The following is a 113,332-nucleotide window of genomic DNA, read 5'->3' on the forward strand; positions in this document are numbered from 1 at the left end:
ATCTTTCATTCGAATAATGTCACCAAATAAAAAGAATTCGCCAGTTTCATCTGTATATGCCAGATTTTTACCCAGAACCACTTCATAGACACCTTTTATGGGAGTTTCGTCTACAGAAGCCACCTTAGTTGCGGGATAATTCTTTTTTAAATTTGCCTTTAAAGTCGCAATATCAGCATTCGCAGATACAACGGATGCTGATAAAGTCAAACCAATTAGTAACTTTTTGAAAGTTTTCATAAATACTCACTTATAAATTTTAAAATTTGACATTACTGGTATCTGGGCTGAATCATCTTGTGACTCAATAACCGGTTCTGGTCTTAAATCCGAATTTGATTCGGCTCCATCATCTTCTTGAAATGAATTGGACTGATTACTAACACTCTGCTCTTGTATTTCAGTCGGTGGGACGGACGTTCCAGATTGAAGAATGCGGTGATTATCTTTAACGATCTCCAAAATCTCGCTTAACATACGTGAGTCTATTGATTCTTGGTTAAGGGGTATTTTGGGTGGCAATAAATCTGGAGCATTAGCTCCGCCCCTAACTAATAATCCGTTCCTGTTGTACCACCGAAGGATTTCAATCATTATTTTTGGAAATGCACCATACTTAAGTGTATTCACCCATTTCAGAATTTCTGGGTCTGAATCACCTCTAATGATTATCTTGGCTTCCTTCGATTTCATAAGCTTAATCCGCGATGCTAGAAGGATCATTTAAAGCTTGAGAAATACCAAATTTCCTCATACCAATTGCAACGGAAAAACGAGCATTCTCCGCCAACTCACATTGTCTCCAGATTTGTTTAAGCTCGTTGTATACTGACTCTGATCCTCCACCGGCGATAATGATGTGATCAATTGTCCGCGCCTGATTTCCAATATAATTTTTAACATCCTGCACGACTGTACTAACTGTCATCGGAACAGATTGTTTAACTAGATCGCTAACGTCTCTAGTTTCACCAAACTCTTTTAATTTGCCAGTGCGCATAATTTCTTGGCATTCGATCAAAGTTGTGGATGTGCCTTGTGCATTGAGTTTATTTTGCAGTTCGCTAACTGCCTTATACATCCCAACACTTGATCCTGAACTTTCCTGAATCCATTGAAAATTATTCATCAGTAAAATGTCAGTCGTAAAATGTCCAACATCAATTACTGCAAACTTTTTCATAGCAGCACTTGTGCCGTTTGGTTTATATCGACCTTCATCATTTAGTAAGCAATCCTGAAAAACGCCCCACGGCTGTGGTACTGGTAAGACTGCGCAATTGAATACGGATTTGACTTGTTTAAAAAGTAACTCAGAGCTTGATTCGAAAGTATTAACAGGTAATCCTGCAACAATCATTTTTGGCACTACTCCATAAGACTTAAGGTATGTCTTAGAACGTATAAGAAGGGCTTTATGCTCCACACCTTCCAACCAATTGCTAACTAAACCGACTGTTTGACTTGCACCTTGCTCTATAGCTGTTTCACCAATAAAAAATTCCTCACCATCAACTTCAATAGTGTTTTCACGGGTGACTTTAGGGTTCGCATCATAGGTTAACTTTCGTGCAGGACTAACCACTGATGGAATAAAGTGGGTTTTTACTTGATTATTAAATAGAAATGCAATCTTAACGCCACTTCTACCAACGTCTAGCCCAACCACTACTTCCTTCGGATTTATTTTTGCCAATTTGCATCGCTCCGTAACAATCCAAGAATTAAACTATTATAAAAATAATAGAAATTAAATAATTCTAATAATAATATATTGTATTTATTATTTCCAATAATAAATAAAATGTTAAATAAATATTAATTTATTGATAAATAAAAAAGGGTCCATCTAGGACCCTTTATAAATTTCATTTATTTAGCGATAAACACGCAGCAAAGCACCATCAAGATATGTGTTAGAGAAGGTGTTTTCAAACCATGTCAAGCCATCTCGTGCGAAGTAAATATTTGTAAAGAGTACATTCATAGCCCCCACGTTCTCTGCTGTTTGCCATGTTCGTGTCATGATCGCAACTGCACGACCATTTTTATCATATTCAACAAAAACCGGATCATTATCGAATGTATTTGTTGCACCGCTAAATTCTACAACTTCCTGACGTAAACCCGCATTAACCCTACCACTTATATAACTCTTATATACACGTACTTCATGCCCCTGTGCCTTTGCTTGGTCCACAAAGTATTTTGCCGGCAAGTCTTTTTCAGAATTATAAGAGTTAGTTCTAATACGGCGTAATGCCTCTTGAGCATTACCTTCATGATTCACATCACGGCGCAAAAAAATAGTGCCACGATCTTTAGACTTAAGTTGAAAATTTGCAGCAATCAATGGTTTTGCCAAATGAATTTCAAATGTTCCTTTTTCATCTCGCGTTGTATATAGAAAGGCATCACGAATTTTGGTATTTGCCATATTATTATATAAATCTTCTTGCTGTTTCGATATGGCTGTTGAAATCGCAGAAGAAGCTTTTTCAATTGCCTGACAACCAGTAAAAGTCCCCATAGTTGCCACCAACATTACAGAGAGCAATATTTTTTTCATATAAAGTCCAAAATAATTATTCAATAATATTAAAATAATATTATCAAACAAAAGACAAATCTATAGTTTTAAATAATAAATTATTATTTTTTGCAAACTCCCTCAAATCATCACCGGATATTCCATTCTTCTTCGCAACACGTTGAATACATGTATTTTTTCCATTTTCATAGAAATATTTGATTTGATTTTCAATCATTGAGCCTATGTGTGAATATTCCATAAATTTTGATAAATCATTCCAATCACTATCATTTGAGTATTTTTCTTCATCTGGAAATACAGGAAAAATGAAAGGTGAGTTGTGTAGATAGGAGTATTCAAATCCTTTGTAAAGTCCAACTTTAGTTTGTTTTTTACGGTCATTATCAGTACATATAATAACTTCTACGTGCGCAAACTTTTCTTTAAGCAGCTTTAGAACCACCCCAATATTGTGAACATCAAAACACACAAAGATGACCCCATCCGTTGCAAGATACAAACTATAACCCGTGGCATAACCCTCACAGAGATAGATACGTTTTGTTGATTTTTTCCAATCCCCCAAACAATAAAAAGCCCCCACCGTTGAAATATCTATACGTTGAAGCTTTACACCCTGATCAGTAATTCTCTGATAAGTAACAAATTGAAGATCAAGATTTATAGCCGGAATTAATAAATCTCCTTTGCGAATAAAAAAGTAATCCTTATCCTTGTGTTCTTTTTTAAATTGATTGTAATAAGAGCCAATTTTTAGGTCCTGTTTACAAATAATTAAGCCCCTACCCGCAGGAACACCTTTCTTTTGCAAATATTTCTGTTGATCTGGATCAGCTCTTTCATCTTTTAATGATAAATATTCCTCTAATGCCTTCTTGCTTAAATTTAACTGCAACTCGCGTTCTCTGCGCTCCTTCTCAGCTATGTTTTTTTTATATTCTGCCTCATTAAATTTTGGCTTATTTTTCGATATTGATTTATCTTTTGGTTCATACCAAAAGTAATTGGTTTGTGGCTTAGATACCTCTTTCCCAGTTGTTTTATCAACTACACTAAACAATGTCCAAATGATCATAGGATTGCCAGAAGTCGTTAAGTGACCATCAACATATTTATAGCGACCAAAAGCCTTGTTCTTATAGCCATCTTTAAAAAACCGCCCCCCTTTCGAGGTGTCATCGAATGATTTTTTTAGATAAAAACCTTCGGATTTTAAAAGGTTTTCGAATTGCATTAAGAACTCTTGATGATTGTACCCCAGATTAGCCATATTGCTGCTTTACCTCACCTTTATCATCAAGGAATAAAAAGCTTGTCCATACATCAATTTCACTAAGATGCTGACCACCATTCATTTTCACATTCTGCATTATGAACATTGCATTGTTCTTATATAGAGGTTGCGTATTCCCACGTTCTTTATAGCTTTTGATTGTTGCTGATATGATATTAAGCGTTCTATCTGACGGACGAATTCTTGATAAATCGATCGAAGGGTCCTTTTCACAACAAATTTGAATATTTTTTATTAACGTTGTATGTGAAATACCTTTTTGATTTAGCAAATTTTGAATTGGGTCATTAGATGCGGACAAAGATGTTTTAATATCTCTTTTCTTAACACTTGTTGATCCAGTTTTACGCTTATATTTGAAATTTTGGTTGGTACCCTGAGTTAACAGCCAACCATTTGCTTTGCATTTAGCAAAAAAGCTTTTATGGTCCTTAGAGAAGTCTTTATATGTCGCATATTTTGCTTCATTAATTATAGATAACTCTCTAAACCGGACATCAGCTTTACGAACAATTGGAACAATCGAGGTAGCCATCTCATTCAAGCCTAGTACACGCATACCATCAAGACTTCTTAATCTACTCAAAGCAACATATCCCTGCCCACTTTCAAAAGTTCCAGACAAGTCAATTTCAGCCCGATCCAAAGTCATACCCTGACTTTTATGAATCGTTATAGACCATGCAAGTCTGAGAGGCAATTGAACTACACTTGCTATTTCGTCACCTGAATCATCCAAAATAGCCCATGACTCTGGTTCAACGAAAATTTGACCACCGGTCGTTAATTTCACTACAGGAATTAAACCGTGATCATCATGCTTATATGTTCCCGTTACTATTCCAGTACTGCCATTACAATAGCCCATTTCTTCATTGTTTTTTGTGAACATGACCAATGCGCCAACTTTATATTCAAATGTGTCTGGTATGCGGCTTTGATTTTTAATCATGTCACAAAGCCCTGCCGCACCATTCATTTCAATATCATGTGTAAACGATTTATTATTAATTTTGGCTAGATGTTCAGAATTGATTCTGTCTACATCTTCATTATGGGTATATAACTTTGTTATATCACCACCATCCAGTAAGTTTGTTCTCGTGCCGCGAATTAATTCCAGACTTTCCGGTGTTACCGCATTATCACGAATTTGATTTAGGATTGTTGTTAAAACATCTCCATTTTGTCTGTATTGTTTTGTTAGATAGCAGATTGAAAAATTAGCCTCAACCCAAGAATCAGACATAAAACAGAACTTTTTTGCACCAGTGCCGTTTCCTTTTTCTACTGGAGGCAATTGAAAAAAATCACCGCAAACAACTAATTGAATTCCACCAAACGGCTCATTACTCTCCCTACAATATTTGAGAACTTGGTTTAACATTTCAAATTGCTTAGAGTGCAGCATTGATATTTCATCAATAAAAAGTACCGCCGTATCTTTAATTGATACTTTCTTCTTCTTTATTTTATCCAAATCTTTAATGGATAAAGAATCTCTTACGCCTATCCCACTCCACGAGTGTATCGTGGTGCCCTTTAAATGACTTGCAGCAATGCCAGTGGAAGCAGTGATAGCATACTGAATACGGTTCTTTTTAAGATGACCGATATATTGATTTAAAGTATAGCTTTTCCCTGTACCGGCAGAGCCAGAAAGAAAAACGTTTGCACCAGTCTTTAAGATATTAAGGGCTAATTCTTGTTCCATGCTACGAAAACCGGCATAAGTTAATTTAATATATAATATACCACTTTTTTGCAATACTTACAAAAACATTTTTTTCAAGCAAAGTAATTCAGTTAAAAAACTTCAATTTAATTTGCGATCAAATTATAGTATAAATATAGATAATATTTCACTAATGATGGATTTAAAAATGATTAAAAATATATTTTTAATTTTAATTACAACACTTAGTTCAGCTACATTTGCAAATACAGAAGAAACAAGGACTTATAACCAACCTCCAGTTGTGACTGGTGAATTTGAAGTTGAACAGGAAGATCAAAAACATCTGGCTAAACTAGCAAAAGACACAGATACAATTCAAGTTGAATCTGATTTTTTAGGCATTAAAAAATTTGCAAACGAAACTTTTAACAAAAAGAAAATAAAAGAACGTTTCGATGAAGGTGTAGCAAAACTACGTGAAGATGAAAGTAGCATTAGCACAGGAAAACTTGATAGATAAGTCAACTTAACCACCGAATGTTAAATTAATTATTATTAATAGTTTAACATTCATTTATAAATCTTTAATTGTTATTAAAAGAAATCAATTCTATAATATTTTTAATTCAGTAAGTTTCAAAAAATCCCAACTGAATAGCTTTTTATATAAATTAGAGTGATTCCCAGATGACAGAACAAACCATTAACATTCATTCAGCAGAAAACCTTGAAGAAACAACTGGAAAGTACATAATTGGAATAAAAAATGGGGTTGCTATGGTACGATACCCGAACAAGCAAAAATTTCGTGCCGAGGTTGCAGCAGATGGTTTTGATATAATTACGGTAAATGAAGTAAATGCTAATTTAATCTGGAAAAAAACTATAAATCTTTCAGTACAAATTGTTGAACCGATGAATATGAAGCGTAAAATCTAAATTACGCTTTTTTTGCTTTGCATACTGCAATAGTTTTATTACATTCACCTACATTAAAAAAACCTATATGACATTGGTTTATAGGTATATCCAAACTTTTCGCTAACCACTCATAAGCTTCTTGCCGAGCGGCAGTTTTTGAGTATCCTTCTAATATTTTACCCTTCCAAACTTTATCAAATTCGGCATGAGCTAATACCCTCTTTTTTCTTAAATCTGATTTTGCAAGTGTACCGAACGGTTTCTTATTTATATCATGCATTCCTACCCATGCTTCGCAAGGTTCACAATAGTAAAATTCCTTATTGCTCAGTTTATGCCCTGCCCCATACAAAACACCACCTTGTACAACTTTAGAAATTGCATTGCAATATTGGCAACGGACACGTCTATAGAAAACTTTTCCTGCTTTGGCTTGTTTGCTATTTTCCATAAAATCCTAATATACAATCTTAAATTTTTGTTCGAATTGATGAATCGCCGTGTCCCTACCCTGTTCATAGAAATACTTAACTTGCTCATCAATCATATTACTCATATCCACATCAGATTTAAAATCTTGTAATTCATTCCAAGTTTTAAATTGCTCATTTTTTTTACAAGTCGGAAAAACAGGGAAAATGAAAGGCATATTAAATTCTTTAGCATACATCAAGCCCTTCTTAATTCTGGCTTGGTTTTTAGTTAATAAATCTTTTGCAGTAGCAAAAATAAATTTAGCATCATTTTCTTTGAAGATTACAGACCGAGCCACGTCAGCAATATTTTGTACGTCAAAACACACTAGAACCGTTTTATTTTTTACACGATGTAGTGTGCTACCAGTTAAATAATCTTCACATAGAATATATTCTTTATCATTTGAAGGATATGGACCAATAGCAAAGAATCCTCCTTTGATGCTCGAAGCAATGCGGACATTTTTTGCATTAATTTTATTAACCGATAAATAACTTAGAAAATCACCGTTAACATTTCTAATTGGAATCAATAAATCATTTTTATCTACTTTAAATGTGCGTCCGGCATCAAGCGTAGCATCACCTACATGGTTATGTTCAACAACGAATTTCTTTTTAGCTAATCTCAGCCCCTGAGAAGCAGATACACCATTATCTTTCAAATAGGAATGATCAGACTCCAACGCTTGCCGACCGGCAATATCCTCAAACTCTGTTTCTAGCATTTTTGAAATCGCAGAAGGTACTCCCGCCAAACTATGATTTTCAATTACATTATAATTATTGCTGAATTCGCCATTGATGCTGTCTCTAATAAGTACTTTATACACGCCTCCATTTTCGTTTGGTTGTACAAAATTATACTTACCAACAACCGTATTATCGAATAAAGATTGGATTGATCCCGAATCAAAATTTCCTAATGAGTCAGGAACTACTTGGAGATTTAAATCGTGTAATTGTTTATCTAATGCAATTAACATATTTGGTGTTGAACGGGATGAACTTGATAAAACATTTTTAGCCTTATCAAAAACCTTTTTTTCTCCTTTCATAACTGAAATTAGATAGCCACATGCACTTAAGAATAAGTATGACAAAAAGCCAAAACCAAAAACGTAAGCAACAAGAGATAATAAGTCAGTCATAATAGTAAACCTTAAGTTCATGTTAGAATTATAAAATATATACCGCAAAAACACAATATTATATATATTATTTTTTAATAATTGTTTTTAAGAAATTCTTTTTGCCGATCGGCAAAAACCTACTTGAGAAATGAAAGACAAATTTTGAAATTTGTCTATTTGCTATTAAATAGCTCATCCTCTTATTAGTTTATTATAGTTACATGAATTTGCCGATCGGCAAATTTGTTTACATAAAATTTACTTTGATAATATTCTTCTCACCCAATCAGAAACCAGATTTACATTTGATTTAGCTGCATCCGTAGCTAAATTGACCATTTCTGATCTATTCTGCTTTACCATAGAATTTACTTGATTGGAAATTGGAGGAATGTTTTCTGAACCTTGCTTTGGTAATTGAAAAAAGATTGCACTTGAATTGTTCGATGCTACTCGAAATGATTTCATGTTAACGGCTTCATGAGAATTTACAGGCAGAATAAAGCGATAATTAAAAATCTCTGATTGCGAGGCTTTTGGAAAGAACTTTATACCACTGTAAAGCTGTAATTGGTTAATAGACACGTAGTCATATCTGCCAGATTCATCATTGATTGCAACATACGCTCCGGCAACATTCAGTTTTGGGAACAACACAACTTTATATATATGGCTTGGGACCAAGACGTTGTTCCCAATTTTTCTTAATTTATTTCCAAGAAATAATGGACCAGTAATAACATAGACAGGTTGATTGTTCCTTGTAACAAATGCTCGTAAAGCTTCTTCAATCAAACGCCATTCTTCTTGATTGTTATGAGGACTTTGAGGAATCATATTAACAAGTGAAAAACTTTCATATTGATCTTGAACAGTGAACCGATCGGCACTCGGAGACAAATGCCCACGATCAAATGATGAACCTCTGTAGTCTGTTAATAAACTTCTATGTTGGAATGGTATGCGTTCTTCCTCATGGAAAGTATTATTCCTTTTTATTTGATACGCCGCTTTTAAAGATTCCGGTGTTAATAGTGATGCAGACCAAAGACCTGTTTTAGATATACCAGAATAACTGACTGCAAAGCCTGAAAAACATAATTCATAAATGTCCTTAGATAAAAGGGCATTTTCAATAATAGGTGGAACTTTTGCATAGAAAATTTTATTGCAACGTTCCAAAGTACTTGCATTAGAGCTGGCACATGCAAAAAAAAGTAAAAATGATAAGCTCTTAATTATTTTCACTATCTTTTCCTTTATCTTTTATATTGAGTCGCTCAGATATACGGTATTTAAGTCGGGAAACAGTATTGTTGATATGGGTTATACTATAGTTCCATCTTTTGATTGCCTCATATTCATTATTGAAAAGTACATATTCTTCTGGATTTAGGACAACAATTTTCGTTGCTAAATCAGTACCTATTTTTAAATCAAAAAAATCAAAGAGTGAATAAAAATGAAACTTCCCGAATTTTTTTAGGAATTGCATGACATCCGAATTAAACTCAATTTTTGCCGATCGGCAAAACGTGAAAGTTTTATCCTGATTCAAACATTCAGGTACAATATCAATGAATTTCCCTTGGTTCTCAAAGGTCATTAAAGAATCCAAACGCCGTTTGGCATAATTGGTGATTGTAAAACTTGCCGTTCGCGAACAAAAGTCACCCTGACTAATGCTATTTAATAGTTTGGAAGGGGGCGGCTCATTTTGTCTGTTCGGAATTTTTGGTAAATCTGTTTCTTCTACGATGTTCAACTCAATAGCTTTTCTAAAGACTTCATTGATACCGTCAATACTATCTAAATATTTTAGATTTGTTGAAGAAAAAATTTCCATTTAAGCATAAGGCACATGTAATAAATAATAATATTAACAATATATTATATTTATTTCAATTCAAAATAAATTACTTATGTTATTGTTTTTTTTAGGAATATCTTTATAAAAATAAAAATTACTATAATTTATCTTGTAGCTAAATTGCAAATTTAGAATTATTAAAATATTAATGTTTCATTAATATTAACATTATTTATAATTTATAGCATAATAATAGTTTATATTCTCTTTTCGCAAACAGACACATCAGGCATTAAAAAATGAAGTTAAGAGAGCATCCTCACAGATTTCAAATCTTATGTGGGTTAATTTGCGCAAGTCTTTTTACTTTACTTACCATTTATGTATCATTTAGTGATAGTAAAGCTAATAAAGCTTTTCAAAAGGGTAGGGTAGGTCAGCAGGCTGCTACAGGACGTTAAATTTGCCGATCGGCAATTGTCTTTGTTTTCTAAATTATTTGCGTAAGCCAATAATTGTATGCGTTAGCTATGCCATCAAAGCATTGAGTGTCAGCGAAAATGCCGCAGCGAAAGCGAAGCAAATTTTGGTTTTGAACCTCAAAATGAGATTCAAAACCCGAAAATTAAAACAATTCGAGCTGTAAAGCTAGTTTGATTTTTCCATCTACAAGCATCTTACACTTATGCTTTTTCGTTGGACCTTTTGTCGTTCTAGTTTCATCATACAAACTTTTAGAGTCGTTATAAGAATTAGTCTCAACGTGCAGTGTTGCGTTATTAGTTCTCCCTGTATCTGCATTTTTAAGTTTTGAAGTTAAGCTACTAATTTCAATAGCATTTTCTAAAAGAAGTTCTTCAAATTTCGCCTCTGGTTCAACATCCGACAAAGCTATTTGAATTAAATTAAGTCGCAACTTCTTGTATTGAAATTCTGTTTCTTTATCAAATACTTGACCAATTTTTGGTTTTATCTGCGAAATAATTTCGCTTGCATTTTTAAGTTCTGTGCTAATTTTGCATTCAACTTCATTAAACTCAATACCAATACGTTTTGACAACGTAATAAGCATACTTGCGACATTGATAACAGTTATTTCGTGTTTTTTGATAGCCAATCTTGATATTTCGTATTCCTCATCAACTGTGGTGACAACTAAATGACAATTCATCGAATTTTGTCTATGTAAAGGCAAGCCAAATAAACAACCTAGTTCGTCAGAGTCGTAAGCCGTAATAATTTTATATATAACCTCCGCAGCTCCAATAGAATTTCTAAATACTTCACCAGTCGGAGAAACATAATGGAATGGTTTATCCTTATCTTTCAAACATTCTTTTACCATTGTTTTAGCGCGTGAGTAGGAGCAGGGGATAGCATCTATGTATATCTTAGCTTGTTGCTCTTTAAGTTTTAGTAAGAATTCAAGAGCATTCCCATAGTTAGTAAATATCTGATCATTGATACTGATATTTAACTGCTCAGCTCTAAGAATAGCTTCCTCATATAAAGGGGCGTAGTAATTCAATGCGCTTTCCAGATAACTTTCCCGCTTACTAGGTAATGTATTTAATGCCTTTTCAGATTTTGAAACTTGCAAAACAAAATTAGCTTGTTGTCTTGAATAGTTTGCTTTTAAACGTTCAATTTTTTGTATCTCAGCTTCTAACTCAACCCGCTCAAGCATTAAGGGATTGCCGGTCGCCAAAGCAGCAATTTCTTTCATGCTTATGGCATCAGCCTCAGCACCAAAATCAATAGTATGCTGCCCGTTATAGTTTCGGAAGATACCAATCATTTTCAGCTTAATACTGTTTAGCTCCCACATTCGCGCATCAGAAGAATGTTCAGTCACATAACAGCTAATGCCAACCTCAAACATATCGCCTAATAATTCAAACAGTAGATTTCCTTGTCTTAAAATTCTTCCTTCTCGTTGTTCAATATCACTAGGTTTAAAAGTAATGTCCGCATGGTGCAAATGAACTAATCGCTTTTGAACATTTGTACCACAACCCATTTTTGCAGTAGAGCCTACCAAAACTCGAATCTCACCAGAATTGACTAGATCAAAGATTTCCTGTTTTTCTTGGTCTGTTTTTGCTTCTTGAATGAATTTTATTTGATTACTTGGTATCCCCAATGAAATTAAATTGTTTTTTATTTCCTGATATGCCGACCAGTTAGAATCTTGTGCCAATCTGATAGCTTCTATTTCATGCACATTAAAGCATTCCAATCGATCTTCAAGTATTTGTATTGCGGTCTCGTTTTGTTCATCTATAGCCTTATTCAACCTACCAATAAGTGAATCATATTGTTTAATGAGTTTCACATCACTATTGGATTTTGGAACAGAACGATCAAGAAAAATTAATTGAGTTCCTTTTGAATGATTCCATTCGTTATATATCGAAAACACATTATTGGCTAAAGCTGTAATTTTGCCTCCTGTTTCACCAGAATACTTAACGGGGTCTACACATCTGGCAGATAAGGATAGTTTTCTTGCTAAATCCATCAGTCTTAGACGTTCACTATTGCGATCCTTCAAATCGGAAATATTTTCCAATTTTTCATATCGCTGCAAGATTTGATCTAATATTTCTCTTTGTTCAACTGTCGGCTTAACAACATGTGTTTGACGACCGCCATTCGCAACACGAGGAACAGGGAAATCTTTACCTGTAGTCTCTCTATGAATTCTGTTTAAATCTTCTTTACTGATAGAGTCTGCAAATTGAAACCATAAGCCCATCATTGAACTTAAGTTTCTCCACTCCCTTGCAAATCGCGTTACTTGTTTTAATTTACCTGATTCAGTAGCTTCAAACTTTGTTACGTTATCAGCATACAACCGCGCCCAATTATCGAAATGGTCTAAGTTCAATTCTTTAAGAATATTAGGAATTAAGAAGCGTTTGATATTGTAAATTTCAACAGCACTATTCGATACTGGCGTACCGGTGTAGCAGCCCGCAGAACCATTAATACTATGTAAATACAAAAATTTGATATACATATCAAAAGCACGGTAGGAACCACTAGGATTACCCATTCCTACAACGTTATTTAAATTGCTGTAATATTGAAGATTTTTATAGGAATGAAATTCGTCCACCTCAATATTATTGACCCCAAGCAGATCAAATGTAATCAATTTATCTTCACGCTTAAGGTTTAATCCATTCGATAATTTTTTCTCTAATCGTTTTTTCAAAGTCACAAGAGCTTTTGCCGTTCTACGCTGACCACTATTTGTCTCAATTTCTAATAAGGCATTTTCGACCGTATCAATTTCATCTTGTATAAATTTATCTTGGATTGAATCACTTAATTTAATAAATTCAAAAGATGAATGTGCCATGATTACTACATCATAATCACCAGTTGCAATCCTGCAAAAAAGACGTTTACGGTTTTTCTTTGCAAAATCATTAGGTGTAGCAGCTAAAACTTTTGCCGATGGGAACAATCTATATACATCTGCTGCGAATTGGATAACTAAATGGTTTGGGACAATAATTAACGATTTTTTTGTTAACCCCAATTGTTTTCTCAACATTGCTCTGGCAATGGAAATAAAGCTTTTCCCTGCACCAACTGTATGATCATAAAGGGTAAATTGTGAGAGTACACCACGGTAGATCGCATTTAGCTGATGTTGCCTAAACTCAATGATCGAATCTGGCACTTTACCTTCTAAGATAATATTTGAGCCTTCAAACTTTGGAACTACATAAGAATTAAACGTCTGGTTATAGATTTCTTCAAGGTTTTCTAAAAGGTGCGTTTGACTGTATAACCATGTAATAAATTCTTGCTTCATTGTTTCTGCAAGAGAGATTGCTAGTTCAGTTGCTTCTGCATCAAAAACTTTTACATCACATTTTTTTATAGTGCAATAATCATTTCGAATGATTCTTATTGTAACGTTATTAAATAGATGTTCAAGAAGCTTAAGTAAACTCAAGTTATCTGTACTATAAAGTGCTGATTTCGCAGCACTTGGTGTACATACTAGGTCATATACGTTTGACACTCTTTCATAAAAGATTTTCGCGTTTGGATCATCGGAAATATAACGAATAAACGATTCATATAAGCTTACTGGTAGCCAAGTCATCCCTAGTGATATTGAAATATTTTCTAAGTGAATATATTCAGGTTGAACGGCTAGAAGTGCTTGCTCAGCAATTGCATCACCATTACTTTGCGCATATTTAAGTTTCTTTCTGACATTTCCAGATAGATAGACACTCTTATGAACCCATTCATAAATTTGGTGATCAAAAAAGATTTGCGGGGTAGGGGTGTTTGTATAAAGCTGATCTATAACTTGTTGATTATCCATATCTAACAGATCAGCCATATATTGTATATCAACACCTCCTTTATAACTTAAAGACAAACTCAGTGCATGAGCGCAATCAACAGCCTTTCTTGGTCGAATTTGTTTGAATATCACACGTTGACTAAAAATAGCTGCTTTGGTTGCATTCTCATCTTGAACAATTCGATAATTTTGTTTGCCGGTCGGCAAATATCCCACAAATTCCTTAACAGGTTTTTTATAGCCATCCTCTAAAGCAAGTAGCAACCCCGCATCTGGCAAATCATTAATTAAACTTAATGTTGCACTTGCATTGATATATCCAAATTTCTTTAAAAAATTATCGTATTTGGTATTTAAAATAATTCTGTTACTTTCAATTTCATCAATACTACAATCATTTGATTCAAGTTTGAGCTGTTGATTCAAGCATTCGCGCAGATCGACTAGAAGCTCCAATTTTTTCATACGTGTTTTGCCGAGCTTAGATCGAACGCCAATTTCATCAAGTTCTATAAATTGTTTTTCGTAAACAATTCTACCATTAGAGTAGCCTTGGTCATTGACCTCGTAAACTTTATTGCCTAGTTCATCAAGCTTCGGAATTTTAGAATAATAATTTCCACTGACATGAAAAACATATTTGTCGGACCAAACCGTATCTTCACACAATATTTGAGTTTTGTACCTGAAACCAGAATCAACATCTTGCTCAATAATTCTATACAATTCTCCTGTCTCGGTCTTATCAATTACACCTATTTCCTTACCCGACATTTCTATATACAAGTGAGCTACCAGAGCATCAAATTCAGTCTGAATTTCAACTAGATTCGGTACTTCTGCATCTTGATTGACTTTAAAAGTAATATCTACCCAATTTGTTAGGCTTACTTCTAAATTAGCAGTCGGAGCAATAAATAACTCACGACCAAACGGACCGCTTTTAAACTCAATTTGACCTGCAAGATTTTCTGGATTTTTACTAAAAAATCGATTTAAAAAGAGATTCTTCCCATTTTGATCATCAATGACATCTGCATTTACCCATACAGGAAAACTTACACCATCTGTACCATATTTTGAACGTGCAAAATTTTCATCATTTAAACATTTTCTTTTAAATACAAGAATATCCGTAATTACCTCTGTATTAGAGGTTGTACCATCTTTAAATGCACCAGACGGCAATCGGAATGCTGAAACTAAATCAGCAAGAAACGAAATTTCTTTTCTAGCTTGCGCATCTGAACTATCTAATACATATCGAGAAACAACGAAAACGGCGTACTTATTATGTTTTAAAGACTGTAAACTTTTTAAAATGAACTGATTGTGAATAGAGAAGCGATTGTATTCTAAAAAATCCGTTAAATTTATGCCGAAATCTCCATAAGGAGGATTGCCGATAATGAGGTCAAAGCATCCTTGTTGTAATGGCAAATTTTCGAAACCAGTTTCGAAAATATATGAACCTGTATTATTGATAAGCTTTGCAATTCTCGCGCTTACTGGGTCATTTTCGACACCTATAAAACGCATATTTTCAGGGGAAGGGCATTTGTAAATGAATTTACCTGTACCGCAACTTGGTTCAAGTACTACACCTTGATCTTGCCCAAGGCGCGCTATTATTTCCCACATCGAGGAAATGATAACATCTGGTGTATAAAATGAATCTGTAATCGAAGCCCGTGCGGCTGTGTATTCAATATCCGCTAAAAGTTCTCTTAGGAGAGAATTTCGAGTTGCCCATTTTTCAGAAACAAAACAATTTTCAGAGTCAGGAAATACTTTTGCAAGACTGCCCCAACCAATATACCCCTTTAATATTTCTAATTCATTTTCAGTAGGGAGGGTGCCGTTAGCTTCATGTTCTTTTAAACATTTAATTGCTTCTATATTATTATCAAAATGATGAATTTCTAAAAAAGATAATTTCTCTAAGTTCATTAAATATGCTCCAAAGTTGATTTTATAATTATACAACTTATACCGCATATTTAGCATATTATAATAATATTTAACGACATATTCTGTCGCTTTTAAAAACATTAGATTCTAATAAGCACATGTTTTAATTAAAAAATTAAATCGTGCTATTCGTTGAATAGCACTCTGGATGCGCTAGCAGATAGAGTACAAGCGCAAGCGGGCACGGCGACAGAGTTAAAAACTCTGCAAAATTTAGTTTTTGTTAGTCGGTACTGCGCCAGAAAACTTTCTTTTTTTAATTACGACAATGCTGCCGTTTGAACTTAAGCTTTTCGAAAGGATTTGATCGCTTTGTGCATTAGTAGATTTTTTACTTTTGACTTTATTAGCCTTTTTTATAGTTGATCGAATCTTAGCTAAAGACTGTTTAAATATTTTTTCTGCTTCTCTTAAGGGTAAAATAATGTTGAGTTCTTCTTCTGATAGTGATTCGAACTCCTTTAAACCTTCGCCAATTTTATTTAATTGGAATTTTTCTATCAATTTTTTATTTATAATGACATAGAAATGGTGGTCTCCCATCTGAACTACGCCATAATTAAAGGCACCTAATACATTAAAGCCTTTTAAATTCACTAACTTACTATAAATTAGGAAGCGAAAGATTTCTGTTCGTTCAGCATGAAAAAATTGCTGTTTCTTCGTTAATTGCTTAAGTTTAAGCTTTAAGGCATTTAGCTCCTCATCACTTGCTGTGTAGGAGCTAATTACCTCTTTTAAACGAAGAATTTCATTTTTCCGTTGATTTGCAATTTGTGATAACACGAATAATGCTTTTGATAAATTTTTAAGATTTTTTTCAATAGACGAGTTTTTCTTACCCTTATTCATGGCAGTAATCCAAAGTTGATATTTATAAAATATAAAAGATATACCGCAAATATACAAGGATTTTAGATGTATTTTTACATTATTAAACGTACAACTAATGCCACGACTAAAGGTGGTAAGCCTGCAACAATAAATCTCGTGAGTTTTGTATTAGAGTTAAGTGCAAATCTTTTCACATAAGAAATATATTTCAATGCAAATAATGCACTTGATGCTAAACAGGAAAATAAAACACTCAAGCCAAATGAAAGATAAATTTTATCTAAAGGAATTACTTCGCCCACGAACTTGAAGTATTGATAAAAAATACTAGCTATCATGAATAAAAGGCATAGTACACCTAATCCTGTACCAAAAATCTCTAAATTTTTATCTTTTTCTTTGAAAAGATATTTAGTACAGACCATGCAAATATTCATTAGAAGTGGTATCAATAATAAAGCTACACTAATCAATATGTTAGTTAAGAAAAAACCCTTTGGATCATCGCCTTTTATGAGTAAATATAAAGTAGTAAAAGGCATGAAAACGACAGGGAAAAAATTTAAGTACAGCACTTTAAACTTCTCTGTCTTTGAAATTTCCATTTTACTCTCAACTCTCATACATTCACCTGATACGATATTCAATATTGATGAATTTTTTTACCTAATTTGGTAAAATATTTCATCAAACTGTTAAATATTATTAATTTGCACAATATACCACATATATGACATATATTATGTTAATATCCTTGACTTAAATGTATATTTAATTAGTATTTTCTACAAAGTTATTTTCATGGTGTTCCTATGGACTTAGACCCGATTTCATTATTGAAATCAAAAGTAGTTCCTCTTTTTAAAAATGAACTCGCCGAACTAGATTCTGAAATAGGGATTTGTGAAGTATTTGGCACAAAAGAACAAGTTTATTGTTGGGAAGATTCCTACGGCGTTCATTACTCGTATTCTGACGCAGCAAAAGTTTTCACAATCGGCAGTTACGATGTTATTGGATTAAATCAAGGTACTTGGGCAACTCCTAAATCTGCAATGCGATTTATGGATTACAAGGGTGCCTTTATGATTGTACCTGTTGACAATGCTGCCCCTGAATTGTGGTGTTCTGGGAACTACTACAAAAAGCTATCCCCCAAAACGCCATTTAAAACTAAAGAATTAGCGGGGAATGCGGCTTATTTAGAACTGATCGAAGATAGACGTTCAATGCTCGTTATCGAAGTTTCTATTCGAAAAGAGCTATACCTCAAGAACTTAATGATAGGTGATGAAGATCATTTGGTTTTAGCAACATTAAATGGCTGTGTGATAGTCCCAAGAAAGGGGTGGAGCGAATTTAAATCAGCTTATTTATCTCTGCCCAAACCTAAGAGAACAGAGGCTTTAATCCTTTTACGTTCACTTACTTCTGGATCGCTACAATCAGCCAATCCCCGTGTTCAAAAATTCTTTGCCGAATATAAGGATTTTGCTTCAATTTCACAAAAAACACTTCCTTCTTACCCTCACGCTAGAATGATTTGGTTAGCAGCTTTAGGAGCAGCAGTTTAATGAAAGCCTTTAATTTTGCATTCAAACAAGCCGGTCCTGATTTGCATACTACGCTTTTTAATAACCTTAAGCGGCTTAACAATCACGATTTTGATTTAAAAAATGAAAATCGAGCAAAGCTAGTTTTCCATTCAATAAATGAGAGAATCATGGTCCGAAGTGCTATTAAGCCTTCTGGGATTACTTCTATCGAAGAAACGCTCGATGTTGAGCAAGGAAATAGGATAAAAGGGACCGTAACTTTAAGTCAGATTAAGCAATGCTATTTATCTAAGGATGAAATTGCGAATTTCATTAAAGAAAAAGGGAGAGAACCCAATAATAAGGAAATTTATCCATATTTATTGATGACTGGTGAACGACTAGATCAATACATTGTGACCTTATTTGCTAAATCTGGTATGAATTTAGAGAAATTTATTCATATAGAAAATGGGAGTCGTTATTTCAAGAAAACAGATACATCCTTTAAAGCCATTGATGTTGTTTTCGAAGCAAAAATCACTGATATACAACTCTTTGAAAAGGCTTGGTATAACGGTATCGGTCGTTATAAAACCATGGGCTTCGGTATGTTAAGGGTGATCAACAATGAAGGATGAATTCTTAAATCTTATTGAACAAGTGTTTGGTAAAGATGGTGCCATTGTTAAATTGGGTGGTCGTTATAGTGATCAGCAGCTTCAATATGCTCAGCATGTAGGTCAATCTCTGATTGAAAATAATAAAGTTGCATTTTTAGAAGCTGAGACAGGTATTGGCAAGAGTCTGGGTTACTTTGTCCCTACCTTACTCTATTTATATCTCCAGAAGCGTAATGGTAATAACATAAAGCCCATAGCCATAAGTACTTTTACGAGACAACTCCAAAAACAGATTTTTCTTAAAGACGCACCTTTCGCTAAACAAGCTTTGAATCAAATTGGTCTTGATACATCCGAAATTACCATAGCATACCGCATGGGTAGAACCAGTTTTTTTTCTAAAAGTAGAACACAATTAGCGTGTGAACGTATATTGTTTGAAAACCCAGAAAGAAAAAATGAATTAAATAATTTTCTACGCCATGCACACATTAGTTGTGATTCTGGTACCGGATTAATATCTGACTGGTTAAATGATTACGGTTCATTTCCAGAGGGTATCAAAACTACGGATATTTGCTTGCTCGCAAGACAACAAGTAGATAATGATGCTTACCTCCTTCACCTTCAGCAAGCAAAGAATGCTGATTGCCTTATCACAAATCACGCAACTTTAATCAACTTTAAAAAAGTCGGCATAGAGGCTAATTCATTTAGCGCAATCTTCTTTGATGAAGCCCACAAAATTGAAGGGATTTGTCAGGATCATTTCAATTATCACAGCAGCTTCAAAGAGTTGATCCGGTCCCTCATAAGCACCTATAAAATATTACCCTCTGTTAAAGAAATCGATAGCGCAATTGATCTATTGTCAGAATTACAGAATTCAATTTCGTCCAGACACAAAAGAACCAAAGATAATTACATTACCTTTGCTAACTCTCCGGAGGATATAACTCATTATTTTCAAATAATTGATAAGTCGAGTAAATTACTGAAAAAAGCTTCAAACAAGATAGATAAGTATCTTGAACAAAGCGAGCTTGAAGCTGAAACGGCGAACGCTCTAACAAACTTTGATTATGCTGCTAGAGTATTGGAATTCTGGAAGCCAAAACAACCATATCCGCATATTATTTCTGCTATTCATTTCTCTCCAGTTATACGGAAGATGTCTTTAGCAACAATCAATATTTTTGGTTCAAGACTAATGGCATGGATGTGCAATGAACTCTCAGATAAAGCCATTTATACCAGTGCAACGATTTCCGACAATAAATCAACTCTTTCGTTCAAAGTGATTGCTAATACACTAGGCTACAAAGATGAAGAAATCGGGCAACAATGTTCACTTTCTCCAACCAGATATGGAGAAATGAATTTTGTACTGAGTCAAAAGAAAATTAACTCACCAATACAAACTTTTGATGATGAACAAACAGAATTTGATCCTGATTGGCTGAATAATGTATTAGGGATGATTGAAGCAGCTTATGATGAGGGTGGGGCTGTACTTTGTCTTACAACATCTCACCACGAATCTAAAGTCATTAGTGACCATCTTTCCCACCTATCATCCTTAATTTCAGTTCATAAAAGAAATACTGCTCTGAATGAATATTTGACAGACTTCATTAGTGGGAAAGTGAAAATATTGATTACTTCTGCCGGATGGGAAGGGTTAGACGTTAGACAAGCTGATGGTAGTCAACTGATTAAACATGTTGTCATAAGTAGAATACCCTTTAGCCCTCCTGATGATCTTTTAGAATATTTTTATAATGAATACGTTAAATTCAAGATGAAAGATGGTAAATACCAAGCGCAGGGTATTAGTTGGTTAAATCAAGTCAACAATGTAGTTCCTAAACTTAAGCAAGGTTTGGGGCGTGGTGTGCGAGGACCAAACGATAAAGTAAAAATCTGGATTGCTGACCCTAGAATGCCTCATTCCAATAGCGAACGTGCCAACTCAACGCTTATGTATGCCATTCCTAAACGTTTTCTTATTAACTACTCAAAAGCATCGATATTTGGAGAGCAAAAAACAGAGGTCATCATGATATGAAAAAATTAAAAATCACTCTCGAAATCCTTGCTCCAATTGAGGTTCCTAAATTTCCTATTCATCTGGATGGACTACTATTCTGGTCCATTATTGACCACTCTGAGTTCAGTGAAAGTCAGGCTATAGATTATCTGGATACCATCTTGGATAAGGAAAATGGAATTTATAAAACTTCTGCTCTTATCTATACAAGAAGCCTTAAGCACCCATTAACTGCCTGCGAAACGAACCATCCTACCACGGTTAACTGGAATGAGTTTTCACTTCCTTTATCTAAAAAGGTGGGGACTATCGTAACTAAAACAGGTTATTACAGAAAGAAAATGACCTCTCGAAATGCTCTCTCTGTAGCATTTGTTGAGTTCTATGCGGTTGGTGATGCCAATAAAATTAGACACCTGTTAGAACTTGCAGGATTTATTGGTCTATCTAATAAACAAGGTTACGGAGAAATTGGTGAAATCATCATTGAAGAAATTGAAAATGATTACAGCTTTTTCTTGGAGGATGGCTCTATTGCACGCAATTTGCCAGTTTCAATGTTACCAGAAGGCTATCAAGGCTTAAAACAGCAACTACCACTTAAGCCTCCATACCGATCAGCAGAAAGACATCTCGCTGCGCTTCCCGAATTTACTGTTATCACATATTAATTTTTCTGGAGAAAAACATGACTGTTACATCTAATACTACTGCAAAGAACTATAAATTTGTTGGTACCATAACTACTATTCAACCCGTATCTATTAGCTTGCCTAAAACTACAGGTATGCCAATTAACTCGCATGGCTCTGCATATATCCCTGCTTCTTCTATTCGTGGATTTTTAAGAAGCATTGCTCATCACGCAGTAGTCTTAGAACTCGAAAAAGCAGGAAAAGTACTGTCAGTAGACCAACATTACATGAATGCCTCTGGTGTAGATACTGCCCGAGTGGTCAAGCTTGGTGGGGGGTATGAAGCGGTCAATAAAAATTTACCTATCCGTAAAAAAAATCCCTTACTTTCTCTTTTTGGCAACTTTGTTGTTGGCAGTCACTCTCAAATCGGTAATGCCCTTGCAAGTCCAAATGAAAACCCTCTAGTAGTACTTGGGAATGGTTCACGTAGTCATGTTTTTACTCGTAATAAAGATTTAGTAAAAAGCGTAGATGAAAATGAATTAGAGTATCTACAAAAAGTAATGAGTGCTACAGCAGATACGGCAGAACAAACGGGCAGTATCAAGGATGAAATTTCAAAATTGAAAAAACAATTGAGTAAAGCTGATCCAGAAGCTAAAGCCGCAATTTTTGCTCAAATTGAAACTTTGAATGATGAAATGAAAGAGGTAAAAGAATCTCGTACTGGTAGTACTGAGTCCATTCAGCGAATTCTTGATGGGTTTGAGGCAATTGATGCCGGATACACACTATCACATCGTATACAAGTTACGGATGTTACCGGTGATGAATTCGAGTTCTTTTTGTGGGTCCTTTACAAAGCAGGATATGATTTTCGTATCGGGGGTCACTCGAATCTTGGATGTGGTCAGATTCATGCTGAATGGGATGTTTCGGTTAGCTCATTAAATGATCCGAAACCAACAAAATTGGGCAAAGTTTTAATGGGTGATGATGGATTTGAAACGGTTCCAAACAAAGACGTGATTGATAATAAGTTAGTCTTTGATCCTTCAAAAGTTGAAGAAAAAATTCGTAATGGAACTTATGATTTCACTACTTACTAAACAATCAAACGATAAGTATAAAAGGAGGGGTTAACCCTCCTTTTTTTCGCCTTGTAAAGCCTTATAAGCGATATGCCCTCGGACTAATAGGATCATAGCTACCACACCAATTACAAACGCTATAATCGCAAATGTGAGCTGTATAGCACTAACTGGATCAAGAGCATCTCTCATAAACAATTTTACGCCGGTAAATATTATTAAACCGTCAATGGTCAAATAGAGTATCGAGCCAAAAGTAGAAAACAACCTAAGTCGGGCAGGGGGGTATCTTGGTGTCTTATCTTCCTCTATTGGAACTGGTGATCCTTTAATTGCAAAATAGGTATGAAATATTAACAATATTAAAGCAACAATCATTACTACAATCAGACCGTAAAAGAGAAGCCATGTACCTAATGCTTCATCCATTGATCTATACAGTGCCTCCAGAGCCATGGACCCCACCACACATCCAGAAATCACCGTAAAAATGAAATCCAAAGACACTCCGGAAAAAAGGTATGGTTCACTTCTACCATCCAGATTCTTCCATTCTTTTTCAAACTGTTCTTCTTCAAGCTGATTTTCTTTTTGTTTTTCTTTGATTAAATACTTTGCTAGATGATTTTTTTCCAGTTCAGTGAGGAGATCAAAGTCCTTTCCTGTAAGATCGGCAATATTTTTCTTCTGAACTATATCTATCAATAAAAGTTGTTCTCTTGAAGTCTTTATCACCAAGTAGCCGCGATATAATGTTATTACCGCATATAAGACAGCAAAAATAAAAAAATATGTTTCATATCGAGTAACAAACATAATTAAATCAATAAAAAATTGATTTAATTGAATATCCCCCATGAACACAGGATCAAACAAAAAAGACTTCACCAACCACTGAGATACAATAAACATTGTTGGTAAAGCTATTCCAGTGAATAAGAAAAAACGTCCTTTTTTTATGTTTCCATACAATTTAGCCTGTAATCTTTTCCGATCCATTTCGGATAATCTTTCGAGCTGATGCATAAGTTTGACCGCTTAGAATAATTTTTGAAAAATGTTAAATTTTAAGTTGCTTTCCCTTTACAGACTTTTCATAAAAGCCGTGTTTAGAAGAAATAAGCAAATTTCGTTCAATCAATTTGTTCAAAGAGGGTTGTATTTCGTCCAATGTATAACCTTTAAGAGAATCTGGACGCTCAGATGTGGCACCAATAAAAATTCGATTATTGCCGACCCAATTTAAGATTGCTCTTTGGATTTTACCTATACGCATATTCTTATACTCAGCAACGATTTAGCTATCTGTATTTTCTTCTAAATCAATTGAATCGTCTGAATCATCGTTTTCATCATCCTCACTTCCTTCCTCGTTGTTTTCAAGTTTTTGCTGATAATTAAGCGCAAAATAATAGTCTAAGTCGATTGGTTTTTTAGAGTTTACAAGAGCTAAGTTTTCCGTGAGTAAAGCCTTCATAATGACTTTGGCAGTATTGTCATCGAAAGTACCTAAGAAATGTTCTCCGTAATCATTCATGAATACCTCGGAACTGATTAAGAACTTAATTTGTCTAGGCTTTAAAGACGTAGGAGGTGTGAAATGATTTTTTCGATCGGGATGGCGAAAATGCGAAAGATCATCAGACCACGGAATTGCTTTTTTGGCGTAAGAAATTTTTAATTTTTCAAGTGCCTTCGCCATTCGTGTATTAATGTCATTTTGCTTAAATTCGAAAGTAAATTCGACAGCATCAATGCTATTACCGCTTGTTTTAAGAAATTTATGTTCTACCTTGATATTTGTAAGGGTATTAATTTCCTCTATCGCCGGTTCAATGATTCTAGTTTTAAAGTGGATATGCTGCTTGTACTGATTCTCCTTCATAAACATACGTCTTAGCTCGTCATAGGTGAAAACGAGTCTATTTGTTCTCCAAATTTGACTGTTGAAAATACGATACAGCCGGAGCGAATAGTACGAACTCATTTTCATGATCTGCTTCAATTCATGACGATTAAAGCTGTTATTTTTAAATTTCAACAAATTATAAAAAAACTTAAAGAATTCTTCTGCAAATTGAATGCTGAAAACTTTGGACTTCGGTTCATAATGAAGTTTAAGGATCATCGTTACTTTTTCTGGTACCTCACTACCATCTACCTTAACCAACATCACTGGACTTGATGTAAACCGCTCATAAGCACGTTCCATGATTCTATGGACATTTTGCATACGTGTTTTTCTGGTCCTTGATTCCTCTGCTGTCAAATTATGAGGTGAACCTTTAGTTGTTGTATCGTCATATAGGAGTTGATAGAAGTTTTCGGCAGTGATTGAGACTTTATCTTTAGGATTGAAATCTTCTTTGTTATCCATTTCGTGCTTATGAATGATAGTTATTGCACAGTACATCAACTTCTCAAGATTAATATCAAGATTATAAGAAGCAGAGGGCATTGAACTTAGCGTGGAAACAACATCATGTTCCCGAACCGGTTTCATAATAGCATTTGAATTTGGATCACTCATATTATTAAGCAGCCAGTTACGTTATTTGAAGAATTTTATAAAAAATAAAATAACTTTCACTAAATAACAAGCACTTTAATTTAAATATATGTTTTTAAACAAGTTATAAGTTCACAAATCTGTGTGAATTTATCAAAAATAATGGAACAGAAGTGTGTGAATCCTCAAGATATTGTTAAGTTTTGAATAATCTTTAAACGTATTTCGCTACTTTTAAAATTTTTCGGATGTAAGCCACACAAAAAATTTAAAAAAGGTAGGTATTGTGTGTGATGTACCAAAAAATAATCCATTCCAGTAGGTATTATGTGTTTTTTAAATTAAAAATGACCGAATTCGGTAGGTATTATGTGTGTTTTATTCTCTTTTTTTCTAAAAAGTAGGCATCATGTGTGCCCAGAATCAAATTTTAAATTTTGGGTAGGTATCATGTGTGAATAAATATTTTTATCTATAAATCAAAATTTTAAGATTTAATTTCCATTTCTCAAATTAATAAAGATAAGTAGGTATTATGTGTGCGAGGTCAGCAAATTTCAAAGTTTGGTAGGTATGGTGTGTGTTTAATCCTAATTAGAATCATTAAAAGTAGGTATTATGTGTGCATTCCTTTAAAAGTAACCCTAAAAAGTAGCTATTATGTGTTTTAATCCCTGAAAAGTGGCTTTAAAAGTAGGTATTGTGTGTGCCGAACAGCAAATTTTTACAACATTAGGTAGGTTTCATGTGTTTTCTCCAGAACTTGTAGAACCGCAAAGTAGGTATGATGTGTGTCAACAGATAAAAGAATTAGTTAAAAGTAGGTTTTATGTGTGTTTATGACCAAAAATAATGCTTATATGGTAGCGATGATGTGTGTTTCACCTAAAACTTGATTATTAGAGTAGCTATAATGTGTGTTTTAGAGGTGATTTTAACGGCGTGATTCTTATAATCCAAAGTTAAAATCAATTTTTGGTAAAAAATAATCAGACTGAGCTGTCTAGTTTTAATCGACTAAAAATTAAATTGGCTAAAAAAAATTCAAAGTTTTGGACATTAACTCTAAATAAGAATAAAATAGCTACAAACAAATTCATACTAACTATTAAATCCAATCGCTTGTGGATAAACCTGTGGATGAAAGTAGGTATCATGTGTGTTTGGTAGGTATCATGTGTGTGAAAGTAGCCGTTATGTGTTCCACCAGAGCTATTATGTGTGTGAAAATAGCTATCATGTGTGCTACAGAAGCTATTGTGTGTGCCAAAGTTAAATTAAGGCTTTGAATTTAAAAAATAAAAAAACGCTCATATTCTAACATATACTCTCATATTCTATATATTCTACTATATTCCCAGAAAGGGTCTGGAGCAGGGAGGAGAGAAGCAAAATAAGGATATATAAATATAATAAAATATTAAATTAATGTTTATTATTAAATTAATAAAATATTTATTTAATCATTCATTACCTTTTAGAATAAATAAATTTATATTTATCATTGATTAAAAAACAACATAATTTTAATATTATAAAAAGTGAATTTATCATTCAATAAAAGATATTGGATATGTAAAAAATATATACCTAATAACAAAAAAATTATTCAAAAAGTCGGAAAGGCAGTTTTCAATTCAATCATTTCGTAAAGACTTTTTAAATTCTGTTACTTCATCCTGATTACAAGCATCAAACAATGGCAAAACACTTTCATTCCAATCGCTCATTTCTGCTTCTATCCAGTCACAATCCTTATTACTACAAACTAGATAAGCATTTTCATCCATGTTTAAATTTTGCCGTTTGATTACCCTTTTTTTTAAATTTCCGGTTTTGGGGTCAACAAACCGTAAATTCATAAAGATAGTCTCTACACCATACATCAAACTTGACTGGCAAAGGGGACAACATATTTGTTTAGTCATTATTTCCTATCTCCATACTTTGCATAGCTTTGACGTAAAGACCTTATACTATGTACTATTCCTGAAAAAAATTATAAAAAACAATTTTTTATAAGTAACTATTTCCTAATTTTTGATCGAGTTATTAGGAAATAGTATATTCATATCTGAGGTTATAACTTTTACATAGCGATTTTGTAATAATCTTCGGGTTCACATCCCAAAAGGTCCATGCTCCATAGATTCATATTGATACAATGATTACTGAAACGTTCATTTAGCTCAGCCATTTGTTCAATATTTCGCACATCTATGTCATCCCAAATATCGATCCAAATATAGTCGTATTGTTCATCCGAGGCAGGCTCATACTCATGAATATCTCCATGAATTATTTCCACTCTTGGATCGTCTTTGAAAAAATTTCCGACATATTGAATGATTGCCATGTCAGCTTCAATTATACGAATATGGGTAACTTCTGACTTGGTAAGCATCGCTTCTAAGATCATCCCCATACCTAAGCCGGCAATCAAAACTGATCCTCGTGCATTTTTGAATGCTATCTCGTTACTTTTCAATTCCATTGGCGTATTACTCATTACGGTATAGCCTGTGCTTACTTGCATGAGACGTAAAAATTTACCCGCAGTAATCATTTCACTGTGTTTGCCTTGAAAAGCTTGACGCATATTAAAAAACTTTGCCTCATCTTCACTAACAGTGATTTCTTCAATAACCCAATCTCCAAATCTTTGTGGTTTGACTCGGGTTGAACCATATTCGAATGAATTTTGCATTTTATAAATCCTCAAATTTGTCTAAATTTTAATATATATACCGCAAAAATGCAATATTATAATTTGAATTATTTGTTTTAATTCAATATAATTTTTATGATTGAAAATAAGTCTCAGATTAGCAATCTGAATGACCATAAACCAAGTTTAGAGTTAAGAAATGAACGAATATCAATACACGCATCAAGAAGTAGTACAGATCGGCGCAAAATGGCTGAAACAAGTGATTAAATGCCCTGTAATAGCTCAAGAAATTAGATGTAGTGGCAGTCGAGAAATACCTGATGTTCTTGGCTTTAGATCGGATACGAGTTTTCTCATCGAATGTAAGGCAAGCCGCGCAGACTTCCTATCAGATTTTAAAAAACAGGAACGTCAAGGACTGTGTAGTAGTCTTGGGAATTATAGACTTTATTTGGCACCTAAGGGCATTCTTGATCTTGCTAAGGTGCCTGAAAAATGGGGAATTCTTGAAATTAATGAAAAGGGAAAAATAGAGGTAGTACGTTTTCTACAAGGTAATATCTATTGTGGCACTAGCACACCAGAAACGTATAAAACAAAGGACCCTTTCTTTCATGAATCTGATATTCGAAAGGAAAGGTCCATGTTGTATTCACTTCTTAGACGTTAACCAAGATGCACTCTGAATTGATGCATAAATTCTTGATCCGGTTTAAGACCTTCCTCATCTGGACCAGAGAATAAAGCTGTTATCCAATGGTTATCTATAAAAATATTTTCTTCTAAATTAGCTAGGAAGTCTTTGATATTAAACATCTCAACTGCCTTTTCCTCGTATTGGTCGAGGTGATTGAGACGTAAACTGAATATCTCACCATCATCATATTCAAACAAAATCGTATCAGTTAAAGCATCAAACTTATAACAAATGATTCTTTCAACATCCTCACGGTAAATGTGGTGACAGTTAAATACTAAAACCTTAATCTGTGGAAGGTGTTGATCTTCATTTTTAAACAACTTTTTTAAGCTATTTTCTTCAAAACATAACTTGTAATTGAGTGCATGATAGATTTCGTTATTACTATCTTCAATAAACTCTAACAGGTCAAAAGCAACATTTTGAGGCTCTGTAGCTTCATCTAAAGAAGCTCCTTTAATGATGCATTTTGATAAAATTCTGTATAAATTCGATAATGGGTACATAATGTTTAATCCAAAGTTGATGAGTAGGTATTATATTTGATTTTTTTTGAAATATTTATATTTAACATTGGTTTAACGTCAATTTGTGACGCTTTTAAATTGTTTGATTTTTGATATATGTAATGTACTTGAACTTTAAACAATCATAAACCGCGTGTTCTTAATCCGCGACTGCCATTTATTAGCGTCAGCTATTGTTAAGCGTTAGCGAGCGGGGAGATGAAGAAAATTGATTACCATGCACTCTGCTATGAAGTTATATGAGGACACTCCTCACCATTAAAGCCGGCAATAAAATATTGGTATAGTTGATTTTGGCTATAGGTGGTGCCAAACATAGTAGTTGCTTCTTCAAAGCCTATGCCACCAATTTTACTATCTCGCCCAATTTTCCAAGCTTGCCTTTGATCTTCATCATCAATTTTAATTTTCATTTTTTCTTCAATTAACTCAATATAGTATTGTGCCATCGCTCTGAAAAGATCGACAGTTGCTTGAGCATCAACCAAGGCATTATGAGCTGCTCCAGAATAAACTACATTAGCCTGATCTAAAGCGGCTGCTAACGAAATACTGCCATATTTATTAGTAGAGCCAAAACATTGGGCGGCTAATTTCATAGCACAATGTAGTTCTACAGTTTTCCACCACTCGAATCCATCCTCGAATGCTTTTGCTGTTTGGTTAAGTAACCGACTATCAAACTTTGAATTGAAGATAATACAAATACGATTAGATAATACTGATTCAAGCTCCGAAGCGATCTCAAGCCAAGTTGGAGCTGTTAGAAGGTCCTGATCAGAAATGCCGTGGACCTCAAATGCACGCTGTTTGATACCAACAGTGGGTTTAATCCGGCTTTCGAATTGTTTATTCCCGAATGAGTCAATTACACCAATTTCTATAACTTGATCATTATCATTTAAGCCAGTTGTCTCAGTATCTAAAAATACAGGGTTGAGCAATAAAAGTTCAAAAGCTTTGCGGCAGGCAATCATTTTTTTACTTTTTAATTTATTCCTCAATATGAACGCTTTTCTAGCTTGTACTTGTTTTGGTGATGGTCTTGCGCTGCGAGTCAATAGCGGTACACAATCGGCTTTAAAATACATCTTGCAAATAGTTCCGTAAGAGTTTTTATATGTGCGTGCAATCGGGGCATCCTTTTGGGGGCGTAGTTTAAATTCCTCACGTAGCCTTGATATTGTAAAACACTCAGATTCTAAATTTTTCATAAAACCTCGCACGATTTTAAGGCTTGCCGTTATAATTTAATCAGTATTTTCATACTCAGCTATAGCATCATTCAATTGCTTCATTGAACCGGTAACATAGCTTTGCGCACTGGTGTTTTTGCAAATTTTACTAAGTTGAAACCATCGTTTCATATAGGCTTTTGCTTCTTCTAACCCGCCATAAGAAATGATAATCTTATTTGCTTCTTGTTTTTCCATATTTTTATCTCTAAAAATAAAAGCCCATTGTGAGTACACATGGGCATTGAGAGAATCAATTTTGTAAAAAACGCCAAAACATAAAACGTTTGTAAACTTCATCATTCTGGTACCGCCAACGCGCTAATGTTGAATGCATTTCACCATTCTGAGGCACGCGATGGTATTCATAAAAATAAGCTGTATTATGATCTCTATTACGTTGAATACTTTCGATCGTTTTTTCATCGTACTTGTTAAATTTATAATCAAGCTCATCAAATGTATTGAATAAAGAACGCATTTTTTCGATGTCCTGCTCATCATTTTTGGGTTTAAAACCCTCAGGTTCAACAACGTTGCAGTTCAGAATATTTTTTAATTCATTGATGTCAGACATTATTTTATCTCCTTTACCATTTTGTAAATGTGGTTTTCTACCTGCTTATACTGATCTTCTCCTACGCCCTCATAACGACTGGTAAGTGTGTATTCCTTAAATTTTTCGAAATCACCGGCGGAGCAAATATAGTGATGCTCATATCTTGCCCACTGTATCTCTCCAGATAAATTACCCGATAGATTAGCGAACTGTTCTTGGACCTCTTTAGTTACAGCCTCAATGTATTGAGTAAGGTAGGGTTCAGCTCCGATATAAAAATGTTTTTTGTGGGAAAGCGTATTGCTGCCTTTACGGACCAATTCTTCAAATCTATACGCCTTAATTACAGTCAATGTTTCTGTAAGATGCGGATTATTTATTTCTGCATCTAATGACGGAGTAAAAGTAACCATGGTTTCTTCATCAAAGACACAAAACCGGATTGCACTTTTTACATCTAGTGTAGAGCTATCATGGAAACGATCTTCTTTCATTAACTCTTTTGCCGAAGAATGCAAAACATAAGATAAAAGTTTAATAGAATGTTCATATTGATTGTTTAGGGCATTTTTAGCCGTGAATGAATCCCAATGACTCTCTTTTTCTAAAACCTTAGTAAATAGCCTGTTAGAATGATTGAAAGACGAATTTCTTTCTATCACTCCAATAATCTGGGATAAATTATCCTGATCTATGATTTCTTTATCACTCTTAGAGTAGCGTTCTGCTAAACCGTCTAACCAAGTAATCCCATCTTTTAAGCAGATTGAACCAATTGAGCTACGTTTAAAAACAACAAATGGTAAGCATAAAGTCAATTCTTTTGAGTCAGTAGTTGACCATGAGTCAAATCTGCTATTTTCAAATCTTTGACGTTCAGCACGAATTTTATCTTGTAAGGTGTTTACTAATTCTCTAGTGAGTGTGTTAGAGAACAAAGCAACTATAAATTTTTTAGAAAATTCCATATTTTCTAAAAATTCACTTTTAATAGCGTATGAATCAAACAGCTTAGGGTAAGACATAGTTCCCTTACCATCAGAAATATCTTTTTGTCGATAGGTTGCACCGATAGAATAATAATACTCGTATAAGTCATTGTTGATTTTATTCAAGACCAACTCATCACGTATATGGTCTAAAATCGAAACAACCTCGGCTTTATCCAGTTTGACCTGACCCTTTCTAATGGTTTTTATTGGGCAACGATATACCCAATAGTCTTTTTCGATTTTGTCGAGCGCAGGAATCCCAAGATCATCCGGCAATGAAGCGTAGATGTATTGGTTTCCAGAACGATCAACAGTGATTGCTATCGCTTTAGTCCCGATCAAATAATTTTCATCTTTTACAAAATTTATATCTGAAAATTGAGCCTGAATGCGTTGTGTACTCTCCAAAGAAAGCATCTGGTGTAATAGATTCAAAATGGTCGATTGATCTACCTTGGCACTAAAGAAATTGATTACAGTCATCACTAGCTCATTAATTTCTAATGGGCTTTTACCATGATCTATATTTTGCTGAACTGCATTTAAGTAGTAATTAAACTGTTTGGAATTACTAGCCACAAAATCTTTAATATAAGCTTTAGCACCTTTAAATAAACCCATGTAATCCAAATAGAATTGGCGGTATTTACGCTTCGATATATAATTTTCCAAACGTTCAATGCTTAAATTATCGAGTACTAAATAACTTATTTCTGAACCGCCTTCGTCAATGCGCACTTTTGCTAAAGGTGATCGTTCCGTGTATCCCGAATTAACAGGAAAGCGAACAAAAAAACCATCTTTATCTTGCTCAACCTTAACAATTTCATAAGCATTTACTGGCGGGCGGGTAAGTGCATCAGAGTCACGCCCTCGAAGCCATGAATATGTCCAACAATAAGGTGCAGCCTCTTTACTTACCATATTGTTCGTGCGGCAAATGAGAGTAGAACCTTTGGCTAACTTACTATTTTGCTCTCTGACATAGCCATATAAAGACAATTCATCCAAATCAGCCAACATCCCAGACCCATCTTGATCATGAATGAAATTGAAATACTTATTCTGGAAATGAGGAAAGAAAATTTCAAAAGTTTCGTTGTCTGGGTAGAATTGACCTAAAATATTTAAACGATGTTGCAAGCCGGCAATTAAAATTAGAAAGCGTTTATAGTGCAGAGTAATCCGGTCTATTTCGCTTAAGGCATCCGAGTATTTTAAGTTATCTACGTTGATGTCCATTTCACCGTCACGGGTAAGAAAGCATTTATCTAAAATATCTTTTGACGGGAATAAATTTTTAGCAGCTAAATGAGTGCCGATAGGGGAGTAAACAACACTAATATTCTCACCATTTCTGACTAACAAGAATGTCTCCTTGTTAAGCTTATTCATGATGATGTTCCAAAGTTTATCCTTGTAATCGATATAAGACTCTCGAATTGCGGCAACACAAATACACCGCTCTGTAGGAAAAATTTGATTAACTAATTGTGGATTATCTGCCAATACCTTGAAGAATCGGTCGTAAACGTTATCAACGTCCAAGTAGGCTGAGGATTCGTCATTGAAATAAGCCAACTCTACATCACAAAGAATTCTGTCCTGCACAAGCGTAAGAGGGATGTGCTGTGGTGCCTCAACACCTTTTTTTACCTCGTACACCTCGACACCCTCACCCGTGTATAAGGATAATGTGGCAATGCCATCGTTAACTTCTTTGATAGTATCTTGAGCTTCCTTGGTCGATGCCAGAGTTGTTGCATAACGCTCAACCATGAATGGGGTAAGTTCATTCATTAAGGTTTGAAGTTCATTCACCTTTTCAGTGATTATGTCAGCTTGAATCTTTGCAACATCAGCAAACATATTTGCTTGGCTCTTAAGCAAGTGAATTTGCTCTACAGCATTGGTTTGACCCAAAAGATTAGCAATATTATCTGTTTGAATAACTTTTGGGGTGGTTGGGCTTCCAATTCGTTTAGAATAGATTGACAGAGCTAATGCTTGTAATTTTTTAGGATTGTCGCGGTATTCCTGAACATCCTTTTCCTTATGACCGATAAGATTCTGTAAATCTTCGATCTCTTTTTTTCGGATTTTTTCACCCTCAGCTTGAGTAATAACATCAAAATATTGATAAAACTCGTGAAGTAAAAAACCAACTGTACTTTTTCCATATTTTGGGTGGTGCCGGACATGGACCGAATGCAAATTATTATCAGCAAATTTCAATTCCTGAATTAATAAAACCGCGCCCAGATCATAATGTAATTCACGATGAAGTTTTTTTAGTACGGCAAACATACCTTCTTTCAATACATTTGAATCTTCAATAATCTCTACTTTTTCATTAGATTCCGTATTTCTTTTATCGTTAAAATTTAAAACTTCTAATTCTTGGTTTTTCATAGCTAGAGATTCCAAAGATGATGGCTCATTATAAAATATATACCGCAAATATGCAATATTATAATTAAATATTTTATGTTTTTTCATCATTATTTTAAGCAAAAAAAAACTCCCGACACTGAGTGCGGGAGGTATTCAAAAGTTGGAGTTATTTACTCCTTTGTAACGCCCTTTCTCTATTCATATCAACTTTGGTGAGAAAGGGACTAACTGGTGTTGGTCAACCAACAAAACCTGAATCTGTTTAAACATCTTATCAATATATACCGCAATATACAATACTTTTTAGAGGTAAATATAAAAATAAATTTAAAAAGTATTGTAAATATTAACAGCATTGAAGGTTGGAAAAAATGGCGCAGCAGTCGGCGTTGTGTGATTTTATGTAATTTAGATTTCTGAAACCATTGCTATTAAAGGCTTTGAGGGGGATTGTGGATTGTTAAATTATGTAATTTTAAGCTTAAAATAGCCAAATAAATTTTATTGTTTGTGGTATATGTTGTATAATTAATAATATAGAAAGATGGTTAATAACTTGGGTTTTTCAGGATTATAAGCTATGAAAGAAACCAATAATTTTAATTTTGATGCAACAAGAGAAACACATGTGTTTTATGCATCTACTAAAGAAATTAATGAGATTTCTATCATGGAAGCAATTCGGGCTTGTGGTGATATTGAGGAATATCATTGGAACAATGAAAAGCATTTAATCCTTATAAATAATGGGTTTGTGGTTGCAACTCTACATTCAATCGCACAATCAAAGTTTACAATCATCAGTCTATTTAAGAGGGTGGCTGATAAAAATTGCGTATAGCATATTTGCTATATATATGGTAAATATGCGGTATGTTTAGTATTTCATTTTTTTAAAGCCAAAGATTAATTTCTATTCAAATATTAATTTGTCTTTTTATTTAAAAGGTGATTTTTATGAATGATCAATCTTGCAAAAAAATGGAAAAAATTTGCATCTTGAATGATAACCAAAGAAATCATGTATGCCGTCCCATTTCGGTGTTTGGACCATCTTATACAGGTACTTCAAAAGAGTATTTGGTTGATAGTCTTTTAAAAGCCCTAGCTATTGCATTTTGTGAAAATAATCAGGGTTCGATCGATGGTTTAGGTAGCGAGCAAATTGCAAACCTTAGCGATAGTGAGCTACTAGATGCTTTGCCTTACCAATTTAAGTCAAATTCAATTTTATTGAATGGCTTAGCGGTATGGAAATATAATTAGGAGTTATGGTATATGTGCGAGAATCTTCGTAAAAGTGAACAAATGGTGAAAGATGTGGCGGATACCATTGCAATTGATTATGCACAAGAGCTAAAAAGCTTGGGATTTACTAAAGAGCAAATTAGAACTGAGGTAATTAAGTATATTGGAACACCTCAGTTCATTGATGCAGTCAAAAGAAAGGTAGAGGAATATATAGCTTTATTTGATGAGCCAGACAAGACGCAGCTACATTAAAATGAAACTAGCTATGTTCTGATTTAAGCCTGTTTAACTAATAGCAGGCTTTTTTCTATAAAGACTTTTATAACTTGTTGTTAAATTATAAAAATATTTTAAAAGAATAAATGTAAATATGGACCCAATTGGTCATGTAAATTCCAATTTGTTTTTTCGATTTTTTCTAATATTTCTAACTCATTTCCATACAAACGCCACAGATCATTATTCAAATAAATATCACCCTCCGAGTCTAGTTCATTCACATTAAGGCTAACGCAAATTTCATCAGATTCATTACTGATGCCACATATACTCAATATCAATTCGCCATGGGAGCTTGCTAAAATTGTAATGTCATCCGAATCTTCCCAATGATTAGACGTGGAAGGGGAGACAGAGATTGTCTTGATTATATTAAGCTCTAATATCTTCTTCGTAATATCTCTCATTTAAGCCTCAATTTTCATTCAAGAATAGTGGTTCCAGTAATTCCAAAGTTGCCGATCGGCAAATTCATTGCTTTTAAAATCATGAATATTTTTCATGAGTGAATTATGAACATACTAAAATTAGATTAGGACCGCTAACACGGTGAATACACAATATAAACCAGCGTTAGCAGGTTTATGTAGCGTCAGCGGCGGCGGCTAAGGCATTATAAGTTAATACTTATAATGCCTTAGATTTAGTCAATAATATTGTAAAATCCACTAGAATTGAAACATTCAGTCTCATAATTATGACTAGCTAAAATTTTAATAAAATCAAGCATGAAAGCTGAAAATTCAGCTTCAATTTCATTTTCAGTGCTTTCACACAGATAGCAATAACTCATGGCGTTAATTGCCATAGATGCTTCAATATGAGTTAATTTTTCCGTTGCATAATTCATTCGGTTGGAAATTACACAATCTTCGAGTGGGTAATTATCTAGCATTAAAAAAGGGAAGCCAGAGCGAATTTCATTTTCAAAACTGAAAATTTGAAAATCATCACGTTGAATGATTGAACTGATGGCTCGACAGCATTTATTAAGATTTTCAAGATGGTTGGGGATAAGCTCATTAATGGCTTTTTTACCTTTTAGTAAGGCATTAAAAATTTCAATATTTTTTTCAACGTCACCTAAATAAACTCTATTTTGGATTTGTTCTTGATCTAACATAACAAGAGGAAAAGATTGATCGATAAGGGTTTTAATCATGGTTTACATCTCCAAAGTTGAGATTAAATTATACAATATATACCGCATAATGACAATACTATTATGTGATTTTATTGTTGTGATTTTCGCTCTTTTTCTCTGTTGAACAATACAAATTTGCGTCAGCAAATATGTTTTAGCGTAAGCGAGCAAAAAAAAACTCTGCCTGAGCAGAGTAAAAAGTCCTCTTTATTGGGGAGAGGACAGGGGTTAGGGGGCGGAAAATATTAAAAAACAATAAATCCCTTATATTTTTATCCTAATTTATATTATTTGATAATGCAAATATTAAATTAATGTTTTTTTGTTAATAATATTTAGATAATAAAAAAGCCCACCGTAGTGAGCTTGATAATTTAACAAATATTTAATTTTTATTTCCAATCATAAGGTTGTTCAATTTACCTTGCATATCTTTCAGTCGGATAGCTGCCTTGTCTCGCTCTGCCACACCTTCTTTTTGGATTTGAATAACATCGTTGACAGTTTTAATTAATGTATTTTGAACATGCTCAAGAGTCTCAACATCAATCACAGAGCGTTGATTCGCTTTTGCCGTCTGAACCGAGTTGGTATGCAGCAAGTCCGCATTACGGCGCAATAACTCATTTGTAGCATTATCGATGTTATTGGCAAGGGCAACACTATTCTTTTGTTCATTCAACGAAAGAGCTAGACTTATTTGGTTTTTCCATGCGGGCAAAGTAATATTCTTAATTGCATAGAATTTATCCACCAACATATTATTGTTAGATTGGATAATTCGAATCATTGGCAATGTCTGGATAGCGGACTGTTGTAAAAGAGTTAGATCATGTACACGCTTTTCCAGATTATTTGCAGCATGGTTTAGGTCATAAATTTCTTGAACAATACTTGGCGTTTGTTCTTGTTCTGTTAGTTCCTTGATCTGATCTTGAATATCGTTATACCGCAGCTTCCCCGCAGCCACATATACGCCTAATGTTTTATATTCTTCCTGAACACCCTCATACATATTATCCAGAAGGGTAACACGATTTTTTAATCCGGCTTGTGAAGCTTCGACTTCACTAACCAAAACATCCATTTGCTCCTTAGTGGTATTGAACTGTTGCTGTATATTTTGTTTGGCACCTTTAATCTTTGAAAAGATAAATCCAATTACACCTTTAGGGCTATCATTGAGAAAATTTTTGGTATTAAGTTGTTGAGCTACATTAACAACTTCATTCAGTTTTTTGCCTGTTTCGTCTAGGTCTTTATTTTTGACTAAATCTAATAGTTCATCTGTATAGGTTGCAGTTTTTGTAGCAATATTTTTACCGTACTCTGCGACCGCAGTATTATTTATAACTGCAAGTTCACCCTTTGCTTCAACAACTTTCGAGAAATCTTCTTTAGATAGCCCTAAGGTTTTTAAGTCCAAATTTTCAAATTCTTCAACAGAGAGCGTGTTGTTGCTTTTCATACTAACTTGATAATCGTTCATCGTATTCTCGCTTAATTTAAAAAAGTTTTATGTCTGATTCAAAATCTACTGATTTTCACTTAAGGGTTGATCTGAGGGTGCATCGATTTGAAGCAGTTTGGAAGAATCACCTCCTAATGACTCCAATCCCAATGCAGTTAATCTAAGTTTGATGGCGGCTTCGGTATTTGCTTGAACTTCATCGGCTGTTTTATCCAAAGATTCCTTTGCAAAATCTAGGCTCGATTTTAGATTAGTGGGTAATAGTCGAATTTGATTCTCAGCACTTTCGATTTGCTCAAGTAAGGCTTTACCAGTTTTTTTGGATTGTGCTAATTCTCTTAAGGTTGCAATAGCTTGAAGTGCATTATCAACATGCTTTTTAACAGACTGTTCTAGTTCATCTTTAGACATATCCAATGAACTATCGAGGGGATCGATACTTGGGAACATTACAACGTCATTGTTTAGTGTTGAAGGTGCATACTGGATTGTTACAGGTATACCTTGGCTATTACCAATGGATTGAGCCATTGCATGAAAACTACTATGAGTTAAAGCAACTTTGATAATAGGCTTCCTAGAACCATACACCAGATTCTCACCATAAGATCGGTGGAGTTCAGCCGGCACAATTTCCAATGTCAGATAATCATTATGTTTTAAATCAGAACCAAGGAGGGTTTGACTACCACCATGGCAACTGTGAACACGGATAATGCCAAAAGCAGGGTGATCATATACCTGTTGTTTTGTATTATCTGCTGAATCCACACGCTTTACTGGTCTTTGTTTTTCCATTTAAACACCAAAATAACCAAAGTTGATGTTGATATTATAAAATATATACCGCATAAGTGCAATACTTTATATTGAATAAACTATTTTTTTTTAAAATTTACGGACTGATGCCCATAAACGAGCGTAGCTGTAAGCCGGTAGGAAATACAAATAGTTTCATATTTATGATGAATGAATACACCATCTATGAGGTGCGAAAGCACCGGCGTAACAGTCCTTTGATTTATTTACTCATCGTTATCGAGTAATCAGCATTGTTTGGTACGACAGTGATTTGGAAAGTATCTAAGTCAATCGAGTTTATGATTTCTTTAAGAGCTGTACTGAGTACTGATAAGAACCTATTGAAGTCATTTGGTGAGCTGTATAAAAAACTTGTCGCAGCAAAAAAATTAATATGCTCACCTTTGTTCTTGGAAAAATGGCATTCTTGATGTGAATGAAACAGGGTGATTAATGAACCATTTGGAGCATGTTTATATTCAGTCGGGTAGAGGATAAATATTTTATTTTTTGCCTCTTTATCAAATTGCTTTAATTCACAAACTAGCTGTATGTTTTTTTTCATAAAAACTCAATTCCTTGTAATAAAGAACAAATTGCCCAACGTGAAAGTTAGGCAAGACAATTTTACGGGATCATTCTTTTTCATTTACAATCGTGTTGATACTATCCTTAGCTTGGTCACTCATGTAGGGTGTTAGCTTATCCATGGCTTTATCAATATTGGTAGTTTCTACCGGTTTATTTCTTTTTTGATTTTCTTCCTTATATTTTTGATAAGTTAATATGCCAATCCGCAAATACTCACGAATTGTTAGAATATTATCTTTCTTAGCTTCTGTAATCAGGTTTTTTAAAGTTTGATCCTTATCTACAGAATTTAAACCTAATATATCGTTGTATAGAATGGTATCGATGGATACAGGGCGATCAACGACAACCTGAATACATGTAGACAGTTCTTTATTTTTTTCAAATCGCTCTAAATCATACTGTGATTCTTTAGGTTTAATCTTGAGTGCGCCTTCATGTATACATTCCAAGGCGATCTGGGTGTATGGTGAGTTGTCACCGACAAAAGTCATAAATGTAAATTTTTTAAATCCAAGTGTTTCATCAACATATTCTCTAAAAGAGTATTCTTGAGATAAAGATTGTTTTAGCTCGTCTAACACGGCGTAATCCGTTGATTTAAAGATTGTTGCTTCGTTTTGCTTTTGACCACAACCTGTTAGTAAAACAATTGGCAGGGAAATACAGGCAAAAAATTTCTTAGGATTCATTATATCTTCCTTTTTACGCTTCATTACTTACAAGTTCTGATGCTTTTTGATCGATATTTAGCTTCGGACTTTTCTCAAGTTTATTCACAACAGTTGAATATTTCTTGATTTCTTTTTGCTTAAAATACGCATATAGCACACACAAAATTAAAAAGCCAAGATAAACGATTGTTCCGGAAGTGCCTGAATTAAAAAAGTCGTAAGTGACTTTAACAGTTTGTTCTACATACGTTGTTTCAGTTTCTTCAAGACCAAGCACAGGTTTAATAAGTGAGGGAATTAAAACACTGGTTGCACCCATCATGACACCCATGGCTAAAATGCCAACACCTTCTCTTTGCCAAGCGAAGCGAAATAATCCAAAAAGAACAGTAACAAGTCCTAGAACAGTCCCCACTTTAGAAAACATGTCTAGCATATTTCCAATGCCTTCTGAGGCAACCAATGGTGATCCTACGCCATGCGTACTTGCAAAACTACTTGATGCAGCTTTTTGAGCAATACGTTGGGTTGAGTCGTATGTAATATGGTACTTGTCTGCAAGGAAGTTATATACGACCAAAATAGTAAATAAGACAGCAGATTTGAGAGAATAATCCTTTCTTGATTTGAGTTTATCAATTACACGGCGGATTTCTTCAACAATTGGGAGTTCTTTATCCGTCTTAGTGTTATTGATCGTATCTGAAAGGTGGTAAAGCGTTACTGTTCTAAAACGCTCTAAATTTTCGATTTGAGAAGATGCTGATTGAATTTGGTTTTGAATATTCTTTAACTTCAAATTATTCACGGAAACAATGCCAAGGGCATCTGTTTTTAGGGCATCATTCTCATCAATTTCAAGAACAGAACTCTTTAATGATTCAATAACATTCCCATAATCAACACATAAATTTGTGGTTTCTTTTTTTGCATTTTGGAGCTGCAATACATAGGAATCAATTTTTGTTTTTAAATCAGGGAGACGTTGTTCAAGCACCGCCAAATGTGCAAGTTTTATCAATAAGCTTTTAGTATTGAGTTGATCAATTTCCTCTGTAACTTCTTTAAGTAAAGCATTACTTTCTTCAATAGGCTTAATGATTTCAAGCATATTGGGATTTAGATCAGTAAGTGTATTCACTAAAGCATAAATTCTAGCTTTAGCATCATTACTTTCATTTTCATTCGAGGAAGCAGTTGATGGAAACATTATTTTGCCATTAATAACTATAGTTGAAGATAATATATAAAATATACCACATACTTACAATATTTTTAATTGTAAAAATTGATATGATTTTAAGCTTAAATTGAAATGCTATCAGCTATTTTGATTCTATTTTATGATAAAATATTTCGGTAAATTTAGGAGCAAATTAGATGAAGTGGCTTGAAGATCAGAGAAAGGAATCGATAAAAAAACAAAGAAATGAAATCATTAAATTCATAAGAATCAATGGGTATAGGTTGATTTTTGGTATTGGAGCGATTCTGATTGGATCAACTGTTTTCTTATATTGGGCAGGTGAGAAATATAATACTCCGGTACTTTCTATGGTCATGACCTTTATTGGACTTGGGTTAGTAATTACTGCTTTCTTGAGTATGATTTTGGTAGAAGCATTTGTGCTAAAAGCAAAAAAATATTCTGATGATCAAGTCTCTCAGACATACACAAATTTACTTAATATTGAAAAAAACAAAAGAAATAAGTGAGCTAATAATTTATTAATATTCTTTGTATTTTTAAATAAATACAATTAATATTTACAGCTAAGTGAAAAATATATTTAGGATCAGCTATGACACAATTCAAGCGAATGATAACAACTATCATTGCAGTAGGCATATCAATGAATGCTCTGGCAAACGATGAGTATTACGCACGACCAATGTGGGATGTGCATCCATACTTGGGTATTGATGTTGCTTCAATTGATTTTGATATGGCGGAAAAAAAGGCGACCACAGTTGGGGTAGTCGGCGGGATACAATTTAATGACTATCTCGGCTTGGAAGTTCACTGGTCTCAAAGTGTAGATAAACTTGCGCTTTACTCCAAAAATGCTTCTGGTCTTAAAACTAAAATAGCAGACGATAAAACCGTACAAACCTATGGTGCCGGTTTAACTTTCCAAGCTGATTTATACAATAGGCTATATGCTAAGTCATATCTTGGTGTTAGTCGTATTGATCCTGATGTCAAATCACTCAAAGATGATGTAGGTGTTGCTAAACTTGGGTTTGGATACCAATTTACGCCAGATGTTGCAACAGAAGTGACTTATAACTACAACTTTTCAAAGAATGACTCCACAAACCACGGCGTTGGATTTCAATTGAAATACTATTTTTAAGGGCTGCTCGGATATATCCAAGAAAAGTCCGACATAATTAACGATCTACAGGTGAGCCTATGTGTGTAACCACAGCATCACAAAATGCTTCGAATTGGATTAAGACCCATCCCGCTTGGATTCGTATTTGCGATTTACCTAGTGATTATTGTGAAATGCTATATGTGCAATGGCATGAATTAAGCAACTCAGATAAAGAATATTGGGGTAGCGAGTATGCCTATGACGAGTTCGCAACAAAACAGATGAAAGTCGCAGAGGGATTTATCACAGATAAGAATAATTTCTATTCGAAAATCACTGAGGTTCCTTGGGGTGAGGATTTAATGACTGTGTTTAAGATTGGCAAGAAAGCAAAGGCAGCTTTGCAAGAGGCATGACGAACATCACCAAGGAAGCAGTAAATTTCTGGGGTTATTCCGAAAAGTTTTTTAAGTTAAAGAAAAAGACCAAGTTTAACTTGGTCTTTTAATCGAAAATTATAAGTTTCAAAAAAGATATAACTTAAGGATTTAAAACAAAATAATATAAAATGAACGCAACAACTATAAGTAAACCACCTCTTAGACTCGAATAATAAAGATATTCAGCGAATCTAAAATACTTATTTCTGATTCGATTTTCAAATAGTATTGGGAACAGACGAATTCCATCATAAATAATATAAACAACCCCAAAGAATAGGGTGAGATTTCTAATCATGTCAGGGGTAATAGAACTTAATATACTCATTTGTATCTAACTTAATTAAGCCTTTGGTATCATCGAGTTCTAGGATAGTTTTCAGGATACCCGCATTGTAACCATGGTCTGTATTCAGATTGATCAATCCATCCCGCAGTATCCCAGACGACAGCTTGCTTTTTAAACTTGATTCTATAAAGAACCCAAGCAAATAACAGATTTTTTGTTCTTACTTCTGGGTTGGTTTTTGCATTTGGTATTACTAAATATCGTTTCTTCATATTTATAGGCTCTACAAGTGTTGGCTATACCGTTCTCTCACGACAAGCCTTGAGGAAACTTAATCTCTCTGTAGTCAATAGGTAGAGGTTTTAGTCTTCCATCTATTCCACCATCATCATCTTCATACTTTTTTGCAATTCTACTTAAATAATTTATGGCTTCACCAGTTGCATAAACCCAATCATCGTCAGCAAGAAAATCAGTTGGCAATGTAGCTAAACGAGCCTCTAACTTTTCCACGGCATCCATTGCGCATGAGCCATCCATAAGGGGAAGCCAATTAGTATTAAGTAAATATTCCATTTTAGGGATCATCAGCGTATCACCATCTTCAGAAGCTTCATAAACAACTTCACATTGATTAAGATAAGGCAGACAACAAGCCCATGCCCCACTGGAATAGCGAGCATCCCAAGTTAGTAGAACAAATTTTTTTTCTTTTACTAATTTATCAATGAGTGGGATTGGTGAGTTGGTAGTCATTTTAAGTCTCCAAAAAAATTAACCTGTTATGTGTAGGTAAAATTCAACTTATTAATCCGTTTTTTTCGTTATAAAATTATTGAATCAAATCTATTTCTTAACAAAAATTATCGCGTTGATTTCACTTAGTCGCTCCAGATAACCTGATGTCAACGCTTTGCCAAGCTTATCATCACCGAGTCCTTTTTCTTCTAAATCATCCTTAAAGTGCGAAATGGCTACACGGATACTCATTGCTTGAGCTACACTAAGTTGTATGCCATTAATGATAATTGATGGCTCTGAATCTAAGCTCATATCTTTTTTCTCCTTAAGTGATAAGACGATTAGTCGCGTTTTGCGGATAATAACTTAATTACTTCCTGTTGTTTCAGAGCTTCGTTTGCCAATGCAAAAAATGGATCATCTTCCTCTGAAATATCATCTATCTTCCAGTCACACTTTGAACACTGAACACCACAACGTCCATCTGATTGAAATAAATTTTCGATTCTTTGATTTATTAAGTTGCCACTCTCATTTACCTTGAAAATAATTTGAGCATCCAGATCAGCCCAAGCGACAATACTTGAACCACATTCAGGGCAAACATATTTTGAATTTGACATAGGATTACCTTTTATTTTGGCTATTCGGCATAGCATAGGGAAAATTATGAACTAAGCCTGAAATTGAGCAAAGACATCAAGTGGCAGTTTTTTCCATCGAGATACTCTGCATGAGTTTGCATGACGAAATGAGAAAGTATCATGCCATTCGAGCTGCTGCGTTTCTTTGTCAAATACAAGTTTGGAGGTCGCCAGACCGGTGAAGATTCCATTAACGGTGTTGTATTCATATTCAACAATGACTACATCACTTTCAATTGTTAAATCTGTTTCCTTGTATAGAGGAGGTAGACCTTGACCAATGTGCAAAAAATTTTCTGTTTGAGTATTATCTTTTACTGCCAAAAGATCGGGAGTCCAATAAGTTCCTGTTTGGGAGACACGACTTTCCTTCAATTTTTTAATAAGACTAAGTTTAGGTTCTCTGGTAGCTTCGTCAGGGTAAGGCATCCAACCAATTACATTTGTAATGACATCATCTTCATACCAGAATAAATGATCATCATCTTTCCATTTTGCTAAGAAACCTTGTTCAATCGATAACTCGCCTGTTGAGTCCTGAACCAATAAGACACAAGTTGGACTGACGAACCAATCATCATTATCCTCCATTGCCGGCAAAAGTTCTTGTACGGCAACGAAAGTTGTAGGCTGAGGGATAGTAACAACATCCGAATAATCAGGTGTCATACATGCAACCATTGTCTTGTAATCAATCTTTAATTCACGCTCTTTTTGGAGCAGTGCATTCACGGTAGAAGTACTAACATTGACATCAAATTTGGTGATCGTTGTCATTTCGGTTTGCTCCAAATGATTAAGGGTTTCTAATAATTTCAGTTAAAAAATAGGTTTTGTCTGCCAGATCAGCAAGGTAAAAAATACTATCTGGTTGTATAGGCTCAAACTTAAATTCATCACCTTTTTCAAGGTGTAGAATTGATTTGCGAATAAATGGAGCGGGAACTTTGAATGCTACATTACTTTTACCAAGATTTGCCGCATTCTTATTCGTGATTTCTATCCAATTGTCGCGGGTAATTGGACAAGAAAATGCAAGGACATCTGCAATTTGTTTTTGATAAAAATGTTCTTCTCCTTTAGCGGAGTAACAGGCAAAGTAGTGACGTTTTTGTATTGAAGTTGGTTTTATTTCAGCAAGACTCATAATGCACATCTCCTTGATGGGTAGAATTATATTATATATACCACATAAATACAATACTGTAGTTAAATTAATTATAATAAAACAATCAAAAACATACGCTTATTAAATATTATTTTTTAGGGTTTAGCGTTATATTTTTATCTCAACTTTGGAGATATGAAATGGTTAATTCAGCTTTTGATTTTGCAAAAAATAATGAAACTGTAAGAAAAATTCGATCCGATCACAGATTTTATATGGTGGATGGTCTTACCTCTATTGTCAGTCACGGTGATACAGATGACTTTGAAAGGGTATTTCTTTTGGCTGCGCAGACTGAATCACATGCGAAGGTGTGGGTAGAGTTAAACTATTTGATTACTACGCCGTGTGAGTCGTATACAGAGCTTCTGGAGGCAATTAAAGAACATACTGTCAATGAAGACGAAATCGACTACATAGGTTCAAACTTTGTTGGCTGCGTGGATGTTGGTGATTATAAATACCGAAGCATTCAGCGAATCACAGAGATCACTAAACAAGCAGCGATGCAAATGCTGAAACTTGGCAATTATTATGAAAGTAATATGCTAAGTACTGCTTTTAAATAACCGGTCTACGTTGAGAGGTAGATTTGAACTTGCGGTCTGCCTCTTATATTTCGATATTTCCTGTGACTACACCCATATCATGTTTTAGAGTTTGAATTTCACCATCTTTTACACCAAGCATAATTTGTTGCTTTTCCAGTTCTTGTCGATAAAAATTTTCATTTTGCTGAGCTATCATCAGCATTCGTTTAAGATTAGAGATTTCTTTGGCTGACTCTATATCTTTATTTCTAAATTTGTCCCTTTGTTTTTTTAATTCTTTTAAATCCAATCCTTCTTCTTCGTTGTATAACATGCCTTGTAAGTTTACAGCTAAAAGCCTTGATTCAAGCTCTAAATCATAAGTAGGGAACTTGTATTTTTCATAGCCCTGATTGATTTCGTAAGCGGTTGCCTTAGATTCAAAGACTCCTTTCATTACTTTAACTCGACCTGCGTCACTGACATAAAGCAGTCCCCATAATGGTGGAACTTCATCTGGCAATATCAATCCTTTTGGGCAAATATAGTACCGCCATTTCCCCATACCTTTACCATCTTGCCGGTGAGGTTTCGTTTTATCATTTAGAAAATCTTGTCTCGAAATTTTTGCTTCTAATAAAACTGATCCAAATGGTTGACTACGATAACGGAACCCAAGAACATCTGGTCTTTCTTCAAATGATCCTCCATCTATTAAGATGGATTTGCAATTATGGTAATTGCTGCTCCGGAGCCAGTTAGCTCCAATTTCACAAAGCTCGCGGTGTGTAAATGACATACAAAAAACCTTAGAGATAATATAGTTTGATATTAATATTAATAAAACATTAATGAAATATTAGATTATAAGATTAAGTGATTGTCTGATCCATTATTCCATAGCTTTTGCTTAGTATCAGTAAAGTACTTACGTTGAGAATTTATTAATATTTACATGTGAAATGAAAAACAGTCGGAGGAAAAGTATCGATATTTTTTTCAAATGCTTACCACTGAAAACAAAAACGGCTGCGTTAGCAACCGTTTTAAAGCGATAGCGTGGGTGGGGAAAAATCAGTAGTTGTAGTCTAAGATGGTTCTTGAGAACAGCTTTAACTGTTCATCTAAGAAGATTAGAAACTGCCTGTTGTTCAGTATCATTTCATCAAAACAGTCTATATTTATCTTTTCGTGTATCTGTCTAACCTGAAAAGTATTGGTCTGCATGTGGTTTAAGCAATCACCTTTATCAAAAGCTTTGGCAGCAGCAGAATCCGGATCGCAAATAAAAAATATTCCGTTATCTTCCCTTGCTGTGTAGAAACATCTAAATTTTCTTTCATCTCGAGTGAAGTACCACGGCGGTAATATCAGCTCACATGAAAACTGAACATCACCCCCACCTGAATAGAGGTCCCAGAGTTCAATGATTTCTGCCCGAGTAAGTTTCGAGGCGTTGAATGAAAGTGTGACAGGTCCGGTAAAGTCAAGTAACCCTAGTCGGGAACAAAGGTCATAGAATTCATCATCATCTACATTGATCGTATCTTTAAATCTTTGCTTCTTAATATCATTTAGTAGACTGATCTGGTCGTCAGTAAAAATGGCATCCCATTGTGTCTCTGGTAGGGCTTTAATCGCAGCTAAGAATGCTTTCTTCTCATATCTAGCTGAATCGGCTTCATCTCGTTCCTGACGGTTGTGAAGATAGCCAAAGCTACCACTTTTAAGATCAGCTTTAACCCAATAAGCATCCTCTAATGCGCGATCAGCTTTGCTTTCTAATGGAATAATACAACTAAGATTTACATCTGCTGCGAATGTACTTTCAATAATTCTGTGTCGATAGTTTTGGTAAAGGTTAATAGTAGGCAAATGTTTTTTTATAGGGAAAATGCAGTCGAAAAAATTCTCCTGCGAATTAAGGACATCAATAGATAATGCATATTGCTCTTGAGAGGTAATGTAGGAATTGTCCCTAGTCATTTTTTTATAGAAGCCAGTATGCGGATAGTCCTGATGTTGTAAAAATTTGGAGATAGCCTTCCTATTTTTACTATCTGAGAATGAATAACTAATTCCATTCGTCTCAAGCCATTGATAAAAACAAGGTTGAATTAGTTCTCTACACCGGTGATCTATTACTAGAAGATCAGGTATCCCTTTTATTTTTTCAAAATTAAACCCATGGATTTTATATTCCCGCTCCCAGAAAGTTTTTAAAAAATCAGAAATTGAGACACTTGAATCGTTCTTATAACAATATTTGGTATATTTAAGTGGAAGATTATCAACTGATATGCCGATAAGACAAAGTGGTTCAATGAGTAGATATGAAGGAATAATTAGGGGTTCGCTAGACCGCATTACACCATAATTGGGATCAAAGAATACACGTTTACATGTTTGTATTGTTAAGTAGTGCGTAATTGTCATCGTCCAATCTTCTCATGTGTCGGCAGTCAATTTAAATATAGAGCGACTTATTCAAAGATCGCTGAATAAATTTCTGGATTAAAGTTTTTGATAATGTCTAAGCAACTATTTTGAAACTCCTTATACCCACTTTCAGTGGAGCAGTAATCGTAATGTGATTTCAAAATATCTCTCGGGATCAACGCCAGAACAATACTTGAATCGCAATCCTGCTCAAATGCGTAATCACCGGATTCTAATTCAAATTTAGAGAGATCAAGCAATTTTAGTTTTTCAAAATATACGTGGGTGTGTAATGTTTCACGACTCACAATGACCCCTCCATGATTGGAACAATCAAGTACTGAGCAGCCTGAAAATAGCTCTGTTATGCTATGAGTTGGTCCCCAATTGATCGCACGCATTTATAGCTCCTGTTTTTACAGTTCTGGACCTTTACTTTTTAATTGAGTTAATTTGTTCGAGTTCATTCTTTAATTCAGGATATTGCTCCATTCTTGCTTCATTTAACCGCTCGCGTAACCATTTATTTTGATCACGCTCGCCGCAAAACATGAGGAAAATAACAAAGCTGCAAAACCATGCAACAACAGCTTGGATGTTTAATTCAAGAGCCGCTCCAATACAGGCAATAGTTGCGATGACTAGAAAAAGATTCTGATACGGCGAATTATTTTTTAAATAAGTTAAGTACTTCTTCATGTATAAACCTTATTAAATAAGTGAAGGGCGTTTAATAAAAGTAATATCCAAACCATCTTCAACATTCAGATGTTCATCAATGGTTGCTTTTAGGCAAATTGTGTCACCAACTGCTCCAAGGAATTTTGAGCCACGGTATTTAACGATTTTGCCATCGACCAGTAAAGTATAACTGAGAATGTTTCCATAGAAAGAAATACTCACATCATATTCTTGAATTAGTGCAGAAAATTTAATTCTTTCACCAACAGGACCTAATGGGCATGTTGTCTCTTTTTTTACTGCTTCTTTGTTAAAAAGGTTCCGCTCAAGTACCAGATTTAAAGCAACAGAGGCTAATGTTTGAAATACACGATCATTCGCCGTAGTTGCTTGACCGGTATACTGATCCGCCAACCATAAAAGGTAATGATCCGGCAGCTCAGAGATTTTGAATCCGCTATAAGAGCCAATAGGAGTGATCCCATTTTCAATCTGATTAATGCGATCATCACTTAACACTTTCCGAGATTTGAATTTTTGGGAAGTCGTATATTCAGGTTCTACTGATAGAACGAAACTTACCCCATGATTTTTTAAGTGATCTGTAAGTGAAGCGAAATGCTCTTTTGCTTTGGTTACTGCTTCTTCTTTATTTGCTGAAAGAGTGCAGACATAATCATCACTTGTATGTCCAGAAGGCATAATGACCATCTTCCGGAGGGTATAGTAAATTTCTTTGGCACCAACAGAAACATAAAAAATATGCTTTTCTTTCTTTACCGAGGTTTGATTAGTAGCAGTAGACATGACAATTCTCCCAAGTTGAAGGGAAATTATACAATATATACCGCAAAATGATAATACTTTTATAATTTTTTTGTGTTTTAAATTTATTTCAACCAATACTAATTGGTTGTTTTATCAGAATTGTCTATCAATTAATGAAATTGTTAGACATTCTAAAACATTAACTAAAATATTTTTGATATATGTAAATAATACAAAATATTGCACTCAATATAGAAAGGATAATTGCAATGTAAAAAGTTAAACTCAACTGCTTTAATTCGTTGCTATCATTTAGTTCTGTCATAATAAATAATCCTATTTCGATTTTATGGTGGCTTCTGGAGCTTAACGTACGATTTCGTTTAAGCTCCAAGATTTCATACGGCATTAACTCATAACTGATCTACAAATTGTTTGGCATTTTCCTTATCTTTTACCCGTTTATCATCGTAATAAATATTCAATAATTGAGCTTCAATTTTTTGGTATTCACCGATCGACAAGACAGAATCTTTTTTTGCTTCTTCCAAAATCGGCTTTAGTCTCGGGTCCTCTTTGTATTTCTGATAAGTTTTATTGTTTAATAATTTCTGGACTTCTTCTTGGTTTAATACATAATCAGGACGAATACCAGAAAAAAATAATGGTAAACCTTCGAGCGGGACTTCTTGAGCAGCAACTTTATCTTTTTCTAATGTCAAAGTTACACTTGTATTATCTAAATTATCAGGTAGTAAAAGCTCATTTTCAGACTTCAAAGGGGGGCATGTGACTTTAAAGCTCATTAACGAATTCTCACACGGAACCCCATCAGCATTTCGGAAGGAGAACACTTGACTCATTATCAAGTTTCCAATTGCGCCGCCAATAATTGCGCAAAAAATTGTTAACGCTAGGTAGCGTCTTTTTGATGTTTCTATGCTCATAAAATATTTTCCTATTGATATAAATTACATGAAATTAAGAAACCAATGGTAGCTGCTTGATACGATCAATCAGGACCCCAAGACGTATATGAGCAATCATGGATAAAGAATTACTCTCATGTTGATCAAAAGCTTCCAATCGGGGGAGAAGTCTTTTTAAAAATGCACCGTGCTTATTAACATTTTCCTCGGAGATGCTGAATAGGTGTAAAAACATATCCCAAGCCTGAACATCAAAGTTGTCAACATAACGTTCAACATGAGCCTTAAATTCATCTAGTTTGCTTTCATCCTGCCCAAGATTGCACATTTCAGTTTTTGCATCCCATTCCATATCAATCTCCATGGTTGTTATTAGTCGTCAGTACTTAGACACCAGAAAAAAGCACTCAAGAGCTTAGAAAAGGTGGTGTTTGAATATTATGTTTGATTTTCAATTGGCGATAACTCATTGGAGATTCACCAATGCCTGCTAGTTCATACAGTTGATTTGCTGAATCTTCACCATGTACTTCGATAGGAAAGGATTTCACACCTTGTACAAACAACCACATTGTTCTTGTAACGCCATTAGTAAAGCCAATGTAAGGATTGCCAAATGCATGGTCCGCAAAAGCAAGAGCTAACGGGACAGGATTACCTACACAATCTGCAAAACCTTTTACGGCATCATTAAATTTGTAATCCTGTGGCATATCTTTGAGTAATACACAATGATTAGGTCGGTTCCGATCGCTTGGATTTACGGAAGATAACAACCAATAGTAATAGAATCGTTTCGCGTCAACATGGACCACAAAATATTCGTCCTCAAGACCACCAATAATACTTCGCATGAAACAGGGCTTTTGATTTGGCAATTCAATTTGCCATACGATTTCATTCCCTGTTATTGAAGCCAGATGTGAAGTGGTAGGAGTAGAAGGGTTCTTAATCTGCTGCTCAAGTGCAAAACATTCAAGCTTTTTTAAATATGCATAATGACTTTTTAAAGATGGATTTAATTGATTACTCATAAAAATTCCTAGTTTCCGAGATCAGGGTTGTGACTACCAAAGAATTTTCCGTATGGACCTTCCGCCGTGTATTTGGCTAACTGTTTACCTAAGGAACGAACAGCTTCTTCTTCGTGAGCCTTTAACGAGTTGGCAATATCACTAATGGTTGTCTGTTTCTCATTCTGAACAATGACTGACCGAATAATATTTTTTACCTGATCCATTAACTCGGTACTTAAGTTCTGTACCGGTGAAACCATCTGAATAACAATTTGTTCCAAATAGTCCATTTCATTGTTGACGTTATCAAGCAATTTTTTAATTTGATTTGGATTCGCACCAGAGGTACCACGAATAAAGCCTCCTAATGCGCCAGACTGATCATAAAGCGAAGCTGCATTGCTTGTTTGGTGCAAATTCGTGTCGGTAGCGGTGTTCTGATTCAAATAGGTGGGTATGATGCTTAATATAGATTGAAAGTTCTCACCATCATAAATTTTGGCAATACGTTCTGCATCTTGACGTTTTAATTCGTCAAGTTCAGACTCCAATAATTTTGCTTCTTCAATACTTAATAGTCCTACAACTTTATAGGCTGTTATGACACCATCACAATTGCTCATCAAGATCAATTTATCAAGGAGACCTTGTAAATCTGTTGCTTGGTCTTTTTTAATCTCTTTAAAAACTAAATCGATTAAGGCTTTTACCTGATTCTTCATATCAACCATTGTTCTATCCTATTTGCTTGTAATCAAAATTATTTTGGTACATATACAGGTGCTTCACCTTGTACGCATTTTATTTCAGTTCGAGATTTAGAAATTACTGTATCTTTAGCTTTTATTTGAGCAGTTAGTTTTTGTAATTCACTCTCGCATTTTTGCTTTGTTGAGAAAGTGATCTCGTATGTAGTAGCTGAATTACTAGCACTATTCATCGTCACAACCAAAAACCAAATTGGTACCCATTGAATCATTTTAAAGCTCCAAAAAAAATAGATAAATTATTAGGTTAAAATTAATCCATTACTAAATTTATGATCAGCAATGGTATTGGAAATTCGATCAATGAATTGTAATGAGCAATCCAGTCGGTTTGTCTGGATGAATTTATTTACGACTTTTAAGTTGCCCTTGTTTAAACATTCAAAAGAAATGATTGCGTCATCTATTCGATCGCACCGGAGAGCATTGGTATATGAACCCCAATGTTGTAATTTCCAGTATGAAAGGTCGTTTATGTTGTATTTATCGATCATATATACAAGAGATTTACCAGTAGCGTATAAATCATCTAGCCTATTATGTGGAAATGGATAAAAACCTGCATGTTGATTTCGGTTGAATAATCCATTTTCATCAAATTTAGAGATATAGTTTTGTGTCATGGAGATTAAATTCTCCAAACTTGGTGTGCGTAGATCAGGAATGCGGCAACCTACGAAATACATTTTGTATTCAAAAGTCGCTAATTTTTGAGTTAAACGATTGGTTAAAAAATAATAAATAGCTTCATCATTTTGAAGATCGTGTATATGTTCGTGACCTACAGGCAGGGGGGTGATTTTAGAAAAGTCAAAAGGTTGCTCCGGTGAAGCAACGGCATCAAGCATGGATTTTCCATTTTTTGAATGTATTTTCAAAATAGTTTTATAATGCACGGACATAGTTCCGATCTCACCAAAGTTGATTTGTGAAATATATCATATACCGCTTTAATATAATACTTTTAGTGTAATAAAATTTAATTTTTTTCTTTTAAGTTGCTGCTTCTTTTTTTAATGCCGTAAGTAAATCTTACTGGTAAAAATATGTTGCGTCTTTACATTGAATACAAAAACGCCGTATGCGAGAGCATACGGCGATAAGCGTTAGCGTGCGGACCTTTGAAAAGGCTGATCTATAGGGTACGACCACTTTGTGCATTTAATTTAGTGATTAATTCATCTCTAGTTCTACTATTAAATATTGCCTCAAAAGCTTCATCTGTAAGTACCCATTGTTCCCCTTCAAAGGCTATCAATATCCCATCAACTACATCCCATGTGATGTAGACCCCATCAAATCCTAAGTCACCTAACTTCTCATTTAGTTCAGAAGAAATGATGAAGCTTTTTTCTGAATACTGTATGAGACGTTGGAGTTTCCTTAAAAATTGGCTTTGTCTCATACAGTTTCCTCTGCGTAAAAACTAAAAAAATTAATGTACTGGAACAGGCATAGGAAACATAACTAAACAGAAAATTGTTACTCCAATTGCCCAAAGAAAAGTATTCAAGGCAGTTGCTTTCATTCCATGGCTGAATTCAATGCTACCTTGGATACATCTTTGAAGGATGATTGCAATCAAAGCAAACAAAACAGATTGAGTGTCATGAGTAAAGAAAACGGAAATACAAGTGATTAGAAACCCAATTGTTATTACTACACCAACTATTAATGCAATGGTTCGTGCCATCGAATTACGATTTGGATTTGATAAATCCGCAGATTCGTCAATAATTCCCTTTTTAGGCATATCAATTAATTTGTTAAGTTTCAAAATTTTACTCCAAGTTTTAAGTTCTGGCGAATGCTATAGGTTGATTCAGGCAGCTTTGTTTGTAGGTAGGTTAAAGCCAAAATAATGTCGTCATTATTAAGGTTGCGATCACATAAAGCAAAAAAATTATCTTTAATATTAAAGGTAAGTTCTCTACTGTCCCCATCTTCATTATCGATGTTGATCGTGACTTTTTGGATCGAGTCATAGTTAACATTGCGTAGAGTGTGAAGATTCTGGGTTTTAAAAAGGGCATGACAAAGACTTTTAGCTCTAAAAGTGTCGTCTATTAAGTTTGAATCTTCATCAAGTACTTCAAAAAGAAACTCATTTTTATGGTGCCTGAGCGCATCCATTGCAAACGCAACGACAATTAAAGACCATTCTTGTGCCGTTCTGTCATCATTCAAAAATAGGGTGAAATCGGCGCGATCATCACCAATATTTAAATCAGGATTAATAAAGACTGAATTGTTTGATACTGAAATTACGCAGCCGGCTGAAAGGCTAGGTGGGGATAAGTTAAGCGTTAGTTCGCCGTGAGAAGTGTCTACTTCATGTTCGGAGATGACAATGTTTTGATTCTCTAAGGTAGCCAGTACAATTTTTAGCGTACTTGTAGTGAGAGAGTTGAAATTTAGCTGTTCTAATATATCGGAAACAAGGTAATTTTCTAACATAGTATGAGTTCCAAAGTTGATTTTGATATTATAAAATATATACCGCATAAATATAATACTTCTATTGTTTTTAAATGTAAGTATGCTTTTAGATTTTAATTGCCACGTTATTGAGAACAGTCGGGGATTGAAACGCTATTTTTTTGCACCACCACCTCAGCGAACACATAAGCCGAATGCGTTAGCAGCCGGCTTAAAGCGCAAGCGTGCGCAGAAATGTCCATTAAAAAATCAAGTAAAATCAGAGGATGGTTCGCAATAGTGAAAAATTGTATTGTAAATGAAAATCGTATAAGAATTTGATTTATAATTATAAAGGTTTGATTTTCTACAGTTCCATATCGTGTAGTCGATTTGTAGTTATTTAACATAAAATGAAGTTATGCGACTTCTGTTCCATATCGAGTAGTCGATTTGTAGTTCATAGTAATGATAAGAATAGTTTGATCATTCAGTTCCATATCGTGTAGTCGATTTGTAGGTACCACTTCCCGTACCATGTCTGGTCAACGGTATTCTTTATCGTGTAGACGATTTGTAGTTCAGCAACAGCCGAGCAATACATCAGTAAATAGTTTCATATCGTGTAAACGATTTAAAGAGGATCGTCTAGTTTTGTTGGGACATAATGAGGGTTACTTATCGTGTAGACGATTTGAAGTGTCAAAGCAGAGGCGGCAGCATTTAATTAAACATTCCTTATCGTGTAAGCGATTTGTAGATTAAAGAGTCCCAACGTTGGGACACGGAATCTGTTCCATATCGTTTAGACGATTTGCAGTATTATATTTGATAGCTCTGCCTTTTCTAATCGTGTAAACGATTTGTAGAGCAGAAACCCCAGATGGAAAGTAAACTAATTGTTCCCTATCGTGAAAACGATTTATAGTTATGAATTGTGTACATGGAAACGACAGATTTGGTTCCATATCGTGTAAGCGATTTGTAGTACCGCCCTGATTGAGCGTTTGCTTAAAAGTCTTTTTATCGTGTAAACGATTTAAAGAGGGTCGTCCAGATTTGTGGGGACATAATGTAGTGTGTTTATCGTGTATTCGATTTATAGTTCTTAGTCGTCAATTTTAGTACAGTTGGCTCATTATCGGGAAGCCGATTTAAAGTACCCAAGCTGAATCTGTATCTTTTTTTTTGATGTTGTATCGAGTAATCGATTTATCGCATATTCTTATCAAAGCTAAGATTTAAATTTTCTTGCATTAAATATCGGAAAGCCAATTTAAATTTTAAGCTTAATAAATTTAAAAAAACGAGTGTAACTGTAAGCAAATAGGGAATAGTTAGGAGAGAGACTAATCAGGTACCAAATATTTAGGAATTAGGTGCGTAAGCACCGGCGCAATCACAATAAAATTATAATAAAAAAACTCCACGTTAGTGGAGTATTTGCTTGTTCTTTTTACGGCTTATATTCTTCTAAAAAGACATGACTTTTAACTACTTTTCTTTCACCAATGCAAACGGCATCGTAAAGAATCTGAGAATCTTCTTTGGGTTTTAGGTAAATATACTGGATGCCCAATTCTTCAACTTTGTAGAAAAAATCACATATTTTATTTGAATCATTTACTGAATATTTATTTTCAAATAAAGGAATACTTTCATGTAAATGGGCAATACCTAAGTTATATCTCTCCAATAGCATTTCATTAACACCTAGAACAGAGTCTAAACGTTTTTTTATTCTATCTTGAGGCTTTCTAATGGTCAGTCTTATGTAGCCGTATATTCGATATGAAATTAGATAACCAACGTATATACCATAAATTGCAGAAAAGAATCCAATTAAGTTTATTGAAATAGCTATCATTCATCTAATTCCTTAATTTTAGCTGTATATACTTTTCTGCTTTTTAAATCATGAAAAAAACCTTTTACAGTTAAATCATCAATTTTATAAAAAAGTAAATGAGAATGCTTGTTGAAAATAGTACTGCTCAAATAATGATCCTGCTCGATTATTAATGGATCAACATAATTGATAGAAAGGTCAGCAATAGCATCTTGAACAGTTACTTTTTTTCCATCAATTTTTGGGGTATATACTAATACTTGTAACTCTAATTTATTGACCTGAAAAATATAAAAACTAAGAAATAGATGAGTTATGTACGCGAAAAAAGTATTCTCACCTTTATATTTTCTGCAAAACAATAACAACACTGTTCTGCATACAAAAATGATGAAACCAAAAATAATACCAAATAAAAAATAGTCTAAGACTATGTTCAGAAGTGATTGTAAAAAATCCAAAATATTACTCCTGTTCCCTTAACAGTCTTAAAATTGCACTACGCACGGGTATACTGACATAAGTATGCCCTGAAATCAGCATATCCCAAGCAATTTTATCCTCATAGACCTCTTTTGATGGGTAAATAAAGCCTTCTGGTGACTCCATCTTAAAGCCAATAGCATAGCCATTGGTGAACCTTTCAAATTTGAAACCATTAGCATAGATAAATTTCTTGCCAATTTTATCGATTGACAGTTCCATCTGTTCGCCCCTCGATAGATCAGTCGGTGCAAACCATATTTTTGTTTTAACTTTTAATTCTGGTTGGGTCATCTGCATCACCTTAAAGTTCAAAATAAAATACAAAATTAGGGAAAACATTTTTAATAATATCGAAACTATTTAAGTCTATTTCTTCTATCCTATTGATTTTTACGCTACAGAAGCCAATAGATTCATAGTAATCACCATTAAAAGAAAAATCCTGCTCCGAAGCGATTTTTTTCAGTATGCTTTCTTCTAATTCTTTCGGGTTGGGTTGATCAATACAATCGATTGCTATTGCATAGGGGAGAGAAAGGCTAGATTCACCATCTGAAAGGTTCAAAAAAACACTAAAGTATGTTCGATTCATTTTTAAACCTTTTGTATGACTCGGAAGCCAGTTTTATTATTACCTATTGTTAGATCGTAATAATAGCCTACGTCTATATAGTCTCGTCCTATATCACTATCAGAATAATAATCACAGCGCACATTCGCATGAATTTTTTCTAAAAGTTCCAACGCCTCACCAGAAAAAAGTTTTTTTAAATGATGTACATTACAATGCACATGACTTGGTACATCTTTATGCAAGATGGCGCATTTTAACACTTCTTCTAAATATTCTTTATGTGTGCCTATTAGACCGCCCTTGTCTAATGTTGATTTTACTGTTTCGATGAGATTTGTTTTTAGGTCAATACTACAGGATTGAATATTAACCTTTAACACTAAATAATTATGTATCTTGGCGGTTGCATATAATTTGATTCCCATCTCTTTAGTGGTCTCACTTATGAGTCCAATAACCTTATTTTTTAAAACTTCGGAAACCATATAAACCTCTAACGCATTATTTTTACTTGGTTAAATTATACATTATATACCGCAAAAACATAATACTATTATGTTTATTATTGCTTTTAAATTATTGCAATATGTTATTAATATTAAATTTTTCCTATATTCAGTTAATAAAATTTCAGCTATATTTTTGATTACAAAGCCGGTTGCGAGAGCATACGGCGTTAAGCGTAAGCGCGGGGCTGCTAATTCTTAGTTGTAAATTTAAGTAAGCATGTTTCATCGGGAAGCCGATTTAAAGATTTATGCCATCAGGATGTAAGTCATCTTTCAAACAATCGGGGAGCCGATTTGGATTGCATATTGATGACAGGCTCAATATTCTTGTCTAAATAAAAGAAGCCTCTAGCAAACTGCTAGAGGCTTCGTATTCAGGATTGCAGGCTTAAGCCAAATTAGTAAGGTAATGGCATCGAACTATCTTGATCAAAATCATTTGGGTTTTTATCATAACCATTATGTGAATAATTATTTTCTTGGATATTCCCATATCCAACTTGTTGTTGAGATGGCTCAATATTGTGGTTAGAAATCTGTCCAACTTGTCCAGAAATAATACTGAATTGTTGTGCATGAATTTCTGTCTTTTCACGATTTTGACCACTATTCGCATCAGTCCACTTGCGAGTCTCAATATAGCCATTAACAAATAGAGCATCGCCTTTCTTGAGTTTTGCTGTTACTTCCGCAGCTTTACCCCAGAAAATAACTGTATGCCATTGAGCTTTTTGACGATCACCGGAACCGATATTGGTCGCAACTGAAATGGTAGTCTTTGCATTATCGCCAAACTGTTTAAACAACGCATCAGCACCAATATTTCCTAGAATATTGATTTGGTTGATTGTTTGCATTGGATTTTCAACTTTACTGAAATGCTGAACATGAATTTCAGTTTTTTCACGAGGCTGACCAGTTTCTTTATCATTCCATTTACGATAATCAACATAACCAGAAACAAATAAAGCATCACCTTTTTTTAGTTTTGCTGCGACTTCCGCAGTTTTTCCCCAGAATAAAGCGGTGTGCCATTGAACCTTTTGACGATCACCGGTACCGATGTTGGTAGCGATAGAAACAACAGTTTTTAAAGTGCCATTAGGTAGCTGAGTATGTTGTGGATCGCTACCGATATGACCGAGTACGTTTGAAATATTGATTGTTTGCATGGCAATTTCCTCTATCTGCAAAGCCCAAGTTGTGTAAAGCAAGTTCATCCTGCTGTATAGTTAATATACTAAATATACCGCAAAAATACAATACTATAAAATGTTATTAAGTGTAAATTATATTCATCTACTTCTGAAATCTTCAAAAAACGTATTAAGAGCTTTATCCGCTTGGGGTCCTTTACCTACATGATCAGATACTTGCTTTAGAAGATTCATAAAATCCTGATGATCTTTGGCGCTTTGTTCAACTAAAGAAAAATAAAATTCTGCAATATCATCTTCAATATCATTTGATTGAGGTAATTTAGTAGACATATTGAAACCCTTTTTCTAATATTTTTGATGAACCAAAAGCAACTGATTGGTCTGCTTTTACACTGGATAAATATTTTATAATACCAACTTTATGTTGAATTTCTTGCATAATTTATACATTAGCTTATTTTCCTAAAGACGAAACAAAGAGTTCTTGAGAGGGGAGATAAACTGACCGAAAAATAAGATAAACCAATTTTTCCATTTCTTCTGGTTTAACGATTATTCCGTCAAAACCCGTGGCTTGATCAATCAAAAAACTGATTGCATCCTTGGGCTTTGCTTGAAAGTTAATATTTGATCCTGTAAGCCGATTAAATGTTTCCATGAATGATGGGTCTGCTACACATTCAGTGAAGATCAGCTCAAATGCAGGGTTATCGGTGATCTCAGCTAAAATTTTAGATGTAATGAGCTTTTCTGGCATTGCTTGATTCTCTAGCTAAATGAGTGGGAAAAACTGTTAGGAAGTTTTAGCCTATTTTTTTAATTCTTCTGAAAAATCAGTATTCAAAGTATATGTTTTATTGTCACACACGTATTTATATTGATCGTTATCAATAATCGAGGGAGCAGCAATAAATTCAGTCATTTTACAATTCTGAGCTTTCAGTACTTTAATAGCATTTGCTCTACTTTCTTTTCCTTGAAGCGTTACTGTTGTTGCCAAACCTGCCCCAACAATAACTATAACAACTAATAAAATTAAACCTTTATTCATGTAAGTACACCTTCTTGCATATATTTAGTTTAACAGCTCAAGAGCTGCTGCATAACGCTTCTTTGCTTCAATCTTGCGAGATCGTACCCAATCATTAAGCTGACCTATTGAGTATTCAGAGCGAGAACGATTGATTACCTTTAAACTGTGATCTATTTCCCTATTCGCAATGATTTCAGCTTGTTCATCTGATAACTCATTTGGTACAACTTTAAAGCCTTCTGGAATATTTACTAACGGGGTCATGATATGCTCCTATGTCTTGCTTATATTATATTTATATACCGCAAAAACACAATACTTGATTTATAAAATAATTAATTTATTATGATTATCCTATCGAGTAATCGATTTACAGTTCAAAACCTCGAACGATTTATCGGTTCCCATAATTATCGAGAATTCGATTTAAAAAAGCCTTGTGATAGACACAAGGCAGTTGAGAAAGGCTACTTATTTGAATGTTCTTAAATTTAATCTTTTTCAAACGGATTTTTGGGAAGACGTTTGTCATTCAGGTCCATGTATACAACTTGATCTTTCTGCTCAGCCGGTGCATTTTCTTTGATTAGTTCAACCAAACTTTTGGAAGCAAGACCGACATCAATGATATGAATTTGATTATTTGAATGCTTATCTTTTTGAGTCATCATTTAATCCTCTGTGTAATTTTAATTTACTGGCAACTATATGAGTATGGTGATGCAATAGCATCTATTTCAGCTTCTGGACGCATCCAGAATGCAAAATCACCGCTCCAAGGGTCTGTTTCTGATCCCCAGTCTTGTATATCGCCGTCAAACCATTTCATACCCTTAATAATACGTTCTAGCTGATTATCCCATGCCCAAAAAATCTCGTCCTTTGCGGGTTCTTTTGACAACAGGGGAATCCATGGGGATTGATCGGTAACATCATCTTCATTTAAAGGCATTTTCAACTCCTGAATTTTTATTCAACATAACTCGGAGACCATTTTTTCATATTTGGAAAAACTATAGCATTTTCTTTGTAACGTGAGGTATTAGGCATATCGCAATATTTAGCGTGGCATAAACCATTAATGCCAATGTATGAATTAAGCTGTAAGCAAGTACGAATACTGGCTCCTTCGCCACCATATTGATCATCTTTTATGATCTCATGGTCTGGTATACCTAAATGTTTACCAACAGCCCATGCCCAAGCTGTCACACCATGGTCGTCCATTGCCATCAAATACCAATGTAATTGGCTATCAAGTGGAATTGATACTGTTTCGAAAATATATCGAAACCCTTTATAAAGATTATTATGCAAATGCTTCCTAAATGGTTTTGGACAAAGCATTACATGACCAGATTCATGAAGAAGGTCAGAAACCAAAGTACAGTCGGGATCGTAATGGATTGCTCCATTTACGATCTCAATGTTAGGCAAAAACGTATTCTCGGATTTTAACCCGATGTTAATTTCTAACCCTTGTGCTTGGAGGAACTCAACGGCGTTGGATAAGTGTTTATTCATCAAAATATACCCTTTTTGAGATACACCACTTAAAGTGATGCATCCTGTGGCATGTGTTTTGTGAGTAGCGTTTTTAATTTGCTTATACAGGATTTGCATGTAATGCCAGATTCTTCAATTGATTGAGCTGCATAATTAAAATCGTAAGACGCTCCTAGCCCCATGTGCCGTCCTTTTTGAGAACTACACAACACACTACCACGGTATATAGAATCGGCATTGCTGTACTCGTGCATAGGATTTTCAAGTATAAGAAGGTGTTTCACTGTGTTGCGCTTAAAACCCGATCCATCACTTCTTGCTGAAAGTCCAGATAGATTGATCTTGACTGCGCCTACAACATCAAATGGCAAGTGCTTAAAAATGCCAGATTCACGAATATTTTCAGTTTCTATTTGATCAGCCTTTTTCATGATTTCATCAATTAATGAAATTTTACGCTCAAATCTTGAAAGACATTCCTCCCATTTCGACAAAGCGTCATATTCATGGGTTGTTAACCAAACTAAATTTTGGTCGGAGTCAATTTTAATGGCTATTTTTCTTCCACTTGCGAAATGATTTTGTAGTTGCTCATCGCACTTTATTTTATTGTTGAAGAAGAAAAGATGACCCGTTTCTGAATCATAATAATTTTCTTCACTCGGCAGGAAGTTAATTTGCTGCTCCTTTGGACCACTAACAAGATCAACGTCTACTGGTGAAATAGATCGAAATTTGATTTTTGGATCAACATATTCAATGAATGGTAATTCATAGATTTCTGGAAAAATGTAGTGATTGCGGAGTTTTTTGATAGCAGCCGCAAACTTTTCCGAAGTCAATTCATAATCTTCGCCGTTCGTGTTAATTACTAGGCTTTCAGGACTTACTTGAGGTGATTCTTGAACAATGATCACCTCATCAGGATTGAATACACCGTGTTTAGCTAAATTTTCTGCATCTATAATTCTTTGAAAAAAGTTCAACATTTTTAAGCTCCAAAATTATTCAAATAGCATCCATTAAATTGTTAAGGCTTCATCTTGTTCATTCAGGTCCCAAAGCATTTTTGAATATTCAGGTTGAATTCGAATTATATTGTAAATCAATGAATCAAGTAATAATTTACACAAGGAATTAGAGTAGTTGTGCATCTCTGAACATTGATAAATGATGCAATCGACTAGCTTAATAAATTGTAGGAATGAAAGCTCTTTTGCTGTCTTATAGGCTTGTTTCCGTTTATCAATCACAATTTGAGTGATCAACTCCAGATTCATTTCTTTGACATATTCAAGACCGTATCTATCTTCTAAAGCCTGAAAATTGGATGTACAGAGCAAGCGTGCCAAGAAGCCAAAATTGTTCTTTTGATATAGGTCCACATCGAAAAAATCATTCAGTTCTAAATCTATATATAGCGATTTATCGAATGCTGAAATGTTCTTATCATCAATAATCTTGGTGTGGTCCGGTAAGTATTGAGCCTTGATTTTTAATTCCATAGCTTTAAAAAAATAAGAGGCTAAGGATTTTTCTTCTCCACCATTTTGAACGTCTCTATGAATCAGAGAGTATTGAATTACCACGGCGAGATGAAAGGGTAGGACCATTGATGCTGACATGTTGAACACTCCAAAGTTGATAAATACATTATACTATATATATACCGCAAAATAACAATACTTTTAATATTTTTTGTAAATTTGGCTTAAAGTTTTATTCGATATTAGCTTTTAAAGTTAACTGTAGAAAAATGGCGGTCGTTGATAATGCAATCATTATGCGAGATGCCTTCTCTTTGAAGGCTAAACCGGTTGCGTCAGCAACACGGTACCGAAGCGTTAGCGCGGGGGGCGAGGCTGTAATTAAGGGCAAAAGCAAACTAAATGTATTATCTGTGATGTGAATGCACTTACTTATTGAAGCTTGATAGAAGGTGGCAGATTAGAAACAAGAATGGGTGGCTGGATCAGGAAAGTAAACACAGCCACTTATTGAGATTTTATATTTAGTCAGATTTAATCTGAGCTTGATTAAGGTTGGCTTCTTCGAGATTTTTAGGAGTGTTGTCTAAAAGTTCTTTGCGCTTGCTTGTGAAGCGATCCAGAGCCGCTAAATAAAATGGGTCTACATTTGTCAATTTCACAATAGGATCATTGGACATTTTTAGCACCTTAAATATATGGGAAAGAAATATTTTGACCACAAATGGCAACTCTGTTTGCTAAAGCAAATAGCTCACCATCGATTCCTTTTTTATCCGTGGTAACTACCTCGAGCATGGAATTCCTAAAAGCACGGACAATTTGCTGTTGAATGGTTGGATGGGCTTTAAATAGGTAAGTCGCAAAGAGAGAGCTTGCATCTTCTAATGAGCTGAATTCAGTAAACAGTATTAATAAATGTTCTAATTTTTTTATTTCTGCTGCTTCAATAGGACCTTTATTTTGGAAGTTTTGAGTTTCAAGTTTCAAATGATCCGCTTTGTCCCAATTTGAATTCAGCATGGCTATAAAATCAACCATAGACTGATTTCTTTTATCGACATGAATAGGTGTATTCATTAAGCCAATAAACCCGTGCAGAAACGTTTCTACAAGTTTCTTTCCATCAGAATGGGTGAGAACAACATGTGTTAATGAAACGCTGAGTTTTGAGATATTGATGCTATTAAGTATTTCTGAAATTTCTTTAAAAGAGTTGTTTTTGGCAAATGCTTGTCTATAGATTTTTTTAGCTGAATTTAAATCCTGCTTTTTTAGGGAGTTCGCATAACGTAATTCATTCTGATAATTGAATGGGATTACTATTGGTATAGTATTCATAGTAGGCTCCAAAGTTGAGCTTACATTATACATTTTATACCGCAAAAATAGAATATTATTTATTAAAAAAGCTGCTTTTATTGGCAGCTTTTTAGTCTTATTTTCTTAAATAATTTCCAAGTTTATCTATCCTCTTATAGCTCCATTCTTTATTAAACTTAGAAGTTTTTTGTTCAACTGTGGTGGGTGCCTGTTCCGAGAGAATACGGTCCAAAGTAACGATAGGTGATTTGTAATTAAATCGTCCAATCGTACAGTACATTATTTGTGGTCTGCTCACTTTGTAGCCTATGATTGATTTTGTATTAGGATCAATAAAAGGTGAAGCTTCAACGTTATAATCACTGTCTTTGACAACAATTCCTTTGGTTGTGCCATCAGCTTCTTTTAAAACAGTTACATTATCGAAATAACAGTCATTCTCGGAACCCAATGACATTGTGTATTGGGCAATATCCATATCCGTCATACTTTCGTTAAATTTTTTCCCCTTATAAATAAATATAAAGAGAATAATAAGTACGATCGCAATAAAGGGGAGAACATAAAGTCTTTGTAGGAAGTTAAATCTTATATGGTTGTTATCTGGACCTTTACCGTAACTCATATTCATTCCACTCAAAAATTTAATGTTTAACCAGAGTTAAATACTTGCAGAAATATGCGCCTGAAAAGCCATCCAGATGAACGCATTCCATGCCTGCTTTATCTTTAAAGCTATCGTTTAAGCATGTCCAAATTTTGTCTGAATATTCGGGTAAAGTAGCCTCGTGGCTGCCAAACATAATGACTTGATCACCCTTTCGGAAATTCCGCTCTATTAGGCTTTCAGTGCCGCTATGCCCAAAATCTAAACCCTGTTGTGAAACATACACTGTGAACTCCTCTACTTTACGATGGTGTCCACAAAGAAAGCCTTTTAGCAATTCTTTGCTAAAGTTCGCGTATCCTCTATCAGCATGGAGATCAAAGGGTAGGATATTCAAGCCCAAAAGCTCTTGAGATACTGGTGCGATTAGTTCTATATCGGGACTGATTTTCTCATTCACTTGGATCTCAACATTGGCAAAAGGTGCTTGTTGATTTCTTGCCAGAGCGTAAATGGTGCAATTGATGTCTGCATCGAACCGAACTTTTTTTACATCAATTTGAATCGTCTGGAAAAGCATACTTTGACCCTATCTATATGTGTCTCAAGGTACTAAAACCGTAATGTAAATTATTCGGCTTCATTTACTGTAAAGTATACCGCAAAAACACAATATTAGCATTTGAAGTTGCCTCGGATAACAACTTCAAATACATAAATTTACGAAAGATTAATTTGATACCTTAAGCCCTTTTATTAGGGAGATACTTTCCATCGAACATAAGGGAGTCATCGCTAAATTGCGTTATAACTCCCTCAGCGTTGCAATAGTATGATGTGTATTGAAGCCCTGCGCCGTCAAGTTGTACATATTGCAATTTAAACTCGGTCCCATGCTCAACAATGCTCGCTAAAGCATCGGAGAGATCGAGAGGATCATTAGATTCATCATGAGGATAAAGCGTGCCATCGTGTATTTGTTCAATACCCACAAAACTTAGAGTAGGAAATCTCCTATTACCATTTTCGTCTGGTTGATCGATAGTCATTGTCTGGTCATTAAAGTCTGGCAAATTCCAGTAGGCTGAGAAAATACTTTCAAGGTTATCCAGTTTCTCGGTTGGGATAATAAGAATGCTTGAACTTAAGTATGTTTCAGTAAACTTAAGAGTTGGCATAGAAAAACCTCCAAGGATTTAAAATAGTTCACCAAAGTTGAGTAATTATTATAACAAAAACTAAATAAGTGATTAATATATATATAATTATTGGCGTTAAGATGTGTCGTGGGCTTTTAGGCTTTTAGCAATTAATTAAGTGTCAGGTATGTAATTATATAAAAATTTTAATAGATACCTTCTTTGAAGGCTAAACCGGTTGCGTTAGCAACACGGTACCAAAGCGCAAGCGAGGGCGGCAGTCACAACCATTGCGAATGCAATAATCATGACTGCGGTAAATATATTCAGAAAGTACTAATTGATGCCTATGTGATAGTGCAGATTTTTTCAAAGACTTGAGCTGTTAATCTTAAATTCATCACAAACTTTAGTTGTCGCTCAATGCCATATATATCGGACACAAGAACATAACCAGTATGATTCGAAAAGGTTATGGGCATATCCGGATTGAAAGTAAAATTGCAATTTTCTGCTGCGGTAGTGAAATGGAAAACAACATCACAGTCGGGCTGCAACTTAAGGATGCTGTTCTCAGTATCCATGAAATTTGACTTATCTTCTTCTGTTAGATATTCAATAGATTTCCCATCAATAGAATCAACATAATAGCTATGGCAATTTTTTAAAAAACAAGAAATGGTTGTCATGATACAAAACCCTTTTCAGAGCCTTGTTTAAAACCTTCTTGGTAAATTGTCCGGTATTGTCCTTCATAAGCCTCGCTATTTGAAGGTTCATTGTTTTTACCTGCTTTGAAACCGGTATTGAATACGCTGAGTTCCTTGGAGCAGTCTGTACAAGTTGAATCGCTATCTTCACACATAATGCATGAAAAGGTTGTAAAGCCAGTGATCGGATTGCATTTCATCATTGTTTTGGTCCTTCATGGTTTACATGCTTAGCGACTGTTTCTTTTGTTAATTCAATGCGTCCATTGCTATTAGTATTATCAGGTGTGAAGAACACACGGTAGCCTTTCTGAATTAAGCATATTGCAATAGTAAACAAAAAGATTTGAGCATGTTCATCCTTGTCTAACATGATCGTTAGAGCTGTGCCGGCATTGTTCAGATTTTCCTCAGCCAAGTTCGAGAAATGAAAGAATGGTGTGCGCTGTGCATAATCATTGTCTTTTACATACGTTGGGACAAAAACGGGATAATAACCAAAAAAAGTACCTTTAACAGCTTTGCAAAACTCTATCTTAATGCTAGTGGATAGGAATTTTTCACCGTTCAGGCTTAAGTCAGAATATGCGCCGCTCGTTTGAAAAGCAGTTAAGCAATCATGAAATGCAGTACCAAAATTGAGTTCGGTGGATAGGTTACTTGAAATGATAGTAAGTTCACTACGCAAAGGCATGAGATTATTCTCCAAAGTTGATTTTATAATTATACAACATATACCGCATATATATAATACTGTATTGTTAATATTTGTTTTTATTTTTGGATTATAACTTTTGAAGATTCAGCATTAGCGTTGTTGGGTTTAATCTCGGCATCCCCTGAATTCCGATAACTTATAACGAATGCGTTAGCAGACGTTATAAGCGTAAGCGGTCGGGAAATAAGAGGTTATTTACCTCTATTTTTTTCATACTGCTTTTCCATTAGGGACAGCTTTTCAACAAGAGGTTCGCATTTAGTAAATAGCTCTAGGCAAGGTTTTATATTTTTATTAAATATATAGAAAATTAAAAAAAAGGCTCCTAAGAATAATATTGAACCCATACTGATTGAGATTGATAGATTCTGAACAATTAAAAGGTCATAAAAGGTAGCATCTAAAAAGGATATAATAGCTCCTCCAAGAAAAATACTCACAATAAAAAATGAAAAAAATATGTCTCCAATTTCAGATTGACGTGTTCTTAGAAAATTAGAAAAGCTGAAAAGCGCACCTAATGTTCCAATCCAACCGAAACTACCAGTTACCATTTTATAATTTCCAGTCAAACTAAATAAAGCGTAAAGGAAAATTGATATAGAAAATCCTAGAACTAAAGTAGCTAGGCACGAATTTAAGATATTTTTCTTCCACATCAAATCTTCTTCTTTTTTTCTTAAATCTTCGTAATTTAATAAAGTATTCTTTAGGTCGGTATTGTAAAGTGTGGTTTGCAATGTATAGCTCAAATTGGGTAATGTGAATGCAATAAAATTTGAACAATTCGTCAAAGTTGATTTACTAACTTCAAGATTACTTTCAATAGTTTTAATCCTTAATTGCTGAAAAGTATAAAACTGTTGAAGCATATTCACTCGTGTCTGAACTCTAGGATCATTAGAATTTGCATTTGAGTCAATAATTGTCTTTAACTTTGGGATTGCTGATTTTAAAATTGTAATATTATTTTTTATTTCTGCCGACCATGAAGTTAAAGAATCAAACTCTCGACTAAGAAAATTTCCAATATTTAATAATTCAGATAAATTGTGGGATGAGTTTATTTCTGTAACTGCTTTTTTAAATTCTGTTGATAGATGCTTATGAATCTGACTGAATGATATATTTTCTTTAGTTATGTTTATTGCATGTTCAATTTGATTTGATATTTCAATTAATTTATTGCCGAAAGAGATTTCATCTATGTTGATGGACTCGACTTCCAAAATCTCACCAAAACCAATCAAGTGATGATCATCGTTATGAATTTTTACTGGTTGAAGATGAGTTGCAATTTTATCTTTAATGCTCGGGTCGAATAGGTGTTTTAAGATATTTTCCTCAAACGTTTTGTTTTCCATTGCAAATAATCCAAAAAAAGAATATTTGTTATTATAATATATACCGCAAAATAAAAATACTAAAAAATGTAAGCTTAGCTTTCTTACTAAGCTTACAATGAGTTATTTATACATCAATAAAGCGATAGCAAAGAGCTTCATGGTTCTCGTTTGATAAAAAATTGCTGATTGAATCGAGTTCTGAAATTGAATAATCATTGAATGAGCTTGCTATAAACCGTCTGTATGATTCATTGATATATTCTTCAACCAAGTCCATTCTTTCTAAGATTAGCTCTTTGTTGAATATTTGAAGCCATAACGCCGTGAAATATATGCTTGGGTAGTCATTCGCTAGGGATGTTGTTGACATTAGATGCTCTCCAACACTTTTTCTTTAAGGGTTGGGTAGGGATCAAGATAGTCTGCTGCAATCATTTTGATAATTTCGTTACGCTCGCCGATGTATCCCCAACATGCTTCAATTTCTTCATGGTGTTCAGAGCTGCAACTGCCGCATGTCGAAATTTCTTCAATTTTGAATCCAAAGCATTCCCCTGAAATATAATTATTGTAAAGTTCAACTTCACCAAGGATGTATTCCTTGGCTTTGTCTGAATTCCACTCACAACCAATGTTTTGAAAATCTTTTAAAGTTGTAAAGATATAACCGATCTGCCCTGAATCCCATGGGCAAGAAAAAGGACTTGTTGAATACACAATCCCCGAGTGTTCGTATTTATATAGTGGTTCAATTTGGATGTATTGTGCCTCGGGGTCTGCTTTTTTTAGGGCATCAATTAATTCGAATTGTTCCATATCGTCATAGTCATCAATGCTTAATTGACGACATAAATCGTGTAGGAGAGTGATTGATTCATCGATGTTATCGATTTGTCCCGAGCGGCTATTTCTTGTAGTATAGAAATGAGCAATATTTGAATCATTATCTTCACGCGGGCTATTGCAATGATGATCATAAATAAGGCTGAAATTTAAATTATTTATGCTAGCTGCAAATGCAATTTCTGACATGTGTATTACTCCAAAGTTGATAAGAGTATTTTACAATATATACCGCATAAAAATAATACTTTTATTTTGTTTTGCGACATTATTTGTCGCTTTTAAATCATAATAAAACTATAAAAAACAAGTATTTGAAATGTAAATATAAAGAATAAAAATTGTTTCTTTAGTTGATTTCATGGTGGCTGCGTTAGCAGACAGTATTTAGAGCGCAAGCGAGCGGGACGATAATGAATCAGCCACCTATTATGTTCATATAAGTATAAATGAATAAAATAGCCTCTCAAATTGAGAGGCTGCAAAAAAAATTAAAGATTTTCTTGAAGTTCCCATAAATATTCAATTGTATTCCCAAAGCCAAAAGATGAATCATAATCATGTTTTTCTATATATAAATACGTTCCATTTTTATTAAACTCATTAAATGGAATCTCGGATTCAATGAAATTTTGATCATTGAATTTATGTAGATATTGATTCAATTCATTTAAATTTTTAATTACTACTTTTTCATTATGGAGTTGAACAGGGTTTTCATAAATAATATATAGAATTAAGTGATCGCTTATTGCATTAACTTTGCTGATAAATTCCTCAAGATCATAAGACGAAAACCCAGAGACAAAAGTTAAATAACCAGTTTCAAAATCTACTTCATCAAAAGAACCGTTTGCTGCCTTTTCCGAAAAATGTGTCTGAATATAATCATTAATATTTATACCAAAAAGATAACGTATGGATTTATTGTTATTAAAATCAAAATCTTTATCTTGTATTTGGTAAATATCGTGAATTTCATCGAGAAACTCTCTTTTTAATTTAACCACACCTTGAACGGCACATGAACTGCTCATGATAATTTCCTTTCACTCAGTTTGAATTGATTTTTTAATCTTTATGCTATTTTGAAAATAAAGAAAAAATTAATAGAGTCATAAAAACGCCTATGATCATAGTTAGCCAAAATAAACTAGGGTTGTTACTGTAATGAGTGTATAAGTCGGATGTGGTTAAGGTTGCTGTGAAAGTATTCGAAATCCATAATGAAAAGGGCTTTAGGAAAAAAATAAAATAAAGCACACCTAGCAGAATTGAAAGGCTTAAAAAGAATAAAGCTATAAATTTGGTTTCGTTTTTGGTGAAAACTGGATTGAAATTCTCATCGGTTTTCCAATCATCTTTTTTATTATCTGGCATAATGAAACTCCAATTTTTTAATTGTCAATATTAGCATTAATATTGACAAAATATTTAACATTTAAGACAGAGTATAAGAACTAAAGAGGACTAATCTGAATTTTATATGTTGCAACATTCAAGAGCTGTACACTTAAAAAAGGGGGTATAGACATACTCGATACCTCCAGAGATTGCATCCTGTTTGTAAGCATGAATATACCCTTGATTGAACAATTTTTTTAACTTTGAACTTGCATTAGGTGATGATATATCAAGAAAATGTGATAACTCACTGGTGGTTGTTTGCTTCTTAGAATAAACGAATGATAAAACTTCCTTTCCCCCAGAACTCAGGTCGCCATAAATTGATCCGGTCCCATCATTATTTTTTATCAAAAGCGGCATTTGCTTTGCATGGAAGCCATAAAGCAGATTTTCAAGTACATCAACATTCTCAACATTGGTAATTATGGTACCAATCTGTTTGCTATTGAGTTTAGCGAAGGCTGCAATACCATTTCGGACAAAGCAGGCATCGAAAGCAGTCATGTTCTCAAGTGAGATTTCAAGGGCATTAACAGGACCATTGACCGAACTTCTTAAATGATTCAGTACTTCATCACCCGCTTTACTGCCCATGACGAAATTTTTTTTTGTTACATCAATCAATCTAATTTGAAAATTGTGGTCCATATCGATTTCACCAGATTTTTAAACTACTTATACAGTTTCATTTTTTAACTGAGGTGTCCGTGTATTCCATTTATTAATGGCATCAATCAGAGTCTTGGCTTTGATTTCCAAACGGGAAGAAAGTGGATCACCATCGCAATGGTGGATTATAGAGACACTTATAATAACGTGTCTCATGCCGGTCCAGTTTTTACTTGTGTTGATATTGGTTTGGTTTGAACCACAAAAAGGGCAGGGTTGCAGGTCATAAGGTTTCAATTCTTCACGGCGGAACCATCCCCAATGACGAGTACCACCCACGTCAAATTTTTTATATCTTGCCGATAGTTTTGGATTTTGCCTTCGCACCACTCAACTTCACTATCAGTGGTGTGGACTGGAAAAAATACTTTATCGCCAACTTGATAATTATGCATACGAAATTATCCTTTCTTTGTTTAGACAAGTTCAAGGTTTGTCTTGATATAACCCATCATATCTTCAATAGAATTTGGACTGCGACAGTCTGATGTCATGCCAAAAGATGACATTAACCAATTTTCGCTGCATTCAGTGATATGGGTTTTAAGTGTTAATTCTTCTTGATCAATTTGATTTAAGGTTAAATCTATATAAATTTGATTCAACTGTTCAGAGTCGAAATTTTTTAAGGTTTGTTCTACTAAATCTAAATGACTCATGGTGGCAAATTCACAAAAAACTATTTATTAAATATACCACAAAAAAATAATATTAAAAAATTATTTATTTTTAATTTATTTCAGTCGGGACGGGTGAGGGCAATCCATTGCCTCCCGTCCCATATTGATTAACCACGTTTTTTACGGCGTTTTTCATTAGGAAACCCGATGACATCGCCTTGAGTTGAAACATAAGCTGTTTTAGCTGCTTGATTTGCTTCCTCTACTGCTGCTGTAGCAACTTTGGTGACAATTGCTTGCATACCACCCATCGCACTTGTTCTCACTAAGAGAGCAGCTCCTCCGCTTACAACGTTTCCGGTTTTGGCAACCACCTTGCTATACCACGGATCATTTTTAGCTTCTGGTTTTGATGTAGGGGTCGGGGTAGGCTCGCTTGTTTTGCTGCCTTTTGGGGTTTTGGGGTTCATAGTATGTTTTCCTAATCGATATTCATGACCAATTCATGAACGAATTAAAGTAAACATAACTGACGATGCTGTGGCAAGTGCTTCTGAGGAAAATCTTTGATAAACATTAGAATAAAAAAATCAGCAATTTAATATTGCTGATTTTTTAATGCTAGCATTAGCCGGCTTTTTTGGTTCTGCGCTTACTGGAGGCAACAATTGTTCCGTTAATCTGTTCGATAATTGTGTCAACACCATCAATAAAACTCAACCTTGTATTCTTAGCTGAACCGCCATAAATTACGATGCCAAAACCATTAACTACTTGGGCTTTTGCAAATGCATTTTCTATGTCTATGGGTTCAAATGTAAGTGGTTTAATATTTTGCGCAGTTAAAGCACTAGCTATTTTCATTGCGGCTTTGGAATCCTGCCTCAATGAGTCGATTTCTGATCTCGTCAAGGCTTGCGGGTTTTTTGAAGTGTCCAAGTTCGCCTTGGGTGAGGTATTCGATTGGAAAGTTGAACTCATATAGCCACCACTCAGCAAGTTGCGGATGTTTTTTCATCACATAATCAAGGGTTTTTTTCAAAGGAACAAGGTCGATCTCTGGTACCGAGAAACCGGTTAATGTAGTTGCTAAAACAACTTTACCACCATTGTTCTCGATATAGCCTTTCAGAGCAGCTAATGTTCCGCCCATTGATACCGTATCATCAAGGATAACATAATTTCGCCCCTCTTGGACCTGACCTTCAAATAGCGGTTGTCTTACAATTCTTTCGTATGCTCCGGCATCTGTATGATTTGCTTTTACGGATTGAACAATATCGTCATTGAATTCAAATCCTAGATAGCCGCTTAAAATATTGGCATAAGCTAAGGGAATTCGATTATTACCAAGGCGTTCTTTTGCTATCACTGGTACTAAAATGGGTTTGTCTTTGAAAAGACGTACACCAAGTTCATATACATCTTTTTCTTTTAAGACATTTTTATAAAGCAGTTTAAATGCAGCTTCCATATCTCCACTTTTAGCATCGATATATAATTCTTCGGATGCTTTTTTTAATGTACCAAGTGGGTAAAGCACTTTCACTTTGGGAAAGCCATCCCAAGGTGTTCTTATGAAGCTCATTCTTTGCTTTCCTGCATACTTAAAGGCGTTATTGAGATTTTTTGGTCACATTGAACGCAGACTAATGAATTTACGTGAAGTTCAGAGAATTCATCGAATCCACAAGAAATACATCGTAAAAAACGCTGAGGCTTATAGTCTGGAATATTAGAAAAATTATCATAACCTTGAAACTTGAATGAGCTTAAAGCTATTTTTTCTACATCAAGTTTTGATGACCATTGATTGCCAGATCGTTGGACTCTTAAAACCAAAGCCATTTTTTATCCTTTAGTCAGTAGGTTTGGATTCAAATGGGATAAGTTTTGCAATGAAATAAGCACATAATACTGAAACGAAATAAAATAATGCATATTGCATAGATTCAGTTGTATGCAGATATTCTGTAAATCCACTTGGACCGAGTTTTGCAGCTTTTAGAGCATATATAGTAAAAAATAGAATGGTTGGGATAGCAACTAATATCCCCAACAATATTTGTGATTTTTTTTGCATGATTTACTCCAATACAAAAAATTTGAAGTTCTAATATTAAGCCATAAATATATAGCCTAATATTTCTTCACTGTTTTGATCATCAATGAATGCGACTGGTAAAGAGTCCTGAGGATCATTCATTTTGCTAAATTTAACTTTCTTACCATTTACCTGATGGAAAAAAGATTTTTGTGTCTCCCAGACAAAACAATTATTCAAAATTTGAATGCCATTATTTTGAATGTATTTTGTGCATCTTTGGTACGTGCGTTTGGAGTTATCAAAGATGATATTTTCTACAACAATGATTTGACCTTTAGATAGTCCGTACAACTTATCATTTTCTCTGTAAACATAAATAGGGCTATTACTATCATTTTGATGATAACCTAACTGCCATTTATGACTATCTTGAGGTACTAACCAACAAACTTTACTACTTGGTTTTGATAAATCTAAATCAGCAAGCGGATCATTGACGGCGAATTTGCTTAAATTTAAACGGTATTCATTACCATCATGTGCTTTAAAGCAAGCTTTTTGAAAATCTATTTGTCCTTGGATTTCAATATAATTAGCCTTATTAGAAATGAACTCATCTTTAGTTTTGTAAATTCGGAACGCTTTCATTAAATCTTTCCCATAACCATAATATTATTTTTTAATCTCAGATTTACTCAGATAGTTCCTCTGAGCAACTTTCGCATATATCTTCGCCGTTCACCGGCGATCCAATGATAAGGGAGGGTAGAAACCAGTAAAAGCATTCAGTACAGAACAAGATGTGATGATCTAATTCACAGCAAAAGTTAGTATCCTCTGCAAGAGCAGGGTCCATATCCAGTTCTTCGAGTACATCTCTAAGATTGTTACAGGTATGTTCAAGTGTATCTGCGACCAATTTTGCATTAGCTTTGACAAAAGACATGGATATAGCCCTCTTTCGAAAAATAAATCACTCTATTAACTATGGGATGGTTCCAAATTACTTTGAAAGTATTCAGAAGTCAGAGGCACATAGCCCTCATCAACATCGTCTTGTTCGCAGTAGAATGCATTATAGCCAGTATCGACAAGTACCTTAGCAATACTAAGCAAAACAAAATTAGCAACCCCACCTACATCCAAGCTGAAATATACATAATTTTCATCTTTAGGGAAAAATGAGTAGCCTGTATTTGGTGCTTGCATGATAGATAATTTACGATTTTCAGTAACTTCAAAGTTTGCAGGATTAATCCCCGTTACAACAATTGGATAGCTACTGTAAAAACCAGATTCAGCAAAAGAAACCTCCAAACGATCACTTAAATATGGTTTTTCAAGTTTATTCAATTCTGAATAAGCACCAATATTTTTTAGAGCGGTGCGAACATGTTTCCAGATTTCACCAAACCACAAAGGAGCTGTTGCATCATTAGGATTGGTAATAATAAGCTTGGTATTTGATGACATATATTTTCCCCTGTTAAACCACCTAGCTTAAGCTAGGCAGTTGTGATAGATGATCGCACGAGCATTTAGATAATTTAACTTCGCACTTTGAGCTTTCAAACTCGATAGATTTTCTACAAAATTTGGTTCCAGTGTTAAGTTAAGGAAGTTGTTTTGTAATTCTTTAGCTTCGATTAAAAAGTCTAAAATAATCTGCCGATTCTGCGCGGTGAATCCCATTTCATCATTAGTATTTAATGGACCAATTTTTTCAAACTCGGAAATTAATTCTTGTGTTTGAAGTTGTTGAAAACTTTCTTGAGTGCGCTTGAAACTATGAATAAAATTAGATGCCTCACCAAGATTGTCGATACAATGCCAATTAATCCCGAAAGAGTCGATAAAGATAATTGCACGATTGCTTAAATCTGTAGAGATGGATTTTAAAGTAGGTTGATTAGTCATGGTGATTCTCCAAAGTTGATAATGCATTATACTACATATACCGCAAAATAAAAATACTTTTGCTTTTAAATTACCCATAATTACAATATTGATGCAGTCGGGTGTAAATAAATTTTCAATTTTCGAGATGCCTTCTTTGGAGGCTCAAGCCGGTTGCGTTAGCAACATGGCTTAAAAGCGTCAGCGCGGGGGGCTTAGAATTAAAGATAACTAAACGAGTGTAGCTGTAAGCAAATAGGAAATATGCAGGCAATGAGCTAAATGATGTGGAAATGCGAGAGAGGTGAGGTGCGTTAGCACCGGCGTAATGAAAATAAAACTCTCGCTTATATTTTTTCTTTAATTATTGTATTAAGTATATATATTCTTATTAATTGAGAGCGTACCAAAATTATTTGTTGCTGATTTTATTTGGTTGGCATCAAAGACTACAAATTGTTTTGAATGCAATTTGCAGCCATAACAATATCCAATGAATCAACAAGATTTAAAGTTGATCAACTAAAGAAATCTGCCGTGACATCTCAAGAAACTTTCTAAACTCGATCATTGCTTTATCAATTAGTACGATCGCACGGGTAGCATTATTGATGACTGGTACATCGTTAATATTAATATCACCTGCCATGCATTTCGAAAAAATCTTACTTTCCAATTCATCTAGTAAATTATTGTTTTGAGCGACTTCGAAAAGTTTAAGTTTAAGTTTTGCTTTAAAACCATCTAAGTAACAATTGATTGTGCTGTTGCCCCCTGCAATTGATTTTGTAAAATCAGAAAAGTTAAATTCTTCTGAAATTTCAACAATAAACCCATCAATTGCAAATTGATCAGCACCACAAATAAATACTTTAGCCTGAATATTAATTACATCAATTGAAATTAATTTAGGGTCTTTTAAGAACTGGACGGGAGTATGAGCAGTAAAGAAAATATGTGGACAGCCCTCATCCTCAACAAAAAAATCAAGAAGTTTAATTTCAGCAACGCCTTTAGAATAAATTTGATTTAATTGCATTTAAATTACTCTATTTGAATTTAAATACATTATACATAATATACCGCAAAAATATAATATTTATTGTATATATTTTTTTGGTAATAAAAAAAAGCCTTGGTTTCCCAAGGCAACAACGGAGTTAAAAAATTTTAATCGTCAAGGTGAATACTTAAGGTACTTACCAAGTTGTCGTAGTCACCTTTTTTTGCTTCATTCTGAACTTTCTTAATTTCATCTTTTGTCCATCCTGCGGCTTTGGCACATTTTTCAAACTGAGCCAATAATGCAAAAGCATTCCCATTGGTACCAACAAGCGTTCCAGTACAAGTTTTGGGTGGGGAAAATAAGTTTTTCATATCAGTAATCCTATAATGAATTAATAGCTCATTGTTTAATAATATGATTTTATCATATACCGCATAAATATAATACTTTTATCTTTTCAGGTTACTAAAATAATCATGGTTGTAGCAGTCGGGTCACTGATCTATAAGTATTTTGAAAATGCTTTCTTTGTAAAACTATAAGCGGTTGCGTTAGCAACACGGTTGTTGAGCGTTAGCGGGCTGAGCTTTTATAAATTTTAAAATAAATTGCTAAGCTAGAAATATCGTTCATACGATTTATGGGTTAAAATATGCACCTTAAATTCTCCTGTGAAATTAATTGAGTATTCGATTTGTAGGGACGGAGTTATATGTGATTGCATGACAGGTGTAATTCTATCGGGTATCCGATTTGAAGTTGAGCTATTGCAAACTGTTTTGCTATGAGGGAAACATTGGGAAGCCGATTTAGTAAGGCACTGGAAACACGACATTTCTTATGTCTTGAATATCGGGCATCCGATTTTAGTTGCTACCATAATCAAAAGCCTTGGAGCAGTACCAAGGCTAGAAATTTAATTAAGTAATTGCTTTAATGATTGATATAACTGGTATACCCATTATTAATAATTGTGTAGATGCACCAATTAGAGCTGTCTTTTTATCCCCCTTTTTGAGAGCATCTTTTGCAGTACATATTGCTGCAACGATGCCAATAAGTACAAATCCTGTAATCAGTAGAATTTCAAAATAATGATTCATAATTTATATCCTTTTAATTTCCAAAATATCATTTGGACTTTCTAAATCATGGGACCAGAGTCCTTTGTCAGTATAAGCCGCAGCTTCATAACCCTCGAGCTTTACAACATAATCGTAGTCCATGTGCAAATCATCAGGCATATACGCAATAAATTCCACATTCTTTAAGGTTCCATCACGTAATAGAACTACCATACCGCTTTCCAACTTCTCCATTACAGTCATATCGGCTACCTTAAATCAATGCGCAAATAGCACTGTAAACTTGACGTAGAGGGTATAATCCACCCGAATAAAGCTGATACTCAAATTCTTTAGGCAGGGTGGGTTGTTTATTATTCTTAATTGCACTCACATAAATTAAATGTAATTGTTGTATGTCTTTTAAGATTAAGTCTTCCTCGAAGCTCATTAGTTTAAATAATTCTTTTGCTTTCTTGAGTACATCCTCTGGGTTTACAAAGCTACCGTGAGCTTGATCATTTGCAAAGGTAATCGAACTGTTGATTCCGGTAAGAAATGCTTTTACTTGATCCAAAACATCAGGGTTATTAAATTCGGTGTGAAGATCAAGAAGATATTTACCGTTATCAATTAACTCACCTTGTGAGCTGCCATAAATAAAGCCAATTGTGGCGAAATCGCCGTGCCGCATCATATTGGTGGCAAATATAGCAGGGATTCCGCCTTTCCAACTAACCGATAAATTTAATTTTTTCATTCTAAAAGCCTTAAGTCCAAAGTTGATTTTAGTATTATACTATATATACCGCAAAAACATAATATTATTAAATGTTTTTTGTTGGATTTTGATTATTTATTCTTTGTTAAGCAAGAGGTTGGATATAAAAAATATAGTTAAAACAGTTGGATAAAAAGAAAATACGAGAGGAAGTATAATTAATAAAAAGGTAAGTAAGAATTTGATTTATAATTAGAAACAGGTGGTGAGTTAAAGTTCTTAATTGTGTAGACGATTTGTGGAATCATGGACATTGCTTGCGCTGCATGCATTTCGTTCTTAATCGTGTAGACGATTTGTAGGAAAGCTATCGCAATTCGTTTACTTTCACCACATTCTTAATCGTGTAGTCGATTTGTAGGCAGAAAACAAGCCAATAGCCCAGCCTTGCTTATTCTTAATCGTGTAAACGATTTGTAGAGACTGATCTGCTAGGTCTGTCATAACAAATAAGTTCTTAATCGTGTAGACGATTTATAGTGTAGGTGTAAGGGTTGGTGATAGTCTTTTATGTTCTTTATCGCGTAGGCGATTTGTAGTATTGCTTTATTTTTGTTTTTCGCAATTATTCATTTTTTATCGTGTAGACGATTTGTAGAATAAGGACTCATGAATGGTGTCAAAGGCATAGTTTTTAATCGTGTAAACGATTTGTAGAATGAAATCGATTGTTTTAACTTCTCGTAAACTGCTCTGAATCGTGTAGACGATTTAAAAAATAGTTATTCCAGAAGTTTTTTTGAAACTGGTTTCTTTATCGAGTAGTCGATTTCTAGTACGCCAGTTGTACCGATAATCACGGTGTTGTTAATCTTTATCGTGTAGACGATTTGCAGAAATAACAATGCACATATTGAAAGCTTTTTAAGTTCTTTATCGAGTAGTCGATTTATAAAATATATGGTAAATCAGCCGCAGTATTTTTTGATGCTATCGAGAATTCGATTTAAAAATCAAAAAATACTGAGTTTATTTGGATGTTCAATCATTAAGATTGACTATCAAATTAACCGGCTGAGTTTTAAAAATCATCTTCAATTATGGATAGGTCCTGAGCGGTAATTTGAATGAAATGTACATGCTCTGCAATACTGGAGAGTAGGTTGCTTTCAATCTCTTTGGGTTCTTTTACTTCAAACGAGACGTTATGCTCATCAATTAGGCTTAGTTCGATTCTTTCATTGTACTCCAGATGCTCAGTGGCAATCGCTTGCCCATAATTCCAAAAGTCTGGTTGTAGTTTAGAATTTGTTTCTAGTGTATGTAAGCCTATGGATATAAAAGTACACGATGAAGTATTTTCGCGATATGCCTTTTGGAAAGTTAAAAGCATAATTTTAATAAACTTACCAATATCCTTTTTTTTGATCTCGCTAAGATCGAGGGGAGCTGAAAATACAATAGGCATTTTCCAAGAATCGCCACCATAAGAATTTTCGACAGGTAAAATATAAGATTGCATATTGTTGACTCTAACCAAAGTTGATAAATACATTATACTCTATATATACCGCAAAAATGATATACTTTTGTTTATTTTTGTGCTTTTAAAATAATGTGTTTTGTTTGGAGCAGTCGGGTTAGAGTTGAAATTATATTTGCGATCCTTTCTTTGAAGTCTAAACCGGTTGCGTCAGCAACACGGTATCAAAGCGTAAGCGCGGTGCCGATAGAGTAACTCCATGGTGGTTAGGACTCATGGAGTTTTTATCTTTATTCCGCCGTTGCCTTTTGATTTTCGTAGGCAGACAATAACGTTTGCTCTGTCACTTCATAATCAAAAATCGCAAACGAAATTGCTGTTTGTAAATCCATGGATTGAGCCATTAACTGATTAACCATATTTAAAGCTAGTTCAACTTGATGAGTGTTAATTTTTTCCAAGCTTTCTTGTGTGAGGGTCGTATTTAAGAATGCCGGTATACTTGTCTTATGGCGGCATTTTAATAAACAACTTCTAATTTGAGCATGTTCTTCTGGTGTAATAGCATTTAATAATTCACAAGCATGGGCAAAGCCAACAATACCAGATTCGACAGAAACTGCATGTTCTGTACAATGGACGCTATCAAATTCTGAAAAGTATTCATTCAATTTCCGTATAGCTTCTGCTCTTTGTGGGTGTAATGTAGTCATGTATAAAATTCCCAAGTTTTTTACATTATACAATATATACCGCAAAAATATAATATTTATATTATTATTTAATGCTTTTAAATTGTTGCTATAAGTTATTGTTTAGTCATTTGTTTTTACCAAAAAATATTCTTTTTGATCCCTTTCTTGAAAGGGCTTAAGCCGGTTGCGTCAGCAACATGGATTTAAAGCGTAAGCGCGGGGTCGTTGTATAATATTCCAAAATGAAATCTGTTTGCCTTAAGGCGGATGTCTGTAGCGTTATGATCGTACTTCGAAACTTTAGAGTTGCAATGATTGGGTCCCGAACATTGCATAAAAATCCGGAGAATCACAAAGATGTAGCACTTTGTTATAAGGTTTGCTATAGGTTTGCTGAACTTGGTATTTCATTTACAAGTGGGCTGTGTGGGCTTGGTATGGATGCAATAGCGCAAAGGGCTTATAGTCAAGCTGTAAACGATGGAAAGGCGTTTTTAAGCCAATTCGAGGTGTATGTCAGTCGGAAAGATGATATTGATAAATCTCGGCTTCCTAACAGGCATTTAGCAATAATTAAAAATCCAAGCTTGAAAAAGGAACTTGAGGACTTGGCTTCCTCGCTTCATGGTAATTGGTCGAACTGTGATAGTTATGCGAGAGGGATGCACCATCGAAATTGTCATGAAATACTTGGCTACCACTTAAATAACCCTGTTAAAGCGGTTATTACATGGTGTGAATTGGATAATTTTGGTGACTATGTGGGAGGCAGCCGGACGGCATTAAAATTAGCAGAACGGTATCGTATTCCGATTTTTAACTTAAATACCCCAGATAAGAAAAAAGTATTGGCAGAGATTCATGACTTTCTACGTTGGCATGAAATTGTAGGGTAGTGAACACTCATTACAATGAAAAGTTATACATAACCATAAGCAATAAAATTGTGGACCATACCAACTGTTGAATAAAGAAAGCCTGATACCGTGACACCAATCGCCAGTCTATAGCAGTAGGAATAATACTTTTCTCTGTTGAGCAAATATCCAAATGTTAGGATCAGTAAACTCAGAAAACAACAAGTTAAAAGAACCTGAGTAAAGTGATTGCTATAGAAAGAAATGAGCCAAGAATCCACACTAGACATCCAAAAAGAAAATCTTTGAAAAAATATAAGTTTTAGTTGTTCGATACACTTGAGCGAATAGCATTGACTTCATCTACGTCCAACTTTTCTTCTAATAACTCCATAATCGAAATTTCATCTTCTTGAGAGAGTGCAGTAATCTCACCCCCATGGAAATCTTTGCCCATTTGTAAGGCATTAGTGATTGCTTTACGCTGATCCTGATCATCAGGCAGTTTTATCACGACTGTTAAAAATTTATTTTTCATGGATAACTCACTTTAAAATTATATTCTGGGGATTTGAGGTGCTAAATCATTAGATATTCATAAACTAACTATGGCTGCCTTGTTTAGCCAATCTTTCTTTAGCTACACCCAATGCCCATTCCACGGTTGCCTTTGATTTAGCGTTATCAAACTTTTTCCTTAACTTGGCAAGTTGTTTATCATGCTGCTCAAAGTCTGCAATATAGCTATCATTGGCACCGCCATCAACTTTTCCTGCGGCTTCATAGCGAAGTTCACGAAACGAATCTAGTTCATGCTCAAAAAGCTCTATTCGCTTAGATTTCGATGGAAACAATCGACCAGTAAAGTCATTATAGTGTTTAAATGCAATTTCTAATGATTTGGCGTAATTTTCATCCTCACATGATTCCAATAAATCTTTGACTTCATCACAGAAAAATGAAATTGCCTCAAACTCTTTTTGAGTTACGCTCACAACAACTTTGATTTTAATTTTGCTCATGAAGTCAACTCCAAAAAATAGGTAGTAGGGTGTATCTGTGTTTGAATAGTAAAGTTATTATTCTAGGGGTACAGGATTGTCCCATAAGAAAAAAACGATAATATTCATTTAAAAAAACTTTCACCTATCGCTTCTTTTTGCTTCGCAATTCTCACACATTCTTCGCATGTAATTTCATCCGGTGCTAAAAAACATAGTCTTTGTATTTGCTGTTTCCTTTTGAGAACTTCCTGATTGGGCGTATATTGCCATTTTTTCCCACACAAAGTATCAAAAGCAGAGCTTGTAATGTGGTAAATTTCATCTATGCCACAACAAGCATAATCATGTTTTTCTAATGACCTTGTAGACATGGAGCATCCTTTATACAACTTCCATTTCGAAATTGGTATTCAATTTGAAAATGCATTCTTTGATTGCATGAGCTTCTATACGATCAATAAAACCAAGCGCAGATTCTTCGGATTTAGTGAACTCAAAAACAATCCCCATACTTGAACTGACTTCAAAGTATTCGAGAAATTTACCGGTGTTGGTATCTTTTATTTTGAAAGCCATGCTGCACCCTTAAATTATTTAAGTTTCAGTTGTTAAGAAAAGTTGGTTTAGTCCGGTTATTTCGTGAGCTTTTAATGAATTTCTGGACCTCAATAAATTCATCTTCACTGAACACTTTTAGCATTTTACATGCAAGTGCAAAGCCTACGATATGACTTTCCCTCACAATTATATGTTCATTGCAAGTCGGGTTTTCTAAATCGTCAAAAAAAACATTGATGTTTTCGATAGCTTCCTGACGCTTTTCACTTTTGATCTGCATTGTTTTCTCTCTAGGGTGTACTAGAACGGTAGATCATTTGAATACTTTTCAATTTCATCCTGATCACATTTGCAAGTGAATGTCTCGCAGCAGTAGCAAAATTCGACATCCATAATTGAGGAAAAGGGCTTATTCTCTCGAATAGTCATAGTACTCCGAATCAATGTGCTGTTGAGGTAGTGGTTAGTCACTTGAGGGGATACCATAATCCAGTTTTTTTGGATTGACATGTCTATCGGTTTGTTGAATGTGTAGCCGGTGGCATACTTGTAAGCACCATATAGATCATCAAGCTCTAAGGTGTCATAAAGTAAAAACTCATCATCAATGTTTTCATAATCAGGTACCAGAATTTTGTCCATATCCTGATCAAATAAAATATAGTTAATAGGCTTGTAGACTGTTACTGGATCAAACAAACCTAAAGGGTCGGTGGTTGTGTGTTCTTCATGACGCAGTACTATAAATTCCCTTTCAGTAAGGTTTCTATAAATAGGAATTTCTTTACTTTCTAACTGCATGATGCCAACAAGGAGATCGGCATGTTGGTTATCTAACAAGAGACTAATCTGCTTGGAGAGTAAATTTTTAACTATGCTTTCATCTGCAATTTGAGCTACATGGATGGATTCGTTTTTCTTTATTGCTAGTAGCATTTCAAGCACCAACTTATAAAATATTAATTGGTGCTATTATAAAACATATACCGCAAAATAAACATACTTAAATCATATTAAGATACTTAATTAAACATTATTTTAAGTCGGAGATGGGCTATGAAAAATTAGATTAAGCGTAATAAAGAAAGCCGGATTATTGTTGATCCGGCTCTCAAAGGGGAGTTAGAGGTTTTTGATTACATCTTTCACTTTCTGTTCTTTCTTGGCTGCTCCGATTGAATAAATTGTTTGAACAATATCGGTATACTCTTTTATCGAAATTATACCGTCAGCCTTGTAACTGTTAATTTTTTCACGCAAAGGTGGAGTATTTTTGAGTTGGTTGAATAGATCAGTCCGGTTAAGTAGGGTAATGGCACTATCGTTTATTGGTTCATTTGATTTGGAAAGGATACAGTTTTTCACTTCCTCTGTACTGGAGTGGATTCGAAAATCATCACTAGATTGTTCAATTTTAATGGAACCATCCTTAAAGCACTTCTCCATAACGGCAAATCTTGGGTCCATTTGACTATATATTATTCTGTAATTATCTTTATCAATGTGTAGCTGAGGGTCAGTTACCAATTCGGTAATTGTACTTTCTGAATAGTTAAATACATCATTAAAAGCATTCTCAAATTGAATTCTAACAAGCAGGAAACTTCGGTCATCCTCAATGTTATAGACATTGTTATCAATAATTTTATTTTCAGGTAGTGGGGATGAGCAGCCGGCAAATAAAATTGCCAGTGCAGGAAGCATAAAGAGTTTTTTCATATAAAAATCCTAAAACTAAGGGGGTGAAAAAATAATTCAAATAAAACAAAAAAATAAATGGTGGTTTGCCTGTAGTATCTTAAAGCCTATTCCTGCTTCAATGAGTAAGATTTGCTTGGCAAGCCCTTTATTCTGGCTTTGTTAAGTTGAGCCTTATTTAAGTTTGATAGCAGCCCCTTAATCGTTTTAGGAGATACGCTGATTTTAGCCTTACCAATTATCTGCTGCCCTCAACCAAAGTGCTTTTATACCGATCCTTGAGTTCATCAAGGGTGCCTGTAACCTCTGTGCTACGTTTTAAATCGTAGCTGTATTCAATAATCGTAAACTGTTTCATGTCACCCCTTAAAACATTCAATTATGAGATGTTTGAGCTAGATTATAGGTGGAAAATGAATGTATTCAAAAACACATTCAAATCTACATAGCTTAGCCTATTCGGTGTCTGGACCATTCCATCAATGAATGCAATGGCGACTCTGGTTTTGCTATTGGGTTGGGACACGTTTGCTTTGCTAAAAAGTTCAAAGATCAGTTGATCTAACCAATTGTAATAATTGTCAATTATCTCTAAACACGAGGGATTCGAGAGTTCAGTCTTAGCCTTTTGATAGAGCATTCCATTGTAACTAGGAATATGAGTGATGGTATAAAACCATGAAAATAGGTTTTTGATTCGTCCAACATAATCATCTTCGTTTAAGACATTAATTGAACTCATTAAGTCGGTTTGGATGACTTTGATCTCATGATTTAAACAAGCTTCATACAAGTTCACTTTGGCAGGGTAGTACTTGTAGTAAGTCATTTTCGCAACTTTTGACTCTAATATGATTCTGTCAATTCCTACTGAATTGAATCCATGGGCATAATACAACCGGATGGCTGTATTTAAGATGTCTTTGCCTTTGTGCGTAAAAAAAGTAGTCATAGCGGTTTCATTTACTCACATGTAGATAGAGCCAAAGCATGTTTTAGTGGCAGGATGCGATTCGTCCATTTGAAGCGGTATAGTGGGTGAGTGAACCCTTTTGACGCTAAGAAATGGCGTACCATGAGTACTGTTAAATCGTAGTCTTGAGGTTTGCCAGACTTAACATTTGTAAAGTGTTCACTACGCAAAATGTAATATTCCTTTCCATCTTCCATGAGTTCTAAGGGGAGGGAAAAGCGATCAACAACTTCATCCACGTAAGTTTTTTGTTTTGCAAACCACTGTAAATAGTTCAACACAGAAACTTTGATTTTTCCCTTTTGGGTAAAACCAAAATCTTGGATAGACTCATTTCTGTACTGACCAACAAGAAAAATATCGCCGTTGATGATGTTGTTAGCAAAATCTTCATAGTCTGGATCAAAATAGGTATCTTGCCCATTTTTAACCCATTCCTCTATCCAGCCTTGTTCGTCAGCATAGTTGTAGCAAATCTGAGCCATAAGGTTTTGAGAGTCATCTGCTAAATCTGGATCGTAAATATTAAGAACTACCCAATGAATATAGGACTTTTCAACACTGCTGACATGCTGATTAGCATATTTACCTACAGGGAGGTAGCCGGCTTTAATCGCAGCCAAACGCTGTTCTAGTAATCCCTGCTCGCGTGCTGACATCGCATGTGGTGAGTCTAAAAGTACAAGTGGAATCTCACTGGTGAGTCCTTTATGCCATTCTTGAGCCTTTGTCATTGCTTCGGAGAAATCATGACTCAAGTTTCGTAAAAAAGTATGTTTTCGAACTTTAGTTTCAACAACTTTTTGTTCGTCTCCCACTTTCCTGTATTGGCTATCCATATAGCTATAATTAAGCGTGTAAAAATAGCTTTTTTCACCAACACTGACATAGTAGTAATCATTTTGGTTCATGGCTAAAATTCCTATATATAGTCCAGTGTTGATGTAAAAAAACAATGTATTTCTGATCGAGAATCAGTTTATACATTATACAACATATACCGCATAAATAGCATATTATTTGCTTTTAAATTTACCAAAATTAACATTGTGGTGCAGTCGGGAACGGGGTGATTTAAAATTTGCGCGATGCCTTTTTTGAAGGCTAAATCCGGTTGCGTCAGCAATACGGATTAAGAAGCGTTAGCGCGGGGAGCCACACCCTAAAGTCAATAAACGAGTGTAGCTGTAAGCAAATGGGAAATATGCAGGCAGGGTATAATTAGCTATGGGAATGCGGGAGATATGAGGTGCGTAAGCACCGGCGTAATGAAAATAAAACCTTGTGGCTTAAAGCGGTTTGGCTTTTATCCTTATATGGTGTAAAAAAGCCACCCTGTTGAGTGGCTTAAGGTAGATTAGAGGCAGTTTTCAGTCAAATGTTCTTCATGCCATTTATCGAAAAGAAAATCGCAAATGCCATCAATATCGTTAGATAAATCTTCCATCTTGTAATAAGCATTTTGACTGTCTTTCGCTTCGAAAAACTCATAAATACAATAGTGATAAAAATCACCATGATGATCAAAATGGTAATACTTGATCTTACCACCAATTGCCAGAGCTAAAGCACCTAAGGTCTCTGATGAAAGACTTTCGGTCTCAAAGTGATAAACCATGTGGGTAATATCATCCAAATCCTTTAGATCGGCTAGGGTGGCAGTCTCGCTAATTACAGGATTTTCGGCAATACCCCAGAAGTTCATTAAGTTGACTTCGGTGCGCTCACCAGTAAACGGCAGAATTTGATTCAGGTCTAATTCCTGTTGTTCACCATTCACCACTAAGAACAGTTCAAATTTTTCTTTTAAGGATAAAGGAATAACAAGGGCATTTTCTAAAGTTGCTGACATTTTAACGTCCATCCATAAAAGCAATGTTTACTGGTTGTCGTAAGCTTCCATAAGTTCTTCTTGAGATACTGAGAATACATCTAGTACCTGAGCTTCTGCGTTTGGATATTCCATGCCTTGTGATACAAGCTGCTCTAAACACTCCAAAGCATTCTCTGTTGTATCGCCGTCATTTTGGATTTTGTTTTTTAAAAAAGTTTTAATTTCGATAATGCTCATTTTAGAATCCTTGTTCTGTAATATGAAAGAGTGAATTAATGTGGTTGCTGAGTAGTTACCTTTGATAGCACTTGAGCTAAATCCGCAGCATTAAAATCTAAGTAGCTATAACAAAAGCGTTCATTTTTTTCGATATTTAGGCATTCAATCTTGGACCATGATTGGTCGTAACCATGAATCATCTTCAATTTCTTACCACTTTTAGTTGTCAATTCGATGCCATACGGCAAGGCTTTAAACAACTTTATGATGGTTTCCTTGTTGAGTTGATGCTCTCGGTTCTTTGTCCGCCAATCAACTGCGTTTGAATCGAGGTTGGTTGAGTGATCTAGTAGCCTCTCTGGGCAAAGTAGTATCTGTGGGGTGTCGATTTCAGAGTTATGTAGGTGCTTCCAACCGTTCTGATCGAAAACTACTGTATCGATGAAAATTGTTTTTAAACCATTGTTGAGTTGAACCAATGAGAAAACAACGTTTTCAACTATTTCACGATCTAATAAAATGCCTACTTTAGAGTCGATTAAAAGCTCTAGTGCTGCATATTCAGTTAGATCACTAAATATTGAATTGGATTTATGCCATTGCATAAAATTACTCCTAAGCTGCTTTATTTTTGTACATTAGCCCGTATGTTTTTGTATGGCGTATAAAAACGTACGGGCTTTAGGGGTTAGGATTCTTTTTTTGCACGTACTTGTTGAACATCAAAAGGGATGGAGCTGTTCTTATATTTTTCTTCAACGATGAGCAAATCTGCTTCATCAACTCCAATCAAACCATCTTGTAATGTCAGGCTACTGAGTGGTTTAGCCATCCAATAGCAATCACTGTCTAAATAGACGACACGACCAGATTCAGCAGAAAACGTGAAGCCTAAGACTTTCTTATTGACAAAAGTAACACCGTATTCATTTGTGAAAGCCACAAGGTCACCAACTGTCAAGTTAATAGAGGAATCTGGAACAACACTTGATAAATCGGTGGTAAAGCCGTTAGGGAATCTACCGTAAAATGCTTCTTCATGGAACTTTGCAGAAACTAGACTGTGAATAAGACAATCTTTGTTGATTTTATGGCGTAAAAAATCAGCCTTAGAAAATTTAGGGTGTTGAATTTGATTGGCAATGCTTTCATAAGATTGAAATTTCATGGTTTGACTCCAAAGTTGATATTGGAATTATACCATATACCGCAAAAATATAATACTTATGCTTTTAAATTTACTAAAAATAACAATGTGGTGCAGTCGGGAAAGGGGGGATTTAAAATTTGCGCGATGCCTTTGTTGAAGGCTAAAACCGGCTGCGTTAGCAGTACGGGTCTGGAGCGAAAGCGTAGGGTTTTTTTATTTTCAAAGATTTCTGGCAATCTCGAGATATAATTTTCTTGGTCTAAATTGCAATGTTAAATGTCATAAGATGTGAGATAGTATTATTCTTTAAAAACAAATAGTTATATTTTTTATGACAAGTAATCTCATGGTGGTTTTGCCACAATTGTTGAGACATTTATTGTATTTAAGACACAAGTATTAAGATTTTTTTTGAATATTTGAGGTGTGAATTTATGAAAATGAGTGGGTTGGCAGAAAGTTGGGGTGAAAAATCTTGAAACTTATGTCAAAAATCTCACACCAACTGTCATTTATCTATACGTCCAGATCAACGATAAGAGGGTTTTCCCGAGTCTTGAAAAACTCAATCCCACAAGCTTCAAGCATTTCGTCAATGTAAAGCTGAGCATCTTGAATAGATGTACATAATTTATCTTTGATGTAATAGCAGCCCTCGTCACCCGTTTTGATCTTCCGATTTCGAAGAATCGTTACATCACGGTAAACTCTGGTTTCATCGTTATCATACTGGACCTGAAATTTATCTTTTTTCATAAGGATGCCTAAATTCTATAAAAGGGTGGAACGTGCTTTGGGCAGTGAACTTAACTCATAACCGAAGTAGCAAAAGAATTTTCATCATCCTTATTGATCTTATCAAATAGGGAGTAATGCTCTCCGCAATCTTCGGGTTCACTGCTATCCATAATGAAATCACAGTCAACATTATCACAGAGGATAAAGCTTCTACTGGTGGTATTGGGAACACGCCGTTTGGTTGTTCTTTTCATTAATTTACCGGTAGTGGGTTCAATGTTTTTCTCATGAAGAACAATTTCTTCAACCCCATATTTAAGTTGACCGTTACAGTGAGGGCAACTCAAACTTGTTTGATTCTTACTTGTCATCTTGCCTCAACCATTTAAAGTAATTTGATTGTTAATTGCACCCACAAGTTCCTGAATCTCATAATAATCATCTTCTTCGATCAAATTGGATTCAAGCAGGGTGTTCGCTCCACCAAGAATAAAAAAGTATCTTTGTTCTTGGGTAAGTCCAAGGAAATCACGGTTAATAAAATGCTGTATTTGCATTTTAAACTCAGTGTTTTGGATTGGAGTTATTTCCTCTAACCTTTCCTTAAAAGAAGTCATAAGCTGCTCCAATTTTTGTTTATTTAAGATAACGAGTTGGGCTAAGTTTTAACTTTTAATGCAACACTAACGTTGACGAACGGCTCTGTCATATTAATTGATGGTGCATTTACCTCATTAAAATTTACTTCATCTTCTGAAAGCTGCTCATCGTATAGTCCATAATCTCTTGCAGAATCAAGGTTATTGCCGTTAAAAGCATAATGAAATTCTTCCATTCCTATGAATTCAATACCTGCATTTTCACATTCAGTCAAAGCTCTTTGGAGTTTTTTAAAGGCTTTTTTTTGAACACTCGTTAATTCTAGTGCCGCTATTTTTTCTTCATTTGTTAATGCCATTTTTTACCTCGCATGATCATGAATAACTATTTATCGTTGCCGGCACTTACCAGTGCCATTGCAAGCGGCACAAGGTAACGAATTACCATGGCAATCAGAACCGTCATAACAACCTGAACCATTACAGGCAGTACAAGGTTCTAGCTTGTTTTTGTAGACATGTTCAAAAAAATAAGCTGCCCTTTTTGCTTTCCTTTCATGGAATGTTTGCATTATTCGATCCCCAAATCACATCTAAAGTTGATGTCAGAACGGAAGTTCAGACGAGGTGTATTCCTCTATTTGCTCTGGAGTGCATTTACACTCAAATGTTTCACAGCAGAAGCAATAAGAGATATTGATTGGTTGTGATCCCTTTACATTCTCGCGGAATACATAAGCTGTGCGAACGAGAGAGTCATTGATTTTATGATACTCATCAGTGGGTTTAACAAGGATCAAGTTTTTGGCGAATGCAAATTGCATGAGTCGATTGTGATTAGAAAGGACACCGGATGCATGTTTATAGGCTTCGTAAGTTGAACTTAATTCGCCAATCTCGGTGAGATGGAAACCATCTTCATAGTCATAGTAATCGGGGACGATAATTTTTTGATTGTCCAAATTGAACAGAATGTAATTATATGGCTTATATGTAATAGTATCTTCTAAAAGATACATTGGATCACGAGTTACGATTACATCGTGGCGTGCGTCAAAAAATTGATTGGGACTTAAATTATGGAGAGATTTGAGTACAGCATCTTGAGGATTTACGACCTCATCAAAAATATTGAAATTTTTCCCGTCAAGCTTATGTCCTATTGCTCGGGCAATCATTTCACAAGCTTGTCGATTATCCACTAAAACTGCATGGATAATTTGGTCTTTTTGCACTGCAATTAGCATAAGAACTCCAAAGCAACATAACTTTATTTCGAAAATAATATTATATAATATATACCACATATATAACATATTTAATTGTGTTATTTATTGTTTTTATTTCGAGCAAATAAGCTGATACTGGTTATTAAAATATGGTCAATTAGCAAAAAACGTGTGTAATTACCAACCACCGCCGTCAATCATACCGATTAAATCTAATGATCCGCAGGCTTCCATTTGCATCTGAGCAACAGCCACATCGTTAATACTTGTGTGTTTAGAATGAGAATTACCAAGCAAAAGTAAAGGTCTATCTTCTTCTACATAGATGTTAGCATCAGGGTATTTAACACGAACTTCATCAATAATCTTAGCTAAGTCTTTACAAGCCTTTAAGAACTTTTTCTCAAGTTTTGGATTTAACTCATACAGTAAATCATTTGCATCTTTTTCACCGAGAGCTAGATAATCAATTAATTGTTCAGAATTCATTTCCACACCTTATTCCGAATAGCCAAAAGGTTGAATGGTTTCATTACCCATAGTGAATCCAACTCAAGTTTGAATGGTTGGGCGAGTGATTTGAGTGTATTTGACACCCTTACTTTCATAAGTATTTTTAATGGTCGCCTTGATCTTAATCGTATCGCCTTTATGACCAAGGTCTTTAGTGCCCGTATACGAAATCATATTGTCTCCCTGTTTAAGCAGGATGTTATGAACTTCTTGACGATATAAATCATCATAATAACCACTAGCATTCACGATCAGACATTCGACTGTTAAGCGTTGACCCTTTTCACCAATATATTCAGATTTGGAGTTTTGACGGTTGAAATCAGTGAGGCAATTTAAGATGTCATCGCCGTTTTGGAGATAGCCCAGATCAATAGCAGTAGATAACGTTGCAAACGCAAGGGAATTCTCTACTGGATTGGTAGAGCTTTGGAATTTGGAGATAGCCCAGAGCATATAATCCTGTGGTAATTCTTTCAGGGCTTTATCTTTGTGTTTACCAAAAGGCATGATTCCTTCTTGGATTTTTTTCATTTTAAAGTGATCTTCAACTTTTAGATTTGAGCCTAATTTGCCATAGGTTTCGCCGTCTACAGTCCCATCAAACACACAGTCTAATCCGGCATCAGATAATCGTTTGGAGAAAGCCTCAGCTTTTTCGATAGCTTCATTTTCTTCCATACTGAGATTCTGGACATAATGATGAGAAACTACGATTGCGCCTTCTTGAACGACCTTATTAAGGGTGTAATAGACATCTTTTGCACCTGTAGAGATATAGAAAATAATTTTTAAGCGATTTTTTTGAGTAGTTGTATTCATCAGTTTGAGCCTTATAAAAAATTATAATTGTATTATACAGTATATACCGCAAAATAATCATACTTAATTTATTAATTTTACAATTATTAACAGCTAGAATTGTGTCATAATTATTACCCCGTCTCATCAAGTCGATAAGCTCATCGTAAAGATGAAATAATATTTTATACGGGGATGGTATGCCAGTTCATATAAATGCGCTCTAATCGCCGATAAATGCGATTTAGAGGCATAAATGGAATAGGTCCTTAATTATTGATCTTTTACTTTATTGAACAGGTAAAGTGAAATGATGGATAGCAAAATGCCTCCCACAAAAAACCAGTAACACAATTCTGATATTTCCTTGAAACCTAAGAAGTTTATCAAAAGACCGATAAAGGCAGAGGTAATACCAAAAGTACCAAAGACAATCGTGGAAAGAAAAAGTACTTTAAACTTAAATTTCTCAATATCGAACTTATTTTTATTCATTAAATCACTCATAAATACTTACTCTTTATCCAATCTGGAATCTCTCAACTCCAGTCCTTTATTCTTTATAGACCACTTAAATGCTTCATCCACATCACTTACTTTAATTGGACCTAAGCCGTGATCAATGGTATCAATTAAACAATCTACATCCAAATCGCTGTAATGATACCCAAACCTATCAATACAAGCTTCTCCAACCAATTTCATAAGTTCGCGATGCTGAATCGCTGCTTTAGAAGCTTGATCAAGTAATTTTTGAAAATCCTTGTCTTTCATTTCTGAACCCTGCGTTTTAAGAAAGCAATATCAAATTGCCTTCGCCTCAGCCAAACGATCCGGATGAGTCACTTCTATACGGGAAAGAGCATAATCGAAACTATGTTGGCAACCTCGAATCTGGTTTTTTAGATTTGCGATAACTTTTTGGTTCTCGCGGTCATAATCGCTTTCATCTAAGGTTTTGAGTTTTTCATTAGATTTGACAATCTTATTGCGAAGAACCTGTAGTAAATGGATCGTACCGTCTGCACTTACTTGGAACGGTGCAAAATCTGCCCCCATACAAGAGCTATTCACAACATCATTGTAAGAATAACGGCTTAGAGTATAACCATGGTATGCGATACGAGTACGATCACTCGGTTGTAAACGGACCCAACGGAAACAACAAGCACAGGTTTGATAGTCACTACGATCTTTAGGCTCAAAGTTGATTTCTTCGATACTTCTGCGAATCCCATCCAACAGCTTTGCTTCATCACTGATTTTTTTGCAGAGTAGAAGATATTGCGAATCTGGTTGTTTTTCTAAAATTTCTATAATTCTATTTTCAGTATGATCAGAATAACCATAACGGTTGCACAATTGATCCGGATCAATGTTGTTGCGATTAGAAATGGATTGATACTTGATGTTATCCCGATTAACATCATGTTTTTTATACACTTTAGAGATGTACTTGAAAGTATTTTCAAAGATAGGAGAAAAAAGATTACTAAATCTGGTCCGTTGCATCGAACGCAACCCAATGTAATCAAGCTGTTCAAATAGAACCTTTGCTTTTATCGCATTTATAAGGATTTGATCATGGGCTTTACGACCGGATGTTGCACAAGCAATGTCATAAGTAGTTGGAGCGTACTGTTTTAACCAGTCAATGATTTGGGTATCGAGAACAGAAAAATCCGGATTAGCTGAAAGAGTTTCCCACTCTTTTGGGGTAATCATTTGTGCAAAATCAACAGAAGAAATATCTTTGTCGAAGTGATCTGCAATAAGAATTATATTTTCCATGACACCCTCAGTATTATTAATGATCAAAGTTTATGAATTACATTATACATCATATACCGCAAATATAATATATTTTGCTTTTAAATTTATTGAATATTTTTTGATGATTCAGTCGGGGGAATGATGAAATTAAATTATGCGCGATGCCTTTTTTGAAGGCTAAAAGCCTGTAGCGTCAGCAACACGGCTTAAAAGCGTTAGCGCGGGGAGAGCCACACCCCTAAAGTCAATAAACGAGTGTAGCTGTAAGCAAATAGGAAATATGCAGGCAAAGGGCGTAATGAGGACAAAAATGCGGGAGAGATGAGGTGCGTTAGCACCGGCGTAATAAAAAGAGAACCTTGTGCGGTTTAAGCTTTATTCAAAAGCCAGAAAATGAAGCAACCAATTAAATAGGAGACTTGCCAGAAGCACAAATGCTCCACGTAGAATATAAAGTTTCTTTTTCTCAATAAAAAATGTAGTTCCATCAATTTCAGAGGGATATATTGTGTAAGTTGTCTTGCTGACTACGTTTTGGCTTGAAAAAGCACAATAAGCCAAGCACAAATGGGTAAAAAATAAAATCATAACCAGAGCTGAGCTGTTGTTTTCAGTTACCGGTAAAAGCTCAAATTTTGTGATTGCGATCCCTGAGATCAAGGAGATCATAAAAATACAGCCGAGCAAGGTTCCCCAATCATTTCTGAAATAAAAACGCTTTTCATTGGCTATGAATGTGGCTGAAATTAAAAATAAGTGTTTAGAAAATATGATCAAGTTGATCATATATAAAAGGAAAAAATTAAATCCAATTTGTTCAACTTTGAATAAATATGATACAGCGAATGTGAGTAGCAAAAAAACGATCGCAAATGTATTTATGCATAAAACATAGGTAAAGCCTGCCAAGATACTGTTTCTTTTTTCAGAAAAGGTAAACATTTGATTTAACATTTAAAAACTCATTATTGTAGATGCGCATTTTAATACAGTTTGGCAGGCATCGCTATTGCCATCTCGACTAACCCCTTGGATTAAACAGAGAATTTATCAAGTTAGGATTGTACCCATTTATAAAATCTATTGAATAAAGTTAGCGTTGCATAAAATACAAAGAATACAATAAAGACGATAAGAAAAGGGTAAGTCAGAATTAGCTTTTTTACACCTAAAATCAACGGGTAAAAGTAAATAAAACATATAGATAAGGAGAGTAACGCAGCAGTGAAACCAAAACCAACTAGCAGCAAATTGATGAAAAGACTTTCACTTTTGCTGAAAACCGGATTGTTATTATCATCAAATTTATCCATCACGATCTTGCTCAACAATTTAGGTAAATAATGATTCCAAAGGAGAATTTAAGCTTGCATAGCGGATTGACGCTTTTCGCGGTCCAATTGGATGTATAGAGGGAGAGCGTTGTATTGATATGCAATTTCAAGTGCATCGAAATCTTCTGCACATGTGAGACCCACATAACCTTTTTGCAGTGTTATATCTGTAATTGAAACTGGCTTAAAGCAATCGCGGATGTCGAGGAAAAGATAGACTTCACCATTAGGCTTCTGGAAGAAACTTAAGATACGATGATTGGCATAAGATTCGCCGTGTTGATTGGTATACGTTACTAGATCACCAGTTGATAAATGCTTAACTGGAGAAACTAAGTTTGGTTCACACCAGAAAAATTCATGATAACGGCTAAAAAAGATTTCTTTTGAATGACGTGCTTGGACCAGATCATTAATCACATATTCTTTCATGAACATATAGTTGATGAAATTTTCTTTGCGAAAATCAGGTTGAGAGAGTTGAGAGGCAATACTTTCAGCATCTTGAAATTGCATATTCACCAAGATTCTGTTTAAAAATTTAGGAAACTTAATTCGATTTGCCAGTTTTTCGATGTCTTGAAATTTCATTTGTACAGCTCCAAAGTTGATATTTGAATTATATCATATACCGCATATTTAAAATACTTTTGCTTTTAAAATATAGTTATTTAATTTAAAAGAATTCAGTCGGGCGGGGTTATATTCAAAATCCGTGGAATGCCTTCTTTGAAGGCTCAAGCCAATTGCGTCAGCAATACGGCTTAGAAGCGTTAGCGCACCTATTTTGTAGATATTTAAAACGAGCGTGGCTGTAAGCAAATAGGAAATATGTGGGAGTGGTATTTAGTTCGGAAAAAATGCGAGAGAGGTGAGGTGCGTAAGCACCGGCGTAATGAAAATAGAACCCTACGAAAAACGACAGTTTTTAGGAGGTCTATTTTGAAAATTTGTCAGGAACAAATTTAGATGAGTCTGCGAAGCAGAAAGGTGGCGGAGGGAAAGCCACCTTTATCCTTATTAGAAATGTTTTTTCTGGGATGTTAATGCCGAATGCGTTAGCAGCACGGCACGAAAGCGAAAGCTTGAGCAACAGGCATAATGGTTTCCCATCTAAAATGCCCAAGTACCAACGACAGTTGGTACTTTTTTTCTGGATAAGAATTTACGTGTTAGAAAATTTTGTGCGGCTTGCTCTAAATTAAAAGAAGCTGCATCAAATTTCAAACTCGATTTTGAAATACGCACACCCTTATAGACCGGAATATAGAAAAATCTGACACCTTGCGTATCGGTTTTTTTTGGTACTACTTCAATTTCAAAATCACGCATTGTTTTCACCTAAATTATTTAAGGTTTAGTGCAAAATCCCATGGAGAGAAAGCCTGCATCATGGGATTTTGATCATTATTGTGACAGTTGGATCAGGACTGGTTATTTATTTGCTGATCCTAGCTTGAACGGTGGAATATCCTTATGAACTTCTTCAAGTGCTTTGGTGAAGTTTTTGCTGCCGTAGTGGGTCTCATCTTGAGGTGGAAAGGTTTTAAAATAAAACCGCTTTTGCTTGCTGAAAAAAGTGTTCAGGTAGCGTTCAATTTTACCTCGGGATGAATCCCAATCGTTGATCCATGTTTCCATCCGCAATGGCAAATCGACATCTTGGCAATCAGGATGGAGTAGCTTAAGGAACATGCTGCCAGTTTGTGTGATGTTGATGGTTCGCTGATCGTCCTCTGACAATAGATTATTTTCAATTAATCCCTCTAATATCGCATTTCGTGAGGCGTGTGATCCAATTTGAGCAAGGGCATATTTTCCTGAACCGATCCATTGTCCCATCAATGAATAGTAATCATTACGATGAACGGGACCACGAATATTTAAATCATAAAGGACCTGTAGGCTATATTTGCTCATGATGAATTGGTTGGTATCAACCCCCAATCCGCGAAGCAGCTCACCAAAAACAATTAAAGAATTGGTATTGTAGTTGAAATCAAAGTACTTCTTGGCTGTCCCTTTTTTTAGAAGTTTTTGGTACCAGTCATCTTTTGTAGAAAGCGGGTTATCAACGGCTCTTTGTAAAATCTCTGGTGCCATCGAGTAAGTGACAATGGCTTCGTATTCATCCTGCGCACGTTCGGGACCTAAAAATTCACTGATCATAAGATGGAAACCGAAAACGTTTGCAGGGTCGAGATCAGTCGCGAGGATGATCTTGTTTGCGATACTCAATACGTCTTTAGGTGACAGGTCCAAACGGACAATGCGATCGGCTAAAATTTCTTGTACGGGTCTGAAATCGCGGTTTGACGGATATTTCCATTTTGGTTCGTGTAAATAAGGAATATCACGGAATTTAAGCCCGCGAGGATAATCAAATTCAAAGGTACCAATTACAGAAAGGGTTGAGAGGGCATAAATCTTGGCATCGCTGAACTTGGCTCTTACGATAGAGGCTAATTGAGCTGCCACGTCTGGTTTTTCAACCACGAAAAGGATGGTTTGTTGCATTTTTCCGTACTCCGGTAAGGGAAGGTGTTTTTGCATGGCTTAGCCATGGACTAAAAGAAATTATGTTTATGAAAACATAAGCATTATTTTATCAGAAAAACATTATTAAAATTAATCCATATATGTATTTTTGTACATATATGGATTGTAGCCAATGCCTTATGAACTTGAATTCAAAAGTTCGATTTTCTTTCCGTTTTCTTGAGCCTCTACGCGAGCTTTTTTTCTGCGGTAATCCAGTTCCCCAGAAGTGACTTTACGCACGGTGAAATCGATACTCGGAACTCTTTTCCGAAGTTTTGGCTTTAGCCCATCAACGAGCTTTAAAGCAAGTGCTTCGGTTTCGATAAAAATACATTTCTTGGTTAGACGACCTGCCAAGCTGATATAGCAGTGAGCTGTTTCGTCTGGTTGGACCGGATGGTACCAATCGCTTAAGAAGTTTATGGGTAAATCACCGTGACTGAGGGTAACGGCGATAGTGTAAAGATCAGAAAGCGAATGATCATGTGACATAATTGATTCCCTAATTAATGAATATGCCATTTGATTGGCATTTTATTACATCAGATCGCGTGGAAATATAAACGATCATTTTTTAATCATAAAGTGATATTTAATATATAAAACAATAGCTTATATTATTATTGCCATGTTTTTCGATTGGCATAATGTTACATTAACAATATTCAGCCTCCATTGCCTTTTTAACCATATATGTAGACACAATATTCTTCTCATTACTCTGCATTGATAGAACATAGTGAATCTGAGGAGAAACGCCCGTGAACCACTGAAAAACGTTCTGGATCATCACGGCGGTTTCAAAGTCATAGATATAGCTATCAGCATCAGTTTTATTAGACGGTGCTTTAAGAATCCCAAAATTGAATGAGTTATGTTCGGGCTTTAATGTATCAAACCGGAATTTGAATTTTTGAATGAAGCCAGACTTTTCTCCTTTTTCGTACCAGAGCGCGTAACCGAGAATATCCGGTTCTACTGGTAATCCTAAACGTTTGGCAAGATCGGCAGGATTTTCGAGTCTAAGCATAGTATTGCTCCCTTAGTAAAAAGTTAACGCTATGATTGGTCTAATAGTCTTTATATCTGTATACAAACAAAATGCTTCAACCATTGGTTGTAGCTGTTGCAGTTAAAAATGATTGATGGTCCTCTGAATAAATTAATAAAGGTTGGTATCGATCAGATATTTTTATCAAAGTTTGCTATGGTCTCATTGACGACAGTTTGAATGACATCGAAATCTAGCCCTTGATCCTTAAGTGCCAAAGTAAGGGCAAATGTCATGTGAGCGGTCGCATCTCTATATCCGATGTTATAGCCATCAGCTTTTGTCAAATCAAAAGAAAGCTCGAGGCGTTTAACAATTTCATCTGTGATAGAGCCTTCTTCCTTGGCTTCGACTTCCGCAACAAGCTTAGCTTTCAGTTCAACAGGTATCCGATAATTGACTTGGGTAGTTGCTCTACTCATAGAAAGTAATTTTTTCCTAGAAAATAAAAGCCATAAAATTGATAAAAGTACACTCGTACTCATAGCCCCAAAGATGTTAGCTATTTTCTTTTCAAATAGACAGACTATTCTATGAAAAAATAAATAGCTGATTCTGAAAAAAATATGAAACGGCGCACAAAAACATCTGAATACATGAAGAATTACGAGTTATGAAGAAAAGCAAAAGAATTGAACTTCTATTCGGGAAGATGTATTTCAGTCGGTGGAATGCTCACGCATTTTTCTAAAGAACACCGCTCTCGCTCATACCCAAACACACATTGGGAATGAAAACCCTTGGTGCCGGTACCAATACAAACAACAAGTCATGTTTTGTCTGAGCATTGGATATATAAGATAGCTATAGAGGAAGAATAGGGAGCGATATGCCAAGTGTATTGGGAACTATAACTGTATATATAGAGGACTAAAATTCAACACGGCGTTACCTTATACGCTTCGAGGATACGTTTAAGCATCGGTGTAATTTGAGTGGTTCTCTCAAAAGGGGTTAATTCATCGAATGGTCCAATCAGTTCGTGTATATCACTATGAAGTTCTTCGTATGGAGCTGTAGCAGCAATAGCGAAGGCAATTTTGTATAAGGATTCAATATTAAGGGAACAATAATGCTCAAAGCTTTTTTCGGTTACATCGACAAGTAGGTTTATATAGCCTTGTTCCAATCTGGAGATTTCGGTACTTAACAGTACATGATGTAAATAAGCTGTACTCATTAGTAGGATGAACGGATTAATCACTGCGCCGTAGAGATGAAAGTAATGTGGGGTTTGTTTCCCTGTATCAGAACAAAATTCGTAAGCTCCAATTTCTTGGGCAGAGCATCGTTCATTCTGGAAAGCTTTACGCAATTCGTAGCATAAGCCCATCAAGACTCCTTCTTTGTAAGGGATACAGTCTAATTTTTTGTTTAGAGAATGGATCACTTCATAAAGCTGTTTTAGAGAGCTGTAGGTTCCCCAGATTGTTATCGTTTGCTTATGATCCGGTATGCTGAAATTGTACATCTAAGAAGTCTCTTAATTTATTATATCGAATGTATCGAATTTACTATCCCACAAAGCAATCTACTGGTCCATAAGTTGAAACATAAGCCATAAAGAGAGCAACTCGAGCAGTGGCTACAAGGATCGGTAAAGTTTTAATTTTATGTTCATGAGACTGGAACGCTGCGGTCTATTCAATATAAGAATCTATAACAAGTTCTATCGGAACCTATAATCAATGTGCTTTTACCCGAAGGGAGAAACTAAAGGCAATACAAGGTATAGGATAAGCAGAATAGCGTGAGCGGAAGTGTGCCAGTAAGGGAGCGAAAGCGGACGCTTTTTTCCGAAATTAAATTACAGAAGGGAAAAATTTCAATAAAAACATTAGGGAAATATTAATATTAATAAAAAATATAAATGCGCCGTAATAGCCATCTTAAAATAATTTTGAAAATCAAATTTACAAGAAGTAAAAATCATAAATTGCAGAGTTAGCTTGTTAGGCAAGAAGCAAAGCTGAGACAAATTTTTCTGATCCAGATGAAATATTCCAAAAAAAGCGCACGGCGTAGTCGTGGCAAAATGCATTAGAAAATAGCATCAAAGAGGGTAAAGCTGCGGTAATTTTTCAGAGTAAATAAACAAAGAGGCGATCAATTTGTGATCTGTTTTTGTGTGTTAATTCTGAAAAAAATTACGGCGAATTATGGTCAAGATTTCTCTTTCATGGGGAAGTGGAAGGTCTAAATTTTTGGAGAGGTAAAGCAGCTTAAAGATAGAATTTCATAGCTCAAGAAAGTGCCAGTTGCAACATAGTTGCTAAGGCATAGACAGAGGTTGAAATTCAATCCACGGCGCACGTATCAAATAATTATTGTATCGCTCACGCTAGTAAATCAGCTCACGCTGAGATTAATGATACTAGAACATAATCCTAAAAAAAGATTTACTTCTAAGATAGATAAACCTAATAGGAAAATTAAATTAACTATTTATTATTAATTAAAAACTATTTGGCACGGCGTAACGATATTCTTATAGATCGCTATGTCCTGATATATAGGAAGCTATAATACAATCTATAGGGAACTATAGATGTATCTATAGATAGCTATAGGATAATACTTAGGGAGCTATAGGAAACCTAATAGGGACCTATAAAAAAAGTATGAGAGCATCGGGATTAGATGAAAGTGATTTCAATAGGGTAGTGTTATAGTACTTCACTATGACCATATACAGCGTTAGCGCATATATGGTAGCCGTTAGGCGATTAATAATCTTTTTTTTATAAATTAATTGGTGAATATTTAGAGGGAAAATTAGATAGTATTTTTTTAGCGTAAGCGAAATACAAAGACACAAATTTATAATAAAGCGTAAGCGCCGAAAAAGTTCCCATCTTGAGCGATTGTAGATAGAATTATATATATCAATAAGTTACATTAGTAAAATAGACGTAAACTCCGTGTCTAAGTTCAGAATTGGTAACTTAGTCTAAAAGCTGTCAAAAAGTTTCCCAAAAAAAGCATAAAAAAAGAGTACACAAAAAAACAACATGTTCATAAGCTTAGATAGCTAGTTACCAAAAAGTTTCACTTTGGATTTAGGAATTTTGGTAACTAGCTTGAGTGCATAGCGTAGAAATTAATCAATATTAACTTTAATAGGTGTCAGAAATTAATCTCGGGTCCATTTCTTTATATGTATCCAAGAAAGATTCAATTTCTTTATCTGTTGGAGTTATATCACGCTCCTTTCCATTTTTATCGTGTTCACGTATTAGATTATTCAGGGTTGAAGGTGAGGCTTTCATTAATTCAGGATTTTTATTTCGCAACGCCGTGCGTAATTTCTTAAACCGTTTTTGGTTTTCTTCACGGTAAGCTTTATTTTTCTCAATGATAATAGTTTCATTAATACATGCTTGTTGGAACTCTTTAAAGTTCTTATATGCAATAGGTGAGAACCGCACATAATGAAGCATTTGAGGGAAAGCTAACCTATTGTAAATATTAGGATATGTTTCTTTAACAATCTTTTTTACTCGTCCAGATATTTTTCCAATCTGATGTCTAACTCCATGATAGTTGCCTCTGGCATAAAGTCTACGCATTGAATCTTCAAACTGAGTAGGTCGGGTCGGGATTAGGACAATCTTTTTCTCAATATCCGTCCCCATCTTTTGAAGAAATTCATTGTTTAGATACCAAGTAAAACGAAATTTTTTCTTAGATTTTCTTTTAAAAATATGAAGATACTGATTGTTAGTTCGGGTCAAATGTTTCGTTAAAAGTTTAATCACATCATTGTAGGGAGTACCCTCATCAGGGGTTACACCGTACTTGTTCTTAAGCATACTCAGGGCTTTCTCATGGTTATATTCCAATTGTTCGCCATCTTTGAGGTATAAAAAACCAAAGTTTTCTTTAATTGCTTCGTATTTTTTTTCATCATTTGCTGATAATTTTGAACCCAATTCAAGGTTCGTTTTAAGCCCGTTAATTGACTTTAGTGACAAATGATCAAGGTGATTTGCAATGACTGGATCAAGTGGAATTCCGTAGTTGTATGGAAAAAGATAGTCGTTGTCGATGCTGTCCTTAAGATCGTCATAACTAATGTAAAGACCGAGGATATATTCACCAAATGTTAAGTACTCTAGAGGATTGCGCGTAATAATTGGCTTCAAATTTTCACGCGACATTAATTTCTCGTTGAGTGAATTTATGTCCTTATTGTTAACATTTTTACTCCGTGCAGCTTTACGGTAGCCGGTAGTCAAAAGCCAAAATTCAATCTGACCAATATACGAGGGATTGAAGTGAATGACTAAAGTCCAAACAGGCTCTCCACTCCGTCTTTGATAAGCACGTTCATTATCATCAGTCTGCAAACCATACTTAGAGATGAGCTTAGGGATTACAGAGTTGACCTCACTAATTGATATTTTACCGCTCATCCAATAACGGCAACGACCCGTAGTTACCGCATTCATCAATGCAGTCAAACAATCTGTTTTTTTTATGGAATAAGTGATCATAATTTGTACAATTCCGTGATATATTGGTTCAACAATAAAAGTGACACCATGATTTACAAAAAGAATAAGAGAAATTTTCTTTAAAATCTATCTTTTTTAAAAGGAAAATGGTTTTTCCGTAAATAAGAGTTCCTGATGATTTAGAATTCACTATGTTTTTTAGCTTGTTTTCGGGGGGTATCTGCCTTATCCTGTGTTTGCCAAATATGGTTTTTTAGGGGGGTGTGAATAGTGTTCCTCGTAAAAAATCTAAACTCTTGTCGAAGTGTTTTATGTGTAAACGTCAGCCAACGTTTACTAAAACTCGCAAAGCTGCGTGCGTGAGAAATCTAGCTGGCGCGGCTATGAAGGGCACTAGGCGGTGAGATTCCGCTTTTTGACCCAATCCCCGAGTAACGCAGATAGATCAGTAAGTAGGAATCAGTAAATAAATTAGAATTTGCGTAAAAGTCGGGCGACATAGAAACGGGCATCGTGGTGACACGATCAACCCTGTCTAATGGAGAGTGTGAGTAGCTTCAAGGAATGATAGCTGCGTTAATAACACCTATTTCATGCTTCAATTTCTACATAGGGCATGATGTATGGCGCACAGGTGGGCTGCTGAGAGTACGGTGACGTACTAGGGGGTATGAGGAGAAATCTGGATTACTCTGGTACTAAGCGATTGACTTAAATGACTTGTCGTGATGACGTTTTAAGTTGGTTGGTTAGATCGTTGGATAGCTCAAGCCTGTAACGATGACACGTAGAAAATAATGTCATCAAGATATTAAGACTGCATTAATTAAGTTTAATGTGGTCTTTTTTATTTTTGGTGGTTGCATTATTGAGATGTTGTTTTGCGTAGATTAAGTGCTTTACCCACAGTGAAGTCGAATAGCGGTTAATAATACGGGTTTTTGGAACTCTTACCGTAGAAAAACGGAATAGCTGCTATTTTGTGGAGTGGATAAGCGTACTGATCGTTGAAAGATATTGTTTTTTAAATATCTATTAACAAAGACCATTATGACTAATATGGGAATCTCTCAGGTCGATGATTATACAAGGTGGCTCCTTGATATAGACTTTTTGAAATGAAAACCTGCCTTGAGTGGGGAATAAGTTTTAATTTATGAGAGAAGGAGAATTGTTGAGTAGATTCTTTATGAGAATTTGATTTTTAATTAAATCATTTATTTATGAAGATACAGTCATTTCGAGCGAATAAAAACGTAAGCGGTGATGAAGCGAAAGACAATGCGAGAAATATTTAAAACCAATGACAAGGGTTTTATAAGCGAGGTGTGGCAACCTCTGTATCTATGAAATGATACGAACTTTTTTGGCGTGGAAGAAAATCAAATAAATAATTTCAATTACTATCGTGGCTGATTGTATTTGTGATTTTTGATAAGTATTCAGTAAGAAACAAAAACGGTGGCTCCGTTGTTGGTTCACGCCAACCATATAACCTAGTTATTAATATGAATTATGATTAATTTCATTATTGTATTAATCGCTACTAGCTATTTTTTTTGCAGTGATGCTATTAAACACTAAAGTTAAATTATTAGCGGAATCTTTTTTGCAGTGATGTATGTTTTTCTGGATTTATCTTCTAGCGGTCCAGATGTGACTTAGCAGTGATGTTAGATGATGATAGTCAACATACGAGTAAAAATTTTTCTTAGCGGTGAAGTAATTTGCTTGCTTTATGGTTAGCAGAAAAATAGTAATAGAAAGTCGTAGTTGTGGAACTAAAACACAACCGAAGTTTGTATCAAACTTAGCGGTGATAGCAGTCGGGCATAAGCTGCTTGAGCGGTTTGAAATTCGCTTCCTTTGTTCTTCAAAGAAATGTCACAAGTTGATAACTGTGAAAACGTACCAATGCGTTCATTGGCGTTAGGCGGTAACGTGAAACTCCAAGCAAGCCCTGTCTCATCTCAATGAGCAGGGCTTACCTTTTTGGATTAATTAAAAATTAATATTAAAAAAATATTTATTATTAAAAATAATAAAAATACATTAATTAATATTTAAAATTAAAAAAATTATGATTATACTAGCGAAATTGATATATCAAACATTTTATAATTAGGTTTTAGAATGATTTGCAAAAGAATTATTTTACCTTTTGTTGTTCTAACAACTACCACATTGACCCAAGCGGTCTATGCGGAGATTCAGATTGTCCGTAAAGAAGTCGTGCCGGTTGTAACCCCTACAATCGCTCTGGCTATGGTTTCGAATCCAGAAACAACTACTTCTATTCAGCCAAGCAATGTACCTAGCGCATCTAAAGTTTCTTATAGTAGTACGGCAAATACTACAAAGTTATCTCCTCAAACTCAGAATGAATTATTGCGCTCTGTAAGTGCTAATGATTTTAATGCACCAACCTTTGCCACTTCTGTTAGCACTCAAAATGCCAAGACGTTCAATACAAACATCCCTCAATACTCAACCTCTATAAAACTCCGGAATCCACCTCCTTATGTTGGTTGTTTCTATACATCTTCTCGAAAGTACGGAGTTCCTGTTGATTTGTTAATGGCTGTTGCTCAAACAGAATCTTCATTTCGCACAGATATAAAAGGTGTGCTTGGTAAGGGAGCGGATCATGGTCTCATGCAGATCAATGATTATTGGGTACCTAAATTGCGTAAGCGATTCAATATCACATTAACTGACATTTATGACCCATGCACAAATATTGAAATCGCGTCATGGATTCTTGCACACAACTTTGTTCAGTTCGGATATTCATGGCGAGCAGTTGGAGCATATAACGCTGTGACCGAATGGAAGCGTGTGCGTTATATCAACAAAGTTGCCAATAACTTAAACAAACTCCATGCGGGGCAATTATGATTTTCATCCGGATGCTATTCAGTGCCGTAGTCGTTTTACTTTTTGTGATTTATTTCACTTATGTAATGATCACAAGCGATCCGTGTACACGAATTGACCGCGCAACTAAACCTATCGAGCTGACAACAGATTTTGTTGTTGTTCTTGCGAAGCCATGGGCTGAGCCTCAAACCTTACAATCTATTCGTAACTGGAGTGCAAGAACTCGCTTACGTGCAGCAATTGTGTTTCGCATTCAATTTTATTCTGACTCAGTACCTCCAGTTGTATGTGATTGGGATTTGGCAAAAGACCGTATCTTAGGTACTGATAGTTCATTATCTGAAAAAGATGAAGAAGTAAAACAAAAAAGAGGATTAAAAAATGACTGATTTTTTAAATCCAGAAATCTTTAAAGACGAAAAGTTATCCGATGAGGAATATGTAAAGCGTGGTGATGTTGATCGAATTCCCGATAACTTTATCTGCGTAGATAAAACAAATTCGTATGAGGTATTCGCGGTTGCATATCTCAATGAGCTGTTTAAAACAATGATGGAGCATAAGGTTTCAGATATTCATTTAGAAAGTATGGATTTAGGGCATATTTGTCGTGTTCGAAAAGATGGTGTGCTTCATCAGTTCGGTCGATTACTTTCGGATAAAGAATATGCACAAATTAGAAAAAAAATCTATGCACGAGCTGATATTGAAGAATCTTATGCAAAGTCTTTCGCTGTAGATGCGCGTGGGTGGCTTAAATACACGACTAAATTGGATTTGCGTATTAGTTCCCTGCCTACTGTCAAAGGCTACACAATCGTAATTCGCTTATTAGATCAATCAAACTCAGGTCGTAGACTTGATTCAGTTGAAATGACAGATGCGACTCGTGTTGCGACTGTAGATACCATTAATTCAGCTCACGGCTTGGTTCTTGTTACTGGACCAACTGGATCGGGTAAAACAACGACTCTTTATAGTTGTTTGAATGAGATTAATAGTCATGAAAAAAAGGTGTTTACAGTAGAGGACCCAGTTGAATACACGATTAAGGGTGTTCAGCATATTAATGTCAATCGGAATATTCCTTTTGCTCGCGCTCTTAAAAGTGCATTACGACAAGACCCCGACATTATCCTTGTTGGTGAAATTCGTGATAAGGAAACTGCAAAGATTGCTATTGAAGCCGCGCAAACTGGTCACTTGGTTTTATCTACGCTTCACACCAATTCATCTGTAGGTGCAATTTCGCGTTTGATTGAAATGGGAATTGATCCTAGCCATATAAATGAAACTTTACTTGCAGTAAGCGCACAACGTTTGGTGCGTAAATGTAAGGACCCTCGAAACATGGACCATCCGAACACGCATGAAGCGGAATGGTTAAGAAAAAATGGCTACTCCAGTTATATAAACAAAGTTTTTGGGCGTGGGTATGCCAAAGAGAATTATGAGGGACGTTTACCAGTAATCGAATTTTTGATGATCACTGATGAAATTAAAGAATATATAGCAGCAAATGATATTGCACCTATTTATAAGCTTGCTCAACAACAGCCTCAGTACGAAACATTAACTGAGGCAGCATTGCGTTTAGCAATGGAAGGTAAGACTTCGCTCGAAGAAGTCATATCTATTAGTAAAAACAGATCAGCAGCAGGCATGGATGGAATGTTGTTGGGTGAGCGGTTATTAACGCTTGGCTATATAACTGAATATCAATTGTCTTATGCACAAAACCTACAACGTTCCTCAAGTGATGTGAATCGGAAAAAATTATCAGAGATTATTCTTGATTTACATTTCTGCTCACTTGAACAATTGAATGAGGTGGCAGATGCACCAGATGCTTAGTAAGAGTTTCTTTGTGGTAAGCCTCAGTCTAATTTGCTTATCAACAAATGCTCAAGACAACCTACTAGCAACAGGGAAAGCAACTGGTGTGGACCCTCGTACAAGTCAAAAAGTAGATGTGCAAATTTTTGGGCGTAGTAGTGTTCAAAACGAATTTAATGTGATTCGTTTTTTCTTCACTTACACATGTGACTACGGTGAAAAATATGATGCTGAGATGGCAGTCTGGGGAAGTACCTTGCCATCGAAATTTAAGTATGTTCGGGTACCAGTAATAACACAAGAGCCGAACTCAACAGTCGGTGCATTTGCATATTACGCAGCTTACCAGACAGATAAATCTAAAATTAATCAGTTTCAACAACACGCATTTAACCTCATCAAACACCAAGGTAAAGACCCCTCAGACCAGTGGACCTATTACGAGGCTGCCAAACGAGCGGGATTAAATCTAAATATTTTCAAAAAACATTGGGGAACAGAAAAAACAGTTCTTCTCGTAAAAAATGCTGTGATATTGGGAGCCAAATATAAAGTGGATTACACGCCAACTTTAACAGTCGGGGGGATATATACGCTGAATCCCGAGCCTATAGCGGAGAGCAAGACTTCGTTTATCGATTTTGCCAACGCAATTACTTCTAAATATATAAGTGAAAATGGAGTGGCAATTCGATGAAAAAAAATAGTTTGTCAGGTGCTTTGCTTTTAGTGATTGCTGCTTTGTATGGGTGTTCTACTGCTCAACCTGTTCCAGAGCTAAAAGTAGAAACTATTCCTCAGCCAACTTTTAACATCTTAAAAATACACGTAGATAGTGAAATTGTACGGGTACCTACAATTGAGCAGACAGTTGTATGTAACGGCTGTGATCAAATTCCGGCAGGCGTTGTACAAGAAGATGATGTGATCTGGATTCGTATGACCCCTGCACCAGAAGAAACCATCATTGATGCTAAGCATTTTGATTTTGATAAAGCCATTTTAAAAGGGGATTTATCAAAGTTAACTGCTATTGCTGACAAGATGAAGGCAGATTCTCTACTGGTGGCAGATATTGTTGGACATACAGATTCAATTGGTAAAAAAAGCTACAACCAAACGCTTGGGCTAAAACGAGCAAATGCTGTTAAACGTTGGTTGGTTAGCCAAGGTATCGATGGAAAGCGAATTATTACAAGTAGTAAAGGCGAAACGTCTCCTATTGCAAGCAATAAAAGCAAAGAAGGTCGTGCAAAAAACCGCCGAGCTGTCATCACAATTAATGTCACGGAATAAGGAGATTTCTTATGGCTTTAACACCTATCGAGATTCCAGACAATATTGATGGACCTCCATTTTTGTTGGCTTTCGAATCTGATGAGTTGGGTATCTATTTCACAATTATTTTTGCCTGCTTATTTACTAAGACGAACATTATCGTGATGTGCCTACTACTTTATGCATTTGCAAAGCTGTATGTGAATTACAAAAAAAGATCGATGGCAGGCTTTTATATTCATTATCCATACCGTTGGGGGATGATCCCGTTGAATTCGTATTTTAAAAATGGCTCGATTATGGAGTACAAAGAATGAAATTTAGCTTATTTAACGGGAATTGGGACTTATCTCACAAGGTAGCTATTGTCTCAACTTGCACGGCAGCCGTTCTAGGCGTTGTGGTATTGGTGCAATCATGGGGTTTGGCTAATAAGCGCGAACGTATTGTTCTAACACCACCAACCATTGATCAGGTTTATCAGATTCAGTGGGATTCTGCCAATACAGAATACTATAAACAATTTGCAGTTGTTATTTCGGGAATTATTGGGCAAACGACACCACAGAACATTGAGAACACGATTAAGACACTTAATCAATTCTTTGCCCCTGCATTGCAAAGACCAATGGCGGAATCGCTTAGAGCTTTAACAACAAAATTACCGGACCAGAACTTCTCAGCATGGTTTGTCCCAGAAACATCATCTTATGAGCAACAAACCGGAAAACTATTTATTCAGGGTAATTTGCAGTCGGCATTGACGGGAGCAGATATTCAGACTCAACCCGTTATTTATGAATTCATTATCCAAATGGAAAGTGGTAAGCCAATAGTAACGTACTTCAACAGTTATGAAGGTTATGAACCAAGAACACTGTCCTACCTTCGTAATAAACAGCAAGCAGAAGCAGAAGCAGCTAAGCAATAATAATTGGAGAAATTTTATGAAGTTACATAAGCTTTTCATTGGTTTAGCTTTAGCTGTAGGGGTTGCAAATGTTCCTGCTGCTTATGCTGATGGGCAAATATTTAGGAATGCAAATGAAATTCCTCCACCGAGCAATCTATCTAATGGGAACTATATCCCATTGCCGCAAAATAAAAATGCGCCAAATACAAATAATTTGCCGGCTAATTTTCAGTCGGGAGCAAATGCCCGAACTCAGGTGGCTAGATTACCGCAAGATTCATTAACTAATGCATCAATGATAGCCC

145 protein-coding genes (2 of these 145 only partly in view) are annotated in these 113,332 nt (G+C 34.9%); 24 read left to right on the plus strand and 121 right to left on the minus strand.

What is annotated here, in order from left to right; genetic code table 11:
- The 6 genes from E2583_RS03980 to E2583_RS04005 form a co-directional block, all read right to left on the minus strand.
- Nucleotides 1-240, minus strand: the start of a protein-coding gene (locus E2583_RS03980) for a DsbC family protein (RefSeq protein ID WP_194596746.1). It extends 495 nt beyond the left edge of the window; 240 of the gene's 735 nt are visible here — the first part of the coding sequence; it begins with the start codon at nt 238-240; the stop codon falls past the left edge of the window.
- Between the two features lie 6 nt (nt 241-246).
- On the minus strand, nt 247-693 hold the full coding sequence (locus tag E2583_RS03985) for a hypothetical protein (RefSeq protein WP_291593384.1): 447 nt from the start codon (nt 691-693) through the stop codon (nt 247-249).
- 4 nt (nt 694-697) lie between these two features.
- Entirely contained in the window at nt 698-1,696 is a 999-nt protein-coding gene (locus tag E2583_RS03990; RefSeq protein WP_194596748.1) for a ParM/StbA family protein, read from the minus strand.
- Between the two features lie 180 nt (nt 1,697-1,876).
- Nucleotides 1,877-2,620 carry a hypothetical protein gene (locus E2583_RS03995; RefSeq protein WP_291593386.1) on the minus strand — a complete coding sequence of 248 codons (744 nt, stop codon included), beginning with the start codon at nt 2,618-2,620 and terminating at the stop codon, nt 1,877-1,879.
- The gene (locus tag E2583_RS04000; protein WP_291593388.1) at nt 2,613-3,788 is read right to left on the minus strand and encodes a hypothetical protein; all 1,176 of its coding nucleotides are present in this window, start codon (nt 3,786-3,788) and stop codon (nt 2,613-2,615) included. Before E2583_RS04000 ends, E2583_RS03995 begins: the two co-directional genes overlap by 8 nt.
- A 28-nt stretch (nt 3,789-3,816) precedes the next feature.
- On the minus strand, nt 3,817-5,562 hold the full coding sequence (locus tag E2583_RS04005) for a PIF1 family DEAD/DEAH box helicase (protein ID WP_291593390.1): 1,746 nt from the start codon (nt 5,560-5,562) through the stop codon (nt 3,817-3,819).
- A gap of 169 nt (nt 5,563-5,731) precedes the next feature.
- Between E2583_RS04005 and E2583_RS04010 the strand changes: the two genes are divergently transcribed.
- Both E2583_RS04010 and E2583_RS04015 read left to right on the plus strand, forming a co-directional pair.
- On the plus strand, nt 5,732-6,046 hold the full coding sequence (locus E2583_RS04010) for a hypothetical protein (RefSeq protein ID WP_194596752.1): 315 nt from the start codon (nt 5,732-5,734) through the stop codon (nt 6,044-6,046).
- Nucleotides 6,047-6,213: 167 nt separating this feature from the next.
- Nucleotides 6,214-6,465 (plus strand): hypothetical protein, encoded by a 252-nt coding sequence (locus E2583_RS04015; protein WP_194596753.1) that lies wholly within the window; start codon nt 6,214-6,216, stop codon nt 6,463-6,465.
- 1 nt (nt 6,466) lies between these two features.
- On the opposite strand, the gene E2583_RS04020 is transcribed toward E2583_RS04015, so the two are convergent.
- The 7 genes from E2583_RS04020 to E2583_RS04050 all read right to left on the minus strand — a co-directional run bounded on the left by E2583_RS04020 (nt 6,467) and on the right by E2583_RS04050 (nt 17,630).
- The gene (locus tag E2583_RS04020) at nt 6,467-6,898 is read right to left on the minus strand and encodes a zinc-finger-containing protein (RefSeq protein WP_194596754.1); all 432 of its coding nucleotides are present in this window, start codon (nt 6,896-6,898) and stop codon (nt 6,467-6,469) included.
- A 6-nt stretch (nt 6,899-6,904) separates the two neighbouring features.
- Entirely contained in the window at nt 6,905-8,074 is a 1,170-nt protein-coding gene (locus E2583_RS04025; protein WP_291593392.1) for a hypothetical protein, read from the minus strand.
- 240 nt (nt 8,075-8,314) lie between these two features.
- A complete protein-coding gene (locus E2583_RS04030) occupies nt 8,315-9,304 on the minus strand; it encodes a DNA/RNA non-specific endonuclease (RefSeq protein ID WP_194596756.1) in 990 nt (329 codons plus the stop codon).
- A complete protein-coding gene (locus tag E2583_RS04035) occupies nt 9,291-9,902 on the minus strand; it encodes a hypothetical protein (RefSeq protein ID WP_194596757.1) in 612 nt (203 codons plus the stop codon). Before E2583_RS04035 ends, E2583_RS04030 begins: the two co-directional genes overlap by 14 nt.
- A 589-nt stretch (nt 9,903-10,491) precedes the next feature.
- Nucleotides 10,492-16,152, minus strand: a complete 5,661-nt coding sequence (locus E2583_RS04040) for a hypothetical protein (protein ID WP_291593394.1) — start codon at nt 16,150-16,152, stop codon at nt 10,492-10,494.
- Between the two features lie 234 nt (nt 16,153-16,386).
- Nucleotides 16,387-17,025: a hypothetical protein gene (locus E2583_RS04045; RefSeq protein WP_194596759.1), complete on the minus strand. Its 639-nt coding sequence runs from the start codon at nt 17,023-17,025 to the stop codon at nt 16,387-16,389.
- Between the two features lie 74 nt (nt 17,026-17,099).
- A complete protein-coding gene (locus tag E2583_RS04050) occupies nt 17,100-17,630 on the minus strand; it encodes a hypothetical protein (RefSeq protein WP_291593396.1) in 531 nt (176 codons plus the stop codon).
- Between the two features lie 189 nt (nt 17,631-17,819).
- On the opposite strand from E2583_RS04050, the gene E2583_RS04055 reads away from it, so the two are divergent.
- The 5 genes from E2583_RS04055 to E2583_RS04075 are packed head-to-tail and all read left to right on the plus strand — an operon-like array spanning nt 17,820 to nt 22,962.
- Nucleotides 17,820-18,581, plus strand: a complete 762-nt coding sequence (locus E2583_RS04055) for a hypothetical protein (protein WP_291593398.1) — start codon at nt 17,820-17,822, stop codon at nt 18,579-18,581.
- Entirely contained in the window at nt 18,581-19,183 is a 603-nt protein-coding gene (locus E2583_RS04060; RefSeq protein WP_194596486.1) for a hypothetical protein, read from the plus strand. The genes E2583_RS04055 and E2583_RS04060 overlap by 1 nt, the downstream gene beginning before the upstream one ends.
- Nucleotides 19,173-21,233 carry a helicase C-terminal domain-containing protein gene (locus E2583_RS04065; protein ID WP_291593403.1) on the plus strand — a complete coding sequence of 687 codons (2,061 nt, stop codon included), beginning with the start codon at nt 19,173-19,175 and terminating at the stop codon, nt 21,231-21,233. Before E2583_RS04060 ends, E2583_RS04065 begins: the two co-directional genes overlap by 11 nt.
- Nucleotides 21,230-21,886 carry a hypothetical protein gene (locus E2583_RS04070; protein WP_194596488.1) on the plus strand — a complete coding sequence of 219 codons (657 nt, stop codon included), beginning with the start codon at nt 21,230-21,232 and terminating at the stop codon, nt 21,884-21,886. Before E2583_RS04065 ends, E2583_RS04070 begins: the two co-directional genes overlap by 4 nt.
- 17 nt (nt 21,887-21,903) lie before the next feature.
- Entirely contained in the window at nt 21,904-22,962 is a 1,059-nt protein-coding gene (locus E2583_RS04075) for an RAMP superfamily CRISPR-associated protein (protein WP_291593405.1), read from the plus strand.
- 30 nt (nt 22,963-22,992) lie between these two features.
- On the opposite strand, the gene E2583_RS04080 is transcribed toward E2583_RS04075, so the two are convergent.
- From E2583_RS04080 to E2583_RS04095, 4 genes are all read right to left on the minus strand, one after another.
- A complete protein-coding gene (locus E2583_RS04080; protein ID WP_291593407.1) occupies nt 22,993-23,970 on the minus strand; it encodes a hypothetical protein in 978 nt (325 codons plus the stop codon).
- Nucleotides 23,971-24,241: 271 nt separating this feature from the next.
- Nucleotides 24,242-25,474 carry a replication initiation protein gene (locus tag E2583_RS04085; RefSeq protein WP_194596492.1) on the minus strand — a complete coding sequence of 411 codons (1,233 nt, stop codon included), beginning with the start codon at nt 25,472-25,474 and terminating at the stop codon, nt 24,242-24,244.
- Nucleotides 25,475-27,090: 1,616 nt separating this feature from the next.
- Nucleotides 27,091-27,315: a hypothetical protein gene (locus E2583_RS04090; protein WP_291593410.1), complete on the minus strand. Its 225-nt coding sequence runs from the start codon at nt 27,313-27,315 to the stop codon at nt 27,091-27,093.
- A gap of 227 nt (nt 27,316-27,542) precedes the next feature.
- On the minus strand, nt 27,543-28,160 hold the full coding sequence (locus E2583_RS04095) for a hypothetical protein (RefSeq protein WP_291593412.1): 618 nt from the start codon (nt 28,158-28,160) through the stop codon (nt 27,543-27,545).
- Nucleotides 28,161-28,320: 160 nt separating this feature from the next.
- On the opposite strand from E2583_RS04095, the gene E2583_RS04100 reads away from it, so the two are divergent.
- Entirely contained in the window at nt 28,321-28,794 is a 474-nt protein-coding gene (locus E2583_RS04100) for a hypothetical protein (RefSeq protein ID WP_291593414.1), read from the plus strand.
- Here the strand turns inward: E2583_RS04100 and E2583_RS04105 are convergent.
- From E2583_RS04105 to E2583_RS04125, 5 genes are all read right to left on the minus strand, one after another.
- Nucleotides 28,791-29,330, minus strand: a complete 540-nt coding sequence (locus E2583_RS04105; protein ID WP_291593416.1) for a hypothetical protein — start codon at nt 29,328-29,330, stop codon at nt 28,791-28,793. The genes E2583_RS04100 and E2583_RS04105 overlap by 4 nt on opposite strands.
- Nucleotides 29,331-29,578: 248 nt before the next feature.
- The gene (locus E2583_RS04110) at nt 29,579-30,565 is read right to left on the minus strand and encodes a 3'-5' exonuclease (protein ID WP_291593418.1); all 987 of its coding nucleotides are present in this window, start codon (nt 30,563-30,565) and stop codon (nt 29,579-29,581) included.
- A gap of 36 nt (nt 30,566-30,601) precedes the next feature.
- Nucleotides 30,602-30,784 (minus strand): hypothetical protein, encoded by a 183-nt coding sequence (locus E2583_RS04115; protein WP_194596498.1) that lies wholly within the window; start codon nt 30,782-30,784, stop codon nt 30,602-30,604.
- 55 nt (nt 30,785-30,839) lie between these two features.
- Nucleotides 30,840-31,163, minus strand: coding sequence for a hypothetical protein (locus tag E2583_RS04120; protein ID WP_194596499.1), 324 nt, complete (start codon nt 31,161-31,163; stop codon nt 30,840-30,842).
- Entirely contained in the window at nt 31,163-34,549 is a 3,387-nt protein-coding gene (locus E2583_RS04125) for a hypothetical protein (protein ID WP_291593419.1), read from the minus strand. Before E2583_RS04125 ends, E2583_RS04120 begins: the two co-directional genes overlap by 1 nt.
- A 562-nt stretch (nt 34,550-35,111) precedes the next feature.
- Between E2583_RS04125 and E2583_RS04130 the strand changes: the two genes are divergently transcribed.
- The 3 genes from E2583_RS04130 to E2583_RS04140 all read left to right on the plus strand — a co-directional run bounded on the left by E2583_RS04130 (nt 35,112) and on the right by E2583_RS04140 (nt 36,034).
- Nucleotides 35,112-35,372 carry a hypothetical protein gene (locus E2583_RS04130; RefSeq protein ID WP_194596501.1) on the plus strand — a complete coding sequence of 87 codons (261 nt, stop codon included), beginning with the start codon at nt 35,112-35,114 and terminating at the stop codon, nt 35,370-35,372.
- A 116-nt stretch (nt 35,373-35,488) separates the two neighbouring features.
- Complete coding sequence (locus E2583_RS04135; RefSeq protein WP_194596502.1) at nt 35,489-35,797, plus strand: hypothetical protein; 309 nt, start codon at nt 35,489-35,491, stop codon at nt 35,795-35,797.
- Between the two features lie 12 nt (nt 35,798-35,809).
- Nucleotides 35,810-36,034 (plus strand): hypothetical protein, encoded by a 225-nt coding sequence (locus E2583_RS04140; RefSeq protein ID WP_194596503.1) that lies wholly within the window; start codon nt 35,810-35,812, stop codon nt 36,032-36,034.
- A gap of 670 nt (nt 36,035-36,704) precedes the next feature.
- Here E2583_RS04140 and E2583_RS04145 read toward each other — a convergent pair.
- The 6 genes from E2583_RS04145 to E2583_RS04170 form a co-directional block, all read right to left on the minus strand.
- The gene (locus E2583_RS04145; RefSeq protein ID WP_194596505.1) at nt 36,705-37,223 is read right to left on the minus strand and encodes a hypothetical protein; all 519 of its coding nucleotides are present in this window, start codon (nt 37,221-37,223) and stop codon (nt 36,705-36,707) included.
- 367 nt (nt 37,224-37,590) lie between these two features.
- On the minus strand, nt 37,591-38,694 hold the full coding sequence (locus tag E2583_RS04150; RefSeq protein WP_194596506.1) for a toxic anion resistance protein: 1,104 nt from the start codon (nt 38,692-38,694) through the stop codon (nt 37,591-37,593).
- 45 nt (nt 38,695-38,739) lie between these two features.
- Complete coding sequence (locus E2583_RS04155; RefSeq protein ID WP_291593420.1) at nt 38,740-39,474, minus strand: hypothetical protein; 735 nt, start codon at nt 39,472-39,474, stop codon at nt 38,740-38,742.
- Between the two features lie 223 nt (nt 39,475-39,697).
- Nucleotides 39,698-40,042 (minus strand): hypothetical protein, encoded by a 345-nt coding sequence (locus E2583_RS04160; RefSeq protein WP_194596508.1) that lies wholly within the window; start codon nt 40,040-40,042, stop codon nt 39,698-39,700.
- 70 nt (nt 40,043-40,112) lie between these two features.
- A complete protein-coding gene (locus E2583_RS04165; protein WP_291593421.1) occupies nt 40,113-40,760 on the minus strand; it encodes a hypothetical protein in 648 nt (215 codons plus the stop codon).
- Between the two features lie 13 nt (nt 40,761-40,773).
- On the minus strand, nt 40,774-41,952 hold the full coding sequence (locus E2583_RS04170; protein ID WP_291593422.1) for a hypothetical protein: 1,179 nt from the start codon (nt 41,950-41,952) through the stop codon (nt 40,774-40,776).
- Between the two features lie 170 nt (nt 41,953-42,122).
- On the opposite strand from E2583_RS04170, the gene E2583_RS04175 reads away from it, so the two are divergent.
- The 3 genes from E2583_RS04175 to E2583_RS04185 all read left to right on the plus strand — a co-directional run bounded on the left by E2583_RS04175 (nt 42,123) and on the right by E2583_RS04185 (nt 43,479).
- Entirely contained in the window at nt 42,123-42,458 is a 336-nt protein-coding gene (locus E2583_RS04175) for a hypothetical protein (RefSeq protein WP_194596511.1), read from the plus strand.
- Between the two features lie 86 nt (nt 42,459-42,544).
- Nucleotides 42,545-43,099 carry an outer membrane beta-barrel protein gene (locus tag E2583_RS04180; RefSeq protein WP_291593423.1) on the plus strand — a complete coding sequence of 185 codons (555 nt, stop codon included), beginning with the start codon at nt 42,545-42,547 and terminating at the stop codon, nt 43,097-43,099.
- Between the two features lie 59 nt (nt 43,100-43,158).
- Nucleotides 43,159-43,479, plus strand: coding sequence for a hypothetical protein (locus tag E2583_RS04185; RefSeq protein WP_291593424.1), 321 nt, complete (start codon nt 43,159-43,161; stop codon nt 43,477-43,479).
- A 622-nt stretch (nt 43,480-44,101) separates the two neighbouring features.
- Here the strand turns inward: E2583_RS04185 and E2583_RS04190 are convergent.
- The 5 genes from E2583_RS04190 to E2583_RS04210 form a co-directional block, all read right to left on the minus strand.
- Entirely contained in the window at nt 44,102-44,548 is a 447-nt protein-coding gene (locus E2583_RS04190; protein ID WP_194596514.1) for a hypothetical protein, read from the minus strand.
- A 90-nt stretch (nt 44,549-44,638) separates the two neighbouring features.
- Nucleotides 44,639-44,845, minus strand: coding sequence for a hypothetical protein (locus E2583_RS04195; RefSeq protein ID WP_291593426.1), 207 nt, complete (start codon nt 44,843-44,845; stop codon nt 44,639-44,641).
- Between the two features lie 29 nt (nt 44,846-44,874).
- On the minus strand, nt 44,875-45,156 hold the full coding sequence (locus tag E2583_RS04200; protein ID WP_291593429.1) for a hypothetical protein: 282 nt from the start codon (nt 45,154-45,156) through the stop codon (nt 44,875-44,877).
- A 51-nt stretch (nt 45,157-45,207) separates the two neighbouring features.
- On the minus strand, nt 45,208-45,954 hold the full coding sequence (locus tag E2583_RS04205) for a hypothetical protein (RefSeq protein ID WP_291593431.1): 747 nt from the start codon (nt 45,952-45,954) through the stop codon (nt 45,208-45,210).
- 19 nt (nt 45,955-45,973) lie between these two features.
- A complete protein-coding gene (locus E2583_RS04210) occupies nt 45,974-46,324 on the minus strand; it encodes a hypothetical protein (protein ID WP_291593432.1) in 351 nt (116 codons plus the stop codon).
- A gap of 161 nt (nt 46,325-46,485) precedes the next feature.
- Here E2583_RS04210 and E2583_RS04215 point away from each other — a divergent pair, with 161 nt between their 5' ends.
- Nucleotides 46,486-46,914, plus strand: coding sequence for a hypothetical protein (locus tag E2583_RS04215; RefSeq protein ID WP_291593434.1), 429 nt, complete (start codon nt 46,486-46,488; stop codon nt 46,912-46,914).
- Between the two features lie 43 nt (nt 46,915-46,957).
- On the opposite strand, the gene E2583_RS04220 is transcribed toward E2583_RS04215, so the two are convergent.
- The 58 genes from E2583_RS04220 to E2583_RS04500 all read right to left on the minus strand — a co-directional run bounded on the left by E2583_RS04220 (nt 46,958) and on the right by E2583_RS04500 (nt 82,809).
- Nucleotides 46,958-47,674 (minus strand): hypothetical protein, encoded by a 717-nt coding sequence (locus E2583_RS04220; protein ID WP_291593435.1) that lies wholly within the window; start codon nt 47,672-47,674, stop codon nt 46,958-46,960.
- A 275-nt stretch (nt 47,675-47,949) separates the two neighbouring features.
- Nucleotides 47,950-49,311, minus strand: coding sequence for a hypothetical protein (locus E2583_RS04225; RefSeq protein WP_291593436.1), 1,362 nt, complete (start codon nt 49,309-49,311; stop codon nt 47,950-47,952).
- A 47-nt stretch (nt 49,312-49,358) separates the two neighbouring features.
- Entirely contained in the window at nt 49,359-49,715 is a 357-nt protein-coding gene (locus E2583_RS04230) for a hypothetical protein (protein ID WP_291593437.1), read from the minus strand.
- Between the two features lie 31 nt (nt 49,716-49,746).
- Entirely contained in the window at nt 49,747-50,013 is a 267-nt protein-coding gene (locus tag E2583_RS04235; RefSeq protein WP_291593439.1) for a hypothetical protein, read from the minus strand.
- Nucleotides 50,014-50,025: 12 nt separating this feature from the next.
- On the minus strand, nt 50,026-50,802 hold the full coding sequence (locus E2583_RS04240; RefSeq protein WP_291593441.1) for a hypothetical protein: 777 nt from the start codon (nt 50,800-50,802) through the stop codon (nt 50,026-50,028).
- 374 nt (nt 50,803-51,176) lie between these two features.
- Nucleotides 51,177-51,710, minus strand: a complete 534-nt coding sequence (locus E2583_RS04245; RefSeq protein WP_291593443.1) for a hypothetical protein — start codon at nt 51,708-51,710, stop codon at nt 51,177-51,179.
- Nucleotides 51,711-51,744: 34 nt separating this feature from the next.
- Complete coding sequence (locus E2583_RS04250; RefSeq protein WP_291593445.1) at nt 51,745-52,044, minus strand: hypothetical protein; 300 nt, start codon at nt 52,042-52,044, stop codon at nt 51,745-51,747.
- A gap of 55 nt (nt 52,045-52,099) precedes the next feature.
- On the minus strand, nt 52,100-52,726 hold the full coding sequence (locus E2583_RS04255) for a hypothetical protein (protein WP_291593446.1): 627 nt from the start codon (nt 52,724-52,726) through the stop codon (nt 52,100-52,102).
- 8 nt (nt 52,727-52,734) lie between these two features.
- Nucleotides 52,735-53,439 (minus strand): hypothetical protein, encoded by a 705-nt coding sequence (locus E2583_RS04260; RefSeq protein ID WP_291593448.1) that lies wholly within the window; start codon nt 53,437-53,439, stop codon nt 52,735-52,737.
- Between the two features lie 278 nt (nt 53,440-53,717).
- The gene (locus E2583_RS04265) at nt 53,718-54,323 is read right to left on the minus strand and encodes a hypothetical protein (RefSeq protein ID WP_291593450.1); all 606 of its coding nucleotides are present in this window, start codon (nt 54,321-54,323) and stop codon (nt 53,718-53,720) included.
- A gap of 287 nt (nt 54,324-54,610) precedes the next feature.
- A complete protein-coding gene (locus tag E2583_RS04270) occupies nt 54,611-54,880 on the minus strand; it encodes a hypothetical protein (protein WP_291593452.1) in 270 nt (89 codons plus the stop codon).
- Nucleotides 54,881-54,910: 30 nt separating this feature from the next.
- Nucleotides 54,911-55,252 carry a hypothetical protein gene (locus E2583_RS04275; RefSeq protein ID WP_291593454.1) on the minus strand — a complete coding sequence of 114 codons (342 nt, stop codon included), beginning with the start codon at nt 55,250-55,252 and terminating at the stop codon, nt 54,911-54,913.
- Entirely contained in the window at nt 55,249-55,932 is a 684-nt protein-coding gene (locus tag E2583_RS04280; RefSeq protein WP_291593456.1) for a hypothetical protein, read from the minus strand. Before E2583_RS04280 ends, E2583_RS04275 begins: the two co-directional genes overlap by 4 nt.
- Nucleotides 55,933-57,349: 1,417 nt before the next feature.
- A complete protein-coding gene (locus E2583_RS04285; protein ID WP_291593458.1) occupies nt 57,350-57,760 on the minus strand; it encodes a hypothetical protein in 411 nt (136 codons plus the stop codon).
- Nucleotides 57,757-58,203, minus strand: a complete 447-nt coding sequence (locus tag E2583_RS04290; RefSeq protein ID WP_291593460.1) for a hypothetical protein — start codon at nt 58,201-58,203, stop codon at nt 57,757-57,759. Before E2583_RS04290 ends, E2583_RS04285 begins: the two co-directional genes overlap by 4 nt.
- 4 nt (nt 58,204-58,207) lie before the next feature.
- The gene (locus E2583_RS04295; RefSeq protein WP_291593462.1) at nt 58,208-58,519 is read right to left on the minus strand and encodes a hypothetical protein; all 312 of its coding nucleotides are present in this window, start codon (nt 58,517-58,519) and stop codon (nt 58,208-58,210) included.
- Between the two features lie 10 nt (nt 58,520-58,529).
- A complete protein-coding gene (locus E2583_RS04300; protein WP_291593463.1) occupies nt 58,530-58,820 on the minus strand; it encodes a hypothetical protein in 291 nt (96 codons plus the stop codon).
- A gap of 2 nt (nt 58,821-58,822) precedes the next feature.
- A complete protein-coding gene (locus tag E2583_RS04305) occupies nt 58,823-59,287 on the minus strand; it encodes a hypothetical protein (protein ID WP_291593465.1) in 465 nt (154 codons plus the stop codon).
- A 422-nt stretch (nt 59,288-59,709) separates the two neighbouring features.
- Nucleotides 59,710-60,483, minus strand: coding sequence for a single-stranded DNA-binding protein (locus E2583_RS04310; RefSeq protein WP_291593467.1), 774 nt, complete (start codon nt 60,481-60,483; stop codon nt 59,710-59,712).
- Between the two features lie 123 nt (nt 60,484-60,606).
- A complete protein-coding gene (locus tag E2583_RS04315) occupies nt 60,607-60,801 on the minus strand; it encodes a hypothetical protein (RefSeq protein WP_291593469.1) in 195 nt (64 codons plus the stop codon).
- A 124-nt stretch (nt 60,802-60,925) separates the two neighbouring features.
- Nucleotides 60,926-61,228 carry a hypothetical protein gene (locus E2583_RS04320; RefSeq protein ID WP_291593471.1) on the minus strand — a complete coding sequence of 101 codons (303 nt, stop codon included), beginning with the start codon at nt 61,226-61,228 and terminating at the stop codon, nt 60,926-60,928.
- Nucleotides 61,229-61,279: 51 nt separating this feature from the next.
- On the minus strand, nt 61,280-61,522 hold the full coding sequence (locus tag E2583_RS04325; protein ID WP_291593472.1) for a hypothetical protein: 243 nt from the start codon (nt 61,520-61,522) through the stop codon (nt 61,280-61,282).
- 24 nt (nt 61,523-61,546) lie between these two features.
- Complete coding sequence (locus tag E2583_RS04330) at nt 61,547-61,768, minus strand: hypothetical protein (protein ID WP_194596542.1); 222 nt, start codon at nt 61,766-61,768, stop codon at nt 61,547-61,549.
- Nucleotides 61,769-61,995: 227 nt separating this feature from the next.
- On the minus strand, nt 61,996-62,172 hold the full coding sequence (locus E2583_RS04335) for a hypothetical protein (RefSeq protein ID WP_291593475.1): 177 nt from the start codon (nt 62,170-62,172) through the stop codon (nt 61,996-61,998).
- A gap of 26 nt (nt 62,173-62,198) precedes the next feature.
- A complete protein-coding gene (locus E2583_RS04340) occupies nt 62,199-62,456 on the minus strand; it encodes a hypothetical protein (protein WP_291593477.1) in 258 nt (85 codons plus the stop codon).
- A 17-nt stretch (nt 62,457-62,473) separates the two neighbouring features.
- Nucleotides 62,474-63,127 (minus strand): hypothetical protein, encoded by a 654-nt coding sequence (locus E2583_RS04345; RefSeq protein WP_291593479.1) that lies wholly within the window; start codon nt 63,125-63,127, stop codon nt 62,474-62,476.
- Nucleotides 63,058-63,999: a hypothetical protein gene (locus E2583_RS04350; protein ID WP_291593481.1), complete on the minus strand. Its 942-nt coding sequence runs from the start codon at nt 63,997-63,999 to the stop codon at nt 63,058-63,060. The genes E2583_RS04345 and E2583_RS04350 overlap by 70 nt, the downstream gene beginning before the upstream one ends.
- Nucleotides 64,000-64,032: 33 nt before the next feature.
- Nucleotides 64,033-64,635, minus strand: a complete 603-nt coding sequence (locus E2583_RS04355) for a hypothetical protein (protein ID WP_291593483.1) — start codon at nt 64,633-64,635, stop codon at nt 64,033-64,035.
- A gap of 386 nt (nt 64,636-65,021) precedes the next feature.
- Nucleotides 65,022-65,177, minus strand: coding sequence for a hypothetical protein (locus tag E2583_RS04360; protein WP_194596548.1), 156 nt, complete (start codon nt 65,175-65,177; stop codon nt 65,022-65,024).
- Nucleotides 65,178-65,187: 10 nt separating this feature from the next.
- Nucleotides 65,188-65,838: a hypothetical protein gene (locus E2583_RS04365; RefSeq protein ID WP_291593485.1), complete on the minus strand. Its 651-nt coding sequence runs from the start codon at nt 65,836-65,838 to the stop codon at nt 65,188-65,190.
- A gap of 97 nt (nt 65,839-65,935) precedes the next feature.
- Nucleotides 65,936-66,445 carry a hypothetical protein gene (locus E2583_RS04370; RefSeq protein ID WP_291593487.1) on the minus strand — a complete coding sequence of 170 codons (510 nt, stop codon included), beginning with the start codon at nt 66,443-66,445 and terminating at the stop codon, nt 65,936-65,938.
- 19 nt (nt 66,446-66,464) lie between these two features.
- A complete protein-coding gene (locus E2583_RS04375; RefSeq protein ID WP_291593489.1) occupies nt 66,465-67,007 on the minus strand; it encodes a hypothetical protein in 543 nt (180 codons plus the stop codon).
- Between the two features lie 163 nt (nt 67,008-67,170).
- Complete coding sequence (locus E2583_RS04380; protein ID WP_291593491.1) at nt 67,171-67,605, minus strand: hypothetical protein; 435 nt, start codon at nt 67,603-67,605, stop codon at nt 67,171-67,173.
- A gap of 308 nt (nt 67,606-67,913) precedes the next feature.
- Nucleotides 67,914-68,255, minus strand: coding sequence for a hypothetical protein (locus tag E2583_RS04385; RefSeq protein WP_291593492.1), 342 nt, complete (start codon nt 68,253-68,255; stop codon nt 67,914-67,916).
- Nucleotides 68,252-68,479 carry a hypothetical protein gene (locus E2583_RS04390; RefSeq protein ID WP_291593494.1) on the minus strand — a complete coding sequence of 76 codons (228 nt, stop codon included), beginning with the start codon at nt 68,477-68,479 and terminating at the stop codon, nt 68,252-68,254. The genes E2583_RS04385 and E2583_RS04390 overlap by 4 nt, the downstream gene beginning before the upstream one ends.
- A complete protein-coding gene (locus E2583_RS04395) occupies nt 68,476-68,970 on the minus strand; it encodes a hypothetical protein (RefSeq protein WP_291593495.1) in 495 nt (164 codons plus the stop codon). The genes E2583_RS04390 and E2583_RS04395 overlap by 4 nt, the downstream gene beginning before the upstream one ends.
- 215 nt (nt 68,971-69,185) lie before the next feature.
- The gene (locus E2583_RS04400) at nt 69,186-70,358 is read right to left on the minus strand and encodes a hypothetical protein (RefSeq protein ID WP_291593496.1); all 1,173 of its coding nucleotides are present in this window, start codon (nt 70,356-70,358) and stop codon (nt 69,186-69,188) included.
- Between the two features lie 351 nt (nt 70,359-70,709).
- The gene (locus E2583_RS04405; protein ID WP_291593497.1) at nt 70,710-71,372 is read right to left on the minus strand and encodes a hypothetical protein; all 663 of its coding nucleotides are present in this window, start codon (nt 71,370-71,372) and stop codon (nt 70,710-70,712) included.
- Between the two features lie 302 nt (nt 71,373-71,674).
- Nucleotides 71,675-72,220, minus strand: coding sequence for a hypothetical protein (locus E2583_RS04410; protein ID WP_291593498.1), 546 nt, complete (start codon nt 72,218-72,220; stop codon nt 71,675-71,677).
- Nucleotides 72,221-72,665: 445 nt separating this feature from the next.
- Entirely contained in the window at nt 72,666-73,238 is a 573-nt protein-coding gene (locus E2583_RS04415) for a hypothetical protein (RefSeq protein ID WP_291593499.1), read from the minus strand.
- A gap of 27 nt (nt 73,239-73,265) precedes the next feature.
- A complete protein-coding gene (locus E2583_RS24645) occupies nt 73,266-73,538 on the minus strand; it encodes a Lar family restriction alleviation protein (RefSeq protein ID WP_367158581.1) in 273 nt (90 codons plus the stop codon).
- A complete protein-coding gene (locus E2583_RS04420) occupies nt 73,493-73,654 on the minus strand; it encodes a hypothetical protein (RefSeq protein ID WP_291593500.1) in 162 nt (53 codons plus the stop codon). The genes E2583_RS24645 and E2583_RS04420 overlap by 46 nt, the downstream gene beginning before the upstream one ends.
- 21 nt (nt 73,655-73,675) lie before the next feature.
- Nucleotides 73,676-73,918, minus strand: coding sequence for a hypothetical protein (locus E2583_RS04425; RefSeq protein ID WP_291593501.1), 243 nt, complete (start codon nt 73,916-73,918; stop codon nt 73,676-73,678).
- A 128-nt stretch (nt 73,919-74,046) separates the two neighbouring features.
- A complete protein-coding gene (locus E2583_RS04430; protein ID WP_291593502.1) occupies nt 74,047-74,349 on the minus strand; it encodes a hypothetical protein in 303 nt (100 codons plus the stop codon).
- A 157-nt stretch (nt 74,350-74,506) separates the two neighbouring features.
- Nucleotides 74,507-74,743 (minus strand): hypothetical protein, encoded by a 237-nt coding sequence (locus tag E2583_RS04435; protein WP_291593503.1) that lies wholly within the window; start codon nt 74,741-74,743, stop codon nt 74,507-74,509.
- The gene (locus E2583_RS04440) at nt 74,730-75,467 is read right to left on the minus strand and encodes a phosphoribosyltransferase (protein ID WP_291593504.1); all 738 of its coding nucleotides are present in this window, start codon (nt 75,465-75,467) and stop codon (nt 74,730-74,732) included. The genes E2583_RS04435 and E2583_RS04440 overlap by 14 nt, the downstream gene beginning before the upstream one ends.
- Nucleotides 75,464-75,727, minus strand: a complete 264-nt coding sequence (locus E2583_RS04445; protein WP_291593505.1) for a hypothetical protein — start codon at nt 75,725-75,727, stop codon at nt 75,464-75,466. The genes E2583_RS04440 and E2583_RS04445 overlap by 4 nt, the downstream gene beginning before the upstream one ends.
- 10 nt (nt 75,728-75,737) lie before the next feature.
- The gene (locus E2583_RS04450) at nt 75,738-75,962 is read right to left on the minus strand and encodes a hypothetical protein (RefSeq protein WP_291593506.1); all 225 of its coding nucleotides are present in this window, start codon (nt 75,960-75,962) and stop codon (nt 75,738-75,740) included.
- 36 nt (nt 75,963-75,998) lie between these two features.
- Nucleotides 75,999-76,574 (minus strand): hypothetical protein, encoded by a 576-nt coding sequence (locus E2583_RS04455; RefSeq protein ID WP_291593507.1) that lies wholly within the window; start codon nt 76,572-76,574, stop codon nt 75,999-76,001.
- Between the two features lie 333 nt (nt 76,575-76,907).
- A complete protein-coding gene (locus tag E2583_RS04460; protein WP_291593508.1) occupies nt 76,908-77,399 on the minus strand; it encodes a hypothetical protein in 492 nt (163 codons plus the stop codon).
- Between the two features lie 27 nt (nt 77,400-77,426).
- On the minus strand, nt 77,427-77,843 hold the full coding sequence (locus E2583_RS04465; protein ID WP_291593509.1) for a hypothetical protein: 417 nt from the start codon (nt 77,841-77,843) through the stop codon (nt 77,427-77,429).
- Between the two features lie 487 nt (nt 77,844-78,330).
- Nucleotides 78,331-78,861, minus strand: a complete 531-nt coding sequence (locus tag E2583_RS04470) for a hypothetical protein (protein ID WP_291593510.1) — start codon at nt 78,859-78,861, stop codon at nt 78,331-78,333.
- A 131-nt stretch (nt 78,862-78,992) separates the two neighbouring features.
- Nucleotides 78,993-79,199, minus strand: a complete 207-nt coding sequence (locus tag E2583_RS04475) for a hypothetical protein (RefSeq protein ID WP_291593511.1) — start codon at nt 79,197-79,199, stop codon at nt 78,993-78,995.
- A gap of 549 nt (nt 79,200-79,748) precedes the next feature.
- The gene (locus E2583_RS04480; protein WP_291593512.1) at nt 79,749-79,931 is read right to left on the minus strand and encodes a hypothetical protein; all 183 of its coding nucleotides are present in this window, start codon (nt 79,929-79,931) and stop codon (nt 79,749-79,751) included.
- Nucleotides 79,932-79,934: 3 nt separating this feature from the next.
- Nucleotides 79,935-80,156 carry a hypothetical protein gene (locus E2583_RS04485; RefSeq protein ID WP_291593513.1) on the minus strand — a complete coding sequence of 74 codons (222 nt, stop codon included), beginning with the start codon at nt 80,154-80,156 and terminating at the stop codon, nt 79,935-79,937.
- Between the two features lie 10 nt (nt 80,157-80,166).
- Complete coding sequence (locus E2583_RS04490; protein ID WP_291593514.1) at nt 80,167-80,652, minus strand: hypothetical protein; 486 nt, start codon at nt 80,650-80,652, stop codon at nt 80,167-80,169.
- 1,042 nt (nt 80,653-81,694) lie between these two features.
- Nucleotides 81,695-82,135, minus strand: a complete 441-nt coding sequence (locus E2583_RS04495; RefSeq protein WP_291593515.1) for a hypothetical protein — start codon at nt 82,133-82,135, stop codon at nt 81,695-81,697.
- A 251-nt stretch (nt 82,136-82,386) separates the two neighbouring features.
- A complete protein-coding gene (locus E2583_RS04500; RefSeq protein ID WP_291593516.1) occupies nt 82,387-82,809 on the minus strand; it encodes a hypothetical protein in 423 nt (140 codons plus the stop codon).
- Nucleotides 82,810-83,102: 293 nt separating this feature from the next.
- On the opposite strand from E2583_RS04500, the gene E2583_RS04505 reads away from it, so the two are divergent.
- Nucleotides 83,103-83,687: a hypothetical protein gene (locus tag E2583_RS04505; protein ID WP_291593517.1), complete on the plus strand. Its 585-nt coding sequence runs from the start codon at nt 83,103-83,105 to the stop codon at nt 83,685-83,687.
- A gap of 283 nt (nt 83,688-83,970) precedes the next feature.
- On the opposite strand, the gene E2583_RS04510 is transcribed toward E2583_RS04505, so the two are convergent.
- The 30 genes from E2583_RS04510 to E2583_RS04655 all read right to left on the minus strand — a co-directional run bounded on the left by E2583_RS04510 (nt 83,971) and on the right by E2583_RS04655 (nt 106,159).
- Entirely contained in the window at nt 83,971-84,186 is a 216-nt protein-coding gene (locus tag E2583_RS04510; protein WP_194596578.1) for a hypothetical protein, read from the minus strand.
- Between the two features lie 64 nt (nt 84,187-84,250).
- Nucleotides 84,251-84,670, minus strand: a complete 420-nt coding sequence (locus E2583_RS04515) for a hypothetical protein (protein ID WP_291593518.1) — start codon at nt 84,668-84,670, stop codon at nt 84,251-84,253.
- A 104-nt stretch (nt 84,671-84,774) separates the two neighbouring features.
- A complete protein-coding gene (locus E2583_RS04520; RefSeq protein WP_291593519.1) occupies nt 84,775-85,023 on the minus strand; it encodes a hypothetical protein in 249 nt (82 codons plus the stop codon).
- 230 nt (nt 85,024-85,253) lie between these two features.
- Complete coding sequence (locus E2583_RS04525; RefSeq protein WP_291593520.1) at nt 85,254-85,490, minus strand: hypothetical protein; 237 nt, start codon at nt 85,488-85,490, stop codon at nt 85,254-85,256.
- 20 nt (nt 85,491-85,510) lie between these two features.
- Nucleotides 85,511-86,155: a hypothetical protein gene (locus E2583_RS04530; RefSeq protein ID WP_291593521.1), complete on the minus strand. Its 645-nt coding sequence runs from the start codon at nt 86,153-86,155 to the stop codon at nt 85,511-85,513.
- A 177-nt stretch (nt 86,156-86,332) separates the two neighbouring features.
- Nucleotides 86,333-86,929, minus strand: coding sequence for a hypothetical protein (locus tag E2583_RS04535; RefSeq protein WP_291593522.1), 597 nt, complete (start codon nt 86,927-86,929; stop codon nt 86,333-86,335).
- 379 nt (nt 86,930-87,308) lie between these two features.
- Nucleotides 87,309-87,860: a TetR/AcrR family transcriptional regulator gene (locus E2583_RS04540; RefSeq protein ID WP_291593524.1), complete on the minus strand. Its 552-nt coding sequence runs from the start codon at nt 87,858-87,860 to the stop codon at nt 87,309-87,311.
- Between the two features lie 11 nt (nt 87,861-87,871).
- Nucleotides 87,872-88,792: a hypothetical protein gene (locus E2583_RS04545; RefSeq protein WP_291593527.1), complete on the minus strand. Its 921-nt coding sequence runs from the start codon at nt 88,790-88,792 to the stop codon at nt 87,872-87,874.
- 446 nt (nt 88,793-89,238) lie between these two features.
- The gene (locus tag E2583_RS04550; protein WP_291593528.1) at nt 89,239-89,733 is read right to left on the minus strand and encodes a hypothetical protein; all 495 of its coding nucleotides are present in this window, start codon (nt 89,731-89,733) and stop codon (nt 89,239-89,241) included.
- A gap of 27 nt (nt 89,734-89,760) precedes the next feature.
- Entirely contained in the window at nt 89,761-89,952 is a 192-nt protein-coding gene (locus E2583_RS04555) for a hypothetical protein (RefSeq protein ID WP_291593530.1), read from the minus strand.
- 35 nt (nt 89,953-89,987) lie between these two features.
- A complete protein-coding gene (locus E2583_RS04560) occupies nt 89,988-90,539 on the minus strand; it encodes a hypothetical protein (protein ID WP_291593532.1) in 552 nt (183 codons plus the stop codon).
- A gap of 83 nt (nt 90,540-90,622) precedes the next feature.
- Nucleotides 90,623-91,102, minus strand: a complete 480-nt coding sequence (locus E2583_RS04565; RefSeq protein ID WP_291593534.1) for a hypothetical protein — start codon at nt 91,100-91,102, stop codon at nt 90,623-90,625.
- Between the two features lie 498 nt (nt 91,103-91,600).
- Nucleotides 91,601-91,840: a hypothetical protein gene (locus E2583_RS04570; protein ID WP_194596591.1), complete on the minus strand. Its 240-nt coding sequence runs from the start codon at nt 91,838-91,840 to the stop codon at nt 91,601-91,603.
- A 50-nt stretch (nt 91,841-91,890) separates the two neighbouring features.
- A complete protein-coding gene (locus E2583_RS04575) occupies nt 91,891-92,193 on the minus strand; it encodes a hypothetical protein (protein WP_291593536.1) in 303 nt (100 codons plus the stop codon).
- Nucleotides 92,194-92,199: 6 nt separating this feature from the next.
- Nucleotides 92,200-92,439 carry a hypothetical protein gene (locus E2583_RS04580; protein ID WP_291593538.1) on the minus strand — a complete coding sequence of 80 codons (240 nt, stop codon included), beginning with the start codon at nt 92,437-92,439 and terminating at the stop codon, nt 92,200-92,202.
- Between the two features lie 41 nt (nt 92,440-92,480).
- Nucleotides 92,481-92,780 (minus strand): hypothetical protein, encoded by a 300-nt coding sequence (locus E2583_RS04585; RefSeq protein WP_291593540.1) that lies wholly within the window; start codon nt 92,778-92,780, stop codon nt 92,481-92,483.
- Nucleotides 92,781-93,026: 246 nt separating this feature from the next.
- The gene (locus E2583_RS04590) at nt 93,027-93,668 is read right to left on the minus strand and encodes a hypothetical protein (protein WP_291593542.1); all 642 of its coding nucleotides are present in this window, start codon (nt 93,666-93,668) and stop codon (nt 93,027-93,029) included.
- A 159-nt stretch (nt 93,669-93,827) separates the two neighbouring features.
- Entirely contained in the window at nt 93,828-94,139 is a 312-nt protein-coding gene (locus tag E2583_RS04595) for a hypothetical protein (protein WP_291593544.1), read from the minus strand.
- Between the two features lie 63 nt (nt 94,140-94,202).
- Nucleotides 94,203-94,985, minus strand: a complete 783-nt coding sequence (locus E2583_RS04600; protein WP_291593546.1) for a DUF3820 family protein — start codon at nt 94,983-94,985, stop codon at nt 94,203-94,205.
- A 492-nt stretch (nt 94,986-95,477) separates the two neighbouring features.
- On the minus strand, nt 95,478-95,738 hold the full coding sequence (locus E2583_RS04605) for a hypothetical protein (RefSeq protein ID WP_291593548.1): 261 nt from the start codon (nt 95,736-95,738) through the stop codon (nt 95,478-95,480).
- Nucleotides 95,739-95,768: 30 nt separating this feature from the next.
- Nucleotides 95,769-96,755 (minus strand): hypothetical protein, encoded by a 987-nt coding sequence (locus E2583_RS04610; protein ID WP_291593550.1) that lies wholly within the window; start codon nt 96,753-96,755, stop codon nt 95,769-95,771.
- A 357-nt stretch (nt 96,756-97,112) separates the two neighbouring features.
- Nucleotides 97,113-97,691 carry a hypothetical protein gene (locus E2583_RS04615; protein WP_291593552.1) on the minus strand — a complete coding sequence of 193 codons (579 nt, stop codon included), beginning with the start codon at nt 97,689-97,691 and terminating at the stop codon, nt 97,113-97,115.
- Nucleotides 97,692-98,098: 407 nt separating this feature from the next.
- The gene (locus E2583_RS04620) at nt 98,099-98,662 is read right to left on the minus strand and encodes a hypothetical protein (protein WP_291593554.1); all 564 of its coding nucleotides are present in this window, start codon (nt 98,660-98,662) and stop codon (nt 98,099-98,101) included.
- A gap of 522 nt (nt 98,663-99,184) precedes the next feature.
- The gene (locus tag E2583_RS04625; RefSeq protein WP_291593556.1) at nt 99,185-99,403 is read right to left on the minus strand and encodes a hypothetical protein; all 219 of its coding nucleotides are present in this window, start codon (nt 99,401-99,403) and stop codon (nt 99,185-99,187) included.
- Nucleotides 99,404-99,505: 102 nt separating this feature from the next.
- Nucleotides 99,506-100,588 (minus strand): hypothetical protein, encoded by a 1,083-nt coding sequence (locus tag E2583_RS04630; RefSeq protein WP_291593558.1) that lies wholly within the window; start codon nt 100,586-100,588, stop codon nt 99,506-99,508.
- 159 nt (nt 100,589-100,747) lie between these two features.
- Nucleotides 100,748-101,104 (minus strand): hypothetical protein, encoded by a 357-nt coding sequence (locus tag E2583_RS04635; RefSeq protein WP_291593559.1) that lies wholly within the window; start codon nt 101,102-101,104, stop codon nt 100,748-100,750.
- A 163-nt stretch (nt 101,105-101,267) separates the two neighbouring features.
- Complete coding sequence (locus tag E2583_RS04640; RefSeq protein ID WP_291593560.1) at nt 101,268-101,642, minus strand: hypothetical protein; 375 nt, start codon at nt 101,640-101,642, stop codon at nt 101,268-101,270.
- A gap of 152 nt (nt 101,643-101,794) precedes the next feature.
- On the minus strand, nt 101,795-102,085 hold the full coding sequence (locus tag E2583_RS04645) for a hypothetical protein (protein WP_291593561.1): 291 nt from the start codon (nt 102,083-102,085) through the stop codon (nt 101,795-101,797).
- A gap of 455 nt (nt 102,086-102,540) precedes the next feature.
- The gene (locus tag E2583_RS04650) at nt 102,541-103,134 is read right to left on the minus strand and encodes a hypothetical protein (protein ID WP_291593562.1); all 594 of its coding nucleotides are present in this window, start codon (nt 103,132-103,134) and stop codon (nt 102,541-102,543) included.
- Between the two features lie 1,645 nt (nt 103,135-104,779).
- Nucleotides 104,780-106,159, minus strand: coding sequence for a hypothetical protein (locus tag E2583_RS04655; RefSeq protein WP_194596607.1), 1,380 nt, complete (start codon nt 106,157-106,159; stop codon nt 104,780-104,782).
- Nucleotides 106,160-108,253: 2,094 nt separating this feature from the next.
- On the opposite strand from E2583_RS04655, the gene E2583_RS04660 reads away from it, so the two are divergent.
- From E2583_RS04660 to E2583_RS04695, 8 genes are all read left to right on the plus strand, one after another.
- The gene (locus tag E2583_RS04660) at nt 108,254-109,018 is read left to right on the plus strand and encodes a lytic transglycosylase domain-containing protein (protein ID WP_291593564.1); all 765 of its coding nucleotides are present in this window, start codon (nt 108,254-108,256) and stop codon (nt 109,016-109,018) included.
- 65 nt (nt 109,019-109,083) lie between these two features.
- Nucleotides 109,084-109,389, plus strand: a complete 306-nt coding sequence (locus E2583_RS04665) for a hypothetical protein (RefSeq protein ID WP_291593565.1) — start codon at nt 109,084-109,086, stop codon at nt 109,387-109,389.
- Nucleotides 109,382-110,854 carry a GspE/PulE family protein gene (locus tag E2583_RS04670; protein ID WP_194596610.1) on the plus strand — a complete coding sequence of 491 codons (1,473 nt, stop codon included), beginning with the start codon at nt 109,382-109,384 and terminating at the stop codon, nt 110,852-110,854. Before E2583_RS04665 ends, E2583_RS04670 begins: the two co-directional genes overlap by 8 nt.
- Nucleotides 110,838-111,533 (plus strand): hypothetical protein, encoded by a 696-nt coding sequence (locus E2583_RS04675; RefSeq protein ID WP_194596611.1) that lies wholly within the window; start codon nt 110,838-110,840, stop codon nt 111,531-111,533. The genes E2583_RS04670 and E2583_RS04675 overlap by 17 nt, the downstream gene beginning before the upstream one ends.
- Complete coding sequence (locus tag E2583_RS04680) at nt 111,530-112,132, plus strand: OmpA family protein (RefSeq protein WP_227592118.1); 603 nt, start codon at nt 111,530-111,532, stop codon at nt 112,130-112,132. Before E2583_RS04675 ends, E2583_RS04680 begins: the two co-directional genes overlap by 4 nt.
- An 11-nt stretch (nt 112,133-112,143) precedes the next feature.
- Nucleotides 112,144-112,431 carry a type IV conjugative transfer system protein TraL gene (locus tag E2583_RS04685; protein ID WP_194596612.1) on the plus strand — a complete coding sequence of 96 codons (288 nt, stop codon included), beginning with the start codon at nt 112,144-112,146 and terminating at the stop codon, nt 112,429-112,431.
- Nucleotides 112,428-113,045, plus strand: coding sequence for a TraE/TraK family type IV conjugative transfer system protein (locus E2583_RS04690; protein ID WP_194596613.1), 618 nt, complete (start codon nt 112,428-112,430; stop codon nt 113,043-113,045). The genes E2583_RS04685 and E2583_RS04690 overlap by 4 nt, the downstream gene beginning before the upstream one ends.
- A 16-nt stretch (nt 113,046-113,061) precedes the next feature.
- Nucleotides 113,062-113,332, plus strand: partial view of a type-F conjugative transfer system secretin TraK gene (locus E2583_RS04695; protein WP_291593573.1) — the 5' end (the start) only. The gene runs 707 nt beyond the window's last position; 271 of the gene's 978 nt are visible here — the first part of the coding sequence; it begins with the start codon at nt 113,062-113,064; the stop codon falls past the right edge of the window.

It is taken from the genome of Comamonas sp., assembly GCF_009360615.1.
Classification (GTDB): domain Bacteria; phylum Pseudomonadota; class Gammaproteobacteria; order Burkholderiales; family Burkholderiaceae_C; genus Comamonas.

Bases quoted from the DNA above. Each gene is read 5' to 3' on its own strand.
- E2583_RS04160 (WP_194596508.1), bottom strand. From the start codon at position 40,042: ATGAAAAAAAACATACAGCTAGTTTGTGAATTAAAGCAATTTGATAAA.
- E2583_RS04645 (WP_291593561.1), bottom strand. From the start codon at position 102,085: ATGAGTAGAGCAACTACCCAAGTCAATTATCGGATACCTGTTGAACTG.
- E2583_RS04680 (WP_227592118.1), top strand. From the start codon at position 111,530: ATGAAAAAAAATAGTTTGTCAGGTGCTTTGCTTTTAGTGATTGCTGCT.
- E2583_RS04185 (WP_291593424.1), top strand. From the start codon at position 43,159: ATGTGTGTAACCACAGCATCACAAAATGCTTCGAATTGGATTAAGACC.
- E2583_RS04415 (WP_291593499.1), bottom strand. From the start codon at position 73,238: ATGGACCACAATTTTCAAATTAGATTGATTGATGTAACAAAAAAAAAT.
- E2583_RS04555 (WP_291593530.1), bottom strand. From the start codon at position 89,952: ATGAGCATTATCGAAATTAAAACTTTTTTAAAAAACAAAATCCAAAAT.
- E2583_RS04210 (WP_291593432.1), bottom strand. From the start codon at position 46,324: ATGAGTCTTGCTGAAATAAAACCAACTTCAATACAAAAACGTCACTAC.
- E2583_RS04485 (WP_291593513.1), bottom strand. From the start codon at position 80,156: ATGACTGTAATGGAGAAGTTGGAAAGCGGTATGGTAGTTCTATTACGT.
- E2583_RS04120 (WP_194596499.1), bottom strand. From the start codon at position 31,163: ATGTCTGACATCAATGAATTAAAAAATATTCTGAACTGCAACGTTGTT.
- E2583_RS04620 (WP_291593554.1), bottom strand. From the start codon at position 98,662: ATGAAATTTCAAGACATCGAAAAACTGGCAAATCGAATTAAGTTTCCT.
- E2583_RS04660 (WP_291593564.1), top strand. From the start codon at position 108,254: ATGATTTGCAAAAGAATTATTTTACCTTTTGTTGTTCTAACAACTACC.
- E2583_RS04235 (WP_291593439.1), bottom strand. From the start codon at position 50,013: ATGAAGAAGTACTTAACTTATTTAAAAAATAATTCGCCGTATCAGAAT.
- E2583_RS04000 (WP_291593388.1), bottom strand. From the start codon at position 3,788: ATGCAATTCGAAAACCTTTTAAAATCCGAAGGTTTTTATCTAAAAAAA.
- E2583_RS04355 (WP_291593483.1), bottom strand. From the start codon at position 64,635: ATGTCAGCATCAATGGTCCTACCCTTTCATCTCGCCGTGGTAATTCAA.
- E2583_RS04650 (WP_291593562.1), bottom strand. From the start codon at position 103,134: ATGTACAATTTCAGCATACCGGATCATAAGCAAACGATAACAATCTGG.
- E2583_RS04085 (WP_194596492.1), bottom strand. From the start codon at position 25,474: ATGAGTGATCCAAATTCAAATGCTATTATGAAACCGGTTCGGGAACAT.
- E2583_RS04150 (WP_194596506.1), bottom strand. From the start codon at position 38,694: ATGAACGATTATCAAGTTAGTATGAAAAGCAACAACACGCTCTCTGTT.
- E2583_RS04525 (WP_291593520.1), bottom strand. From the start codon at position 85,490: ATGCAGATCAAAAGTGAAAAGCGTCAGGAAGCTATCGAAAACATCAAT.
- E2583_RS04390 (WP_291593494.1), bottom strand. From the start codon at position 68,479: ATGATGAAATGCAATCCGATCACTGGCTTTACAACCTTTTCATGCATT.
- E2583_RS04405 (WP_291593497.1), bottom strand. From the start codon at position 71,372: ATGTCAGAAATTGCATTTGCAGCTAGCATAAATAATTTAAATTTCAGC.
- E2583_RS04610 (WP_291593550.1), bottom strand. From the start codon at position 96,755: ATGGAAAATATAATTCTTATTGCAGATCACTTCGACAAAGATATTTCT.
- E2583_RS04535 (WP_291593522.1), bottom strand. From the start codon at position 86,929: ATGAAAAAACTCTTTATGCTTCCTGCACTGGCAATTTTATTTGCCGGC.
- E2583_RS04250 (WP_291593445.1), bottom strand. From the start codon at position 52,044: ATGGAATGGGATGCAAAAACTGAAATGTGCAATCTTGGGCAGGATGAA.
- E2583_RS04345 (WP_291593479.1), bottom strand. From the start codon at position 63,127: ATGCAAATCCTGTATAAGCAAATTAAAAACGCTACTCACAAAACACAT.
- E2583_RS04295 (WP_291593462.1), bottom strand. From the start codon at position 58,519: ATGACCCAACCAGAATTAAAAGTTAAAACAAAAATATGGTTTGCACCG.
- E2583_RS04105 (WP_291593416.1), bottom strand. From the start codon at position 29,330: ATGTACCCATTATCGAATTTATACAGAATTTTATCAAAATGCATCATT.
- E2583_RS04670 (WP_194596610.1), top strand. From the start codon at position 109,382: ATGACTGATTTTTTAAATCCAGAAATCTTTAAAGACGAAAAGTTATCC.
- E2583_RS04170 (WP_291593422.1), bottom strand. From the start codon at position 41,952: ATGTTTCCATCAACTGCTTCCTCGAATGAAAATGAAAGTAATGATGCT.
- E2583_RS04395 (WP_291593495.1), bottom strand. From the start codon at position 68,970: ATGCCTTTGCGTAGTGAACTTACTATCATTTCAAGTAACCTATCCACC.
- E2583_RS04595 (WP_291593544.1), bottom strand. From the start codon at position 94,139: ATGAATTCTGAACAATTAATTGATTATCTAGCTCTCGGTGAAAAAGAT.
- E2583_RS04010 (WP_194596752.1), top strand. From the start codon at position 5,732: ATGATTAAAAATATATTTTTAATTTTAATTACAACACTTAGTTCAGCT.
- E2583_RS04100 (WP_291593414.1), top strand. From the start codon at position 28,321: ATGAACGAATATCAATACACGCATCAAGAAGTAGTACAGATCGGCGCA.
- E2583_RS04600 (WP_291593546.1), bottom strand. From the start codon at position 94,985: ATGAATACAACTACTCAAAAAAATCGCTTAAAAATTATTTTCTATATC.
- E2583_RS04445 (WP_291593505.1), bottom strand. From the start codon at position 75,727: ATGGCTTTGGTTTTAAGAGTCCAACGATCTGGCAATCAATGGTCATCA.
- E2583_RS04315 (WP_291593469.1), bottom strand. From the start codon at position 60,801: ATGTCTACTAAATTACCTCAATCAAATGATATTGAAGATGATATTGCA.
- E2583_RS04450 (WP_291593506.1), bottom strand. From the start codon at position 75,962: ATGCAAAAAAAATCACAAATATTGTTGGGGATATTAGTTGCTATCCCA.
- E2583_RS04130 (WP_194596501.1), top strand. From the start codon at position 35,112: ATGAAAGAAACCAATAATTTTAATTTTGATGCAACAAGAGAAACACAT.
- E2583_RS04115 (WP_194596498.1), bottom strand. From the start codon at position 30,784: ATGGAAAAACAAGAAGCAAATAAGATTATCATTTCTTATGGCGGGTTA.
- E2583_RS04370 (WP_291593487.1), bottom strand. From the start codon at position 66,445: ATGAGTTACGGTAAAGGTCCAGATAACAACCATATAAGATTTAACTTC.
- E2583_RS04400 (WP_291593496.1), bottom strand. From the start codon at position 70,358: ATGGAAAACAAAACGTTTGAGGAAAATATCTTAAAACACCTATTCGAC.
- E2583_RS04550 (WP_291593528.1), bottom strand. From the start codon at position 89,733: ATGTCAGCAACTTTAGAAAATGCCCTTGTTATTCCTTTATCCTTAAAA.
- E2583_RS04230 (WP_291593437.1), bottom strand. From the start codon at position 49,715: ATGCGTGCGATCAATTGGGGACCAACTCATAGCATAACAGAGCTATTT.
- E2583_RS04140 (WP_194596503.1), top strand. From the start codon at position 35,810: ATGTGCGAGAATCTTCGTAAAAGTGAACAAATGGTGAAAGATGTGGCG.
- E2583_RS04060 (WP_194596486.1), top strand. From the start codon at position 18,581: ATGAAAGCCTTTAATTTTGCATTCAAACAAGCCGGTCCTGATTTGCAT.
- E2583_RS04135 (WP_194596502.1), top strand. From the start codon at position 35,489: ATGAATGATCAATCTTGCAAAAAAATGGAAAAAATTTGCATCTTGAAT.
- E2583_RS04090 (WP_291593410.1), bottom strand. From the start codon at position 27,315: ATGAATTTACGGTTTGTTGACCCCAAAACCGGAAATTTAAAAAAAAGG.
- E2583_RS04495 (WP_291593515.1), bottom strand. From the start codon at position 82,135: ATGCAATCTTATATTTTACCTGTCGAAAATTCTTATGGTGGCGATTCT.
- E2583_RS04590 (WP_291593542.1), bottom strand. From the start codon at position 93,668: ATGCTAATTGCAGTGCAAAAAGACCAAATTATCCATGCAGTTTTAGTG.
- E2583_RS04005 (WP_291593390.1), bottom strand. From the start codon at position 5,562: ATGGAACAAGAATTAGCCCTTAATATCTTAAAGACTGGTGCAAACGTT.
- E2583_RS04155 (WP_291593420.1), bottom strand. From the start codon at position 39,474: ATGGAAAAACAAAGACCAGTAAAGCGTGTGGATTCAGCAGATAATACA.
- E2583_RS04175 (WP_194596511.1), top strand. From the start codon at position 42,123: ATGAAGTGGCTTGAAGATCAGAGAAAGGAATCGATAAAAAAACAAAGA.
- E2583_RS04515 (WP_291593518.1), bottom strand. From the start codon at position 84,670: ATGAGCAAAATTAAAATCAAAGTTGTTGTGAGCGTAACTCAAAAAGAG.
- E2583_RS04065 (WP_291593403.1), top strand. From the start codon at position 19,173: ATGAAGGATGAATTCTTAAATCTTATTGAACAAGTGTTTGGTAAAGAT.
- E2583_RS04470 (WP_291593510.1), bottom strand. From the start codon at position 78,861: ATGCAATTAAATCAAATTTATTCTAAAGGCGTTGCTGAAATTAAACTT.
- E2583_RS04195 (WP_291593426.1), bottom strand. From the start codon at position 44,845: ATGAGCTTAGATTCAGAGCCATCAATTATCATTAATGGCATACAACTT.
- E2583_RS04425 (WP_291593501.1), bottom strand. From the start codon at position 73,918: ATGAGTCATTTAGATTTAGTAGAACAAACCTTAAAAAATTTCGACTCT.
- E2583_RS04055 (WP_291593398.1), top strand. From the start codon at position 17,820: ATGGACTTAGACCCGATTTCATTATTGAAATCAAAAGTAGTTCCTCTT.
- E2583_RS04375 (WP_291593489.1), bottom strand. From the start codon at position 67,007: ATGCTTTTCCAGACGATTCAAATTGATGTAAAAAAAGTTCGGTTCGAT.
- E2583_RS04440 (WP_291593504.1), bottom strand. From the start codon at position 75,467: ATGAGCTTCATAAGAACACCTTGGGATGGCTTTCCCAAAGTGAAAGTG.
- E2583_RS04520 (WP_291593519.1), bottom strand. From the start codon at position 85,023: ATGTCTACAAGGTCATTAGAAAAACATGATTATGCTTGTTGTGGCATA.
- E2583_RS04575 (WP_291593536.1), bottom strand. From the start codon at position 92,193: ATGACAAGTAAGAATCAAACAAGTTTGAGTTGCCCTCACTGTAACGGT.
- E2583_RS04365 (WP_291593485.1), bottom strand. From the start codon at position 65,838: ATGAATACTATACCAATAGTAATCCCATTCAATTATCAGAATGAATTA.
- E2583_RS04475 (WP_291593511.1), bottom strand. From the start codon at position 79,199: ATGAAAAACTTATTTTCCCCACCCAAAACTTGTACTGGAACGCTTGTT.
- E2583_RS04220 (WP_291593435.1), bottom strand. From the start codon at position 47,674: ATGTCATTTACACACCGCGAGCTTTGTGAAATTGGAGCTAACTGGCTC.
- E2583_RS04685 (WP_194596612.1), top strand. From the start codon at position 112,144: ATGGCTTTAACACCTATCGAGATTCCAGACAATATTGATGGACCTCCA.
- E2583_RS04630 (WP_291593558.1), bottom strand. From the start codon at position 100,588: ATGCAACAAACCATCCTTTTCGTGGTTGAAAAACCAGACGTGGCAGCT.
- E2583_RS04480 (WP_291593512.1), bottom strand. From the start codon at position 79,931: ATGAATCATTATTTTGAAATTCTACTGATTACAGGATTTGTACTTATT.
- E2583_RS04625 (WP_291593556.1), bottom strand. From the start codon at position 99,403: ATGCGTGATTTTGAAATTGAAGTAGTACCAAAAAAAACCGATACGCAA.
- E2583_RS04080 (WP_291593407.1), bottom strand. From the start codon at position 23,970: ATGCATCAGCTCGAAAGATTATCCGAAATGGATCGGAAAAGATTACAG.
- E2583_RS04455 (WP_291593507.1), bottom strand. From the start codon at position 76,574: ATGAAAGCGTTCCGAATTTACAAAACTAAAGATGAGTTCATTTCTAAT.
- E2583_RS04545 (WP_291593527.1), bottom strand. From the start codon at position 88,792: ATGAACCAAAATGATTACTACTATGTCAGTGTTGGTGAAAAAAGCTAT.
- E2583_RS04145 (WP_194596505.1), bottom strand. From the start codon at position 37,223: ATGATTAAAACCCTTATCGATCAATCTTTTCCTCTTGTTATGTTAGAT.
- E2583_RS04110 (WP_291593418.1), bottom strand. From the start codon at position 30,565: ATGAAAAATTTAGAATCTGAGTGTTTTACAATATCAAGGCTACGTGAG.
- E2583_RS04260 (WP_291593448.1), bottom strand. From the start codon at position 53,439: ATGGTTGATATGAAGAATCAGGTAAAAGCCTTAATCGATTTAGTTTTT.
- E2583_RS04350 (WP_291593481.1), bottom strand. From the start codon at position 63,999: ATGTTGAACTTTTTTCAAAGAATTATAGATGCAGAAAATTTAGCTAAA.
- E2583_RS04190 (WP_194596514.1), bottom strand. From the start codon at position 44,548: ATGACTACCAACTCACCAATCCCACTCATTGATAAATTAGTAAAAGAA.
- E2583_RS04635 (WP_291593559.1), bottom strand. From the start codon at position 101,104: ATGTCACATGATCATTCGCTTTCTGATCTTTACACTATCGCCGTTACC.
- E2583_RS04565 (WP_291593534.1), bottom strand. From the start codon at position 91,102: ATGAAATTTCAATCTTATGAAAGCATTGCCAATCAAATTCAACACCCT.
- E2583_RS04040 (WP_291593394.1), bottom strand. From the start codon at position 16,152: ATGAACTTAGAGAAATTATCTTTTTTAGAAATTCATCATTTTGATAAT.
- E2583_RS04125 (WP_291593419.1), bottom strand. From the start codon at position 34,549: ATGAAAAACCAAGAATTAGAAGTTTTAAATTTTAACGATAAAAGAAAT.
- E2583_RS04410 (WP_291593498.1), bottom strand. From the start codon at position 72,220: ATGAGCAGTTCATGTGCCGTTCAAGGTGTGGTTAAATTAAAAAGAGAG.
- E2583_RS04285 (WP_291593458.1), bottom strand. From the start codon at position 57,760: ATGATAGCTATTTCAATAAACTTAATTGGATTCTTTTCTGCAATTTAT.
- E2583_RS04340 (WP_291593477.1), bottom strand. From the start codon at position 62,456: ATGCCTTTAAATGAAGATGATGTTACCGATCAATCCCCATGGATTCCC.
- E2583_RS04385 (WP_291593492.1), bottom strand. From the start codon at position 68,255: ATGACAACCATTTCTTGTTTTTTAAAAAATTGCCATAGCTATTATGTT.
- E2583_RS04255 (WP_291593446.1), bottom strand. From the start codon at position 52,726: ATGAGTAATCAATTAAATCCATCTTTAAAAAGTCATTATGCATATTTA.
- E2583_RS04665 (WP_291593565.1), top strand. From the start codon at position 109,084: ATGATCACAAGCGATCCGTGTACACGAATTGACCGCGCAACTAAACCT.
- E2583_RS04180 (WP_291593423.1), top strand. From the start codon at position 42,545: ATGACACAATTCAAGCGAATGATAACAACTATCATTGCAGTAGGCATA.
- E2583_RS04075 (WP_291593405.1), top strand. From the start codon at position 21,904: ATGACTGTTACATCTAATACTACTGCAAAGAACTATAAATTTGTTGGT.
- E2583_RS04050 (WP_291593396.1), bottom strand. From the start codon at position 17,630: ATGAGAGTTGAGAGTAAAATGGAAATTTCAAAGACAGAGAAGTTTAAA.
- E2583_RS04505 (WP_291593517.1), top strand. From the start codon at position 83,103: ATGATTGGGTCCCGAACATTGCATAAAAATCCGGAGAATCACAAAGAT.
- E2583_RS04015 (WP_194596753.1), top strand. From the start codon at position 6,214: ATGACAGAACAAACCATTAACATTCATTCAGCAGAAAACCTTGAAGAA.
- E2583_RS04165 (WP_291593421.1), bottom strand. From the start codon at position 40,760: ATGAATCCTAAGAAATTTTTTGCCTGTATTTCCCTGCCAATTGTTTTA.
- E2583_RS04675 (WP_194596611.1), top strand. From the start codon at position 110,838: ATGCACCAGATGCTTAGTAAGAGTTTCTTTGTGGTAAGCCTCAGTCTA.
- E2583_RS04300 (WP_291593463.1), bottom strand. From the start codon at position 58,820: ATGAATCGAACATACTTTAGTGTTTTTTTGAACCTTTCAGATGGTGAA.
- E2583_RS04035 (WP_194596757.1), bottom strand. From the start codon at position 9,902: ATGGAAATTTTTTCTTCAACAAATCTAAAATATTTAGATAGTATTGAC.
- E2583_RS04270 (WP_291593452.1), bottom strand. From the start codon at position 54,880: ATGAGACAAAGCCAATTTTTAAGGAAACTCCAACGTCTCATACAGTAT.
- E2583_RS04570 (WP_194596591.1), bottom strand. From the start codon at position 91,840: ATGAAAAAAGATAAATTTCAGGTCCAGTATGATAACGATGAAACCAGA.
- E2583_RS04435 (WP_291593503.1), bottom strand. From the start codon at position 74,743: ATGAAAATAGCTAGTGCTTTAACTGCGCAAAATATTAAACCACTTACA.
- E2583_RS04240 (WP_291593441.1), bottom strand. From the start codon at position 50,802: ATGTCTACTGCTACTAATCAAACCTCGGTAAAGAAAGAAAAGCATATT.
- E2583_RS04310 (WP_291593467.1), bottom strand. From the start codon at position 60,483: ATGCAAACAATCAATATTTCAAACGTACTCGGTCATATCGGTAGCGAT.
- E2583_RS04605 (WP_291593548.1), bottom strand. From the start codon at position 95,738: ATGAAAGACAAGGATTTTCAAAAATTACTTGATCAAGCTTCTAAAGCA.
- E2583_RS04335 (WP_291593475.1), bottom strand. From the start codon at position 62,172: ATGACTCAAAAAGATAAGCATTCAAATAATCAAATTCATATCATTGAT.
- E2583_RS04360 (WP_194596548.1), bottom strand. From the start codon at position 65,177: ATGTCCAATGATCCTATTGTGAAATTGACAAATGTAGACCCATTTTAT.
- E2583_RS04025 (WP_291593392.1), bottom strand. From the start codon at position 8,074: ATGACTGACTTATTATCTCTTGTTGCTTACGTTTTTGGTTTTGGCTTT.
- E2583_RS04070 (WP_194596488.1), top strand. From the start codon at position 21,230: ATGAAAAAATTAAAAATCACTCTCGAAATCCTTGCTCCAATTGAGGTT.
- E2583_RS04330 (WP_194596542.1), bottom strand. From the start codon at position 61,768: ATGACCCCGTTAGTAAATATTCCAGAAGGCTTTAAAGTTGTACCAAAT.
- E2583_RS04380 (WP_291593491.1), bottom strand. From the start codon at position 67,605: ATGCCAACTCTTAAGTTTACTGAAACATACTTAAGTTCAAGCATTCTT.
- E2583_RS04460 (WP_291593508.1), bottom strand. From the start codon at position 77,399: ATGTCATCAAATACCAAGCTTATTATTACCAATCCTAATGATGCAACA.
- E2583_RS04095 (WP_291593412.1), bottom strand. From the start codon at position 28,160: ATGCAAAATTCATTCGAATATGGTTCAACCCGAGTCAAACCACAAAGA.
- E2583_RS04320 (WP_291593471.1), bottom strand. From the start codon at position 61,228: ATGCCAGAAAAGCTCATTACATCTAAAATTTTAGCTGAGATCACCGAT.
- E2583_RS04655 (WP_194596607.1), bottom strand. From the start codon at position 106,159: ATGATCACTTATTCCATAAAAAAAACAGATTGTTTGACTGCATTGATG.
- E2583_RS04615 (WP_291593552.1), bottom strand. From the start codon at position 97,691: ATGTTAAATCAAATGTTTACCTTTTCTGAAAAAAGAAACAGTATCTTG.
- E2583_RS04045 (WP_194596759.1), bottom strand. From the start codon at position 17,025: ATGAATAAGGGTAAGAAAAACTCGTCTATTGAAAAAAATCTTAAAAAT.
- E2583_RS04225 (WP_291593436.1), bottom strand. From the start codon at position 49,311: ATGACAATTACGCACTACTTAACAATACAAACATGTAAACGTGTATTC.
- E2583_RS04430 (WP_291593502.1), bottom strand. From the start codon at position 74,349: ATGAACCCCAAAACCCCAAAAGGCAGCAAAACAAGCGAGCCTACCCCG.
- E2583_RS04420 (WP_291593500.1), bottom strand. From the start codon at position 73,654: ATGCATAATTATCAAGTTGGCGATAAAGTATTTTTTCCAGTCCACACC.
- E2583_RS04510 (WP_194596578.1), bottom strand. From the start codon at position 84,186: ATGAAAAATAAATTTTTAACAGTCGTGATAAAACTGCCTGATGATCAG.
- E2583_RS04690 (WP_194596613.1), top strand. From the start codon at position 112,428: ATGAAATTTAGCTTATTTAACGGGAATTGGGACTTATCTCACAAGGTA.
- E2583_RS04325 (WP_291593472.1), bottom strand. From the start codon at position 61,522: ATGAATAAAGGTTTAATTTTATTAGTTGTTATAGTTATTGTTGGGGCA.
- E2583_RS04215 (WP_291593434.1), top strand. From the start codon at position 46,486: ATGGTTAATTCAGCTTTTGATTTTGCAAAAAATAATGAAACTGTAAGA.
- E2583_RS04280 (WP_291593456.1), bottom strand. From the start codon at position 55,932: ATGTTAGAAAATTACCTTGTTTCCGATATATTAGAACAGCTAAATTTC.
- E2583_RS04205 (WP_291593431.1), bottom strand. From the start codon at position 45,954: ATGACAACGATCACCAAATTTGATGTCAATGTTAGTACTTCTACCGTG.
- E2583_RS04640 (WP_291593560.1), bottom strand. From the start codon at position 101,642: ATGCTTAGACTCGAAAATCCTGCCGATCTTGCCAAACGTTTAGGATTA.
- E2583_RS04465 (WP_291593509.1), bottom strand. From the start codon at position 77,843: ATGACTAATCAACCTACTTTAAAATCCATCTCTACAGATTTAAGCAAT.
- E2583_RS04200 (WP_291593429.1), bottom strand. From the start codon at position 45,156: ATGTCAAATTCAAAATATGTTTGCCCTGAATGTGGTTCAAGTATTGTC.
- E2583_RS04585 (WP_291593540.1), bottom strand. From the start codon at position 92,780: ATGGCATTAACAAATGAAGAAAAAATAGCGGCACTAGAATTAACGAGT.
- E2583_RS03985 (WP_291593384.1), bottom strand. From the start codon at position 693: ATGAAATCGAAGGAAGCCAAGATAATCATTAGAGGTGATTCAGACCCA.
- E2583_RS04540 (WP_291593524.1), bottom strand. From the start codon at position 87,860: ATGACTACTTTTTTTACGCACAAAGGCAAAGACATCTTAAATACAGCC.
- E2583_RS04020 (WP_194596754.1), bottom strand. From the start codon at position 6,898: ATGGAAAATAGCAAACAAGCCAAAGCAGGAAAAGTTTTCTATAGACGT.
- E2583_RS04305 (WP_291593465.1), bottom strand. From the start codon at position 59,287: ATGGTTTCCGAAGTTTTAAAAAATAAGGTTATTGGACTCATAAGTGAG.
- E2583_RS04500 (WP_291593516.1), bottom strand. From the start codon at position 82,809: ATGACTACATTACACCCACAAAGAGCAGAAGCTATACGGAAATTGAAT.
- E2583_RS04580 (WP_291593538.1), bottom strand. From the start codon at position 92,439: ATGACTTCTTTTAAGGAAAGGTTAGAGGAAATAACTCCAATCCAAAAC.
- E2583_RS04245 (WP_291593443.1), bottom strand. From the start codon at position 51,710: ATGAGCATAGAAACATCAAAAAGACGCTACCTAGCGTTAACAATTTTT.
- E2583_RS04560 (WP_291593532.1), bottom strand. From the start codon at position 90,539: ATGCAATGGCATAAATCCAATTCAATATTTAGTGATCTAACTGAATAT.
- E2583_RS04490 (WP_291593514.1), bottom strand. From the start codon at position 80,652: ATGAAAAAATTAAATTTATCGGTTAGTTGGAAAGGCGGAATCCCTGCT.
- E2583_RS04265 (WP_291593450.1), bottom strand. From the start codon at position 54,323: ATGCTTGATGCCGTTGCTTCACCGGAGCAACCTTTTGACTTTTCTAAA.